This window comes from Parendozoicomonas haliclonae (assembly GCF_900174585.1).
GTDB lineage: Bacteria > Pseudomonadota > Gammaproteobacteria > Pseudomonadales > Endozoicomonadaceae > Sansalvadorimonas > Sansalvadorimonas haliclonae.
Map to the genome: position 1 here is coordinate 115,343 of NZ_FWPT01000011.1, position 95,583 is coordinate 210,925.

Annotated in this window: 88 protein-coding genes, 1 tRNA gene, 2 rRNA genes and 1 pseudogene (1 of these 92 running past the window's edge); 40 read left to right on the plus strand and 52 right to left on the minus strand. The window is 50.1% G+C overall.

Features of this window, described 5'->3' with window-relative positions:
• On the minus strand, positions 1-1,773 hold the 5' portion of the coding sequence (locus EHSB41UT_RS20235; protein WP_087112689.1) for a DNA topoisomerase. Its footprint begins 513 nt before the window's first position; 1,773 of the gene's 2,286 nt are visible here — the first part of the coding sequence; it begins with the start codon at positions 1,771-1,773; the stop codon falls past the left edge of the window.
• A 110-nt stretch (positions 1,774-1,883) separates the two neighbouring features.
• Positions 1,884-2,594 carry an SDR family oxidoreductase gene (locus tag EHSB41UT_RS20240; protein WP_087112690.1) on the minus strand — a complete coding sequence of 237 codons (711 nt, stop codon included), beginning with the start codon at positions 2,592-2,594 and terminating at the stop codon, positions 1,884-1,886.
• Positions 2,595-2,811: 217 nt separating this feature from the next.
• On the opposite strand from EHSB41UT_RS20240, the gene EHSB41UT_RS20245 reads away from it, so the two are divergent.
• Positions 2,812-4,926: a protein kinase domain-containing protein gene (locus tag EHSB41UT_RS20245; RefSeq protein WP_165767355.1), complete on the plus strand. Its 2,115-nt coding sequence runs from the start codon at positions 2,812-2,814 to the stop codon at positions 4,924-4,926.
• Position 4,927: 1 nt separating this feature from the next.
• Here EHSB41UT_RS20245 and EHSB41UT_RS20250 read toward each other — a convergent pair whose 3' ends face one another.
• Positions 4,928-5,404 (minus strand): Lrp/AsnC family transcriptional regulator, encoded by a 477-nt coding sequence (locus EHSB41UT_RS20250; RefSeq protein ID WP_087112692.1) that lies wholly within the window; start codon positions 5,402-5,404, stop codon positions 4,928-4,930.
• A 312-nt stretch (positions 5,405-5,716) separates the two neighbouring features.
• On the opposite strand from EHSB41UT_RS20250, the gene leuA reads away from it, so the two are divergent.
• The 4 genes from leuA (at position 5,717) to EHSB41UT_RS20270 (ending at position 10,768) form a co-directional block, all read left to right on the plus strand.
• The gene (gene leuA / locus EHSB41UT_RS20255; RefSeq protein WP_087112693.1) at positions 5,717-7,408 is read left to right on the plus strand and encodes a 2-isopropylmalate synthase; all 1,692 of its coding nucleotides are present in this window, start codon (positions 5,717-5,719) and stop codon (positions 7,406-7,408) included.
• A gap of 163 nt (positions 7,409-7,571) precedes the next feature.
• Entirely contained in the window at positions 7,572-8,951 is a 1,380-nt protein-coding gene (locus EHSB41UT_RS20260; protein ID WP_087112694.1) for a hypothetical protein, read from the plus strand.
• A 73-nt stretch (positions 8,952-9,024) separates the two neighbouring features.
• Entirely contained in the window at positions 9,025-9,885 is an 861-nt protein-coding gene (locus tag EHSB41UT_RS20265) for a hypothetical protein (RefSeq protein ID WP_087112695.1), read from the plus strand.
• Positions 9,886-9,970: 85 nt separating this feature from the next.
• Entirely contained in the window at positions 9,971-10,768 is a 798-nt protein-coding gene (locus EHSB41UT_RS20270) for a hypothetical protein (RefSeq protein WP_133060597.1), read from the plus strand.
• Positions 10,769-10,786: 18 nt separating this feature from the next.
• Here EHSB41UT_RS20270 and EHSB41UT_RS20275 read toward each other — a convergent pair whose 3' ends face one another.
• The 5 genes from EHSB41UT_RS20275 to EHSB41UT_RS20295 all read right to left on the minus strand — a co-directional run bounded on the left by EHSB41UT_RS20275 (position 10,787) and on the right by EHSB41UT_RS20295 (position 17,861).
• A complete protein-coding gene (locus EHSB41UT_RS20275; protein WP_087112697.1) occupies positions 10,787-11,902 on the minus strand; it encodes a DUF1513 domain-containing protein in 1,116 nt (371 codons plus the stop codon).
• A gap of 41 nt (positions 11,903-11,943) precedes the next feature.
• Positions 11,944-13,110: an imelysin family protein gene (locus tag EHSB41UT_RS20280; protein WP_087112698.1), complete on the minus strand. Its 1,167-nt coding sequence runs from the start codon at positions 13,108-13,110 to the stop codon at positions 11,944-11,946.
• A gap of 49 nt (positions 13,111-13,159) precedes the next feature.
• On the minus strand, positions 13,160-14,554 hold the full coding sequence (locus tag EHSB41UT_RS20285) for a di-heme oxidoreductase family protein (protein ID WP_242667373.1): 1,395 nt from the start codon (positions 14,552-14,554) through the stop codon (positions 13,160-13,162).
• A 134-nt stretch (positions 14,555-14,688) separates the two neighbouring features.
• Complete coding sequence (locus EHSB41UT_RS20290) at positions 14,689-16,005, minus strand: imelysin family protein (RefSeq protein ID WP_087112700.1); 1,317 nt, start codon at positions 16,003-16,005, stop codon at positions 14,689-14,691.
• A gap of 134 nt (positions 16,006-16,139) precedes the next feature.
• Positions 16,140-17,861, minus strand: a complete 1,722-nt coding sequence (locus tag EHSB41UT_RS20295) for a choice-of-anchor I family protein (RefSeq protein WP_087112701.1) — start codon at positions 17,859-17,861, stop codon at positions 16,140-16,142.
• Between the two features lie 192 nt (positions 17,862-18,053).
• Here EHSB41UT_RS20295 and galU point away from each other — a divergent pair, with 192 nt between their 5' ends.
• On the plus strand, positions 18,054-18,881 hold the full coding sequence (gene galU, locus EHSB41UT_RS20300) for a UTP--glucose-1-phosphate uridylyltransferase GalU (protein WP_087112772.1): 828 nt from the start codon (positions 18,054-18,056) through the stop codon (positions 18,879-18,881).
• A gap of 63 nt (positions 18,882-18,944) precedes the next feature.
• On the opposite strand, the gene hdeA is transcribed toward galU, so the two are convergent.
• Positions 18,945-19,304 (minus strand): acid-activated periplasmic chaperone HdeA, encoded by a 360-nt coding sequence (hdeA, locus tag EHSB41UT_RS20305; RefSeq protein WP_087112702.1) that lies wholly within the window; start codon positions 19,302-19,304, stop codon positions 18,945-18,947.
• A gap of 136 nt (positions 19,305-19,440) precedes the next feature.
• On the opposite strand from hdeA, the gene EHSB41UT_RS24525 reads away from it, so the two are divergent.
• Positions 19,441-19,998, plus strand: coding sequence for a DinB family protein (locus tag EHSB41UT_RS24525; RefSeq protein ID WP_133060598.1), 558 nt, complete (start codon positions 19,441-19,443; stop codon positions 19,996-19,998).
• Here the strand turns inward: EHSB41UT_RS24525 and EHSB41UT_RS20310 are convergent.
• The 4 genes from EHSB41UT_RS20310 to EHSB41UT_RS20325 all read right to left on the minus strand — a co-directional run bounded on the left by EHSB41UT_RS20310 (position 19,935) and on the right by EHSB41UT_RS20325 (position 24,085).
• Positions 19,935-21,749: a lysophospholipid acyltransferase family protein gene (locus tag EHSB41UT_RS20310; RefSeq protein WP_087112703.1), complete on the minus strand. Its 1,815-nt coding sequence runs from the start codon at positions 21,747-21,749 to the stop codon at positions 19,935-19,937. The two genes, EHSB41UT_RS24525 and EHSB41UT_RS20310, sit on opposite strands and share 64 nt — an antisense overlap.
• 45 nt (positions 21,750-21,794) lie before the next feature.
• On the minus strand, positions 21,795-22,220 hold the full coding sequence (locus EHSB41UT_RS20315) for a hypothetical protein (RefSeq protein ID WP_087112704.1): 426 nt from the start codon (positions 22,218-22,220) through the stop codon (positions 21,795-21,797).
• A gap of 88 nt (positions 22,221-22,308) precedes the next feature.
• A complete protein-coding gene (locus EHSB41UT_RS20320; RefSeq protein WP_087112705.1) occupies positions 22,309-23,466 on the minus strand; it encodes an ATP-grasp domain-containing protein in 1,158 nt (385 codons plus the stop codon).
• Positions 23,447-24,085: a DedA family protein gene (locus EHSB41UT_RS20325; RefSeq protein WP_087112706.1), complete on the minus strand. Its 639-nt coding sequence runs from the start codon at positions 24,083-24,085 to the stop codon at positions 23,447-23,449. The genes EHSB41UT_RS20320 and EHSB41UT_RS20325 overlap by 20 nt, the downstream gene beginning before the upstream one ends.
• A gap of 396 nt (positions 24,086-24,481) precedes the next feature.
• Here EHSB41UT_RS20325 and EHSB41UT_RS20330 point away from each other — a divergent pair, with 396 nt between their 5' ends.
• The gene (locus EHSB41UT_RS20330) at positions 24,482-24,913 is read left to right on the plus strand and encodes an H-NS histone family protein (protein ID WP_087112707.1); all 432 of its coding nucleotides are present in this window, start codon (positions 24,482-24,484) and stop codon (positions 24,911-24,913) included.
• A 73-nt stretch (positions 24,914-24,986) separates the two neighbouring features.
• On the opposite strand, the gene trhP is transcribed toward EHSB41UT_RS20330, so the two are convergent.
• The 4 genes from trhP to radC form a co-directional block, all read right to left on the minus strand.
• Entirely contained in the window at positions 24,987-26,330 is a 1,344-nt protein-coding gene (gene trhP / locus EHSB41UT_RS20335; RefSeq protein ID WP_087112708.1) for a prephenate-dependent tRNA uridine(34) hydroxylase TrhP, read from the minus strand.
• Between the two features lie 136 nt (positions 26,331-26,466).
• The gene (gene rpmG, locus EHSB41UT_RS20340) at positions 26,467-26,634 is read right to left on the minus strand and encodes a 50S ribosomal protein L33 (RefSeq protein ID WP_087112709.1); all 168 of its coding nucleotides are present in this window, start codon (positions 26,632-26,634) and stop codon (positions 26,467-26,469) included.
• 31 nt (positions 26,635-26,665) lie between these two features.
• Entirely contained in the window at positions 26,666-26,902 is a 237-nt protein-coding gene (rpmB, locus tag EHSB41UT_RS20345) for a 50S ribosomal protein L28 (RefSeq protein WP_087112710.1), read from the minus strand.
• Between the two features lie 244 nt (positions 26,903-27,146).
• A complete protein-coding gene (radC, locus tag EHSB41UT_RS20350; protein ID WP_087112711.1) occupies positions 27,147-27,821 on the minus strand; it encodes a RadC family protein in 675 nt (224 codons plus the stop codon).
• A 113-nt stretch (positions 27,822-27,934) separates the two neighbouring features.
• On the opposite strand from radC, the gene coaBC reads away from it, so the two are divergent.
• The 5 genes from coaBC (at position 27,935) to slmA (ending at position 34,217) form a co-directional block, all read left to right on the plus strand.
• Complete coding sequence (gene coaBC / locus EHSB41UT_RS20355; protein ID WP_087112773.1) at positions 27,935-29,155, plus strand: bifunctional phosphopantothenoylcysteine decarboxylase/phosphopantothenate--cysteine ligase CoaBC; 1,221 nt, start codon at positions 27,935-27,937, stop codon at positions 29,153-29,155.
• A 20-nt stretch (positions 29,156-29,175) separates the two neighbouring features.
• Complete coding sequence (dut, locus tag EHSB41UT_RS20360) at positions 29,176-29,628, plus strand: dUTP diphosphatase (protein ID WP_087112712.1); 453 nt, start codon at positions 29,176-29,178, stop codon at positions 29,626-29,628.
• A 183-nt stretch (positions 29,629-29,811) separates the two neighbouring features.
• Complete coding sequence (locus tag EHSB41UT_RS24965) at positions 29,812-32,484, plus strand: phosphomannomutase/phosphoglucomutase (protein WP_278248166.1); 2,673 nt, start codon at positions 29,812-29,814, stop codon at positions 32,482-32,484.
• A gap of 182 nt (positions 32,485-32,666) precedes the next feature.
• Complete coding sequence (gene argB / locus EHSB41UT_RS20370) at positions 32,667-33,557, plus strand: acetylglutamate kinase (protein ID WP_242667378.1); 891 nt, start codon at positions 32,667-32,669, stop codon at positions 33,555-33,557.
• 6 nt (positions 33,558-33,563) lie between these two features.
• Positions 33,564-34,217 (plus strand): nucleoid occlusion factor SlmA, encoded by a 654-nt coding sequence (gene slmA / locus EHSB41UT_RS20375; protein ID WP_087112714.1) that lies wholly within the window; start codon positions 33,564-33,566, stop codon positions 34,215-34,217.
• Positions 34,218-34,283: 66 nt separating this feature from the next.
• Here the strand turns inward: slmA and EHSB41UT_RS20380 are convergent, their stop codons facing one another.
• Both EHSB41UT_RS20380 and pyrE read right to left on the minus strand, forming a co-directional pair.
• Positions 34,284-35,258: a hypothetical protein gene (locus EHSB41UT_RS20380; protein WP_133060599.1), complete on the minus strand. Its 975-nt coding sequence runs from the start codon at positions 35,256-35,258 to the stop codon at positions 34,284-34,286.
• 42 nt (positions 35,259-35,300) lie between these two features.
• Positions 35,301-35,942, minus strand: a complete 642-nt coding sequence (pyrE, locus tag EHSB41UT_RS20385) for an orotate phosphoribosyltransferase (RefSeq protein WP_087112716.1) — start codon at positions 35,940-35,942, stop codon at positions 35,301-35,303.
• 286 nt (positions 35,943-36,228) lie between these two features.
• Between pyrE and EHSB41UT_RS20390 the strand changes: the two genes are divergently transcribed.
• Positions 36,229-37,011 carry an exodeoxyribonuclease III gene (locus EHSB41UT_RS20390; RefSeq protein ID WP_087112717.1) on the plus strand — a complete coding sequence of 261 codons (783 nt, stop codon included), beginning with the start codon at positions 36,229-36,231 and terminating at the stop codon, positions 37,009-37,011.
• Positions 37,012-37,078: 67 nt separating this feature from the next.
• Here EHSB41UT_RS20390 and EHSB41UT_RS20395 read toward each other — a convergent pair whose 3' ends face one another.
• Genes EHSB41UT_RS20395 through phnW form a run of 5 tightly spaced genes read right to left on the minus strand, consistent with a single transcriptional unit; the run spans position 37,079 to position 42,006 of the window.
• A complete protein-coding gene (locus tag EHSB41UT_RS20395; protein ID WP_087112718.1) occupies positions 37,079-38,137 on the minus strand; it encodes a hypothetical protein in 1,059 nt (352 codons plus the stop codon).
• A gap of 52 nt (positions 38,138-38,189) precedes the next feature.
• Positions 38,190-38,876: an ureidoglycolate lyase gene (locus EHSB41UT_RS20400; protein ID WP_087112719.1), complete on the minus strand. Its 687-nt coding sequence runs from the start codon at positions 38,874-38,876 to the stop codon at positions 38,190-38,192.
• Positions 38,877-38,891: 15 nt separating this feature from the next.
• On the minus strand, positions 38,892-39,983 hold the full coding sequence (locus EHSB41UT_RS20405; RefSeq protein ID WP_087112720.1) for a TIGR03364 family FAD-dependent oxidoreductase: 1,092 nt from the start codon (positions 39,981-39,983) through the stop codon (positions 38,892-38,894).
• A complete protein-coding gene (gene phnX / locus EHSB41UT_RS20410; protein ID WP_087112721.1) occupies positions 39,980-40,825 on the minus strand; it encodes a phosphonoacetaldehyde hydrolase in 846 nt (281 codons plus the stop codon). The genes EHSB41UT_RS20405 and phnX overlap by 4 nt, the downstream gene beginning before the upstream one ends.
• Positions 40,822-42,006 carry a 2-aminoethylphosphonate--pyruvate transaminase gene (gene phnW / locus EHSB41UT_RS20415; protein WP_087112775.1) on the minus strand — a complete coding sequence of 395 codons (1,185 nt, stop codon included), beginning with the start codon at positions 42,004-42,006 and terminating at the stop codon, positions 40,822-40,824. The genes phnX and phnW overlap by 4 nt, the downstream gene beginning before the upstream one ends.
• A 202-nt stretch (positions 42,007-42,208) precedes the next feature.
• On the opposite strand from phnW, the gene EHSB41UT_RS20420 reads away from it, so the two are divergent.
• The 4 genes from EHSB41UT_RS20420 to EHSB41UT_RS20435 all read left to right on the plus strand — a co-directional run bounded on the left by EHSB41UT_RS20420 (position 42,209) and on the right by EHSB41UT_RS20435 (position 46,914).
• Positions 42,209-42,928 carry a UTRA domain-containing protein gene (locus EHSB41UT_RS20420; protein WP_133060600.1) on the plus strand — a complete coding sequence of 240 codons (720 nt, stop codon included), beginning with the start codon at positions 42,209-42,211 and terminating at the stop codon, positions 42,926-42,928.
• A 120-nt stretch (positions 42,929-43,048) separates the two neighbouring features.
• Positions 43,049-44,074, plus strand: a complete 1,026-nt coding sequence (locus tag EHSB41UT_RS20425) for a putative 2-aminoethylphosphonate ABC transporter substrate-binding protein (protein WP_087112723.1) — start codon at positions 43,049-43,051, stop codon at positions 44,072-44,074.
• Positions 44,075-44,146: 72 nt separating this feature from the next.
• A complete protein-coding gene (locus EHSB41UT_RS20430) occupies positions 44,147-45,232 on the plus strand; it encodes a putative 2-aminoethylphosphonate ABC transporter ATP-binding protein (protein ID WP_087112724.1) in 1,086 nt (361 codons plus the stop codon).
• Positions 45,229-46,914, plus strand: coding sequence for a putative 2-aminoethylphosphonate ABC transporter permease subunit (locus EHSB41UT_RS20435; protein WP_087112725.1), 1,686 nt, complete (start codon positions 45,229-45,231; stop codon positions 46,912-46,914). The genes EHSB41UT_RS20430 and EHSB41UT_RS20435 overlap by 4 nt, the downstream gene beginning before the upstream one ends.
• Positions 46,915-46,920: 6 nt before the next feature.
• On the opposite strand, the gene rph is transcribed toward EHSB41UT_RS20435, so the two are convergent.
• Complete coding sequence (gene rph, locus EHSB41UT_RS20440; protein WP_087112726.1) at positions 46,921-47,640, minus strand: ribonuclease PH; 720 nt, start codon at positions 47,638-47,640, stop codon at positions 46,921-46,923.
• A 194-nt stretch (positions 47,641-47,834) separates the two neighbouring features.
• On the opposite strand from rph, the gene EHSB41UT_RS20445 reads away from it, so the two are divergent.
• The 9 genes from EHSB41UT_RS20445 (at position 47,835) to EHSB41UT_RS20485 (ending at position 57,930) form a co-directional block, all read left to right on the plus strand.
• The gene (locus EHSB41UT_RS20445) at positions 47,835-48,698 is read left to right on the plus strand and encodes a YicC/YloC family endoribonuclease (RefSeq protein ID WP_087112727.1); all 864 of its coding nucleotides are present in this window, start codon (positions 47,835-47,837) and stop codon (positions 48,696-48,698) included.
• Between the two features lie 458 nt (positions 48,699-49,156).
• On the plus strand, positions 49,157-49,549 hold the full coding sequence (locus tag EHSB41UT_RS20450; protein ID WP_087112776.1) for a pilin: 393 nt from the start codon (positions 49,157-49,159) through the stop codon (positions 49,547-49,549).
• A 60-nt stretch (positions 49,550-49,609) separates the two neighbouring features.
• Positions 49,610-51,370: a PglL family O-oligosaccharyltransferase gene (locus tag EHSB41UT_RS20455; protein ID WP_087112728.1), complete on the plus strand. Its 1,761-nt coding sequence runs from the start codon at positions 49,610-49,612 to the stop codon at positions 51,368-51,370.
• A 745-nt stretch (positions 51,371-52,115) separates the two neighbouring features.
• Positions 52,116-53,237: a pyroglutamyl-peptidase I gene (locus EHSB41UT_RS20460; protein WP_087112729.1), complete on the plus strand. Its 1,122-nt coding sequence runs from the start codon at positions 52,116-52,118 to the stop codon at positions 53,235-53,237.
• A 41-nt stretch (positions 53,238-53,278) separates the two neighbouring features.
• Entirely contained in the window at positions 53,279-53,851 is a 573-nt protein-coding gene (locus tag EHSB41UT_RS20465; RefSeq protein ID WP_087112730.1) for a hypothetical protein, read from the plus strand.
• Positions 53,852-54,000: 149 nt separating this feature from the next.
• Entirely contained in the window at positions 54,001-54,615 is a 615-nt protein-coding gene (gmk, locus tag EHSB41UT_RS20470) for a guanylate kinase (protein WP_087112731.1), read from the plus strand.
• Between the two features lie 271 nt (positions 54,616-54,886).
• Positions 54,887-55,138, plus strand: coding sequence for a DNA-directed RNA polymerase subunit omega (gene rpoZ / locus EHSB41UT_RS20475; RefSeq protein ID WP_087112777.1), 252 nt, complete (start codon positions 54,887-54,889; stop codon positions 55,136-55,138).
• Between the two features lie 123 nt (positions 55,139-55,261).
• Positions 55,262-57,385, plus strand: coding sequence for a bifunctional GTP diphosphokinase/guanosine-3',5'-bis pyrophosphate 3'-pyrophosphohydrolase (spoT, locus tag EHSB41UT_RS20480; RefSeq protein ID WP_087112732.1), 2,124 nt, complete (start codon positions 55,262-55,264; stop codon positions 57,383-57,385).
• Between the two features lie 155 nt (positions 57,386-57,540).
• Positions 57,541-57,930, plus strand: coding sequence for a RidA family protein (locus EHSB41UT_RS20485; protein WP_087112733.1), 390 nt, complete (start codon positions 57,541-57,543; stop codon positions 57,928-57,930).
• Between the two features lie 32 nt (positions 57,931-57,962).
• On the opposite strand, the gene EHSB41UT_RS20490 is transcribed toward EHSB41UT_RS20485, so the two are convergent.
• From EHSB41UT_RS20490 to EHSB41UT_RS20510, 5 genes are all read right to left on the minus strand, one after another.
• Positions 57,963-58,646 (minus strand): ABC transporter permease, encoded by a 684-nt coding sequence (locus EHSB41UT_RS20490; protein ID WP_087112734.1) that lies wholly within the window; start codon positions 58,644-58,646, stop codon positions 57,963-57,965.
• A gap of 2 nt (positions 58,647-58,648) precedes the next feature.
• Positions 58,649-59,389 carry an ABC transporter permease gene (locus EHSB41UT_RS20495; RefSeq protein ID WP_242667374.1) on the minus strand — a complete coding sequence of 247 codons (741 nt, stop codon included), beginning with the start codon at positions 59,387-59,389 and terminating at the stop codon, positions 58,649-58,651.
• Between the two features lie 63 nt (positions 59,390-59,452).
• Positions 59,453-60,202: a transporter substrate-binding domain-containing protein gene (locus EHSB41UT_RS20500; RefSeq protein ID WP_087112735.1), complete on the minus strand. Its 750-nt coding sequence runs from the start codon at positions 60,200-60,202 to the stop codon at positions 59,453-59,455.
• 45 nt (positions 60,203-60,247) lie between these two features.
• Positions 60,248-61,021: an ABC transporter ATP-binding protein gene (locus EHSB41UT_RS20505; protein WP_087112736.1), complete on the minus strand. Its 774-nt coding sequence runs from the start codon at positions 61,019-61,021 to the stop codon at positions 60,248-60,250.
• 210 nt (positions 61,022-61,231) lie between these two features.
• Positions 61,232-62,125 (minus strand): SDR family oxidoreductase, encoded by an 894-nt coding sequence (locus EHSB41UT_RS20510; protein ID WP_087112737.1) that lies wholly within the window; start codon positions 62,123-62,125, stop codon positions 61,232-61,234.
• Positions 62,126-62,360: 235 nt separating this feature from the next.
• Here EHSB41UT_RS20510 and EHSB41UT_RS20515 point away from each other — a divergent pair, with 235 nt between their 5' ends.
• The gene (locus EHSB41UT_RS20515; protein WP_087112738.1) at positions 62,361-63,284 is read left to right on the plus strand and encodes a hydrogen peroxide-inducible genes activator; all 924 of its coding nucleotides are present in this window, start codon (positions 62,361-62,363) and stop codon (positions 63,282-63,284) included.
• A 23-nt stretch (positions 63,285-63,307) separates the two neighbouring features.
• Entirely contained in the window at positions 63,308-65,401 is a 2,094-nt protein-coding gene (recG, locus tag EHSB41UT_RS20520) for an ATP-dependent DNA helicase RecG (protein ID WP_087112779.1), read from the plus strand.
• A 6-nt stretch (positions 65,402-65,407) separates the two neighbouring features.
• Here recG and EHSB41UT_RS20525 read toward each other — a convergent pair whose 3' ends face one another.
• The 3 genes from EHSB41UT_RS20525 to EHSB41UT_RS20535 form a co-directional block, all read right to left on the minus strand.
• A complete protein-coding gene (locus EHSB41UT_RS20525) occupies positions 65,408-65,608 on the minus strand; it encodes a 2-hydroxymuconate tautomerase family protein (RefSeq protein ID WP_087112739.1) in 201 nt (66 codons plus the stop codon).
• An 11-nt stretch (positions 65,609-65,619) separates the two neighbouring features.
• Complete coding sequence (locus tag EHSB41UT_RS20530) at positions 65,620-67,317, minus strand: NAD-dependent malic enzyme (RefSeq protein ID WP_087112740.1); 1,698 nt, start codon at positions 67,315-67,317, stop codon at positions 65,620-65,622.
• Positions 67,318-67,427: 110 nt separating this feature from the next.
• Entirely contained in the window at positions 67,428-67,880 is a 453-nt protein-coding gene (locus tag EHSB41UT_RS20535; protein ID WP_087112780.1) for an Lrp/AsnC ligand binding domain-containing protein, read from the minus strand.
• A gap of 147 nt (positions 67,881-68,027) precedes the next feature.
• Here EHSB41UT_RS20535 and EHSB41UT_RS20540 point away from each other — a divergent pair, with 147 nt between their 5' ends.
• On the plus strand, positions 68,028-69,305 hold the full coding sequence (locus tag EHSB41UT_RS20540) for an L-cysteine desulfidase family protein (protein ID WP_087112741.1): 1,278 nt from the start codon (positions 68,028-68,030) through the stop codon (positions 69,303-69,305).
• A gap of 23 nt (positions 69,306-69,328) precedes the next feature.
• Here the strand turns inward: EHSB41UT_RS20540 and EHSB41UT_RS20545 are convergent, their stop codons facing one another.
• Positions 69,329-69,721 carry an SCP2 sterol-binding domain-containing protein gene (locus EHSB41UT_RS20545; protein ID WP_087112742.1) on the minus strand — a complete coding sequence of 131 codons (393 nt, stop codon included), beginning with the start codon at positions 69,719-69,721 and terminating at the stop codon, positions 69,329-69,331.
• Positions 69,722-69,888: 167 nt separating this feature from the next.
• A pseudogene (locus EHSB41UT_RS20550) lies at positions 69,889-70,203 on the minus strand (HU family DNA-binding protein); the annotation flags it as partial.
• Positions 70,204-70,460: 257 nt separating this feature from the next.
• Between EHSB41UT_RS20550 and EHSB41UT_RS20555 the strand changes: the two are divergent.
• The 5 genes from EHSB41UT_RS20555 (at position 70,461) to phoR (ending at position 74,689) form a co-directional block, all read left to right on the plus strand.
• On the plus strand, positions 70,461-71,018 hold the full coding sequence (locus EHSB41UT_RS20555) for a chorismate--pyruvate lyase family protein (RefSeq protein ID WP_165767357.1): 558 nt from the start codon (positions 70,461-70,463) through the stop codon (positions 71,016-71,018).
• A complete protein-coding gene (ubiA, locus tag EHSB41UT_RS20560; protein ID WP_087112745.1) occupies positions 71,015-71,905 on the plus strand; it encodes a 4-hydroxybenzoate octaprenyltransferase in 891 nt (296 codons plus the stop codon). Before EHSB41UT_RS20555 ends, ubiA begins: the two co-directional genes overlap by 4 nt.
• A gap of 3 nt (positions 71,906-71,908) precedes the next feature.
• Positions 71,909-72,553, plus strand: a complete 645-nt coding sequence (locus EHSB41UT_RS20565; protein WP_087112746.1) for a SprT family zinc-dependent metalloprotease — start codon at positions 71,909-71,911, stop codon at positions 72,551-72,553.
• Between the two features lie 74 nt (positions 72,554-72,627).
• Entirely contained in the window at positions 72,628-73,317 is a 690-nt protein-coding gene (phoB, locus tag EHSB41UT_RS20570) for a phosphate regulon transcriptional regulator PhoB (protein WP_087112747.1), read from the plus strand.
• 43 nt (positions 73,318-73,360) lie between these two features.
• Positions 73,361-74,689 (plus strand): phosphate regulon sensor histidine kinase PhoR, encoded by a 1,329-nt coding sequence (phoR, locus tag EHSB41UT_RS20575; protein WP_087112748.1) that lies wholly within the window; start codon positions 73,361-73,363, stop codon positions 74,687-74,689.
• Here phoR and EHSB41UT_RS20580 read toward each other — a convergent pair whose 3' ends face one another.
• Positions 74,690-75,088 carry an H-NS family histone-like protein gene (locus EHSB41UT_RS20580; RefSeq protein WP_415837483.1) on the minus strand — a complete coding sequence of 133 codons (399 nt, stop codon included), beginning with the start codon at positions 75,086-75,088 and terminating at the stop codon, positions 74,690-74,692.
• 384 nt (positions 75,089-75,472) lie between these two features.
• On the opposite strand from EHSB41UT_RS20580, the gene EHSB41UT_RS20585 reads away from it, so the two are divergent.
• A complete protein-coding gene (locus EHSB41UT_RS20585) occupies positions 75,473-76,045 on the plus strand; it encodes an OmpA family protein (protein WP_087112750.1) in 573 nt (190 codons plus the stop codon).
• Between the two features lie 97 nt (positions 76,046-76,142).
• Here the strand turns inward: EHSB41UT_RS20585 and EHSB41UT_RS20590 are convergent, their stop codons facing one another.
• The 7 genes from EHSB41UT_RS20590 to EHSB41UT_RS20620 all read right to left on the minus strand — a co-directional run bounded on the left by EHSB41UT_RS20590 (position 76,143) and on the right by EHSB41UT_RS20620 (position 85,534).
• Complete coding sequence (locus EHSB41UT_RS20590; RefSeq protein WP_087112751.1) at positions 76,143-77,696, minus strand: SpoVR family protein; 1,554 nt, start codon at positions 77,694-77,696, stop codon at positions 76,143-76,145.
• Complete coding sequence (locus tag EHSB41UT_RS20595; RefSeq protein WP_087112752.1) at positions 77,696-78,973, minus strand: YeaH/YhbH family protein; 1,278 nt, start codon at positions 78,971-78,973, stop codon at positions 77,696-77,698. Before EHSB41UT_RS20595 ends, EHSB41UT_RS20590 begins: the two co-directional genes overlap by 1 nt.
• Before the next feature lie 174 nt (positions 78,974-79,147).
• Positions 79,148-81,070: a PrkA family serine protein kinase gene (locus EHSB41UT_RS20600; protein WP_087112753.1), complete on the minus strand. Its 1,923-nt coding sequence runs from the start codon at positions 81,068-81,070 to the stop codon at positions 79,148-79,150.
• Between the two features lie 128 nt (positions 81,071-81,198).
• Entirely contained in the window at positions 81,199-82,260 is a 1,062-nt protein-coding gene (locus EHSB41UT_RS20605) for a dihydrolipoamide acetyltransferase family protein (RefSeq protein ID WP_087112754.1), read from the minus strand.
• Positions 82,261-82,389: 129 nt separating this feature from the next.
• Positions 82,390-83,379 carry an alpha-ketoacid dehydrogenase subunit beta gene (locus tag EHSB41UT_RS20610; RefSeq protein ID WP_087112755.1) on the minus strand — a complete coding sequence of 330 codons (990 nt, stop codon included), beginning with the start codon at positions 83,377-83,379 and terminating at the stop codon, positions 82,390-82,392.
• A complete protein-coding gene (pdhA, locus tag EHSB41UT_RS20615) occupies positions 83,372-84,472 on the minus strand; it encodes a pyruvate dehydrogenase (acetyl-transferring) E1 component subunit alpha (protein ID WP_087112756.1) in 1,101 nt (366 codons plus the stop codon). The genes EHSB41UT_RS20610 and pdhA overlap by 8 nt, the downstream gene beginning before the upstream one ends.
• A gap of 12 nt (positions 84,473-84,484) precedes the next feature.
• The gene (locus EHSB41UT_RS20620; protein ID WP_087112757.1) at positions 84,485-85,534 is read right to left on the minus strand and encodes a Leu/Phe/Val dehydrogenase; all 1,050 of its coding nucleotides are present in this window, start codon (positions 85,532-85,534) and stop codon (positions 84,485-84,487) included.
• Between the two features lie 317 nt (positions 85,535-85,851).
• Here EHSB41UT_RS20620 and EHSB41UT_RS20625 point away from each other — a divergent pair, with 317 nt between their 5' ends.
• Positions 85,852-86,193 (plus strand): PilZ domain-containing protein, encoded by a 342-nt coding sequence (locus tag EHSB41UT_RS20625; protein WP_087112758.1) that lies wholly within the window; start codon positions 85,852-85,854, stop codon positions 86,191-86,193.
• Positions 86,194-86,257: 64 nt separating this feature from the next.
• Here EHSB41UT_RS20625 and lrp read toward each other — a convergent pair whose 3' ends face one another.
• The gene (gene lrp, locus EHSB41UT_RS20630) at positions 86,258-86,746 is read right to left on the minus strand and encodes a leucine-responsive transcriptional regulator Lrp (protein ID WP_087112759.1); all 489 of its coding nucleotides are present in this window, start codon (positions 86,744-86,746) and stop codon (positions 86,258-86,260) included.
• Between the two features lie 126 nt (positions 86,747-86,872).
• Between lrp and alr the strand changes: the two genes are divergently transcribed.
• Both alr and EHSB41UT_RS20640 read left to right on the plus strand, forming a co-directional pair.
• Entirely contained in the window at positions 86,873-87,955 is a 1,083-nt protein-coding gene (gene alr / locus EHSB41UT_RS20635) for an alanine racemase (RefSeq protein WP_087112781.1), read from the plus strand.
• A 60-nt stretch (positions 87,956-88,015) separates the two neighbouring features.
• Positions 88,016-88,840: an SDR family oxidoreductase gene (locus EHSB41UT_RS20640; RefSeq protein ID WP_087112760.1), complete on the plus strand. Its 825-nt coding sequence runs from the start codon at positions 88,016-88,018 to the stop codon at positions 88,838-88,840.
• Between the two features lie 13 nt (positions 88,841-88,853).
• Here EHSB41UT_RS20640 and EHSB41UT_RS20645 read toward each other — a convergent pair whose 3' ends face one another.
• From EHSB41UT_RS20645 to EHSB41UT_RS20660, 4 genes are all read right to left on the minus strand, one after another.
• Positions 88,854-89,693, minus strand: coding sequence for an ABC transporter permease subunit (locus EHSB41UT_RS20645; RefSeq protein ID WP_087112761.1), 840 nt, complete (start codon positions 89,691-89,693; stop codon positions 88,854-88,856).
• Complete coding sequence (locus EHSB41UT_RS20650; RefSeq protein WP_087112762.1) at positions 89,690-90,616, minus strand: ABC transporter permease subunit; 927 nt, start codon at positions 90,614-90,616, stop codon at positions 89,690-89,692. The genes EHSB41UT_RS20645 and EHSB41UT_RS20650 overlap by 4 nt, the downstream gene beginning before the upstream one ends.
• Positions 90,613-91,752: an ABC transporter ATP-binding protein gene (locus EHSB41UT_RS20655; RefSeq protein ID WP_087112763.1), complete on the minus strand. Its 1,140-nt coding sequence runs from the start codon at positions 91,750-91,752 to the stop codon at positions 90,613-90,615. Before EHSB41UT_RS20655 ends, EHSB41UT_RS20650 begins: the two co-directional genes overlap by 4 nt.
• Before the next feature lie 193 nt (positions 91,753-91,945).
• Positions 91,946-93,037 (minus strand): polyamine ABC transporter substrate-binding protein, encoded by a 1,092-nt coding sequence (locus EHSB41UT_RS20660; protein WP_087112764.1) that lies wholly within the window; start codon positions 93,035-93,037, stop codon positions 91,946-91,948.
• A gap of 524 nt (positions 93,038-93,561) precedes the next feature.
• Between EHSB41UT_RS20660 and pfkA the strand changes: the two genes are divergently transcribed.
• Complete coding sequence (gene pfkA / locus EHSB41UT_RS20665) at positions 93,562-94,545, plus strand: 6-phosphofructokinase (protein WP_087112765.1); 984 nt, start codon at positions 93,562-93,564, stop codon at positions 94,543-94,545.
• A gap of 92 nt (positions 94,546-94,637) precedes the next feature.
• Here the strand turns inward: pfkA and EHSB41UT_RS20670 are convergent, their stop codons facing one another.
• The 4 genes from EHSB41UT_RS20670 to EHSB41UT_RS20685 all read right to left on the minus strand — a co-directional run.
• Positions 94,638-94,910 (minus strand): DUF2956 domain-containing protein, encoded by a 273-nt coding sequence (locus tag EHSB41UT_RS20670; protein WP_242667376.1) that lies wholly within the window; start codon positions 94,908-94,910, stop codon positions 94,638-94,640.
• A 191-nt stretch (positions 94,911-95,101) separates the two neighbouring features.
• A tRNA-Pro gene (locus tag EHSB41UT_RS20675) sits at positions 95,102-95,178 on the minus strand.
• Between the two features lie 54 nt (positions 95,179-95,232).
• Positions 95,233-95,348, minus strand: a 5S ribosomal RNA gene (gene rrf, locus EHSB41UT_RS20680).
• A gap of 126 nt (positions 95,349-95,474) precedes the next feature.
• Positions 95,475-95,583: ribosomal RNA gene (locus EHSB41UT_RS20685) — 23S ribosomal RNA — on the minus strand; the annotation flags it as partial.

Consider the following 95,583-nt stretch of genomic DNA (forward strand, 5'->3'; position numbering starts at 1 on the left):
GGTCGCGGGAGTACCAATGCCGGCACTTTCCCGTAACAGTTTACGCAGTTTGGGATCTCGCACATGACGACCAACAGACTTCATGGCCTTAATCAGGGAACGATCAGTAAACCAGGGAGGCGGACGCGTAGTGCGTGTTTGCAAATCAACCGCCAAAAGAGGCGATGGCATATTTTTGGTAACAGGTACCGGAGAGATAGTATCCGGACGGTCCTTCTCTGGCGGGAAGGCCTGCATCCAGCCAGGATCGAGTACAACATTCAGTGTGGTGGCAAAACGACTGTACCGATGCCCAAGCAGATCTTCCGCAGGTACCGCAAAACCTAGTTTTTGCTCCCGAATTTTGGCGGCAGGCCAGAGTGCCTGAATATAACGACGGGCAACAATCTCATACGCCTGTTGTTCCTGCCGTGGCATTTTCTCCAGGTTTGCCGCCTTGCGGGTCGGGATAATGCCATAGTGTTCCATCGGCTTGGTGGTGAAACAGGCCGGGCGGAAAGAACTGTATGTCGTGTCCTGACCGTTGTGGATATCTTTGGCGCGTGCCGCAACATTGCCTAAAGAGGAGAGCTTCGACAGATGTTCCAAAACAGGGTTACGTTCACCCGGTTCATAAAGGGAAACCGGTAACTCCGCATGCTCGGTGCGCGGGTAGGTTACTAGACCATCGTTGTAGAGTTTTTCCAGTACCTTCTGGGCCTGTGCTGCGGTCAGGCCAGCTGCTTTATTCATCTCAGCCTGAAACTCCGCCAGATCGCACGGCATCGGAGGATTACGTTTGATATCCCGGGTTTTGCTGGAGATCACCACGGCTCTGCCCGCTTCTGCCATTAGCCTGTCCCGGAAAGCTTCAACCTCAGCCTTTCCTACAAACAGCGGCGTATCCAAGGGTTCCGGATCACCATCCTTGACGATCTTTTTGGAAGGCTCCCATTCCACGCCGGCAGGCGAAGCATCGACAATATCAGCCGTCACTTCCGGAGCATAACGGGCTTTAACCTGCTGCCCTGCCAGATCAAACGTGCCATCAATCAGAAAATGATCTTTGGGAACAAAGTTACGAATCTCCCGGGAACGTTGCACAACCAGTGCGAGTGTCGGTGTCTGAACCCGGCCAACGGATACCACAGATTCGCGACCAGAACCCTGCCCCAACAGATTTCCCATACGTCCGTGACGGGCGTAACAGGTCAGCGCACGCACCACAAACTGGTAAGCCCAGTCAGAACGGGCACGGGCTTCCGAAGCCCGAAACCAGGACTTCATCTCCTCACCGGTTTTCAGGCGGGAAAAGGTTTTACGGACAGCGGATTTATCCAGACCATCCACCAGCCAGGCATGGCGGACCGGCCCACGAAAACGACAGTGTTCCAGTATATGCCAGGCAATGGCGGTGCCTTCTCTATCCGGGTCGGTACTGACGATCACTTCCCCAGCACCTTTCAGCTGTTGGCGAATGACCTTGAGGTACTGATTAGGAGTTTTCCCTTTGCGTCCTTTGCCCGGCGCACTCACACGCAGTTCAAAACTGCGGGGAATAGGTAATAACGTGGCAGGATTGCTCCAGCTGGCATCAGGCTTAAGTTCCTGAGGCTCCATAATTTCCAGCAGATGTCCGGAGGCCCAGATAATGGAAACCGGCCGACCATCCCATTGACCGGTACCGTGATCCGATCCCATGCGCCAGCCCATGGCTTCTGCGAGTTGGCGCGCCTGATCACGTTTTTCAGCAAGAACCACAATCGGTTTGTTGTTGGAGGCGCTGGAAGCCATAGCTGCGGAAGGTCCTGTATTCCGTCATTACAGCCACCAAAAGGCTGTATATATAAACAGTTAAAATAACCGAAAATCCGCAGAAAGGAAAAGATTTTGGAAAGCAGCCATTACCAGGGCAATTGGCTGCCATCCCATGACCAGAACCGGCCGCTGTCTTTAGGTGTTAATTTTGACAGGACCGTGGTCAGACAATGCGCACTGGTCGCTGGAGAAAATAGCTTGTCGGCGGGTACACGCGCCTGAAAGGGTTTCGACAAAGCGGTATCTGTTGTTCCGGGATGCAAGGCAGCAACACAACACTCCGGCAACTCCCGTTGCCATTCAATACTGAGGTTCTTGAGGACCATATTCAAAGCCGCCTTGGATGCCCGATAGCTGTACCAGCCGCCAAGGCGATTATCCTCAATACTGCCAACCTTAGCCGAGATGGTCGCAAATACGCTGTTTTTTACGGGTTTCAGCACCTTTTTAAAATGCTTGGCCAGCAGCAGGGTGGGCATGGCGTTAAAGCTAAGATTCATCAGAAAAAATTCCGGCTTCACCTGACTGATATTCTTTTCTGGCTCTCCCATGCCGTTGTGCAGAACCCCAACGGCATTGATCAGGTAATCCAGATGTTCAAACTGCCCGGACAGTTTCTCAATGGCAGCCTCATCGGTTACATCAGCGAGATACCATTTGAGCCGTTCATGCTGTTTTGTTGGTCGTTGATGACACCATGTAGCATGAACCTGACAGGGTTCTTCCGGAGCCAGAAATGAGTCCACCAAAGCCGAGCCAATCCCGCCGCAACCGCCGATAATCAATACCTCTTTCACAGGCTGTCTCCCATCAGGCTATTTGTCTTTATACGCTGGTAACACCCGTCTGGTTCAGGGCCTCAGCCGGTGACGAACTGTGAAACAACACCTTATGTTCGCAGTAAAAATGTTACGAAAGGTGTTCCCGCCCGTTCTCCGTGCTTTGCTCGGCTATCCTTCACGACCGTTCATCTCGACCTGTATTTTTTTCGGACTTTTTTTGGCGGAGAAGATTTTGGGCATTACGCGGCGCTATCTGACTTTGCTTTTGCTGTTGATAACAGCGGGAGCATTGGCTCAAGACGTCCACAACAGTTCGGATAACGCGCTGCCGCATACCTATACACGTTCCACAAGCGGCCACCCATCACTGGCACTAACATCAGAAAGCTCAAGTCTGAGTGAGTTTGATATTCACAGCACACCCGCTGGTGTCAGCCTTCACTACAACGGCACAAATATCCTGATCCCCGGCATAACACTGCCAGATACCTTGGTATCTCTGCTGCTCAGAGCTGGGTCCGAAGTTGTGTATCGCAAAGTGATGCACAACCTTATGCAGCTCGCACTGCATCATTCCATTCATTACATGGGTCATGGAATGATGATGCGCGCGGTTTACACCGGTCTGCCACTGACAATGCGGCTCTGGTATTACGGGACTTATCTACTGCCTAAAACCATGCAGATAGCAAAGCACGGCTGGGAGAAGGTAGAAACGATCAGCGGTCACAAACACCGTGGCCGGATGCCGCTGTTTATGCCGCAGACTCTGGACCACGCCCTGTTTGCGGATTACCTGTTAAGCACTCACGAGACTCAGAGTGTCGATAAAAATATTCTCTACCTGACACCATTCCAAAAGGTGGATACCGACCAACTCAAGTCTCCCTGGCAAACTGCAATGGGAGAGCTGGTGAATTCAGCTATCGACAATGGTATTGATGGTATTCGTATCACGCTTGATAACGAAACGGGAATCACCTTTGAGAAGCATCATGCCAACAGCTATTTGTTTGGCTGGCAGAAGCCTTTACTGATCTATCCCAAAACCGGTGATGGGCAAGCATTCCTCGGGCAATGGCTGCACTCCAGCTGGAAGCAGGACAGCTATTCCAGCAGCCTGTTCAGCGCTCTTTCTACGGCTGGGCTCAAATGCATCACCACCAAACTTGAGAACAGTGATGCCTATTGCCAGCCGCTGCCGGAACTGACACCGATGACATCGGATGGTCAACTGCGTCAGCTGGTTATGGATGACGATACAGACACACCCACCTACCTGACATTACACAACAATCGTTCAATGATTCCGGGTGCACCGGGTGACTTAACGGTATCAGAGAGCCATAAAGTCTCACCCGTGATGGCTGACTACCGCACCACTTCATCCCAATACCGCATCCCTTACGAGCTAGGACAACTGGCGGAAATTATGCTGTATCAGGTTGTCTACAAACTGGTAGATACCACTCTTGGTTCGATCATTGATCTTGCCAGCAGCCATGGTTCCTATGAGACGGAGCAGGTTTTTAACTCTGGCCGGGTCGTTGGCAGTGTCAGCAGAGTTAAGCGCCGTTCCGACGGAAAAACCTTTATCAGAAAGGAAGCACCGCTGCTCAGTGATGACCCACGTGGCGGCCATGAGCGTTATGCCTACCTCACCCGTGAAGCCGCGATTATGCGTAGCCTTAAACGACGGGGAGCTTCTGCCATTGCCCATGTTGAAGATTATTGGGTTGAGAAAGCAGGCTCGAACAAAGCCAAGCTTGTGGTGTTAATAGAAGATGGTGGACGTCCACTATCCGCCCTTCCTGCCAGCCGCGAAGAAGAACTGCGTTCCATGGTGCATGGTGCGACCAAGGCTATCAGCGATCTGCACAAGGTTGGCTACGTACACTTTGATGTGAAGCCGGATAACTTTGTTATCAACAATACAGGTGACGTCCGGTTGATTGATTTTGAAACCGCTGGTCGTGTGGGAGGCTGGAGCGGTTGGAGTGAAAAAGCCACGCCATCTATCTTTGACCGACGTTGGGCAGCACCGGAAATCAAGAAGAATCAGCCAGCCTCCAAGATAGCGGATATCTGGAATCTGGGAGCAACCGCACTTTCATTGATAGCCAACAGCGTTCTTCCGGAGGCTTCCAGTCTTCCTGACAATATTGTCCCGAGCGTAAGAGAGGGAGAACAGCGATTCATTGATAGCTACGCCGATAAGATCAGCAAAAAACAGGTTCTGCAATCCATGCCGGATCTTGCTGACTTCTTGTCCCGTACCCTGACAAAGGACACCAGCCGCCGTCTGGATGCTGATGAACTGCTCCAGCATATTTATCTGGATCAGTGACTCAGTGTCCCAAATGCGTAAGAGGCAGCTCGGTTCGGTTAACAGGATTACGTAACACGAAGCTTGAATGAGCTCCTGTTACACCTTCCAAAGGAGTAATCTTGTTCAGCAGGAATTCCTGATAATACTCCATATCCGGAACCATCACCTTGAGCATATAGTCGGCGCTCTGACCGGTAATCAGATGACACTCAATCACCTCTGGATATTCCCGGATATGCCGTTCAAAGTTCTCGAAACGCTCCGGGGTATGCCGGTCCATGCTGATATGGATAAACGCGCACAGCTTCAGGCCAAGAGCAGAGGCCTTGAGCCGGGTCACCTGATCCCGGATGATGCCACTCTCCTCAAGTGCCTTAACTCGTCTCAGGCAGGGCGATGGCGACAGCCCAATGCGATCAGCCAGCTCCTGATTGGTTATCCGGGCATTCTTCTGCAACTCTTCCAAAATCTTCAAATCATAGCGATCGAATTTCATTGATAGCCACCATTTAGCGATTGGAGCAATTTAATATCACAAAATAATAATATATTGGCATAAATTTAATAAATTGACCGAAAACAATGAAATCTTCGCAATCATTCACCCGGACTCTTTCGCTATTATTTTCCCGTCGCCAAAAGTGACACCTCATAGGACATGAGGTTTGCTGACACGCCACAAGCGCCGAAAGCTATCGCAGGTCTCACCAGGACCCTTGATTTCAAGCCCACAAGGCTGAAGAACAACAGAATTCCAGAAGGCTGGCTTCATCAGGAAGCCAGCCTTCCTGATTTTAGGGTCGCGACTATGAAACCATCACAATCCCGTTTTGATCACACCCGGTATCAGCCTTTTCCTGCCATGAAAAAGACTGACCGCCGCTGGCCTGATAACACCATAGAGAAGGCGCCTCTCTGGTGTAGCGTTGATCTACGTGATGGTAATCAGGCCCTTATTGAGCCCATGACTGTTGAGCAGAAATGCCAGCTCTTCCAGCTGCTGGTCAATATTGGCTTTAAGGAAATTGAGGTAGGCTTTCCTGCCGCCTCAACCCCGGACTTTGATTTTGTCCGCAAGATTATTGATGACGGGATGATTCCTGAAGATGTCACCATTCAGGTACTGACTCAGGCTCGTGAACATTTGATTGCCCGCACCTTTGAGGCCCTGCAAGGTTGTCGCAGGGCTGTTGTGCATGTTTATAACTCCACGTCCAAGGTACAGCGAGAGCAGGTCTTCCAGAGAGACCGTGCCGGTATTCTTGCGATTGCCGAGGAAGGTGCCCGACTGGTCGCTGCCGAAGCCGCCAAACACCCGGATACCGAATGGGTGTTCCAGTACTCTCCGGAAAGCTTTACCGGAACCGAGATGGATTTTGCCGCCGAGGTTTGCAATGCAGTCATGGCTATCTGGCAGCCAACACCTGAGAAGCCGGTGATCCTGAACCTGCCTGCCACTGTCGAGATGTCCACTCCGAATATTTTTGCCGATCAGATTGAGTGGTTTATTGAGCACCTCGATAACCGGGAATCCGCGATCTGCAGCGTGCATACCCATAACGATCGGGGCTGTGCGGTAGCCGCCGCTGAACTGGCGATTATGGCCGGTGCCGATCGGGTGGAAGGCACACTGTTCGGAAATGGCGAGCGCACCGGTAATATGGACATTATCACCATGGCCATGAACCTCTATAGCCAGGGTATTGATCCACAGCTGGACTTGTCTTGCTCCGATGAGATTATTCGCATCTATACCGAGTGCACCAGCCTTCCGGTGCATCCTCGCCATCCATGGTTTGGTGAACTGGTTTACACCGCCTTCTCCGGCAGCCACCAGGATGCTATCCGCAAATGTCTGAACCAGCGGGAAGAAGACGATATCTGGGATGTGGCTTATCTGCCGATCGATCCAGCGGATATTGGTCGTGACTATCAGGAAGTCATTCGTATCAACAGTCAGTCCGGCAAGGGCGGAGTGGCTTTTGTTCTTGAACAAGAACAAGGGCTTCAGCTTCCACGCTGGTTACAGATTGCCCTTTCGGCAGCTGTGCAGTCGGAAGCCGAAAATGCCTCTGCTGAGATTTCAGCCAACCAGATTTGGGATATTTTCCAGAAGCACTTTATGCCATCCAACCCTAACCTGCAGATTGGCGGCTATCGCCTTGAACGCAAGGATGGCGGCGAGTTTGTAAAGGTTGAGCTGATAACAGAAAAAGGGACGGTGACAATTGCCAGAAACGGCCAGGGCCCCATGGAAGCCTTCGCTTCCGGGCTGGAACAGCTTGGCGTGCAGCTGGATATTCTCGATTACAGCGAGCATGCCCTTGGCAATGGCTCCAATGCTAAAGCCGCCAGCTATGTGCATGCCAGTATCGATGGCCAGAGATTCTGTGGTGTTGGTATCGACAAGGATATCGTTCTGGCCTCACTCAAAGCCATTCTGGCAGCAGCCAACCAAACCACAAAACATCAAATGGGCAATGCTATTTCCGCAGCCTGATCAACCTTGAGCCATACCTTCCCAGTGCCTTCTCGGAGACAAAACGAGGAGGCATTACAAACCTCCTCCAAGACCTCACAAGCAGTAACAAAACCGCCTTGCACGCCTATACCAGCTGAACTATTTCTTCTCCGGTTAATTCGTCAGTATCGGGGGACTGGCTATGTCAGGGGCCACCAGCTCATTAGAAAAAGCCATCAGCTCATCAGGAACAGCCACCAGCAGTGCAAAAGCAGCTGATGCTTCATCTCTGTTCGTCTATCCATTAGCCGGCCTTGTTGTTGCTCTTGTTCTGGCCGTTGCGCTCAGCTCATCACGGCAGGCTTCAGCAGCCGATGGAGAGCTACCACCAGCGCTGCCAGTCTATGATCTGCCAATGCAAGAAGACACTGATGGTCTTTACCATCAATACAATAATCTTCTGCGCAACCAGATGAGCAACCTGTGGGGCTTTGTTGAAAACGCAGCGGTATCCCGCGCAATCTGGCATGCCGTTCACGACAAGGAAAAACCAGCCAAAGCCCAGACCCGCGACGGAGGATGGTTTTCATGGGGCTGGCTCGGGCTTGGTGGCAAAGCGCCTCTGGGAGAGCAACTGGTTGATGTGCTGAAACAGATCAATATCGATCTGAGAAGCAACCCTGATGGAAAAAAGTTTCTTCTGACCAAAGCACTCTATGATGGTCTGGCCGATGTACTGGATGAAAAAACCATCAAAGGGGTATCCCGGGATAACCTCAGTGATATCAACGTCCTGATCGACAAGATTGAGCAGAAATCCAAAAGCGATATTCAGGACATTATTTTCAATGTCGCGGCAGCCACGGGGAGAGAGAAACGGGGTGCCAAAAACATAACTCCGGCTGCAAGCAAGGCAGCCGATGCCGCGAAGAAATATGCTGATGCCACTCAGGATCCTTCCGCTCCCAGCCCAGAAGTTATCACCCGTCGGATGAACAACGCCAACTCTTATACAGACTGGCGCGACCATCTTCTTCGACAGGCCTTGGCCGGTGCCATGCTGGGTGCCGGTGTTGAGGCTGTTATTACAGTGACGTACAAATCTGCCTATGACGGCAAACATCCATGGAACTGGGATGAGAAAGACAAGGCGGAAGTGGCAACTGCTGCTTTTGATGGGGCCGTGACCGGTGGCGTGAGTACAGCAGCGACTTATATGCTTACTTCAAAATATCCAGGTGTTCCTTTGTGGGTCTCCAGTGCTCTGGTGACAGGCTCCATATATCTGGTGAAAGAATCCGTGAAGATTGCGGCAGGCAGTGAAGATGCTGCGTCTATGCGGGATATGGCACAGGCTGTGCCTATGGCGCTGGCATTGAGCCTTTCCTCTTATATTGGTGAATCGGCCTGCCACCCTGTGCCCCTGCTAGGTGCTATTGCCGGGGCACTCACCGGTCGCCTTGCCATTGGCGTCGCCAGCAACCTGCTGGAAAAGATGATTGAAGAGAAAAGCTCACAGGCCAGAGCCTTGCCTTTCAGCCAACCTGATAACGTTTCGGTCAAACTTCTGAAGCAGAGCTGACCAAGAATTCTTTCTAAGGCGATGATAAGATTGAACGACAATAACAAAACAATAACAGGGAATGTGATCTTCAATGCTTGTACATCGCCTTCCATTTTTTGCTGCTCTAACTGTATTTAGCCTTGTACTGGCAGGATGTACCGGGAAGCAGAATCATTCGGCTTTTATTCAGCAAAAGGCGCAATCAATTAATGCGTCTGCAGAGGTTATCCAAGGCGGCGATTTCCAGCTGCAAACCCTGCAGATAATGCCTGGCCAGCAGAAAACCCTGCGTGTTTATATTGAAGGTGACGGCAAAGCCTGGGCCAGACGTAATCGCCCTTCTTCAGACCCGACCCCAGACAATCCTTTGTCCCTGAATTTGATGGCTGCAGACCCGGTATCGGACAAAGCCTATATAGCCCGCCCCTGCCAGTATGTGATGAGCCAGAACTGCTCTATCAGTATCTGGACCGACCTTCGCTATAGCCAACAGGCTGTGGATTCCATCAATCAGGTTCTTGATTCCCTTAAGAGCAAAGGGGCTTATGAGAAGCTGGAACTGGTCGGCTTTTCCGGTGGTGCCGCTCTGGCTCTTTTGGCAGCTGTCGAGCGACGGGATATCTCCGCCATCCGCACTGTTGCCGGCAACCTTGACCCGGCTTATGTGAACCGTCTCCATAATGTTTCCTTTATGCCTGCCGCTTTGAGTCCGGTAAAAAACACTCGGGAGCTGGATGATGTACCACAGCTGCACTTCTTCGGCTCTGAAGACTCTGTCATTCCTCCTGAAGTCTATGCCGCTTACCGCACCTGGTTTGGCAAGCAGGACTGCATCAAAGGGATGGAAGTGAAAGGGGCTGACCACTCGGATGGCTGGCTGGAACAGTGGCCAGAACTTCTGGCTGTTGCGGTTCCACAATGTCTGTCCACACCGCCAAAGCTTCAACCGTAGCTGTAATAAGAGGCTCTGCAAACCGCCGGATTCTGCACTACTTTTGAGACCTTAATATCTAATTACAACGATATTCAGGGATCCCATGATGGCAGGCTTTGGATCAGGCAAGCTGTTTGTGTGGCTCAAGCTCACACTGCTCACAACTCTTGTTTTCTTATTTCCCATAGCTGTTTCAGCGATTGAGAAAGAACAGCCAGGCTTTTTCCTGTCTGGGCAGTTCTGGCGTGCCGCTGCTGTACAAAAGACCTCAACTGGCTGGCAACATATTTATCACTGCAGCGGTTGCGAAGGAGCCTCTTCCCTAACCATCACCACCTCAACCGACCTGACAACAGGCAATCATATTCACGATGAATTGGATCGCAGCTATGCCAGCCTCGAAACCAAACAGGAGCACGATAGCGGCCATACCCTGTTTTCCATCCTGCAGGCTACCGATCCACTTTCTTCTATCAGCCCTAACCGGGTTTTGGTACTTGGCGTTCGATACCCTGCGGTAAGAAGTGGTTACTGGCACCACCTTGAACTGGTGATAGAAACGACAAGAGAGACGGAAGAACAAAACATAGCCGCTCGCTGGAAGAGTCTGCTTGGGCATGTTGGGATTAACCAGCAATCTCTTACTCTCCACCCCAAAGAAGAGGCTGTAACAGCAATAAATATCGCATCACCAGACCAAAGCTGGTTCAGTGATCTGGTCGAGACCGTTGGGGCAGGGAATTTGATAGCGGGGACAGCCATTACCACGACAGGCCTGTTATTGCTGGGTGCACAAATCGCACTTGGTGCGGCTAATGTTCGAGGCCCCTGTGGCAAGCCGCTTGGACAGTGCCCTTGTACTAAAAAGGCTTTACGGGCTGCCGGCCTTCCAGCGCTTTGATTAGGGAGTGCTGAGGAGTCAGGCTGAGATCATATGATTATCCCAACTGGTATCGGGATAGTGGATTCTTGAAGTTTCACTCACATCATCCCCCACCCGCTGATAACTGATCAGCTCTCCCAGACCGTTGCTGACGATGGCGCTGTTTACACCTGTCACCGCGATACCGGCCACATCACGCACAGGAAAGCGTCTCAACAAAGAACGACTGGCCAGATCCCAGAACTGAACAATATTGCCGCGAGGGGAAGTAATCACCGCTGTCTGGTTATCCGGAAAACAGGCAACACTCGCCACATACTGCCCCAGACTTAACCAATGCTCATCAGAACCGTTCATTGCCTGTACAGACTCGCCCCGTCGATGCATTCCAACCAGCGGATGGATATCTGTTTTCTCGCCTTGGTACTGAGCACCAAACACAACGGTTCCATCGGGTGAAACATCAAGATGCCGTATGCTTAACTGGTGATGACCAAAGCGCTGCTCTTCCAGCAGCTCTCCCGTCTGACGATCCACATAACTCAGTGAGGGAAACATGGTATCCAGATTCAGCTTCTTTCTTGGGGTCTCAGGGTGAGTCAGTATTCCACCATTGGCCACCACCAAGGTTTTTCCATCAGGATGCAGGCAGAGCTGATGACACCCCACTCCATGGGAGGACAGTTCAGCTTCTCGCTTCCAGGTCACCGTGTTATAAACCCCGATAACCCCATGGCCACTTTCATAATTATTTTCTGTGGTATACAGCCAGTCACCATCAGGACTGAACACACCGTGCCCAAAGAAATGCCGGTTATCTTCAGCTGATAAGGTATGAATCAGGGAACGTGTTTCCAGATCGACTACATACATACGCCGCCCAGGGCGGCGGTCATGACAAACAGCGGTTTGACCCAAAGGATGAAGGCTAATTCCATGAGCCCGGGCAGGAATCGGCAAGGTAAATTGCTGGAAGACTTCGCCGGAAAATATCCGAATCGAATAATCACCCTTTCGATTGCGTGCCACACTCAGCAACGGTGTGTTGGCAGTCCGACCGCAGCCGGAAAGAAGACTTCCACCCGCGCCTGCAGCACCGCTTATTAACAGCCCAGAGATAAACTGACGACGGGTGACAACAGATAAACTCATCGTTGCTATGTATGCGTTTTATGCATTTTATGCGTTAGAGGCTAATCACCATCATTGGAATTAAAGCCAAGCGGAATCCCCAGCTTGTCCGGCACCTTGCCGGCAAAAAGATTCTTTATACGGCTTATACCAAATAACAGAGACGACAAGACCTCACGACGCTCTGGATCCACAACAGCATCTTTCAAGGAGATATTTTCGAGCGGCTTTGAAGCCAGAATTTTATCTACCTCGTCGTAGGCAATACTGATTTCTTCAGCCAGTTGACGGGATTCTTCATCGACAGATGCCAGGCGTTCATCAAGGCCGTAACCTTCACCGCCTTCATAAAGCTTGCGGGTTGAGGCTATCACGGCTCGGAGATTATCCAGGGAATAACCACTGCGCCAGGACTCCGACATATAGGGATTACCATGCTGGTCGGTTTTCCCAAGGGGCATGGAGAGTTTGCGGATAGCTGTTTCCAGAGTGGTATGCAGGCTGCTGACCAGCAACGCGCTAACCTGTGGGTAACTTTCTTCCGTGGCGGGAACAGCATCAGCCAGTGCCTTCAACTCTTCCGGATAGCGATCTTCGCCCTGTTGCCACCAACGGCTCAGACGCTCGGCATTACGCTGCATATCCTGAATCACAACCTGCAGATATTCACAGCGCACAGGCTCGGCAATCTTTTCCTTGGCTTCAGGGTCAAAGAGCAGATATTCGGCCGCACCAAAGCCCCGGGAAACGACACTGACCTTCCCTATGGAAGCAGGCGTCCAACCTGCTTCACTTTGACTTCCACGACGAATTTCTGATTCCACTTTCCGGTGTATCAGGTTCTTCTTATCCGGCCAGAACTGGAACTTCCAGGCCATGCTGTCCATGGTCACAGGGCCAAAGTTAACGACACTGGCAGATTGCCAGTTCAACATACTCTGATGCCATTGCTGCTGAACGCCAGCAAGGCCACCAGCAGAGGGAGCAGAACAAAACGAGCTCGCACTGCTGTGGAACTCTTTCAGGCCGACAACCAGATCGTTATAAAGTGGCTGAGCAACGGCTGTTGTGCTTTCAGCAAGCTGCAACTCACTGGATGGGGGCTTAGGCTGGCAACCGGACAACAGAAAAACGCTGCACAGGCCCAGGCACAAACACTGGGACAGGAGCGACTTACGCCCTGTCATTACCCGTCCGGAGAAGGTGCTGTTGTTTACAACTGGCTTCATGATCTGGTTGTTTTATTTCGTTATGTTTTTATTAACGCTGGCAGTTACGTTACAGGGATTCAAGGAACCGTAGCAAAGCTTTTCTTTCCGAAGGCAACATGGCTACGACCAGATCTCTGGATTTTTGTGCTTCACCACCATGCCAGAGTACCGCTTCCAGCAGCGTTCTTGCCCGACCATCATGCAGGAAGGTCGCTTCTTTGCTAACCGTTTGTGCCAACCCGATACCCCACAATGGAGGTGTCCGCCACTCCTGCCCATTGGCCAGAAACTCAGGGCGGTTGTCTGCAAGATCTTCGCCCATATCGTGCAAAAGCATATCGGTATATGGCCAGATTTTCTGGCCTGCCAGCTGTGGCGTAGCCGCTTTGTCCTGAGTGGTATAGGACGGCGTGTGGCAACTGCCACATTGACTGCCTATAAACAGCTGCTTACCTTTCAGAACCTGTGGATCAGCCACATCCCTACGCCCCGGGACGGCCAGATGCTGGGTATAAAACGTCACATGCCCAAGGATTTTGTCCGTCACTTCATGTTCACCGCCATCAGGTGCATTCAAGCACTCTGTCTGAGGTGCTGTGCAATCATCACGGAACAGTGTGGAGGTAATTCCCATATCGCCGGCAAAGGCTCCGGCATTTTGTTGCTCCAGGGTCGGCATACCAGCCTTCCAGCCAAACCGGCCAAGCACAGGCTCTTTAGCGCGTTCACTCTTAACCCAGTTGGCTCGGCCGGATATGCCATCATCATTGCTGTCATCCGGGTCGGCCTGAGCCAATATATCCTGCTCCGCAACAGCTTCCAGCAGACCAAGACCGATCATCGGTGGAGCAACACGGGGAGATATCTGTAGGTCGCCTGCAAACGCACCATAGCCTGGATTTACTAATGAGAAGGCTGGCTCACGCAGCTCCACCTCTTCGCCACCCTCCAGTTGAACGATTTTGGTCTTATACTCAACATTAATCTGCCCTTCCGGTTTAACTCCCGGAATCGCAAAATCCTGCAACTGCCCACCATAGATCGGGTCTGGAAGCACACCGTGAGTACGAATCCGTTCTTCCTCCTCAGTCGAACTTGCCGGACGACTGAGCCGGATCAGCATTGAAACCGCGTGTATATCATTTTCAAGCGGTGCATGGCCTCGCCCATCTTTGATATGGCAGTTCTGACACCCATTGGTATTCATTAACGGACCAAGACCATCCCGTGCGGTTGTTGAGGCCGGTGATTCAACCCAGGGGTTTTTAAAGAAACTGTTGCCGACTTTAAAATCCAGCTGGCCTGCAAAGCCAAGATTGGCAGCGGGTAGAGAATAAGCATTACGGCTGACATCAAAGACTGTGGTCGCACCGCCGGAAAGGTGTTCTGTTGGATCTGGCTTTGGAGGAAATATTAGATCGCAGCCGGTAGTGACAAGACCCGCTGCGATAAGAGAAGCCACAGCGAAAGCTGGGATCAGGCGGCATTTCATAATTATTGTCTGACTGTTTTTATACGACTTTATATTTCTATAACAAAATCACAAAGCCGCCCGAGAGTCAGGCGGCTTTGAGTGGCTTTTGTCTCTGAATTCTATCAGAAGGTGTGGTCAGCCGTATCAGGGTTCAGGTTTTGAATCCCGATAGTACGAGCCAGCTCTTCGATACCGGAAGTTTCTTGAACCAAAGCGTCGATGGCGTTTTTCACCAGAGCATTGCCCTGATCGTTACCGGCGGCAATCAGCTGATCAAAAGCCTGGCCATTTTCTGCTGATTCAACCAGAGCCATCAGTGCTTTTTCGCTGTCACCGAACATTCCGGAAATGCGGTTCTGAGCATCTGTATTCGCCTCACCCAGCATATCTTGCAGAGATGGGCCGGAAACCACATCACCCGTTGATGTGGTGAAGCTGCCGGTAAAGACATTCTGAATGCCTTTAGCGTTATAGAAGTGGGAGTTGTGCGTGTTATCACTGAAGCAATCGTGCTCGTCTTCAGTAGAACCGGCTTCCAGAGCGACCTTCATACGCTCACCCGCCAGCTCGCCCAGCGCCAGGCTGCCCATACCAAACAGCATACGACGCAGGGATTCTTCTTCCTTAAGGGCAATGAAAGTTTGACGATAGTTATCGGCAGAACCTGCTTCCCACTGGCCCACCATGTACTCGAGATCAGCCACCAGCAGATCAGCGGCTGCGATCAGGTACTCACCACGACGCTCACAGTTTCCATTGGTGCAATCATCACCTTTGGCATAATCGCTGACGCTGCGTTGACCAGCACCAGCTTCAGTACCATTCAGATCCTGTCCCCACAGAAGGAATTCGATAGCATGGTAGCCAGTAGCAACGTTGGCCTCGCTACCACCCAGCTCATTCAGGCTGGCCAGCAGCTCAGGAGTAATGCTGGAGATATCCAGATTCTCAGTACCTACGTTCAGTGAGGTGTTGGCAATAATATTGGCGGTTGCGCCCACATTACCAAGCTCACTGTCGTACTTACCGGCATCGACATAATCAATCAGGCCTTCATCCAGTGGCCAGGCATTCAACTGACCTTCCCAGTCATCAACAACCGGATTACCAAAACGGTAGACTTCACTCTGCTGGTAAGGAACCCGTGCAGCCAGCCAGGCGCTTTGGGCTTTATCCAGGTTTTCCTGAGTGGGGTTATCAACAAGAGTCTGAAGAGCTGTGCGCAGTTCTTTTGCCGTTTTCAGAGAGTCGGCAAACGTGGCGTGAGCAAGGTCTGCATAATTATTAATAACGTCTGCAGTTTTGATCTTGTTCTCTGTCTGAACAGTTTGCTCTGTTTGAACTTCAGCTGCAGCCTGAGTTGTTTGTTCTTCCTGACTACAACCTGCAAGAAATGATGCAGCAGCAACGGCCAGAACTGTCTTCTTAAAGACTCCCATTATTATCCCCTCCTTGATTAATTAATAATTTTTCAGAAATTATAATGAGAATGATTTTCATTACAATGCAAAATTAACAACGCCTTTGGCTGTTTCCTTTAAGCAGAAACAACCAAAGGCGTAATTGCTGAGGGTTACTTCACTTCATAGATGGTTGTTGTGCCAGATACTTCATGACCGACGATCAATAAGGCGTTACCCGTGGGGCTTTCTTCTGCTTTCACAAAAGCCATACCTTCTGGCGAAAGATCGCCTGCATTAGCGGTATCTTTTTTAGCATCAACGCTAAAGTCCCGGTTATGTACATAACGGATATATTCCGGCTGCAGCGGATTACTCACATCGTACATAAAGATTCCGCCAGTACGCTCAAGCCCGATAAAGGCATAGGTGCGGCCATCAACCTCACCAACCGCTACAGCTTCCGGCTCAGGGCCTTTGTCATCGCTGCGACTGTCACCTTTGGTTTTATCATCATTGTTGTTGAAGTCCTTCCCCAGAACCTCTGCGGTAATACGTTCAAAATCGGAGCCGGAATCGAATACCAGACCACCGTCTTCATCCCAAATTGAGAAAGAACGCGCACCGTAGGAGTAGAGTTTTTCATACTCACCGTCGTTATTGCTGTCACCCAGAGTTGTGGTGACTTTCAGACGACCCAGCTTGGCTTTATCTGCGACATCCGCAGCATGGGGATGCACAGCACTCACCTTGAGCTTGCCGGCACGTTTCTCTTCACTGAACCCCAGGCAGCCATCTTCATCATCAAACTTCAAACCGCCAGTGGCCAGACAGGTGCTCTTGTCTGCTGCTGAATACCAGTAATCTCGGGCATCGCCTTCATTAGCGGAAACGATAAAGGTTTTCCCGTTACTGGAAAAAGAGGTAATGGTATCTGGCTGATACATGCCATAAACACCCGACCATGGCTGGATATTGACAGCCTTGTCTTTATTACTGGCATCAATAGGGTTGCGCCCGTAATCCTTGAAACCAAGCGCGGCAATCTTCTCTATTTCAGCGTTTATTATATCAACAATGGCAAAGGCATTGTTTTCCTGAAGGGAAACCCAGGCTTTGGATGAATCCGCAGAGACAGTGATATATTCCGGTTCCAGATCCTGCGCGACTGAGGCATTACGCCCAAAGATTCGCACATCCTGAGGTAGTTCACTCGCACGGCTTGCACCTTTATTAAAGGCTTTAAAATCCGCTGTACGTACAGTCTTTTTGGCAACATCAATGATGCTGATCGAACCTTCCGGATCATTCTTGTAATCCTTGGAAGGCTCGCCTTCATTGGCACTCAGTACATAACGACCATCTGGGGTGAATGTCACCATATCCGGTAAAGCGCCAACAGTGACGTAACCATCAAATGTTGGAGTACCAGACTTATCAAGCTGATAGAACGCAACAATACCGGCAGCTTGTTTATCTTTATTTTGTAACGCAACAACCATGCGCTTACCCTGAACAGAAACACTATTGGCATCACCCAACGCCAATTCAGGAATATCCTTCTGCACCTTTAACGAACTTTTCAGTGGGATATTGGAAGCTAACAGTTGACTGGATAAAGCTTCGCCATTGAGGCGGGACACATCTAACTGATCAACGGTTCCCGATGCGGCATTCACCACAAAAACCGACTGACTTGCACCATGCCAGGCAACAATTTCAGCTGCCCCTTCATGGTATTGACCTGAAGCATAACGGCCAACAATCGTCATATCTGCCGGAGCAGAAACGGTAGAAGCTTGATTATCAGTAGATAAGCCAAGCTGAGCACATCCGGAAAGAATGGAGGCTGAAGTAATGGCCACAGCCAGTGTTAATTTTGTAGGGGTTTTCATAGCAGACTGTTCTTATCTTTGTTGAATACCTCTGCATTTTTATAAATTTTTTATGACTCTTTTATTACGGGTCAGTAATTCACCCTGAAAGCCACCTTGTTATTTGGAGACAAATCATTCATCGTCTGCCACCCGATCATGGTTATTCTGCATATAATAAGCAGCAACATTGACAAGGAAGCGACACAGCTCATGCTCAAAAAATGTCTTTTCCCGGTAGCCGGCTACGGTACCCGTTTTCTACCAGCAACCAAATCCATGCCCAAGGAGATGATGCCGGTTGTGGATAAGCCGCTCATTCAGTATGCCGTGGAAGAGGCAATGAATGCCGGTGTTGCGGATATGGGCTTTGTCACAGGGCGAACCAAAAGAGCTATCGAAGACCACTTTGACATCAACTATGAGCTGGAAAAAGAAATTGCCGGAAGTGGTAAAGAACAGCGTCTTTCCAGCATTCGTGAGCTGATGTCTGCCTGTACCTTCAACTACACACGACAGCACGAAATGAAGGGGTTGGGCCATGCCATCCTGACCGGCCGTTCCCTGGTTGGTGATAACCCCTTTGGTGTCGTACTGGCGGATGACCTGTGTATTAACCCGGAAGGTCCAGGCGTACTCGCCCAGATGGCAGCACTGTTCAATCAATTCCGTTGCACGATAGTTGCGGTTGAAGAAGTGCCTGAAGATGAGATTCATAAATACGGTGTTATTGCTGGTGAAGCCATCAGCGATAATATTATTCGCGTCACCGATATGGTGGAGAAACCGGCCAAAGAAGATGCACCAAGCAACCTTGCGGTTATTGGGCGTTACATCCTGACGCCTGATATTTTTGATATTCTTGAGCAGACTCCTCCTGGCAAGAATGGTGAAGTACAGATCACCGATGCTATTCTGACTCAGGCTCAACAGGGTTGTGTGCTGGCTTACCGCTTCAAGGGCAACCGCTTTGACTGTGGCAGCGTTCCCGGCTTTATTGATGCGACTAACTACGTCTATCAAAATCTCTTTAAAGGCTAATTTTATCTCTTAGCCAGATCTTGCTCTTCCAGCAGGAAGAGCAAGATGTCTTACCTTCTCATCTCACATTGCCTTTTTCACATCAGTCCCGAGCTGATCGGCCTTTTCTTTTACCTTACTCCAGAACGATGCCTTTTTGTCCTGCTCACATACTGTGATGACATAAGGCGTAATGGTATCCACGCCATCCACATCAAAGTCCTGATCCTCAAGTTTCCCAGACTGGCTATAGGCAGCAGCATAACCAACAGCATAAGGTTTGAAGTTATTTTGAAGGGCCAGAAAATCCGCACAGGTCCAGTCTGCTATTGGTTTTTTGGGTGCCGGAGAATTAGAACTGTCTGCAGCATTACAGATCACAGGGATCGCAGCAAAGCTGCAGATGAGGAACAACGATTTAACCTTGATATTTGGCGTGCTCATGGAAATCTCCTCGCTCAAAGCCAAACCCAGATTAGTTCATGCCACTATTTCTGCACGCAGATAGATTTATGGAACAAGGGTGACTATTTAAAGGCTTCACACTAGTCTGTGATAGAAACAATCAATAAAGATATTTATGTCGATAACAATGGCGGTTCAAGGCAACAAGACAACACTGTCTGACTTGGAGAGCTTTCTAAGCGAATTAACAGAGCCTCTGTTTTTATTGATTCACCCACAAACTCGCTACTCGGCTGGAGAGCAGGTTCGCCATATCCTTGAACACTATCAGATGCTATTCGGTAGCCTTACGACAGGTGTTCTCTGTTACGACCAGCGCCCACGAAATAAAAGATTGGAGAGTTCGCTTGGGGAAGCACTCTCGACTCTGCACGATATCACTCTACAACTTGATACGCTTTGCTCAGAGGGCGACAAGGCACTCTCTCTAACATGTGCCGTTGATGGCTGCCAACAACGCAATGCCACAATAGAGACAACTCTAATCAGGGAACTCCTATTCCTTCAGAATCATACTATTCACCATATGGCGATTCTGAAAATACTTTTCCAGGAGCATGATAAAACCCTGCCAGACCGTTTTGGCGTAGCCCCGGCAACCCTGCAATATCAATCTACGTGCGAGGCTACATCAACACTACGCGACGAAGCATCAGCATCCAAAATCCGCTGATATCCCTCTTCGCCTAAATACCGGACAACACTCTTGCGATCGCTTTTCAACAGATCAACAACGATAAGCCCATCCAGTGCATCCGAGAACTGCGCATCCAGATTAAAGCCAACAAATAATCCGTTAAGCTTTAGATACTGCTTCAAAAGCACCGGAATATCATTGCCCTGCTCCAGCGCTCGTACCTGTCCCGATAACTCCTGCATATCGGTTATACCGGCAAGCATCTCCCGGCATAGTGCGCTTTCCTGATGAACAGTGAAAGGAGTTAGCGGCTTTACCAAAGCAGCCAGTTCGCTATCCGTTTTATTGCTCTCAAAAGCCATCACCATAAGACGGCGTGAAAGCTCCTGATAATCGCTACTGATACTGACTGGACCAAATAACGTTGAATACTGAGGGTTCCGACTAATCCACTGCCCAATCCCTTTCCATAATAATTGCAAAGCCATCAGGCTTTTCTGGTATTCCGGCCGCACAAAGGAGCGTCCCATTTCCACGGCGGGTCCCAGCTTTTCAAGGAAACATTCATCAAACTGGAACAGACTGCGGGAGTACAATCCTTGAACACCTATGTCACGGAGGATGCAATCCACCTGCCCCAAACGGTATGCACCAACAACGCCCTGTTCTTTGCGATTCCAGACAAATATATGAAGGTAATAGCTATCAAATTCATCCAGATCGGAGCTTCTGCCGGTGCCTTCACCGACTTGCCTGAAGGTCACCTCTCGCAACCGACCAATCTCTTGAAGCACGTAAGGAATCTCGTCTGACTTACAGCACCAGACCTCATAATCACTTTTACTTAACAACAAGGATGAAAGTGGCAGACTATCGATATCCTGCTGCAGGAGTCTGGTGTTAAGTGGGGCTGTAATGCTTTCTTGCTCTTCCGAAGGGAAAGACTCAGAGCTGTCAGAATCTGCGACTAAACCTTCTTTCAATAGAAAGGTTTTTGTCCGCAGAGTCTTGGTCAGCATCACTTCAGAGTCCAAGCTCTTGAAATAATGGTATGGCTCAATAGCACCTGCACGCCAAGAGATCGGTTTACTCTTCTTATTAGTCAGCTCTCGAACCAGCCACAGCGTTCGCAATACAGGGTGAACAGTTCCAAGGCCATGAAAGAACCAGCTATTACGCCCTTCAAAGTAAATCGGTAAGACCGCAGCTTTCGACGTTTGAATAATTCGACTGGCCGCATGCCGCCATGGTGCCTCCTCTATTGTTTTGCTTTGCCAATTCCAGGCAGCGACCTGTCCGGCAGGAAAAATAATCAGGGCTCCACCTGCTTGAACCCAGCTGGCCGCCTCCTCAACGGAGCGCTGGTTTGCGGCTATTCTCTGCTCTCGGGTTACCGAATACGAGGAATCACTAAAGATATCCACACCAATAAACAGATCTTTCAGCTCGGGCAGTCGATTTAAAAATTCATTGGATAAGACTTTCACATCCGGTCTGCATTGCAAAAGGGCATCCATAAGAATCAGCCCTTCGGCGCCACCAAAAGGATGGTTAGCAACGACAACCAAAGGCTCTCCTTTACGGGTAGAGATAGATTCACCAGCCTGCCGGCTATGAATACCCAGAACCTCCAAAGCCTTAACCACAAAGCGTCCATTTTTCTCATTATGGATATGCTTTCTATACAGCTTATCGAGATGACTTAAGCCAGTGATGTGCTCAAGAATTTTGATGATCCAGCTACGGCGACCTTGATAGGTCAGCTGGAAAGGGGATGTGCCGGACATATGCAGCCTTATTATTATTTTTATTAGCTAAAGCATGGAAGCTGCTTAGACTTCCTGATCCTGGTCGTGAAGCTCCATAACGATAACGATAAGTGAGGCCAGCAATACGGCACAGGCATTCACAAACAGCAAACCGCCATCATCGCCAACGATATTTCCACGCTCATCAAATACCGGCATATTTATGCCCAGAGGTGTAAACAAATGGAAAAAGACGGCTCCCGCCATGGTACCGGCAGCCATCAGTGCGCCGACTAAGCGAAAGCCAAATAACAGAAACACCGCCGCGACCAATTCAAAAATTCCAACGCCCCAGGCCCCATATTCTCCAAACCAGTCAAAGCCGGACCAGGCTCCGAGAGTACCGAAAATATGAACCGTCTCCGGTGCACCGGTAAACTTGAAAAATAGCGACTGTATAAACACAAACGCGATATACAGACAGAGAATGACTCGAACTATGGATTTCATGTTTGCCTCCCTGGCGCACACTTCCTGTTTTTTACATCTACCCATAAAGATATAGCTTAGGATTCAGTACGGAATTTAACAGCGCCGCTTATTCTGTATCCGGATACTGCCTGCCTACCCAAAGCTCACGGACCAGACCTTTTATAATCTGCGCAACCGATCCAGCCTTATGGCCTTTGCTCCGATTCACCGCACCGATCTCAAACAAGGTGTTGTATTGTGAGAACAGTGTTCTATACACCTCAGTGAGTGATGAGTCCGCATCCCAGATATGGGCCGCCTCACTACTGATCCCATTAATCTCAACAATACGCAGCTCTTTGCCTTCTTTTAAGCTGTGCTCATTGGCAAAGCGCACATCGAACCGGCCAAAGTAAAAGCCATCAATATCCTTACAGATCTGGTCAAACGCTGTGGTCAACTCTTCTGTAATCAGGCGGCGACCATCCTTGAAAATCGCCCCACGGCTATGACTTCCGGCAAAAGCCAGCCGAAATGGCTGCCCTTGCTCCAAAACATCATCGAGATAATTTTTATGCCGTTTCAGATACAGGTGCGTGAGCTTTCCCGCTCGTGGGTCAGCCTCGATAAGTGTTCTTAATGTATCTACTCCATTGCCATAAACATAAGGCTGGTACTTTAAGGTTAAGGAAAAGATCTGCCCTCGAGACTCACCAGGATGACGAATATAAAAAATGCCGGCTTCAGGCTCCCAGGGGATGAGTTCCTGCAGAATAACCGTTTCCCTATTTGGAAAATCCTGAAAGTACTCTTCAAGCTGAGCAGAAGCTCTGATAATCCTGACGCCTTCGCCACGGCATCCCATATCCGGCTTGGCAATAATGGGATAAGACAACCCGGCTTCCTTCATTTCCTTTGCGGCCAGCTTTGTGGTGGCCTGAATATCGGATCTGTTATTAATAATCCGACACCATGGCGCAATAAACTGGCTCGCATACAAGCCGGCTTGCAGAAAATTTTCAGCCTTGGATTCACCAACCAGCCCACCAAGATGAAATCCGGGATTAGCAGAAAGAGGAACCGTTAAACCACGGAAGCGTAAGGCTTTATAAAGCCACAAAAAGAATATGGGTAAATAGACAATAAAGGTTGGCCAGAATTCAAAATACGCAATGGATCGAGAGCTCTTTTTTACCAGCGGCGGCATTCCCACATGGGAGCGTTTAGCCGCAAAAGTTGGTTTTATTGCCTGCTCAATCAGTTGATCATCCCTGCTTCCCTGCATTCCTTCGCTCCAGATAAGCCCTGATCGCGAATTTCATACACCATTGCATCATGTACAAAACAGCCGCCACCAGTGGCAGTAGAACCCACTTCCCGATATCGGGATCAATGCCGAACTTATTCAACCAGAGCGCAGCTTGTGAAGAGTTCCAGAGATTCTTCCCTCCGTACAGCAGTCCCCCATAAACCAGCAGCATCCACAAACAACCGGCAACACTTACCCCCAAGATAAACACTTTTAAGGGAATCGAAAACCACCCACAGGATAAATAACAAGGTAAACGCAAACCGGGGGCAAAGCGCACCAAAAGAATCGTTAACAGTGCATTCTCTTTTAACCAGCCTCCGATTTTTTGTGATGCATGCTTTTGTTTCCAGTGCTGCAAAAGCTTTAAAGAAGATGACCATGCCCCCAGGGTATAAAGAAGGATATCGCCAACCACAATACCAAGAAGCAGAGCAGAAAACCCTCCAAACTCAGATATTCCCTCCTGCAGGACAAGCATCACACCAGCAACAATAGCGGCATCTTCAAGAACAAATGTCCCTAGAAACAAAGCCATCCAGAGTAAAACTGGCGAAGAAAAAAGATACCCTTCAAAAAAGATCATTCCATCCATGACATTTTATCCAGATTTTTAATTAATAGATGCCCTGTTCACGAGGTAACACATCACCAACAATACGTGACCGCTTGTAAAAGTAGCTCAACACTGATTGATACACTCCTAATACATTTTTCCAATAAGCGGTATAAACAAACATTATTAATAAAATTTTATGCTTTCCAACCAAAATCCAATCAATCAAGTTGACAATTAATGATTTTTTTAGGACTATCCAGCCGTATTGGGAACTTCCAGAAAAATTATTCGCCTTGACCAAGTATTGAATTGAATACATAAATCAGATCAATTTATGAGCCACCATTAGCGGACAGGCTTCTGATTATTTGATTGCTGTCAGGACAGAATACCAATAACGCTCATTCAAGATTTTAATAAAGGTAATATATCATGAATATGTTTGAAGAAATCATGCATCGTCTGTCCAGCAAAACTCGTATGCGTGGCCTGTTCAAAGATGTACACCTTGAAGACATGGAGCGCATTGTTGAACGCATGCAGGCTCTGATTGACGAGAAGCGTGCTGAGCAGCAAGCTGCGGAAGAAAAGAACAAGGAAAAAGCTGAAAGCATCGAGCAGATTCGCAAAATGCTGGAAGAGAAGGGCCTGTCCCTGTCCGACCTGGGCGGTTCCGAAGACGCTCTGCCAAAGAAGCGTCGTAACGTTAGCAAGCATAACTTTGAATACGTAACCAAAGCTGGCGACACTGTAACCTGGTACGGCTCTACTACCGGCCGTCTGCCTAAAGAATTCCAGCTGTACCTGGAAGAAACTGGCAAGAAGCGTCAGGACTGCATCGTAGGCGGCAGCGAAGAAGAGTAATCTTTGCCCGCAATAAAAAAGGAGGCTTGAAGCCTCCTTTTTTATTGCCACAAATAAATTCAATAACGATTTATCAGAGCAGGTTTCTCACCAACAGAGAAAACTCATCCGGGTTAACACCCTCCGGACGAGGAATTTTTACACGGTGACCAGAACCTGGTGCTTCAGAAACAGACTCACCTTTTTTGTTCTCGATATGATCGAGTACAAAAGCCGCATTGCCTTTCGGCGTCATCAGCTCAACAACATCGCCTTTATTAAAGCGATTCTTCACATCAATCGTGATGAACTTATCATCGGCATCCACAACCTCACCAACAAACTGCTGTTTGGTACCAACAGAGCTGCCATGAGTATAGTTCTGATATTCATCATGAACGTGGCGACGATAAAAACCTTCGGTGTAACCACGGCTCGCCAGATTCTCCAGCGTATCCATTAATTCCATATTAAATGGACGGCCAGCAGCGGCATCATCAATCGCCTGACGATAAACCTGCGCCGTACGCGCCACATAGTAGTGAGACTTGGTACGACCTTCGATCTTCAGGGAATGCACACCCATCTCGGTCAGACGCTGCACATGCTGAATCGCACGCAGGTCTTTAGAGTTCATGATGTAGGTGCCGTGCTCATCTTCAAATGCCGGCATATATTCATCCGGACGATTACCTTCCTGCAACAGGAAGATCTTATCGGAAGGCTGTCCATCGCCCAGCGTTGGCTGACCTTCCGGGCCTTCCATTTTGGCGGCAGGGTCATACTGAACAGGAACGACATCACCTTCAGAAGTCTCTTTCGCTTCGTGAGCATCGTACTTCCAGCGGCAGGCGTTCGTGCAGGTACCCTGGTTCGGATCACGCTTATTCATGTAACCGGAGAGCAGGCAACGGCCCGAGTAGGCAATACACAGCGCGCCGTGAACAAACACTTCCAGCTCAGTATCCGGACACTCTTCACGGATTTCCTGAATCTCATCCAGAGACAGTTCGCGGGAAAGAATAATCCGGCTAACACCTTGCTGAGCCCAGAACTTAACCGTGGCAAAGTTGACCACATTAGCCTGAACAGAAAGGTGGACTTCGGTTTCTGGCCAGCGCTCTTTCACCATCATCACCAGACCCGGATCGGACATAATCAACGCATCCGGATTCATGGCAATCACAGGCTCCATATCACGCATAAAGGTTTTCACCTTGGCGTTGTGGGGAGCGATATTGCTGGCGAGATAAAACTTTTTACCCAGAGAGTGGGCTTCCTCGATCCCTTTGCCAAGGTTCTCGAGTTTGAAATCATTATTGCGCACCCGCAGGCTGTAACGGGGCTGGCCGGCGTAAACAGCATCTGCCCCATACGCGTAGGCAAAGCGCATGTTGCGCAGCGTACCGGCGGGTGACAGAAGTTCTGGCTTAATCATAAAACCTGCCTGAGTAGAAACAGCCCCGAGGGGCCGGATTGGTGCTTTTTGAACCTACGAAAAAACCCGCACCAGGCGGGTTTTTTCTTTTTATCTGACCGGTGTCAGAAGAGGCTGCAAGCCCAGAAGCAAAATCTTACTTGATTTTGGCTTCCTTAAACTCAACGTGCTTGCGTACCTTTGGATCGTACTTCTTGAAAACAAGCTTGTCCGGAGTGTTACGCTTGTTTTTGGTAGTGGTGTAGAAGTAACCAGTACCTGCAGTAGAAACCAGCTTGATCTTTTCGCGAATAGCCTTAGCCATTGTCAGTATCCTCTCGAGAAACTAGTCAGGATTAGACGCGTTCGCCACGAGCACGCAGCTCGGACAGAACGGAGTCAATGCCTTTCTTGTCAATGATACGCATACCCTTGGAGGATACACGCAGACGTACGAAGCGCTTCTCGGACTCTACCCAAAAACGATGGTAGTGCAGGTTAGGCAGAAAACGACGACGCGTTTTGTTGTTCGCGTGGGAAACGTTGTTGCCGACAGCAGGGCGCTTGCCGGTTACCTGGCAAACTCTAGACATGTTATTAGCCTCATCTAACACTTGCTGGTCGGCAGAGGTACCGACAGCTAGCAATTTAAACCGGATGCCATCTCAAAATTGAGTGACAGCTTAATCTTCTGGGGCATCAAGCGGTGATCCGGACTCAAAGACCCGGCTTTATACCAGAAAGGTATCAGCCAGACAAGAAATTATGTTCTTTTTATTCAAAAGAGAAACGCTAGTACAACACAAATAATCGGCTATTCACACCCTTAATTCGGAATCACATCAATCCCCGTTCGGCCAGAGAAACCGTGGCTCCATCACCCACAACCATATGATCCAGCACCCTTACATCAATCAATTCCAAAGCGTGACTTAACCGTTTAGTAATGCGTATATCTGCATCAGAAGGTTCTGCGATACCCGATGGGTGATTATGAGCAAATACCACAGCAGCAGCATTATGACTTAATGCTCTTCTAACCACTTCTCTTGGATATACCGCTGCTCCATCAATCGTTCCCTGAAACAACTCTTCAAAAGCCAATGGTCGGTGTCGATTATCAAGAAACAGGCAACAAAAACATTCCGCAGGTTTATCTCTTAGTTTCATCTGCAGATAACTGCGGGTGTGAATAGATGAGGTTAGAGCATCCTCACGAAACAACACTTCTTTCTGATGACGGCGCGCCATTTCCAGCACCGCCTGTAACTGAGCAAATTTAGCTGAGCCCAGACCGTGATGGTTACAAAACTCGTTCTGATCGGCCTGTAACAGCAATCTCAGGCTGCCGAAGCCGGTTAACAGCTGGCGGGCAAGATCTACAGCCGAAAGGCCTGAGACACCCGTACGGAGGAAAATAGCCAGCAGCTCTGCATCACTCAAAGCTTCCGCACCCAGCGACAACAGCTTTTCCCGTGGCCGCTCATCGGCCGGCCAGTCTGTAATTGCCATAAGCCCCCTTCATAGAAGAGAAGAAGGTAGATCATTTTGGCAATTGCTCCCGCGAGATAGATATAATGCTGCGATCAAGGCAGAAACTGAAGTCCCCACTCGCTATGCAAAATCTGCACAGGCTTAACAACAAGCGCATTCTGCTCGGCATTACCGGCGGTATTGCGGCTTACAAATCCGCAGAACTGGTACGCCATATCCGCAAGGCAGGCGCTGAAGTTCACGTCGTTATGACCCCGGCCGCCTGTGAGTTTATTACTCCGCTTACGCTACAGGCGCTCTCCGGCAACCCTGTGCATACCAGCATGCTGGATCCAAAGGCAGAAGCGGGTATGGGCCATATTGAACTGGCCAAATGGGCCGATGCGGTATTGATTGCTCCGGCCAGTGCCGATTTTATCGCCCGCATGACTGCAGGAATGGGCAACGATCTGCTCTCCACCCTCTGTCTGGTGACCAACGCACCGGTTTATCTGGCACCAGCCATGAACCAGGGTATGTGGCTGGATACTGCCACCCAAAAGAACTGTGAAACTCTTAAAGACCGTGGCGTAACACTTTTCGGGCCGGATGAAGGCTATCAGGCCTGTGGCGATGTCGGCCCCGGTCGCATGTTGGATCCGGAAGTTATCCTCCAACATCTGGTTGGTCATCTGGAAAGCGGACTACTTGCAGGCAAGAAAGTGGTTATTACCGCGGGGCCGACCCGGGAGGCCATCGACCCGGTTCGTTACATTTCCAACCACAGCTCAGGAAAGATGGGCTTTGCCCTGGCAGCCGCAGCAGCGGAAGCTGGCGCCACTGTTACTCTAATTGCCGGCCCGGTTCATCTGCCAACACCGGAACGAGTGCAGCGTGTGGACGTTATTACCGCACGGGACATGCACACCGCAGCAATGGAACACACGGAAGGCAGCGACCTGTTTATCGGCTGCGCAGCTGTTGCAGACTATCGTCCGGAAACTATTGCCGAATCCAAGATCAAGAAAGATCCGAACAGTCCGGACCAGACTTTGGACATCAAGCTGGTACGTAATCCGGATGTGGTTGCTTCTGTTGCCGCGAAAGACAACCGCCCGTTTGTGATTGGCTTTGCAGCAGAAACCCACAATGTAATCGAGTACGCGCAAGATAAGCTCAAGCGTAAAAAGCTCGACCTGATTATTGCCAACGATGTGAGCGACACCAGCATCGGCTTTAACAGTGAAGAGAACGCAGTCACTCTGGTGGGTGCAGATTTTGAAGAGACGCTGGATAAATGCTCCAAGCGTCAACTGGCCGGACACCTGATTGAGCTAATCGCTCAACAGTACAATTTGCAGACCAGCAACTAATTCAACGGATGGAGACGCACATGCACCTGAAAACCCGCATTCTGGATTCCCGCCTCGGTAACGAGTTTCCACTGCCAGCCTATGCTACTGAAGGCTCCGCCGGTCTGGATCTGCGCGCCATGCTGGATGAGCCACTAACACTCGAGCCGGGTCAGACCCAACTGCTGCCAACCGGTCTGGCCATTCATCTGGAAGATGCTGGTTATGCTGCCATGATCCTGCCTCGCTCCGGCCTGGGCCACAAACACGGCATCGTGCTGGGTAATCTGGTGGGTCTGATTGACTCCGATTACCAGGGTCAGCTGATGGTGTCCTGCTGGAACCGTGGCAACACTACCTTCACCGTTGAACCAGGTGAGCGTATTGCCCAGCTGGTTATCGTTCCAGTTCTGCAAGCCAAGCTCGATATCGTCGACAGTTTCGACGAAACCGACCGTGGCGAGGGCGGCTTCGGCTCTTCAGGCAGAAGCTGAAACCCTCCAAGCCATAGTAAAAGAGCGCCATGCAGTTAAAACTGCATCGCAAAAGGCTTTTTAAAACACAGGTTGATCAGGCAATCGCTGTCAGCCTGTGGCAACATAGAGAGCTGCACCTTCAAAGTTCTATAGAATCAACGGATTCTTCCTGAGTAAAAGCAATCATAAGGCGGGGAAGAGATGGCGCTTGCGGACAAATTTCCGGGCAAATCGGGTAAAAAATCACCCAAAGAGAAGCCAGCAAAACCAAAGGGCAAGAAGGCTAAGTCTGCTGCTTCCTCATCCAGGCAAACACCGAATATTCTTCCAGCAACAGGCATTGCTGCAGCCCTATTCCTCGTTATTTTCACAGCTATTTACTACCTGAACATCTTTGCCCCAGAAACAAAGTCCCGAGAGATTAACCTTCAGGCTGCCAGCGAACTGGCCGCTGGTCAGCTGCGTAATTTTTTGTTTGAGCAGCAACAGCTGGCCAAAAAACTGGCCGAGCAGCCGCAAGTGATTCAGGCACTCTCGACTCAAGCAACCCGTAAGGCCGTTGAGTCGTCCATAAGCCTTGGCTTACCAGCTCAGGGCAGCGTACAGATATTCTCCACCACTCAGGCCAGCGAAGGCTTACCCGAGGCCGGCTTTGCCATCAATGATCTGGCACGTCGAAGCATCAGCGGTGCAGCGACCAAACCGGAAGCTGCGCGGATGAATAACGCCTGGAAGGTGATTTCCGCCAGCCCGATTAAGAAAGGCGACAGCATTGCAGGCGCTGTGGTTGTCTCCACACCCATTCTGCCTCTGCAAAAAACACTGCAGCTAATCACAGCCAATGGCTCAGGTGTTCAGGTCTCTCAATCCGGCACCCAGCAGGCAGTCATTGTGGTCGGTAGCCCGACATCAAGTCCTGTCACGGTTACCGTGCCCGGTTATGACTGGTCGGTACAATACTCAGCACCCGCCTATGACATTATGCAATCACTCTGGTGGACGCTGGTTCTGGCGTTGCTGATTACAACGGGTGTTGTCTATGCGCTTTTACGCTCAGTGTCTTCAGTCTCCAATAAGCCAGTTACGGCGGATATCAGTCTTCTCGAAGGCCTGTTAAGAGATATTGCCTCAGGTCGCCAGCCTCAATCCGGCGGATTTAACGAACCCGCCTTTCAGCCTGTCGCCCAACTGGCGATTGAACTGTTTGGCCGAAAAGCCAGCCCAGTATCAGACGTTCCTCCGCCCAAACCAAAGGCTGTCCAAGTAGAGGATGAACTGCTGGTTTCTGAGGAGCCCGAGAAAGAAATAGAAGAACAGCCGGAGCAACAAAAGCCTCAACCAGCCGTTGCACAAAAGCAGCCAGAGCCAACAGTCGAAGAGAATTTCGACTCTCCACTGTTCAACGACATTGATGACGATGCTTTTGCGAATCTGGACTCTCTGGATGATCTCGAAGACATTACAGAAACTGCAGACACCGGAACCGCTGTAACACAAACGCCTGATATTCCTGCCAGCATCTTCCGCGCCTACGATATTCGTGGCGAAGTCGGCGTTACCCTCCAACCGGAATACGCCAGCCTTATAGGCCAGGCTGTTGCCAGCGAAGCTTTGGCACGGGGAGAGAAAAGCCTGATTGTTGCCAACGATGGTCGCCTCTCAAGTCCGGAGCTTCGTGAAAAACTGGTTGAAGGTATTCTTTCAACGGGCTGCAACGTGGTATCCATCGGCACAGTGCCAACACCGGTGCTGTACTTTGCCACCCATGAGCTTGAATCCAGCTCGGGCGTTATGATTACCGGCAGCCACAACCCTGCCAGCTACAACGGATTCAAGATTGTGATTGCCGGGGAGACTCTGGCAGAGGAAGAGATTCAAAACCTCTATCAGCGCATTCAGTCCCAGGGTTTTGCCCAGGGCAAGGGCCATGCGTCTTCGGTTGATATAACGCCAATCTATCAGCAACGTATTCTCGATGATGTTGTTCTCGCCAGCCCGCTCAAGATTGTTATCGACTGCGGCAATGGTGTGGCCGGTAATACCGCGCCACAACTGTTCGAGCAGTTGGGCTGCGATGTTGTACAGCTCTATTGCGATATAGACGGCAACTTCCCGAACCATCATCCCGACCCGGGCCAGCCTGCCAATATCTCGGCTCTCATCGAGACGGTGAAAAAGGAAAACGCTGATATTGGTATTGCCTTTGATGGCGACGGTGACCGGGTTGGACTGGTTACCAATGCCGGCACCATTATTTATCCTGACAAGCTGCTGATGCTGCTGGCCAAAGATGTTGTCTCCCGCAACCCGGGGGCCGATATTATCTTTGATGTAAAATGCACACGTCGTCTAAACGCCTTGATCAGCGGTTATGGTGGCCGTCCGGTTATGTGGAAATCCGGTCACTCGTTAATTAAGCGCAAGATGCGCGAAACCGGCGCCCTTCTGGCTGGAGAGATGAGCGGACACATCTTCTTCAAAGAACGTTGGTACGGCTTTGACGACGGCATCTACAGCGCGGCTCGCATCGCCGAAGTGCTGGCTACAGAAGGTAGAGATGCAGAGACGGTCTTTAATTCCTTCCCGGCGACCGTCAGCACGCCAGAAATCAGCGTGACCGTTGGCGATGACAACAAGTTTGGCCTGATGCAAAAGATCTCTGCCAAAGCGCAGTTTGGTGAAGCCAGTATCAATACCATCGACGGCGTGCGGGTTGATTATCCCTGGGGCTGGGGTCTTGTTCGGGCATCGAACACCACTCCGGCGCTGGTGTTCCGCTTTGAGGCGGACAATGATGAAAACCTCGGCAAGGTTCAAAGAACCTTCCGGGAACAGATCATGCAGATAGAACCGCGCCTGACGCTCCCGTTTTGACATTAACATTTTCAAGACAATAACCTTTTCAAAGGTATCCGGTAAAACGGCTACTTTTGAACGGGCTTCAGGCGACCAAACACAGTCAGACAATAAGTACAGCAATGGGTGAGAACAACGTGACTACAAGTAAAGTCTCAGAAGAACAGGAGCAACATGCCGCTTCCCTCTCTAACTCTACCATCGCAAATGTTCTGACCAAGGCCTTGCCTTACCTGCAGCGCTTTGCCGGCCAAACTTTCGTGATCAAATATGGCGGCAATGCCATGGAGAGCGAAGAACTGCAGAATAGTTTTGCCCGGGACATCGTGCTGCTGAAAGCCGTTGGCATTAATCCGGTTGTGGTTCACGGCGGCGGCCCGCAGATTGGTCAGCTGCTGGAACGGCTGAGCATCAAGTCACAGTTCATCAATGGCATGCGGGTGACCGACAGCGAAACCATGGACGTTGTCCAGATGGTGCTTGGCGGACTGGTCAATAAAGAGATCGTCAGCCTGATCAACCGTAATGGCGGCCGCGCTATTGGTATCACTGGCAAAGACGGTGACTTTATTTGGGCCAGGAAACTCACGGGCTTTAATGAGGTTGCCTCTGCCGGTGGGCGGGAAATTGTCGATATTGGCCAGGTAGGCGAGGTAAAATCCATCAACACAGACATTCTCAAGATGCTTGAGAATTCTGATTTCATCCCGGTTATTGCTCCCATTGGTGTTGATGAACAGGGTAAATCCTATAACATCAACGCCGACCTTGTAGCCGGCAAGCTGGCGGAGGTTCTCAAGGCCGAGAAGCTCATCCTGCTGACCAATACCCGTGGCGTTCTGGACAACGACGGTAACACCGTGACCGGCCTGAACGTGGACGATGTACGGAATCTGATTGACGAAGGCACGATCTATGGTGGTATGCTCCCCAAGATTCAGTGCGCTCTGGACGCCGTTCAATCCGGCGTAAATGGCGTCCATATCGTAGATGGACGTGTCATCCACGCTGTTCTGCTGGAGATATTCACAGAGCAGGGCGTTGGCACCATGATCCACTCTTCCCCCGTTTCACCAACCCGTAATACATAGCACCGAATGGAAAAGGTAGAGCAAGCAAACCTGCAGGACATCACGCGCAATGAAACTGCACGTAAAGAGTCTGCAGCCAGGGAGAAAGTTTCCCGTAAAGACCAGATCCTCCAGACTCTGGCCCATATGCTGGAAACCAGCCCGGGTGAGCGTATTACTACGGCTCGTCTGGCTCAGGAGGTTGGTGTTTCGGAAGCGGCCCTGTATCGTCATTTCCCCAGCAAGGCCAAGATGTTCGAGGGACTGATCCAGTTCATCGAAGAAACCCTGTTCTCCAGAATCACCCGCATTGTCAGCGATGAAGCCGGCTCTCTGGTTGCCTGTCAGCGCATCCTGACGCTACTTCTGCTGTTCTGTGAGAAGAACCCGGGCCTGACCCGTATTCTGACCGGCGATGCACTTAACGGTGAAACTGACCGTCTGCGCACCCGTGTTATTCAGTTGTTTGATCGTCTGGAAACCCAGATCCGTCAGGTGCTGCGCGATGCGGAGATCAAGGAAGGGTTGCGGACCAGCCTGACTCAGACTGCAACCGCCAACATGCTGCTGGCGCTGGCCGAAGGCCGTATCAGCCAGTTTGTACGCAGCCGTTTCCGTCAGAAGCCCTCCGAAAACTGGGATGACCAGTGGGCAGCTGTCAGCAAAATTATTTTCCGGTAAGAAGATTGCGATTTAGATGGTTCCCACGCTTAGCGTGGGAACCAATCACGTAGGAATAACGACGGCTTAGCCAGCTTTGTGGAAGCGGATAACAGAGTCATCCCAGAACACGAACAGATCACCATTGCGTGAATCCATCACCGGATAACGTTCCTCTCTGGCAAAGGCTACCTTCGAGGTTTTCCCGGCACGGGTAAACTCTTTACGGAAGTACACCACAACAATTTCATTGTCACGGTTCAAAGACCAGTTGCCGCGCCACTTCTCAATACCGTAATCGCCATTACGTATGAGAAGGAAACGCCCGCCATCCTCAGCCTGCCAGGTAATCACATCAGCACCTGACTCAACGGGTTCCCACTCACCGGAAACATCTTTCTCGGCCAGCTTCAGGTTTTCATTGCGCTGATCGACCTTCTTCTCTCCATGGAGAAGAAAATTAACCCGATCCTTACGCATGGCGTACTCGGCCCGCAGCTCGTCCTTCTCTTTGCCGAAGGCTTCAATGTCCAGCTGGAAGCGCTTTTTACCAGCCTGAATATTTTTCATTTCCTGGATCAGGGCATCCGGAACCTTCTGACCAGAGCGCTCCATACCCGCAGCCTGAGCCTGTTTCTTTTCAAACTGAAGCTGCTGTCTCTGGATATTGCCCTGGATAACCTCGATACGGGTATCAATCTCGGCCAGAAGCCGCTCAAGGGAGCGGTCAACATCTTCTACGCTGTTAAACAGCCGTAGAAGCTCTGCATCCTTTTCCGCCTGAACCTTTGCAACTGCATCCTGCTGTTTCTCAAGCTCCCGCTTTAACAGCAAGGCCTGACGGGCTTCATCGGTCAGCTCCGGCTTGACCACTTCCAGCACTTTGCCGCTCTCAGACAAAACTTCATAACCCCGAGGCGCTGCTTCCCTTGGGACCTGAGTGGAAATCACAACTTCACCCTGATCATTCACATAACGGAATAATTGGGCAGCAGAACTCTGGGCCGGAAACGTTCCAGCCATAATCAAAGTGATACCGAACAGCCTGACCAGTTGATTCAAGGTGCGTACGTCCGTGAGCGGCAAAAATTAAATTTTTAAGTGTTAAACACCGTAGCGATTTCTGTAGTCTTGAATCGCCTGTGCATATTGTTTGAGACTATCATCTTCAGCAATGAATTCCATTATCTGGGTCAAGCTGACAATGCTGATTACCGGAATTTTGTAATCCCGTTCAACTTCCTGAGCCGCAGACAATTCACCCAGCCCTTTTTCCTGACGATCAATACAAATCACCACGCAGGCAGGATCAGCACCATTGGCAGAAATCAGCTCCATGGATTCACGGATAGCGGTGCCGGCTGTCATCACATCATCAACAATGGCAATACGACCCTGCAGAGGCGCACCGACCAAAGTGCCACCTTCGCCGTGATCCTTGGCTTCCTTGCGGTTGAAACACCATGGCTTATCAAGATTATGCTGATCGGCAAGTGCAATGGTTGCTGCAGATGCGAGAGGGATGCCTTTATAGGCCGGGCCAAAGACAACGTCATATTCAACGCCGGCATCCGTCAGAGCCTGAGCATAAAAGCGGCCGAGGGCAGCGAGTGCTTTTCCGCTGTTAAACAGACCCGCATTGAAGAAGTAAGGAGACACACGACCGGATTTAAGAGTGAATTCACCGAACTTTAATACCTGGTGTTCGATGGCGAAGCGAATAAAATCACGCTGGTAATCTTTCATGTGCGACCCTGAATCAAAAACATTTCATTGTTATGCTCAGCGGGTGCTAGAGCGACCTTATTCTACCAACTTCCCAGAAAATCGCTGCCCCTTCGTAAAGTTACTTAATGTTACCGTATAGTCATGTTCACTGGCCGGGAGTATCATATCCGTTAGTTTTGAACAGATTACGAACGGCTAACTTCGATTTAGCCCGCTTAAGAACCGCTATATCCACCAGCTTCAAGTAGTTTGTACCGCTTAAAAACAGCCAATAACGTAGCGGCGGATAGTACAGGACCCCTGCATGAGAGTTATCAGCTTCAACTGTGAAGGTATTTTCAACGCAGCTGAAAAGGGCTTTTTCGATTGGGCTCAGGATCAGGATGCTGATGTCATCTGCCTTCAGGATATCCGTGCCCGGGAAAATGATCTGATTGATGCACCGTTCACTCCGGACGGGTATTTCAGTTACTTCTTTGAAGACTACACCCGCCATGCAGGCCAGGGTGGCGTCGCGATTTATACACGTACACCGCCAAAGGCAATTATCTCCGGCCTGAGCATGCATGAGGCCGATGTTCACGGTCTCTATCTGCAGGCAGACTTCGACAAAATCAGCATCGGTACTCTGCTGGTTCCAGAAACGGATAACTCTCCGGAATCTCTGAACTGGCGTTTCAAGTTTATGGAAGAGTATCTGGACTACCTGAACAAGCAGCGCCGCAAGCGCCGTGAGTTTATTACCTGCGGCAGCTGGCAGGTGGCCCACAAGAAGATTGACCTGGCCAACTGGCGTAAAGCCCAGGAAAAGCCTGGCTTCCTGCCACCAGAACGCGGATGGATGGATGAGATCCTTGGCGGCATGGATTATGTCGATACTTACCGCGAGGTCGATCGTGAAGGTGGCAAGTATTCCTTCTGGCCAACGGATGAAGCCCGTGAACAGAATGATGGCTACCGGTTCGACTACCAGGTTTCAACGCCAAGCATGAAGCACAGAGTATTGCACTCCGGCATTTACTCCGGCTTAGAGTTCTCTCGCCATGCACCGGTCATCGTTGATTACGACTGGGAACTGTCCATCTAACACTCCAGATGAAACCAAAAAGCCAGACTCTGCAGTCTGGCTTTTTGGTATTACATCATTCGCACTTTTAATGAGGACATTTCGCCCAGGTGCGCTTGCCTTCATAAGGTCTTGAGAACTCTTCAAAGTAATCAAAGGTTCCACACTTCCCGCAGCGCAGCTTGCCATTACAGTTATTGATCGGCTTGGTGCAGTAGCGAACATCACTCAGTTCAGTCGAACGCCAGAGACGCCCAGCTCGAATATCTTCATCACTCCACTCGCATGGCGTTCTCTTACATTCACACTTCATCAGATTGCCTTCAATCTTGCACCTGCGGCAGGTCCAATTATCAAACATCCAGGCAAGATCAGACTGACAGACCAAACGCCCCTTGGCGAACGAGACACTTCTACCACGACACTGCCCCGGATCAATCCAGGTACGGATGGTATCGGCGAAGAAACCACTTCCCGTTTTACACAGACAAGACAGCTTGCCGTTTTTCATCGAGCAGGCTTTGCAGAACTGCTCATAATCACCTTTCGGGAAACTATTGGGATCAGGCTTCATCTCTGGCCGTGGTTGTGGTTGAGGCTTCGGCTTTGGTTTCTCGACAACAGGCTCCTGGGGAACGGGTTTAGGCACAACAGGTTCCTCTGGTGCCGGAACAATATCTTCACTATCCACTACCTCTGGGTCTTCCAGCACAGGAGCGTCAACGATTGGCTCATCAACCTCCGGTTCCGTGGTCGGCTCTTTATTTTCTTCTTCCGTGCGATCAGGCTGCTCCCGATTTGGTTCGTCCTGATTCACCTCTTCTTCGCTGTCTGCGACAGGATCCTCAACAGGCTTCTGCTCTTCCAGCGGCTCATCCCGCTCCACAACATCATCAGGTGTACTGGTATTACACAACAGATATCCGCCCTGAAACTCAACCCGGCCCTCATCGCAACTATTGAGATCCAGCTTCTGTTCCAAAAATTCGCCCTTGTTATCCGGACAGTCGCAGCGTAATACACCGGTCTCGCTATTGATCGTACAGCTCCGACAAATCTCCAGATAATCCTCAACAGGAGGAACCGGCGCGGCCAGCACTGCAAACGAAGCCATCAGCAGCGGCAGTAAAAGAGTTCTTATCATCATGACATCCCTGTTTTTCTTTCTGCTTTACAACAGACTAGACAGGAATGTCGGCTCAGGCGGGTACTTTTAGATCCAGGCTCAGGTAGGTTGAAAACTCAGTAACAAAATCCACGGCAACACAGGCATGCACTCGCCCTTGTCGGTTTTGATACACAGCTTTGCGGGAGAGTGGAAACACCGGCTGATGCCAGATATCCGGAAAGATCTGGATTCCAAAACTGCCATCACAATAAAAGCCGACAAAGTCCTCAGGCTGCACATCATCACCCGGTAGAGCCAATAGCGCGATAAATGGCTGTCCATCCTGAGGATAAAACAACTGCCCGCCATCCGGATGGTAATTGGCTTCACGAATATAAACCTGAGTCGAGATAGATGGTTCGCCGGACTCCCTTGCATTAACCGGGTCACAAAACCAGCCCGTGACATAATGCCCATCTACAGCCAGGTTATGGGCAACCATGCAGTCTCCATCCCGGTAAAAGATAAACTCGTCCTCTACCGTACCCCCCTGATCACCAGTTCCTTTCTCGACAGGCCGCCAACCTTGAGCTGGCCAGGGTTTGATAATGATCTGTTCGCTCTCAAAGTCGTGAACGATACGCCCATACCTGGCAAAGCTTTCAGCGGTTGCCTTCACGACAGGCACTGGATGAATAGTAATGCCCGGTTCATGGAGAGAAACCGTTCTATCCATGACTACGCAGGGTGCGGGCTTTTTGAGTTCAATACTGTCCATATAATTATTCTGGCCCTACCAGCCTGCCACCATATCATCAGCCAAACCAAATGAGAGCGTCATACCCAAACCATTCAGAACAGCAAAGACCCAGTTATTATCACCAACAGATTCAGCGATATAAGATCTGACCGGGCTATAGGCATAACAACCCATCCAGCGTTCCTTAACTAAGGAACCAGCGAAGTTAAGCACCCTGCTCAGCTCGCTCATATAGAGTTCATCGATATAACTTTCCGAGAATATCTCGGGAGACGAACCGTATTTATGGGAGTCACCAACTATCATTTCGCCACTGGCACAACTACTCGCCAACGGATTAATCCCATACTCCAAAAGCCCCGGTCTTTGCTGCTGAATACTCTCGCGAAGGCTGAAGGTTTCCGGCAGATTAGTGAATGAGGCATAACGGGTCAGACTCGTTTCTGTCGCGACCGCACGCTTGGGTATCAGCTCTGGCGACAGCTGCAACCGGCTTACCTGCAGTGAGCAAACGGATAATTCCAATTCATGGGCAAGCTCGGGCAGCAGTTGTTTTAGCCCCGCACCGGTTGCACAAACCACTCTGTCAGCATCGTATTGCGTCTTAAGCGATTCGAGATCCTGAACAGAAGTATTGAACTGAAAGGAAACATTCCAGCGATCTTGCAGCCAGTTCGTTAACTGCGGCAAAGCGGTACGGGCATCAATCACTCTTTCCGATTCACTCAACAGTGCCATTTGCACCGCAGAGGAAAGCATGGGCAACCGTTCTCTGGCTGCATCACCGCCCATCAGAGAGACCTCCCTCTCGGACTTATGCCCGTCATAAAAAGCCTGAAGCACAGCCATACCTTCATCTGAACAAACCGGAATCACAGAGCCCCGATGAAAGGCAATACCGGCGCCCGTTAAAGTCTCATCCCAGACGGAAAGGCTCTTTTGGGCAATCTCATACTCAGCACCAGTTGTCGCCAGTGGAAAGACAAGACCGAAGTTTTGAATGGATGCTCCCAAAGCTCGGTCATTTTGCTCAACAACCGTAACCTTCCAGCCCCGTTTGGCAGCAGCCAAAGCCACTGCCAGACCGCCGATCCCGGCACCTATAACCAGAAGCGATTGGATCAAGGCTGCTCGCCCCGTGTCAGACGTTGCTCAATATCCCGAATACATTCGGGCAGGTCTGCAATAGTATCGACAACATAATGGGCGCCCGACTTATAAAGCCGCTCGTAGGCTTTAATTCGCAGCTTGTTCTGCTCAGTAGCCGACAATGCCTGCCACTCATCCAAATCCAAACCAACCTCATTGCCACTGATTGCCAGACCAACGGTCCACATCCCGGCATTCAAGCCTTCTTCGATACCTACACAACTGTCGTCCACTTTGACGCAGGCCTGAACACAGCTAACGCGCAGATCCAGCATATTTTTCAGGCACATTTCCGGCAACGGCCTGCCATGGCTCACATCATCCACACACACGGCACTTTCCGGCGTATAACCTTGGCCCTTGAGAATGGGCAGCAGTGCATCGAGCATTTCACGGTTATAGCCGGTGTTACCAGCCAGCTTCACACCGCTTTCCTTAAGATCATCCAGAACCTTCCTGGCTCCTGGAATCAGATCGCCACATTGGCCAATCACCTCAATCTGCAGAGGAATAAATTGGCTATAGAGTTCATCCAGCGTTTGCTCATTGGGTTTATGGCCAAAACGCTTTTCCCACTCCTGCTCAATTCTCGACATCTGCAACAACGCATGAATATGTTCACGCTTATGCGTTCCCATCGGAATACGGGCTTCATCAGCGGTAATAGCCACCCCGGCATCCGCAAAAAGACGACACAAAGCCTTTACCGGAGCCATTGAACCAAAATCCACAACGGTTCCGGCCATATCCATAATTACAGCTTCAACCGGACCACTGTAACGACGCTGATAGCACCAACTTTGATGACGCGTGCTCATGCTGTTATTACCTTTTCTGGGCATGAAGATAGAGAGTCTGTAGCAGGAGCCTCTGACAGCCAGTACATGCTGTCTTTCACAGCAGCAATCAGACGCTCAAAATCTTTCGGGAATACGTGTCCAATGGTTCCCACCCGAAAACAGGGTGCTTTGGACACCTTGCCGGGATAAATGACAAAGCCTTTGGCTTTCAGTAGGTCGTAGAACTTTTTGAATTCAAACGCAGGGTGATCAGGCGTGTAGAACGAGGTAATAATCGGGGACTGGCTTTCAACCGGCAAAAGACACTTAAAGCCCAATGCCTGCATCCCATCCACCAGCGTTCGATGATTATCCCGGTAGCGTTGGTAGCGGGCAGAAATACCACCTTCCTCATCCAGCTCTTTTAAAGCCTGTTGAAACGCCAACACCGTGTGGGTCGGTGAAGTGAACCGCCATTTACCGCCATTGTCTTCCATACAGCGCCATTGGGCGTAGAGATCAAGTGTTAACGACCGAGCTCGTCCGGCACATACAGCCAAAGCCTCTTCACGAGCGACGACAAAACCAAAACCGGGAACACCCTGAACACACTTATTCGCAGAGCTGATAAGAAAGTCAATACCCAGCCCATCAACATCTATGGGCACTCCACCAAAGCTGCTCATGGCATCAACAATCAGACAACATTGATGCTCTTTTACGACTTGAGCCAATTCCGGCAGTGGGTTCAGTCGCCCGGTCGTGGTTTCACAATGCACCAGCACAACATGAGTGATAAACGGATCAGACTGGAGCCTGTCTCGTACCATCTCCGGCGAGGTTTCCCCCAATTCACCGCAATCCAGAACATCATGCTTTATGCCCAGATAGCGGGCAATTTCAGCAATCCTTAAACCGTAAACACCATTGGCAATAATCAACAGGCGGTTATCTTCTGAAAGAACACTGCCGATCGTTGCCTCGACCGTTCCGGTTCCACAGCCCTGCATAAGAACCGTGGTATATCCCGAAGCCGATGTGGCAAGTTTGGTCAGGGCCGAGCGAATCCATTGGACTCTGTCGTTGTAGTCACAGTCCCAGGTACTTAAATCCTGATTCATCGCCGCCCGCACGCCAGGTGATGTGGTTAGTGGCCCTGGGGTCAGTAATAGATAGTCTTCGTGACTCTCATCGTAATGGGACTGCAATGATTCCGTCATAACCTCACCTGTACTGGTCAGTGTTTGCGGTGATTTATAGACCAGCATGCGTTCTTTGATTGAATGCTTTCTTGAAAACCACTCAACTGGTCTAGACCAAAAGTTTCGATGAGATTAATTTTCCCGTATGCTCTCGTCAAACAACGTTGTATGAATTTTTTGTTTCAGTCGCCCGCCCGTTCACATTAAGAGCGCACTTAATTTGGATACTCTTGAAGTCACAGATCAACCCGTTATCCGTCCTTCAACCTTGATGTTGAGAGGGCTGGAAAAGAGTATTCGTTCGCGGGAACTTTGCCCTGGAGATCGCCTGCCATCAGAGCGTGAGTTACAGGAGCAGTATGGATGCACACGCATAACTATCCGTGATGCGCTCTTACGATTGGCAGCCAGTGGCTTGATTTACCGACAGCCCCGCAAGGGCTGGTTTGTGACTCCGCCCAGACTGATCTGCAACCCCACACGACGCATTCACTTTCTGCACGATGCGCGCTCACAGGGATTTGTGCCATCCACAGAGCTCATCAGTTGCAAACAGGAACAGGCTGAAGGCGCGGCCTATGATGTACTGCAGGATCGTGATGTTTACAACATTTGTCGCCTGCGAAAACTGAATGGACGACCGGTTCTGATTGAGAACATGCATCTGCTCCAACACAGCTTTCCGGATTTGCATCTGCAGCAACTGGATAACTCCTTGACCGACCTGATGCGCAATCATTACCAGACTTATATCACGGGTGAAGAAGCCCGAATCTGCTCCACCGCGCTAGAAGACTGGCAGGCAGAACTTCTACAGGTGACGCCGGGAACACCAGCCATTCGCATCGAACGCACTCGCTTTGATCGCACCAACCGCGCGGTTGAGTTTGATATCGAATACTGGCTGCACGATGCCATTGAGCTACATGTGCGCTCATAGATTTCTGAAATAATTAACCCAACAAAACACTGTCACAAGAGTGTCACACTCACACTCTAGGATTTGCTGTGTCTGTAAGTGGTATAGACCAAAGATAAAAACTCTACCGGAGACACAGCCATGGGATACAAAACCGTACTGAAGGGACTTCTGCCTCTGGCAGCCACAGTTCTCTCCACCGGCGCATTTGCTGGTAAAACCGAGCTGACGGTTTATACCGCTTTTGAAGCTGATCAGCTCAAGGAATACGAAAAGTCTTTCGAGAGCGCTCACCCTGATATCGATATTCGCTGGGTGCGCGATTCCACGGGAATCGTGACCGCCAAACTGCTGGCAGAAAAGAACAATCCTAAGGCTGATGTCGTCTGGGGCCTAGCTGCTACCAGCCTGATGCTGCTCAAGCAGGAAGGCATGCTGCAACCTTATAAGCCGCAAGGTGTAGAGAAACTGCGTAAAAGTTTTGTGGATAATGCTGCTACGCCATCATGGGTTGGCGCAGAAGCCTGGGTTGCCAGCATTTGCTATAACACCGTGGAAGGTGAAAAGAACAATGTTCCGGCACCAGCCTCTTGGAAGGATCTGACCAAGCCTGTTTATAAAGGCCATGTGATCATGCCGAACCCGAACTCCTCCGGTACCGGCTTTCTGGATGTATCCAGCTGGATCCAGATGTTCGGTGAAGAGAACGCCTGGGCCTATATGGATGGCCTGCACCAGAACATCTCCCGTTACACCCACTCCGGTTCCAAGCCATGCAAACTGGCCGCCTCCGGTGAAACCACCATCGGTATTTCTTTCGCCTACCGGGGTGCCAAGTCCAAGAAGAAAGGCGCACCTCTGGAAATCATCACTCCGACAGAAGGTTTGGGCTGGGATCTGGAAGCAACAGCCATCATCAAGGGAACTGACAAGCTGGAAGCTGCGCAGAAGCTGATGGACTGGTCCATTACCCGTGAAGCCAACACCATGTACAACAAGTACTACGCCGTGGTGGGTATTCCTTCCGTAGAGAAGCAGGTGCCTTTCTACCCTGAGAATATTGGCAAGAAGATGATTGATAACAACTTCGAGTGGGCTGCCAGTAACCGTCAGGCGATTCTGGCCGAGTGGCAGAACCGTTACGACGGCAAGTCTGATCCCAAGTGATCCGCCCTGCGACCAGAGACACTGGTCTCTGGTCGCTTATCTATTCACGGCTGACAATGGGGAAGTCCGAGCATGAGTTATCTGAGCATCAGTCATCTGCAAAAATCCTTTAATGATCTTCTGGCGCTGAACGATATCTCGCTGGAGATAGAGAAAGGAGAATTTATCTGTTTTCTCGGCCCCTCGGGCTGTGGAAAAACGACACTGCTCAGAACCATCTGCGGTCTGGAATCACAGGACAGCGGCTCAATTATTCAAGACTCGGTGGATATCTCCCGCCTGTCAGCAGAGAAGCGTGACTTCGGCATTGTTTTTCAATCCTATGCTCTCTTTCCCAACCTCAGCGTTTTCGACAATATCGCCTTTGGTCTTGTAAACCAGCGTCGTCCGAAGCAGGAAATTACCGACAAGGTTAACGAACTGCTAAGCCTGACCGGGCTTCAGGAGCACGCACAAAAGTACCCTTCACAATTATCCGGTGGTCAGCAACAACGTGTGGCTCTTTGTCGTGCTTTGGCAATGGAACCGGGGCTCTTATTACTGGATGAACCACTCTCGGCTCTTGATGCCAAGATACGAGAGCATCTGCGCCGGGAAATCTGCCGCATCCATCGAAAGCTTGGCCTGACCACAATCATGGTGACCCACGATCAAACCGAAGCCATGACCATGGCCGATCGGATCGTAGTCATGAATGCTGGACGTATTGAGCACGTTGGAACACCGGAAGAAATCTATCTGCAGCCAGCCAGTGCCTTTGTTGCCGACTTTATTGGTACATCCAATACGCTCTATGGTGAGATAAAAGACACTTCACTTTTACTGCCGGGGTGGACGGCTCCTGTTGCATTAGTGGAAAAGAGAACAGGCGGCGAAACAACCATTCTTATTCGCCCAGAACATCTGACTCTGCACAACGAGCAGCCATCAGGACCGCATGCGCAGGGAACTATTTCCGATATCGAGTTTCTGGGCTCACAGCTTTCAGTCGAATTAAAGCTTGATGACCACCAGACTCAATCCAATAAAGCTCTGAAGGCCACATTATCCCTTCAGGATGCCCATCACCTGACACTGACCCGCAATTGCCCGGTTTGGATTTCCGTACAACCGAACAATGTTTGCCTGCTGGCAGAACAGGAAGCCAGTGCCGCATGAATGTCTTACTAAAACAAAATCCACTGACCCGGCTTTCATTCTCAGGTCAGGGTGCCGGCATTGTTCTCTCCATTATTGGCATGTTGGTTTTTCTGGTTCTGCCAGTTTGGTCACTGCTCTCACGCAGTGTGGAAAATAAAGACGGTGAGTTTATCGGCCTCGCCAACTTCGCTTACTATTTTCAAACACCCGCTTTGCTGGAGTCTGCCTGGAACTCGCTAATTATTGCTGCTGCCTGCACCCTATTGGTGACATCCAGCGCTTTTCTCTATGCCTATGCCCTGAATCGCACCAGCATGCCAGGCAAATCGGTTTTTCGACTGCTCGCCCAACTTCCGATGCTTGCTCCATCCATGATGCCAGCCATCGGCCTTATCTATTTGTTTGGTAATCAGGGTGTGATCAAAGAGTGGTTTCCGGCAGATTCGGTTTATGGCGCTGGCGGCATTATTGTTGGGCTAAGCCTTTGGTGTTTTCCCCACGCCCTGATCATTATCAACACAGCACTCTCCCTTTCCGACAAGCGCCTCCATGAAGCGGCCAGAGTTATGGGAACACCCGCCTGGCGCCGTTTTCTAACCGTGACTCTTCCTGCCGCCCGCTACGGTCTGATCAGTGCTGCTCTGGTTGTATTCACTCTGGTGCTTGCCGACTTTGGTGTACCCAAAGTCATTGGCGGGCAGTTTGATGTACTGGCAACCGATATTTACAAGCGGGTGGTCGGGCAACAAAACTTCCAGATGGGCGCGGTTGTGGGGGTTCTCTTGTTATTGCCTTCGCTGCTGGCCTTTGGTCTCGACAGATTTTTCCAGCGCAAACAGCAGGAGTCCTTCAGCACCAGTGCGGTTCCCTACAAGCCAGAAGCAAACACCACGAAAGACACGCTGGCTCTGATTTATTGTTCGGTGGTGGCAATCGGGCTTATGACCGTAATCGGTATGGCGATCTACGCTTCGTTTGTGACCTTCTGGCCTTACAACCTGTCATTTACGCTGGCCAATTACGACTTCGATATGATGGATGGTGGCGGCTGGGATGCCTGGTTCAATTCTATTGAGATGGCCTTCCTGACTGCGCTGATTGGAAGCCTCTGTATTTTTCTCGTGGCCTGGCTAAATGAGAAAACCAAAGGTTTAAAGCAATCACGGAACCTGCTTCATCTGCTGGCATTTATGCCTCTGGCAGTTCCTGGTTTAGTACTTGGCCTGGGTTATATTTTCTTCTTTAATCACCCAGACAATCCCCTGCATTGGATATACGGCACCATGACGATTCTGGTGCTTTCAACCATTGCCCACTACTTCACTGTACCTTATCTCACAGCGACAACAGCGCTTAAACAAATTCCCAACGAATTCAGTGCAGTTGCGGATTCGCTAAAGGTTTCTCAGGCGCAATTGTTCCGCAGGGTGACTTTGCCTTTGTCCCTACCGGCTTTGCTGGATATTTCTGTTTATCTGTTTCTGGCAGCCATCACTACAGTTTCAGCTGTCGTGTTTCTGTACTCAACAGATACAACTCTGGCAGCAGTAGCAATTTTAAATATGGATGAGGCGGGAGATACCAGCCCGGCAGCCGCTATGGCAACTGTCGTATTTGTATCGGCTACGGTGGTAAGGCTAATTCACAGTGGCTTAACTGCCAGCCTACGTAAGCACAGTCAGGCGTGGCAGTTAAAATAGAAAAGCTTACGGCTGTTCGAGAGCCTTGCGCTGTAGATCCAGCAGATCATTCACGCCTTTGCGGGCCAGCTCCAGCATGGCATCCATCTCTTCCTTATCGAACGGTGCCGCTTCGGCGGTGCCCTGAATTTCGATAAAGCCGCCTTTCTCCGTCATCACAACGTTCATGTCGGTTTCGGCGTTGGAATCTTCCGCGTAGTCGAGATCCAGAACCGGGTTGCCGTTGTAGATACCCACGGAAACAGAAGCAATCAGCTGAACCAGTGGATCATTGCGGATGATCTTGTTGCGCTGCATATGACGCAGGCAATCAACCAGAGCGACAGTTGCGCCGGTAATGGAAGCGGTGCGGGTGCCGCCATCAGCCTGGATAACATCACAGTCGATAGTGATGGAGTTATCACCCAGCTGTTTCAGATCAACAGCAGCACGCAGAGAGCGACCGATAAGACGCTGAATTTCCAGAGTACGACCGCCCTGCTTGCCACGGGAGGCTTCACGCTGGTTACGCTCACCGGTCGCGCGCGGCAGCATCCCGTATTCTGCGGTTATCCAGCCCTGACCAGTACCTTTCAGCCAGCGTGGAACATTGCGCTCAAGACTGGCCGTACAAAGTACTTTCGTGTCGCCAAACTCGACCAGCACGGAGCCTTCCGCATGCTTGGTGTAATGGCGGGTAATTTTTACTTCCCGCAGTTCATCTGCAGCACGACCACTTGGACGCATAGCACACCTCATAATTGAATATGCAGCGATTATAACGCTAAACCCTTGGGGTGTGTCCTCAATTACTGCCGAGGTTTTCTGATGACTCAGGCCAAAGTCTATGCACTTTCCTCAACATTTATAACCGAGAAACCTTACAATGGTTGGATTCACAATTTTTAACCCTGTTTATTCACTATTGTTAGTAGCCAAACATGACAGCAAGCATGACCTCTTTTGCCAGGGTGGAGTCCAGCCAGGACTGGGGCACTCTGGTTTGGGAAATCCGCACGGTTAACCACCGCTATCTGGAACCGCATTTCCGTCTGCCTGACAATATGCGGGAAATCGAACCCCGCCTGCGCGACCTCCTGCGCAAAAACCTGAGCCGTGGCAAGGTGGAATGCAGCCTGAAAATCACCCGCAGTGAAGGCAACTCCCAGATCAATCTTAACCAGGCTCTGCTGCATGAGCTGAATGGTGCTCTGGAAGCGATTGGCGAGATTGTTTCCAAAGCTAAACGTGCCGATGCACTCGATATCCTGCGCTGGCCCGGTGTTCTGGAACAGGCAGAAACCGATATCGGCCTGATCCATAACGATGCTGTTGATGCTTTTGAGAATGCACTGAAGCAGGTTCAAGAATCCCGTGAGCGCGAAGGTGCAGAACTGAAGCAGTTTATTGTTCAACGTCTGGAAGGTATTGGAAAAGAGACGGCTGTCGTCCGGAAGTTTATGCCGGACCTGCTTAAAGCTCAGCGCGAGAAGATCACTCAACGTCTTAGCGATGCCAAGGTTGAGATTGACCAGAACCGTCTGGAACAGGAGTTGGTATTCCTGGCTCAGAAAGCTGATGTGGAAGAAGAGCTGGATCGTCTGGAAACCCATATTAATGAAGTAACCCGGGTTCTGAATACCAAGGGTGCTGTTGGTCGTCGGTTGGATTTCCTGATGCAGGAACTGAATCGTGAAGCAAATACGCTGGGCTCAAAGGCTGTGGGGGTGGAAGTGACTCAGAGTGCTGTGAATCTTAAGGTTCTGATTGAGCAGATGCGCGAGCAGGTTCAGAACATAGAATAAGCGACGACTTCGTTATTATGACTCTGACTCGCTCCCACGCTCCAGCGTGGGAGTGCAGACGCTAAAACACAAAGATTCCCACGCAGAGCGTGGGAACCAGATAATTATCCCCGCAACTCGCGGGGATTTTTGCATGGGCTGAAGCTTCACTGCTAACCAAGAACAAAAGCGTCAATCGGTGACAAACCTATCAATGTCCTTTTTCGTCATAAGTGTTACCTTTTTACACACCCACTGCCTTGTATTTATCACGCTACCGGCACCAAGAAAGGATTAATAGCGACTTTCTGTCTTTTATAAAAGTTGGCACGATCGTAGCTAGGTATATATCGAGACGACAGTAGCAACCTTTCGACAGGCTCTACTGATGAGTTTTGGATCTGGTTGAGATCACTTTGGCGCATTACGCTGGGAGACTTAAACCAGGCAAATAAAGAAAACCTTTAGGGGATATGATAATGAAAAAACAGGGTGGTTTTACTCTGATTGAATTGATGATCGTAGTAGCGATCATCGGTATTTTGGCTGCTGTGGCTATTCCTCAGTATCAACAATATACAGCTAAGGCTAAGTTTAATGCTGCTTTGGCTGAACTGTCACCTTACAAAACACAATTTGAAATTGTAGTTAACGAAGGGGGCTCAATAGCCTCTGCTGGGGCTCTGGGAATGCCTGCATCTGCCACTCAGAATTGTACTCTTGGTGCCACGAACTCAACTATAACTTGCGCCATTGTTAATGCTCCTCCTACTGCGTCAGGCACTATCACTTTGACAAGAGACGCAACTAATGGAACATGGTCATGCGATGCTGGTAGTATTGATGCTGCTGTAAAGAAGGCTTGCGAATAACTTAAATGCATACTGTAGAAAGAGAGGCCCTGCCTCTCTTTCTACCAAGTAGTTTTGGCAATGAAAAATACTCAAAAATTATCTTTCATATATATTTTTTTATTATCGACCCTTCCCTTCTTATCGTTCTATCATTACGCCCCAAAATCTGATGCATCTATAAACATCATCACAATATTTATTTCATCAATAATTATTCTTCCACATCTCTTATTTATTCAAAAAATAAAAATTTCGTACTGTTATCTATTCATATTTATATTTATAGCAATCGCTCTTATCTGCACAAAAACAGTAGAATATCCAGGTGATAGAATAGCTGGCGTTACCGCACTACTTTTATCATGCCTTGTCGGAATACTTATTACTGACAATAAAAAAGACTATATTTTAAGCGCATTAGCATTTGGCTTACTAGTTGGCGCATTATTACAATGTGTTATTGGCTACCTTCAAATTTCCGGAATCGCATCCGCACACCACCTGCCATTTATTGTATATAACCCATCAGATCAGACGGCATTAATGGGCAACATTGGGCAGAGAAACAACCTTGGCAATTATCTTTCTCTTGCATTTGTATCACTATGTTGGATTTTTGCACATAGCAAGCTACCCAAATTGCTCTCATATATTTTTTTGGCTTTCATTTGTCTTTTCCTTTCCTGGACAGCATCACGGACAGTGATCATATATTCTCTTGGGTTGATGATTCTCTCCTGGGTATATTATATTTTATCTGGTCGCGAAAAAAATATCGGAAGAATGGTTTCCTTTATGGCTCTAGGTGTATTACTTATAGCTTTTTTTCAATCCTACAATGACTTAGTAAACAGTTTCTTCCAAACCTTAGGAATCCCTATCAATCAGGGGAGTGGTGTAGAGCGCTTCACCAGTTCAGGGTTTGGTACGCGCCGTATTATAGAATGGCAAAAAGCTTGGCATATATTTACCGAGAACCCTTGGTTTGGGGTAGGTTATGGCGGTTATGCAGCGCAGTCTGTAGCATTAGAAGCAGAGTATGGTAAAGAATGGGTTATTAACGCCTTATTTGTTCATTGCCACAATTTCGTTTTACAGCTGCTAGCTGAATTTGGGCTAATCGGAGCTTTTCTATCTTTAGCAACTATTTTACTTGCATTTTTTCCATGGTTTAAAAGAGAAAACATCAATACTAATGGCCTCTTGATCCTTAGTATGTCTATGGTCATTTTGGTGCACAGTCAGCTAGAATACCCTCTATGGTATGCATCATTCCTTTTTATTTTCTCCATACTTATAGGCCTTTCACCTACAAGTAAAATCACTATCAACTTTCGACCTGCTTATCGCTATATAATTAGCGCCTTTATTATTGTTATATTATGGCAAACAACAACAAGCGCTATTAGCTACATGGATTGGGCAAGATGGGTTCAACCCTCAGGTATTGCTAAGGAAGACAAACATCGTATCAATGAGCTTCTAGAAGACAGCTTAAACCCTTTATGGAGCTATGAAACACATCTTATTTTGACTAATTATTTTTCCATGACTAACGAGCAAGTTGACTTAAAACTGCCAATTTTAGAACGCCAAGCTGCTTACAGGCCTTTTGCAGAAACACTGGTTAAACTTGCAATCATCAGGGCCTACAACAACGATTTGCCTGGGGCTTTAGACGCCCTACAACTCGCTATAGACTCCTACCCAAAAACCGTAAGCAACATATCTTTTGTTATCTATGCTGCAGAAGGAACAGAAATTGACCTTCTGAAAGAGAAACTGAAGACAGCGGGCATTGAAAACCCTATTAGAAAGATCAAAACAACTGATCGGTAGGAGAAAACAGGTCAGAGTCATTTGTCTCTGACCTGATATTTTCATAATAAAGGCGGTTTTTACCGGCTTTATTTACTCCACTTCAATTTCATCTCCCCCCTCTATTGGTCACCCTCTTCATCCGTGTTAATCTTTCGGTCCAAAGACGCCTCCATACTTTCCCGGAATTTTAATTACCCCGCAAACGGGTGTCTGACTGGTTTCATCTATCTATTTTGTTATTTCTAGTGCAAGCCTACTGGCAAAAAGCGCTTGATGAAGTTGCTACCTATCGTTCAGTTCACGAGCCAACCAGATTATGCAGGGAACTCAAACTATTATGCGAGATGCCTAAACTGGATCGATGGCTGCTCCATCTATACTGCTCAGGCCTATTCACCATTCCCACCCGTACAGGGTTATTCCAATAACATGCCAACAGGTAACCATCAGCACCCTCCTGACACCTACTCTCCTACAAAGTGCCTGTAAGTTGGTACTGAGCATTGATATAGCCGACAGAGCACCGCCCCAAGTGCTGCATATATTGAAATAGTTTCTATGATCGGAGGTGTTGCCGATGTTTGGTCATTAACACGTAGTACACAGGAGTTTCAGGCGAGTATAGACACGGTAGTCTCAGCACACTTATGCTCCTTTATTCTTCTTGTGAAAGCGCAGCAGTGTGGTTGAGCCAATCAAAATGACTCAGCCACAATTTCAATTTATGATCGCAGCATAAATAACAACACCAATAACAAATTACATGCCGTACAAAGCCAGTCTTTTTTTACTGTCAGTCTCACTCCTTACCAGCAGCCTTAGTAGCGCCTATCTCCCTCTGGATATTGAGGAAGCACGCTACCAAAAGGCCAATATTGAAATTTCCTCTGTTAACCAATTCCAGCCAACATTGGAAAAAACCTTTTCCCTGCAAGCACAGGCAGGTAATACCCTTTGGCAGCAATCCGTTCAAACTGTACAGAATGAGATATTCGATGACCGCCCTCTCTACTGGTCCCGCTTGACACAAAGGTCATTACTCAAAATTGTTAAACAACACCCCCCACTCTCTGATCAGGATCGCCACAGCGCTATTAACGCATTCGCGAAATCCTCTCGCGGCATAACCGACATCACCTACCGCCAAGACACCGATATCAAAATCCTGATCACAGGCTTCGATCCCTTCTTCCTTGATCACGATATCACCCAAAGCAATCCATCTGGCCTTGCCGCTCTTTTCCTCGACGGTTTCACCTTTAACGTCGGCAACAAAAAAGTCCAAATCGAGTCAGTAGTAATCCCCGTCCGTTTTGCAGATTTTGATGAAGGCTTAATCGAGTCCATTCTCACCCCAGTCTTTCGTGATAATCAGGCGGATATGGTCTTTACCATCAGTATGGGGCGGGATGATTTTGATCTTGAACGCTTTCCCGGCCTTAACCGCAGCGCTGAAGCTCCCGACAATCTCAACGTATATACCGGAGCAACCAGAGAGAAACCTCTGCCACCAAAGCTCAATGATAAAAATCTTGAAGGCCTTGAGTTTGTTGAGTTCACTTTGCCGGTAGCAGCCATGCAAAGCGTGAAAGGCCCCTGGAAGGTTAACGACAATAGAAAGGTACGTACTCTTGCCTCTGGTGAGATTGAAGCGAAATCCCTCGAAGAGTTAAACGGCGAGGTGTCTGTATCCGGTTCTGGCGGAGGTTATCTCTCTAACGAAATATCTTATCGCTCCATTCGCTTGATGAATGAGTACAAGAGGCAGATCCCCAATGGTCATATTCATACCCCACGGGTTGAAGGGTATGATGAAGAGACTGAGCGCAAGATTGTTATGCAGATCAGGGATATGATCATTGCGGCAGCGGGCGCTGCTCAATAGCCAGAATTCAAAAATAAGAATATGAGTACCGGAGAGTCGCCATGGAGTGGATGAAGTTTGTCATTGAGCTGGTCGATAAGATCACCTGGCCGACCGTTATCGTTCTTAGCCTTGTGATTCTAAGGCATCCGATTTCCACCCTGGTTCCACTTGCCCGCAAGCTGAAGTACAAAGACTTTGAGATGGAGTTTGGTCAGGAGCTCAAGGTTGTCAGCAAAAAGGCCGCTGGTGCTTTCCCAGAGCTTAAGCATGATAAGCGCAGCCTTTTGATTGCGTCTGCCGAGAATATGCCGAACGCAACAATCCTTGAGGCGTGGCGAGTTGTTGATGAAAAAGCCGAGGCTCTTATCGCATCCACAGCGCCTGATATTGATCTTGAGAATACCGACAGCCGCTACAAGCTGATGGAAGAAACGCTGATTGCCCACAAGCTGGTCGATACGAAAAAGGCCAAGCTTTTCTCTGAGCTGCGCCAACTGCGAAATAAGACAGCTCACGCAGCAGGGCATCAGGCAGGTAAAGCCGAAGCCATTATGTATGTCGAACTCTGCTTTACCCTCAGCGCTCACCTGCAGCGTATTACTGAGAAATCCTCCCAGCCTGCACATATCTGATATGACTCTTGGCGCCGCAGCTTTTATAATAAGGAGAACTTTCTTTTTCTAACCGCTGCGGTCATCTCAAAATCCACTCAAGCTGCGCTAAAAACTGTTGTCGGCTTGAGCTTTGTTATATCTGCAGCCTGAGTATTTAAGTTCACAGCATGAGCAAAGGCACTCTCTACATCATCGCGGCGCCATCCGGTGCGGGTAAAACCAGCCTGGTCACGGAACTGGTCAAGACCACCCGCTACCTGACCGTTTCTGTTTCCCACACCACCCGCAAGGCACGGGAAGGTGAAGTTCATGGTCAGCATTACAACTTCGTCTCTGTCGAAGAGTTCCAGAAGATGATCGGCAAAGGTGCATTCCTTGAGCACGCTGAAGTCTTTGGTAACTTCTACGGCACTTCGCAGGCATGGGTAGAAGAGCAGCTGGAACAGGGTGTGGATGTGATCCTTGAGATCGATTGGCAGGGCGGCCAGCAGGTTCGTCGCCTGATGCCGGAAGCCATTGGTATCTTTATCCTGCCACCATCCCAGAAAGAGCTGCATAAGCGTCTTACTGGCCGCAGCACCGATGATGCTGATGTTATCGCCCACCGCATGGCCAAAGCCGTGAGCGAAATGTCCCATTACAACGAGTTTGAATACATCATTATTAATGATGACTTTGATGAAGCTCTGTTTGACCTGAAGGCCGTGATTCGCAGCCAGCGTCTGAGTCTGGAATTTCAGAAAGACTATCGCCGGGAACTGCTCAGCGACCTGCTGAAATAAGTCTTGCTATAAATAAAGGCAGCCTTGAGTCACTTTCCACTGCAATTTCCGCACAGAAGGCACGGAAAATGACTCAAACCGCTTACAAACCCGACCTTGTCAAAATTGCCAATCTTTCAGTAAACTGGCAGTTTCGGATTCCTGCGGGTTTCAGCCGGAATTGGCTTAAAATCAGCATACAATTGATTAATAAATTGAAAGTGGTGCTGAGCCCTTGACCTGGGCAGCCTCCGGAATCAAATTAAACCCATAGAAAAGAGTGGAGCACACCGTGGCGCGAGTAACAGTTGAAGATTGCCTGGAGCACGTAGACAACCGTTTTGAACTGGTTATGGCAGCCAGCAAGCGGGCTCGTCAGCTCACTATCGGCGGTAAAGACCCAAAAGTTGCCTGGGAAAATGACAAGCCGACCGTTGTTGCCCTGCGTGAAATCGCTGAAGGTAAAATCGATCCTAAGCAGATCGATCGTGAAGACCAGGAAGATGACGATGCAGGCCTGCTGCTGGCCGGCTTTGAAGGCTAAGAATTAGCTCTTTCACTAGCAACGTCTGAATCGGGCTTATCAATGCGTCACTGGCAATACCCGTTTTTTACTCTGTTTAAAAAGCTCAGGAAGCTGTAATCACCTGACAAGGAGGAGCGGGTATTGTCGACCATTAATGACCTCGCCTGGCGGCTGAAAGCCTATCTTAATGAAGACCAGATCAATCAGGTCCGAAGGGCTTATTATTACGCCGAACAGGCTCACGACGGCCAGATGCGCCGTTCCGGCGAGCCTTATATAACCCATCCCCTTGCCGTCGCCGGCATTCTCGCAGATATGCATATGGACCATCAGGCTCTGATGGCTGCCATGCTGCATGATGTGATTGAAGATACAGGCATTCCCAAAAGCGCCCTGCAAAAGCAGTTTGGCGAAACCGTTGCCGAGATTGTCGATGGGGTCAGTAAGCTAACTCACGTCGAGTACGAAGACAAAACCCTCGCCCAAGCTGATAACTTCCAGAAGATGGCTCTCGCCATGGCGCGGGATATCCGGGTTATTCTGGTTAAGCTGGCCGACCGCCTGCACAACCTGCGCACCCTTGGCGTTATGCGGCCAGAAAAGCGCCGGCGTATTGCTCAGGAAACCCTCGATATCTATACCCCGCTGGCCCAGCGTCTGGGTATGCACAATATTCGCATCGAGATGGAAGACCTTTGCTTCCATGCCATGCATCCGATGCGTTCCAGCATGCTTAACAAGGCCGTACGCAAGGCCCGTGGTAACCGCCGCGAAATTGTTAGCAGCGTTGTTGAGAGCATTAACAACCGGCTGGAAACCGAAGGCCTGAAAGGCCGGGTGATGGGCCGGGAAAAGCACCTGTTCAGCATCTACTCCAAAATGAAGGATCAGAGTAAATCCTTCAGCGAGATTATGGATGTCTACGGTGTGCGCATCATCGTTGAGAATGTGGATTGCTGTTATCGCACCCTGGGGTTGGTGCATAACCTGTTCAAACCCATTCCCGGCCGCTTTAAAGATTACATCGCTATTCCCAAGGCCAATGGCTATCAGTCTCTACACACAACCTTGTTTGGCCTGCACGGGATTCCGGTAGAAATCCAGATCCGTACCCAGCAGATGGAAGATATGGCCAACAACGGTATTGCCGCCCACTGGCTGTATAAATCTGGCGATGAGGCTCTGATCGGTAGCCGGTCACGCACACACTCCTGGCTGCAGAACCTGCTTGAGCTGCAGCAAACCGCGGGTAACTCTCTCGAATTTATCGAGAACGTGAAGGTCGATCTGTTCCCGGATGAGGTTTACGTCTTCACGCCTCGCGGAGATATTCTTGAACTGCCGCGCGGAGCCACACCGGTCGATTTCGCCTATGCCGTTCATACCGACATCGGCAACACCTGCGTCGCCTGCCGCATTGATCGCAAACTGGCTTCACTGAGCCAGCCACTGAACAGTGGTGAAACCGTTGAAGTTATTACCGCACCGGGCGCTCGTCCTAATGCGGCGTGGCTCAATTACGTTATCACCAGTAAAGCGCGCTCTACGATTCGCCACTTCCTGAAGAATCAGCGTCAGGCAGAATCCGTTGCCCTTGGTCGTCGCCTGCTTAACAAGGTTCTTATCAGCCTTGGCAGCAGTCTCGATACCATTTCCAGCAATAGCCTGGATGCCGTATTGGCGCACTCCGGTTATGTACAGCTGGATGAGCTGCTGGAAGATATCGGCCTCGGCAATCGCATGGCTTATGTTATTGCCCGCCGCCTGATGGATATTCAGCTGATGGAACCGGATCAGCTGGACTCTACACCAGAGAAACCTCTGACCATCAAAGGCACAGAGGGCATGATCATCAGCTTTGCCCGCTGCTGCTACCCAATCCCGGGTGATCTGATTGTTGGTCATGTAAGCTCCGGCCGCGGTCTGGTTATCCACAACCAGAACTGCTCGAACATCTCTGAAATCCGCCACAGCCCGGAAAAGATTCTGGAAGTGGATTGGGACAAGAACGTTCAGGGAGAATTCCTGGTCGAGCTGAACCTGACTGTGGACCAGAAGAAAGGCATGATTGCCGCGCTGGCTACCGCCATGTCGGCCGCAGGCGCCAATATCGACAAGATCGCAGTTGATGAACATGGCACACACCAGAGCAAGGCTGTGGTGCAAATGCGTGTTCGCAACCGAGTGCATTTGGCAGACGTTATCCGTCGCCTGCGGGTTGTTAAGGGCGTATACAACATCTCCCGCGATAAAAAAGAGAGCTAATCGGGCGATAGCATACTGCCTAAATCTAGCTGATCACTTATCCTTCAAAGCCGATAGAAAACTGCAACAGTTTGCAGTTTTCATGCTCTGGACGATCGTTATGGAACCTGCCATGCTGGCATGTCTTGCGAATATACGGTGATAAGTGTCTAACAATGAGTAATAAACAGATTATCCATACCAGCAATGCACCCGCGGCCATCGGCACCTATTCTCAGGCCGTTAAAGTTGGTAAAACCGTTTATGTGTCTGGCCAGATTCCTCTGGTTCCAGAGACCATGGAAATCGTTGAAGGTGATTTCAAGGCCAAGGCCTGCCAGTGCTTTGAAAACCTGAAAGCCATTGCCGAAGCCTCTGGCGGTTCTCTGGAAGATGCCGTGAAGATCAACATCTCCATGACTGACTTGAGCAACTTCCCACTGGTTAACGAAGCGATGGCTCAGTACTTCAAAGAGCCATACCCTGCTCGGGCCGCTGTAGGCGTGAAAGAACTGCCAAAGGGCGTTCCGGTTGAGATCGAGGCCATCCTTTACCTGAAAGGCTGATGACCTCGTAGAGAAAAGAGTTAACCGCTACCTCAAACCATCTGGTGGCGGTTAAACAAACGATCAAGCAGCTTGAAGAACAGCATAAACAGCCAGCTGATAAGCAGATACAACACACCCGCAGCAATATAAATCTCTTCCGGCGTATAGGTTCTGGCAATAATGGTTCGCGCCATACCAGTCAGATCCAGCAAAGTAATCGTACTGGCCAGCGCACTGCCCTTCAGCATCAAAATCACTTCGTTACCGTAAGCCGGCATCATAATGCCGAAAGCCCTGGGCAGAAGGATTCTGCGATACATGGTTGGCTTGGTCATACCCATCACACGACAGGCTTCCACTTCCCCACGGGGTATCGCCTGCAGCGCTCCACGAAGAATCTCAGCGACATAAGCAGCCGTGTGTAAACCCAGTACGATAATCGCACACCAGTAAGGCTCACGGAGGTAAGGCCAGAGCGCGCTTTCACGCACAATCTCAAACTGGGACAGACCGTAGTAGAACAGGAAGATCTGGATCAACAGCGGCGTGCCACGGAAGAAGAAAATATACAGCCGTGGCAGACCATTCCAGGCAAGGCTTTCCGACACTCTGGCCAGCGCCATGGGTATAGCCAGAATCAAACCAAGAATACTGGAGAGGATAACCAGCTTCAGGGTCATCCAGGAACCTTCCAGCAGGCGCGGGTAATACTCGGCAATAACAGACCAATCCATCTTTACGCCCCCCCAGCAGCTTTCATGGTACGGGCAACAGGTCGCTCATGTCGGCGGGATCTGTTCTCGAAATAACGCAGGATCAAGGTGGTGACCACCGTCAGGCTCAAATACATAACCGCTGCCGTAAAGTACCAGGTAAAGGGTTCACGGGTTGCCGTAACCACCATCTGGGTTTTACGGGTCAGTTCTTCGAGGCCAATAACGGAAATCAGAGCTGTGTCTTTCATCAATACCAGAATCAGGTTGCCAAGCCCTGGCAAAGCAATACGCCAAACCTGTGGCAGCTGAATACGGAAGAAGATGCGCAGCTTACTCATGCCCAGAGCTGAAGCAGCTTCTTTCTGGCCAGGATGAACCGCAAGAAATGCGCCCCGGAAAACCTCTGTCGCATAACCGCCAAAGGTCAGGCCCAGAGCAATCACACCGGCAATAAACGGGCTGAGTTCAATATATTCGTTGTAGCCAAACCAGGAGGCTATCGTCATCAACAGTCGGGTTGAGCCAAAGTAAATCAGAAAAATAATCAGCAGTTCAGGAATGCCACGAATAAACCCGACATAAGCATCACCGGCATATTTAGCCGGCTTAAATTTCGACATTCTGGCAGAAGCGCCCAGCAGGCCCAGACAGATGCCTACAAATGTTGCGGCAAGGGTCACCTTTACGGTCATGACCGTACCGGCAAGCAACTGCCCGGTAAAGCCCTCGAACAGGCCATCGGCTATAACTTCAGATATCAAAACGGATTACCCTATTCTTATTGTTATACGGCACAGGCTGTATGCCTGTGCCGTAACGCACGCTTAGTAGATAGAGAACGGGAAGTACTTGGCGTTGATCTTCTCGTAGGTACCGTCGGCACGAATCTCTTTCAGAGCCTGATTGAACTTCTCTTTCAGCTCATCTTTCTTACGGATAGCGATACCGATCTTGTCGTTCTTGGCAAAGGCTTCGCCCTTGAACTCAAAACCCTTGCCGTTATCGCCATTCAGCCAGTCGTAGGCAGGCAGTTCATCAGCAATGGCACCGTCCAGACGACCGGCCTGCAGATCCAGGTAAACCGCTTCCTGAGTGTCGTACAGTTTGATGTCTACGACGTCAGCCAGATTGTCTTCCAGATACATGCCACCAACGGTGGAGCGCTGAGCACCAATCACCTTGCCTTTCAGGCCGACTTTGCTGGTATCCAGCTCTTTGCCTTCAGGCCCCATGAAACGCAGACCACCGGAGTAATAGTGATCAGTGAAATCGACCTGCCTCAGACGCTCTTCAGTGATAGACATACTGGCAACGATTGCATCGAACTTGCGAACTTTCAGGGCCGGAATCATGCCATCCCAGTCCTGACCAACAATCTCACACTCAACCTTCATCTTGGCACACAGTGCGTTGGCGATATCGACGTCAAAGCCAGCCAGCTGGCCCTGCTCATTTACAAAGTTGAAAGGAGCCCACGCGCCTTCGGTCGCAATTTTGATCTTGTCGGCAGCCATGGCAAAAGTGCTTGCCGCCATACCGATTGCCAGAGCACCTGCTTTTACCCAGTGGTTCATACAGCTCGTCCTTTTTTACTTCTTCTGTTGTGTGTTCTTATGTTTTTACACGGCCGTAGCCAGGAATTCCCGACAGCGGGTGGACTCTGCAGATTCAAAGACCTGTTCAGGTGTGCCGTCTTCTTCAACACGGCCCTGATGCAGGAAGATGATCCGGTCAGAGACTTCCCGGGCAAACTTCATTTCGTGCGTCACAATCAACATAGTGCGGCCTTCCTCAGCAAGACCGCGCATAACACCCAGCACTTCACCCACCAGCTCAGGATCGAGAGCGGAGGTTGGCTCATCAAACAGCAGAACCTGAGGCTCCATTGCCAAAGCACGGGCAATAGCGACACGCTGCTGCTGACCACCAGAAAGTTGGGAAGGGTAATAGTGAGCACGATCGGAAAGCCCGACCTTCTCTAGCAGTGATTCCGCCAGCTCGCGAACTTCACGTTTGGAGCGGCCAAGCACATGAACAGGAGCCTCGATCACATTCTCAAGAATGGTCATATGGGGCCAGAGATTAAAATTCTGGAATACAAACCCCAACCGGGAACGAATCCGTGCCAGCTGCTTTTCATCGGCAGCTTCCAGTGATCCATCAGCGCGCTTTTTCAGTGTTAATGCTTCACCATTGACACTGATGCTGCCCTGACAGGGATTCTCAAGAAGGTTGATACAACGAAGAAAGGTACTTTTACCGGAACCACTCGAACCAATGATCGAGATGACATCACCGTCATGGGCCGTCAGGGAGATACCTTTTAATACCTCAAGGTCTCCATAACGTTTGTGGATATCTGTCAGTTCCAGTGCGACAGGTGTCTGGTACATCAAACCCCCAGTGACGTTTTAATTATTATTTTTTGAAGAATGCGGTACCTATTGCTCAAAAACCGACCGCATTTCCCACCTATAGCTTATTTTCTATTTGCTCTAGTGACGTAACTTACCCCGAGAAGGGTCAGTGTTCCAGAGAAAAATGTTTCACTTTGTTGCCGGAATGACAGAGTTTTGCGGTTGAATCAGAAGCAGCTAACTGCTTCAAATATCCCCCAGGATCGTCTTGTAACCCTCGCGATAGGAGGGATAGAGAAAGTCATATCCGCTTTCTATAACCCGCTGATTTCGGCAACGTTTGCTGCCTCTGGAACCACCGGGAATCTCGGATTCAGGCTGTACATTTACCTGCTCTGCCAGCCACTGTGTGACATCACTTAACGGTGCCGGATCACAATCCACCCCCAGATAAAGGGGGTGAACACATTCATTACTGAGATCCAGACTGATTAACTGTTCCAGGATTCCGGCACAGTCATCGGCATGAATACGATTACCAAACGCGACAGGTTCGCTGGCGTACACCTCTCCACCCATCACTTTGCGCAGCATAAAATTACGACCCGGACCATAGATCCCGCCAAAGCGCACAACCGTTGCTGGCAGATCGCTGTTCAGCAAAAGTCCTTCCGCTTCCAGCATAATCTGGCCATTAAATGTTTGGGGATGAGTCTCTGAAAGCTCATCAATCCACTCACCATCACGCTGGTGATAAACCGCTGTGCTGGAAGTGAAGAAGGTTCGTCTCGGCGGGTGGGGATAGGCTTTTATCTTGGCAAGAACATGACCAAGGCCATCAACATAAGTTTTGCGATAACCTTCTTCACCCGAGCGTCCGGCAGCTGCTGCATATACGACATAATCAATATGCTCCGGCCACTCATCCCACTCTCCTGTAGCCAAATCCCCTTGAAGAGCTTTTACACCTTCAGGCAATGACTCGATTGAACGCCTCAGACCATAAACCGTATGCCCGGCCTCAAGTAGCCGTAAAGCCAATCTGCCACCCACATCACCACAACCGGCAATCAGTGTGACTGGATTAGTTTTGTCGCTTTGCTCTGCGCTTGTATCTGCTTTTGTAAGAGTTGCGTTCATAACAGCCCCGAACCTTCGATATTCAAAAACATTGATATCAGTCTCAGCTTTGCCGCCATTTTGGTTTATTATTCGCAGGCTAGTTAATAGAAAAAGTTAATTAACAGCAAGGGCATACCCGCTTCAGCAACATAACCTGAGGCTGCGTGTCCCGCCACTGGAACGGCCACTGTATGGCACGAGTTGAGTCGCAGTCATCTGTTCCAACTGTTTAAATTTACAGTAATATGACCCGATGACCCTTACAGAACTCAAGTACATCGTCGCTCTGGCACAGGAATGTCACTTTGGTAAAGCTGCGGAACGCTGCTTTGTTAGCCAGCCCACTCTCAGCGTGGGAGTCAAGAAGCTCGAGGATGAGCTCGGCGTTGCCATTTTTGAGCGCAGCAAGTCCGCCGTTCGCGTCACTCCGCTAGGCCACAAGGTTATAGAGCAGGCGCAGAAGGTTCTTGAGGAAGCTTCCGGCATCAAGGCGATTGCCAGCGAAGGTAAGGACCAGCTCTCCACTCCTCTGCGAATTGGCACTATCTACACCATCGGGCCTTATCTGCTCCCGCATATGATTCCGCAACTCCGCAATATTGCGCCGGAGATGCCGCTGTATGTGGAAGAAAACTTCACGCACGTACTGCGCCAGCGTCTGCGTATCGGTGAGCTGGACGCGATCATTATCGCCCTACCGTTTACTGAAGCGGATGTGGTGACCAAGCCTCTCTACGATGAAGATTTCCGGGTATTGATGCCGGGCAACCACCCCTGGACCAAAAGAGAACAGATTCCGGTCAACGATTTGGCCAGCACTGATCTTTTACTGCTTGGTGAAGGTCACTGCTTCCGTGATCAGGTTCTTGAGGCCTGTCCGGCGCTCTCCAAAAAAGAGAGCAATAAAGAGCAAATTCATCAGACCACCATTGAAGCCACCTCTCTGGAAACCATGCGTCATATGGTCGCTTCCGGTATGGGCGTGACCGTACTGCCACAATCTGCGATTGGCAGCGATAACCACTACTCCAAAGATCTGTTGGCAACTCGACCTTTTGAACAACCAGCGCCAGGGCGAACCGTTGCTCTGGCATGGCGGGCCAGTTTCCCGCGCCTGAAAGCGATCGATGCACTCGAGAAAGCCATCCGGCAGTGCCCATTAACACCCTTTAAGTAATACCAGCGATGGCTCGCGATCAAATGAATAGCTCAGGAAGGGCTTTACATCAGGTACCCGTCACGACGCTGAAAGGCGTCGGGGCAGCCCTCGCAGAAAAACTGGCCAAAATTGGCATTAACAATCTGCAGGATCTGCTGTTTCATCTTCCTCTGCGCTATCAGGATCGTACCCGTATTACTCCAATTGGCAACCTGCAGTTTGGAATGGATGCAGTGCTGGAAGGCACAGTCATTGCTGCCGATATCGTGATGGGAAAGCGCCGGAGCCTGGTCTGCAAGGTTCGGGATGGTTCCGGCTCGATCACCCTACGCTTTTTCCATTTCAGTGCCGCGCAAAAGAACTCTTTAAAAGCAGGCGTAAAAATACGAGGTTTTGGTGAACCTCGTCGGGGCGCTTATGGCTTGGAGATTTATCATCCAGAATACCGGGTGATTAGTGACAGCAATCCGGCTCCCGTTGAGGATACGCTGACGCCAATTTACCCGGCAACCGAGGGCCTCACACAGGTTCGCTTGCGAAGCTTGTGCTTGCAGGCACTGAAATTCCTCGATAATCCCGACGCGCTGGAAGAGTGGTTGCCGGAACCAATCCGCAGGCCGTTTAATCTGTGGAACCTCACAGACGCCGTTCGCTTTCTCCACCAGCCTCCACCTGATGCTGATGTTTACCAGATCATGGAAGGTCTACACCCGGCTCAGCAGAGACTGGCTTTTGAAGAGCTGTTGGCACATCACCTGAGCCTGCAACAAATTCGGCAACGGGTGCGCCGGCAAAAAGGTTTGGCTTTACACGGCACCGGCAAGCTTGTGGATAAGTTTTTAGCCAACCTTCCCTTCACTCCAACCGGTGCACAACAGCGGGTTGCCAAAGAAATCCACAGCGATCTTTGCTCCGAAGCACCCATGCTTCGGTTGGTTCAGGGCGATGTGGGCTCCGGCAAAACAGTTGTTGCCGCGCTAGCAGCATTGCAGGCTGTAGAAAGTTATTCACAGGCTGCATTAATGGCGCCAACGGAGATTCTTGCCGAGCAGCATTACAACAATTTCCACAGCTGGTTGAAGCCCTTGGGGATAACTGTTGCCTGGCTGACAGGCAAGACCAAAGGCAAGAAGCGGGCGGAACAATTGGAACTTATCCGCAGTGGTGATGCACAGGTTGTGGTCGGTACCCACGCATTGTTTCAGGATGATGTGGAGTTCAAGCATCTGGCTCTGGCCATTATTGATGAACAACATCGCTTTGGTGTGCACCAACGGCTGGCACTGAGAGAGAAAGGTCGCAATATCGGCGCCATGCCCCATCAGCTGATCATGACCGCAACGCCTATTCCCCGAACTCTGGCCATGAGTGCCTATGCCGATCTCGACCTTTCAGTCATTGATGAACTTCCTCCCGGTCGTACGCCTGTAAATACCATCGTGGTCGGAGATGATCGTCGGCCACAGGTGATTGAACGTGTAAAAGCCGCCTGCCTTGAAGGCCGCCAGGCTTATTGGGTATGTACGCTGATTGAAGAATCTGAAGCCCTGCAGTGTCAGGCTGCGGAAGTCACGGCAGAAGAGTTGAAGACAGCTCTACCGGAGCTGTCTATCGGACTTATCCACGGCCGGATGAAGCCCACAGAAAAGGCCGAGGTTATGGCTGCGTTCAAGGAAGGCCATCTCCATCTTCTGGTTGCCACAACGGTTATCGAAGTGGGTGTGGATGTTCCCAACTCCAGTCTGATGATTATCGAAAACCCTGAGCGCCTCGGTCTGGCTCAGCTCCACCAGTTACGAGGCCGCGTCGGTCGGGGCAACATCGCCAGCCATTGTGTGTTGATGTACCACCCGCCACTTTCCCAACACGGCAAAGAGCGCCTGCAAGTAATGCGAGATTCCAGCGATGGCTTTGTAATTGCAGAAAAGGATCTTGAGCTTCGTGGCCCGGGGGAAGTTTTGGGAACACGCCAGACAGGTCTGGTGCAATTCCGGGTTGCTGATCTGGAGCGCGATAAGGTTCTTCTGGAAAGTATTAAAGGAGCCGCTGAACAGCTGCTACGGGAAGCGCCAGCCCATGCGCAGCCACTGATTGATCGGTGGCTGCCACATGGTGACCGGTTTGCGGATGCCTAAACGACCTTACTTTGCCTTGCGCAGCTCAGTGACTTGATCAAAGCCAATACCCCAGTTATCGGTATTCACTTCGTCAATCAACACGATGGTTGTGGCTGGGTTCTTACCCAGCACATCAACCAGCAGTTGCGTTGCGCCTTTGATCAAAGCCTGCTTCTGCTCTTTGGTGACACCTTCATCGGTGATTTTGATGTTTACAAAAGGCATCTTACTTCCCCTTAGCAGTAGGCCATGCGAACGCGGCGATACTCGGCTTTCCAATAGTTCGCATGAATACGTTCTTCCAGCTCATTCAAACCGCATTCCGGTGCCAGACCTTCTTCCTGTGCCTGAATAGCGACCGCCTTGGCGATATCACAAGTCACACGCTGAATAGTATCCAGAGTTGGCAGCAAAGGTGCTTCCGGGTTCATGGCAGAAGGTGCACACAGAGCCAGGGTTTCTACAGCCTTATCCAGCATACCGTCGGAAATGCGGGTCGCACCGCAAGCTAGGACACTCAGACCAATGCCCGGGAAGATATAAATGTTATTGCACTGGGCAATCGGGTAGCTTTTGCCTTCATACTGCACAGGATCAAACGGGCTGCCAGTTGCCACAACAGCACGGCCCTGGGACCAGTTGATAATATCTTCCGGCACCGCTTCTACACGGCTGCTTGGGTTAGACAGTGCGAATACAATCGGACGATCATGATTACGGGCCATCTGCTCAATAATTTCTTTAGTGAACAGACCCGTCTGACCGGACACACCGATAATCACGTCCGGCTTGATCTCACGTACAACGTCTTTCAGGAAGGCACCCTTCGCAGTAGTTTCTTCCCCGAAAACACTCTCAACCTCGGTTCTCTGGCGAACCAACTTTTGTTGGAAGTCACGCAGGTTATCCATTCCATCATGCAGCAGACCAAACTGATCAACCATGTACATACGACCACGTGCTTCTGCATCGGTCAGGCCACGGGAACTCATAAGGCGGATAATCTGTTCAGCAATACCACAACCGGAAGAACCCGCTCCGAGGAAGGCAACCTTCAGGTCTTCTACTTTCTTGCCAATAGATTGGGCGGCAGACAACAGAGTACCGGCAGCAACCGCAGCAGTTCCCTGAATATCGTCGTTGAAGGAACAGAGCTGATCACGGTACTTCTCCAGCAACGGAGTGGCGTGACCAATCGCAAAGTCTTCAAATTGCAGCAGAACATTTGGCCAGCGACGCTTAACAGCCTGAATGAAGGAATCAACAAACTCGTAGTATTCGTCATCGCCGATACGCTCATTGCGCCAGCCGAGATAACCAGGATCATTCAGCAGCTCCTGATTATTGGTACCGCAATCCAGTGCGATTGGCAGAGTCAGATTTGGCGCTACACCACCGACTGCACTGTAAAGAGCCAGCTTACCAATACAGATGCCCATACCACCGATGCCCTGATCACCCAGACCCAGAACCCGCTCACCATCGGTGACAACAATCACTTCAATATTACGCTTGAAGCTGGCCAGCATGGCATCAATACGGTGACGCTCAGGATAAGAGATAAACAGTCCGCGTGGACGGCGGTAAAGATCACTGAAACGCTGACAGGCCTGACCAACAACCGGTGTATAGATAATTGGCAGCATCTCTTTCAGATGACGCTGGATCAGGGCGTAATAAAGAGTTTCGTTGGTATCCTGCAGAGCACGCAGGTAGATATGTTTCAGAATCGGGGTCGGCTTGAGGCAGTAAGATTTGTAAGCACGACGACACTGCTCTTCCAGAGTCTCCACGTTCGGCGGCAGCAGACCATGAAGGTCGAGCTCGCTGCGCTCTTCCATGGTGAAGGCGGTGCCTTTGTTCAAAAGAGAGTTTTCCAGCAGCATTCGGCCGGTGAGTGCTGAGTGGATGCTGCTATGGTTCATGTCGTTCATGGCTACTGCTAAACGAGGAGGTAGAATATCCTGCAAGCATAAGATCAACACCAGAAACTGAACAGAATCCTTACACAGTTTGCGTACAAATACCTACCACAAAAAACTCTCTATATAGGAAGCGCCGTTGTGTACTTAATCTGCTCCATTGCGAAGTTGGACGACACCTTACTGAGGTCGGGAATGGCCTTGATCAGCTTCTTATAAAACCGGTCATAGGCGTGAATATCACTCACGACCACACGCATCATGTAATCCCACTCTCCAGCCATACGATAGAGTTCAACAACCTCCTCAAAAGTCGACGCTGTGCAGGCAAAATGCTGGAGCCAGTTGTCATTATGGTTACTGGTTTTTATCTGCACGAAGACTGACAAGGGTAAATCCACCTTATCCTGATCCACCAGCACGACACGTTTGCGGATGACGCCATCCTCCTCCAGTTTTTTTACCCGCTTCCAGCACGGGCTTGGAGAAAGGTCTGCTTTGTCTGCCAGCTCATTGAGGGAGAGAGAGCCGTCCTCCTGCAAAGCATTAAGTATTATCCGATCCCGCTTATCCACGACTAAAATTTTCCACAATGAACACGCATTTAAAAAATTATTTTCCCAAATAAGAGTTTTCACAATATCAGAAGAGAAGATTTTTCTCTGCGACACCTCATAAACTATTCCTACATTATTCAGCCATCAGCTCTGAGGAAAAGAACCATGTGGCGTGCTGAGTGGGATGCGTACATCGCTCTAATCAATAAAAAAGTTAAGCCAGCTCTTGGCTGTACTGAACCCGTCTCGACTGCTCTGGCTGCCGCTTATGCGACACAGCTGCTTGGTCACACACCTGATCGGCTGGAAATACTAGTCAGCGGCAACCTGATGAAAAACGGTATGGGCGTGGGTATTCCCGGTACCGGTAAAACAGGTCTGCCTATTGCTGCAGCGTTGGGTGCTATCTGTGGGGTTCCGGAAAAAGGTCTTGAGGTGCTTGCCGAGGTCACCCCGGAATACGTTGCCCAGGCTCAGGAGATGATCGATCGCAAGTGCGTCAGCATCGCGATTGCGGATACCTCCTCCATTCTTTATGCCGAAGTGATCGCCAGCCATGGTGATGATCAGGCGCGGGTAGTCATTCGCGATGATCATACCCGCATCACCTTTCAGTCCCTGAACGGTAAGATCGTTCAGCCTGAAGCAGATGCCGACCAGCAGCACAGCGAAGACGATGCTCCACAGCTTTCGCTGTCATCCATCTATGAGTTTGCGACCCAGGCTGACCTGGACAAGCTGTCGTTCATTCTGGATGCGGCCAAACTGAACACCTCTCTAAGTGTTGCCGGTCTGGAAGAAGACTTTGGTCTGAAAATTGGTAAGAGCTTTGCCAACAATATTGCCAAGGGTTTTCTCAGCGAAGATCTGGTGACATCTGCCATGATGCGTTCTTCTGCCGCATCTGATGCCCGTATGGCCGGCGCCATGCTGCCCGCCATGAGTAACTCCGGCAGTGGTAACCAGGGCATTTCTGCCACCATGCCGGTTGTAGCCATTGCCGAGAAGATGAATGCTTCAGAAGAACAGCTGACCCGTGCGCTGATTATCAGCCACCTGACAGCTATTCATATCAAGAGCCACCTGAATACACTGTCTGCCCTGTGTGCGGCCACCACAGCTGCTGCTGGTGCAAGTGCTGCGATCGTATGGCTGCTGGGCGGTGATGAAGAGCAGATGAGCTATGCGCTGTTTAATATGTTCGGCGATGTGACCGGCATTCTTTGCGATGGCGCAGGAACCGGCTGTTCTCTGAAAGTGTCCACCTCTGCTCAAGCAGCGGTGAAAGCGGCACTGATGGCACTGGACGGCACACGCATTACCGGTCATGAAGGTATCATCGAAGATGATATTGAAAAGACTATTGCCAATATCGGCCTGATCGGTAATCAGGGACTGGCAGAAGCCGACACCATGATTCTAAAAATCATGACCAGCAAATAACCACTCCCCTAAAAGAAGCAGTATCAGGCTGCTTCTTTTTTCTTTTTCTTCTTCTTTTTAGGTACAACCATTCCAGCAATGCCCTGGAACCACATCAGGCTCATCGGGTTACCTTCCACACGAATGGTCTTGTCCTGAATACCTTTCATAAAGGCCAACTGGGCATTCTTGGCGGTTAAAGCCTTGAAGCCTTCTTCAGCCGTATTAAAGCGCAGGCAGAATTCTGGATCTTTGGCCTGACCACCGCTGCTGGAGACTTTGTTATCTTTCACGCGGAAGGCTCGGCACACGCCATCATCGCTGGAAATTTCAAAGGACATATCCTTGCCTTCGAGCTTTTTAATAAAGGCCGGATTGTTGGAGCTGGCCCGCTTCATAAGAAAGCCAAGACCGATAAGCAGCAGTCGAAATTTCACAGAATGTCCCCAGCGCTAAAAATCACAGCCGAGCATTTTATAAGCTTCCAGCGTATAAGCCAGTGCATCAGTGACATTTAGGGGAGCATTTAGGGTCAAAGGCGGCAGGGGAACAGCAGGCTGGTACCGGAGAGAAGGCACCAGCCATCGCTTTACTGAAGTTACGCTTACTTGTTTACAGCGTCTTTCAGAGCTTTGCCTGGTTTGAAGGCAACGGTGTTGCTTGCAGGAATCTGCATAGCTTCGCCAGTCTGTGGGTTCTTACCAGTACGGGCACCTCGGGCACGCTGGGTAAAAGAACCAAAGCCGATCAGGTTAACAGTCTCCTGACGCTCCATAGCCTGGGTGATTTGATCAATGATGGCAGACAGTGCCTCGGCGGCCTGGTCTTTGCTCAGGTCGGCCTGATCTGCAATTGCAGCAACAAGTTCTGGCTTGCGCATGGCTTCCTCTCGAATCCGTTTTCTAGTTAGTGTTATTTTTTTATTTTCCCTGGCGGACCCTTCCCGAGTCCGAAACCGAGAACATGCAGCACATTCAAGCCTTTTTAGGCCTCTAGTGCCAGCACCAACATCAACCTTAAATCAGCCCCAGCCCAAGGGCAATACCAAATATCGCTGCAATATGCGTCTTTATGTCAATTACATAGTTATTAGCCACTATCCAAAACTTGCATGCTTCTTATTTATCACGCATGCTCCGGAAAAATACTGCCCGGATGCGTTTAAGAATTTCCCTTATGTCGTCTCGTCCTGTTGCACTGGATAACCAGCACTGGATCGGCTGTGATTCCCTTTCTGGTAGCATCGCCGATGAACAAAAACAGTGGCTAATTGACAGCGGCTCCCTAACCGCACGCCTGAAAAAGGCTTTCTCAGGGGATTTCAGGGTTGAGGTGCTTTTTCACGATTGGGATCAACCAACAGCGCAGGAGCGTCAGTTCCTGGATATGGCGGAAGATGAGCAGGCCAGCATTCGGGAGGTTCTGCTTATCTGTAATGGCGAGCCCATGGTCTTTGCCCGCAGCATTCTTCCAGCCAGCAGCCTTGAAGGCAAAAACAAAACGCTTCTAACACTTAAAGATAAACCGCTTGGCGAGTTTCTATTTGCCCAGCCAGACCTGAAACGCGGATTAATTGAAATAACACAGACATCGGACCGTAACGGGCAGACGGTCTGGGGTCGGCGCTCACGATTTACTCTGGATAACAAACCTCTGGCCGTGTGTGAATATTTCCTGCCGGCTCTGTTTACCGGAAATTCGGAGGCCATCCCCCCAGGGGTACTCTCTTTATGACAGCAGACACATCAAGAATCACACCATCACGCTTACAAAATTATATTCAGCTCACCCGCTTTGATCGTCCTATCGGAACCTTCCTGCTGCTCTGGCCAACCCTATGGGCCCTCTGGCTCGCCGCCGACGGCTGGCCACAGCTTGAGCTGGTGATTATTTTCAGTCTCGGAACGTTGCTGATGCGCTCTGCAGGCTGTGTTATCAATGACTTTGCCGATCGTGACTTTGATGGCCATGTGAAGCGCACCAAAGATCGCCCTCTGCCTTCCGGTAAAGTCAGTAAAAATGAAGCTCTCACTCTGTTTGCCGTCCTGTTAACCTGCTCCTTTGCGCTGGTTCTGATGACCAACCCGCTGACGATTACTCTTTCCTTTGCCGGGGCAGCTTTGGCAGTGATATACCCCTTTATGAAGCGTTACACCCATTTGCCGCAGGTGATTCTCGGTATGGCATTTGCGTGGGGCATGCCCATGGCCTGGGCCGCACAAACCAACACTCTGGATCCGGTTGTCTGGCTGATCTTCTTCGGTTGCCTGCTATGGATTGTTGCCTATGACACTCAGTACGCGATGGTAGACCGGGACGATGACCTGAAGATCGGTATTAAGTCGACTGCCATTCTGTTTGGCCGTCACGACAATAATATTATCGGCCTTTTGCAGGCTGGCACTCTGGGTATTCTGGCTATGGCTGGTTATCAGCTGGAAAGCGGCCCTCTTTATTATCTCGGTCTGGTCGGAATGGCGGCACTGTTTGTTTACCAGCACTCCCTGACCCGGTTGCGCCAGCGGGACGATTGTTTCAAAGCTTTCTTGTCCAATCACTGGGCAGGGTTTTCTGTTCTCTGCGGCGTGATTGCCGATCGCTGCCTGACAGGTATTTTTTAACGAGTGTCCTCCAAACTGATCCAACAACTGGCCCATCAGTTGAGTCCTTTTCTTCCATCTGGCACTGCAGACATCAGTGCCAGATGGCTTATCGATAATCGCGTCAACCTTCGCATCTCCCGACCACGTAAAACCAAGCTCGGTGATTTTCGTCCGGCAGGACGAGGAAAGCCTCACCGCATCAGCGTGAATAAAGATCTGGATCCTTTGCAGTTTCTGATCACCTTCACCCATGAGATCGCCCATGCCCAAACCTGGGACAAGTACGGCTCTCGTGTGGCTCCCCATGGCAAGGAGTGGAAGAACTGTTACCGGGGGCATCTTGAAGAGATTCTGGCTCTGAATGTGCTTGAGCCCGAGGTAGCAAGTGCCGTCAAACGGCATAGCCAGAACCCGAAAGCGAGCAGCTCATCCGACTGCGATATTCAAAAGCTCACACGCCCGGAACACCAAGGGCCCTTACTGAATGATCTCGGTGCGGGCGTCAGCTTTACTATCGACAGTGGGAAATCATTTAAGACAATTCGTCGGCTACGCAAATACTGGCTTTGCGAGGAGTTGTCTTCGGGGCGGCATTATCGTGTTTTGGGCTCTCTGCCTGTTGCTGTTCACAACGCAGAGGAACACAATTTAAAGGTTGTCACGTAACTGTAACATTGCCCATGTGTAATGCACTGGACAAAAATAAATCTCGTAATTTCCATGGAGGAAATGGTTGAGCCATGACAACAAACAAGATTCTCATTGTTGAAGATGAAGCCCCTATCCGGGAGATGATTGTTGTTGCTCTGGAAATGGCTGGCTACGAGTGCCTCGAAGCAGAGGATGGCAAGGAAGCGCACGCAATTATCGTCGACAAGAAACCAGACCTGATTTTGCTGGACTGGATGCTGCCCAATATCAGCGGTATTGAGCTGGCCCGCCGCCTGAAACGCGATGAGCTGACATCATCCATTCCCATCATTATGCTGACCGCCAAAGGCGAAGAAGATAACAAGATTCAGGGCCTCGAAAGCGGCGCTGATGACTATATCACCAAGCCTTTCTCTCCTCGTGAGCTGGTTGCCCGTCTGAAAGCGGTTTTGCGCCGTACTCAAACACCAGGTCAGAGCGAGCCAATCGAAGTGGAAGGAGTGATGCTGGATCCAATCAGCCACAGAGTATCCATTGATGGCTCTCCTGCTGAGATGGGTCCAACCGAGTACAGACTCCTGCAGTTTTTCATGACGCATCAGGAGCGGGCTTACACCCGCAGTCAGTTGCTTGACCATGTCTGGGGCGGTAATGTGTATGTTGAAGAACGGACTGTTGATGTACACATTCGTCGCCTGCGCAAAGCTCTTGGTGGCGATTATGAAAAACTGATCCAGACAGTGCGTGGAACGGGCTATCGCTTCTCAATCAAAGCTTGAGATAACCCGTTAACCAGACTCTGTATCCTGTGCCGGAGAAATAATGAATCAAAGCTGGCATATTGCAGTCCTTAAACGGCTGGTTTTGCTGTTGGGTGGAGCGCTCGCTATTGGGCTGCTTACTGAACAGATTACTCTTTCCCTGCTCATCGCCTGCACAATCTATCTGGCCTGGACGCTAAGAAACGTCTTTCGTCTCATCTCGTGGCTTGATAGTGCTGCCGAGTCTGCCGACATCCTTGAACCTCCCAGCGGCCATGGCCTGTGGGGGGAGTTGTTTGATGGCATGTACCGGCTGATGCGTAAACAGGAACGCGCCAGAAGCCGTTTGAAGGCCGTAATCAATCGTTTTCAGGAATCGACCACCGCCCTGCGTGAAGCCGTTGTATTTACCAATGGTCAGGGACAGATTGAATGGTGGAACCCGGCCGCAGAGCATATCCTTGGCCTGCGCAATCCCCATGATGTTGGCCAGCTGATTACCAACCTGATACGGCACCCACGCTTTGCCTGTTACTACGAGCAAAAATCTTATGGTGAACCGCTGATTCTTCCTTCACCTGTATCCTCTGAGAAAAAGCTGCATTACTCCATTACCCTGTACGGGCCAGAGAATCGTCTGCTGATCGTTCGTGACAACACACGTATCCACCAGCTGGAGCAGATGACCAAGGACTTCGTAGCCAATGTTTCTCACGAGCTGAGAACGCCTCTGACGGTTATTACCGGATATATTGAAACACTGTCTGATAACATCTCCCTGCTGCCTGCACCTCCCATACCGGTTATGCCGCGGGCACTGGATCAGATGCAATCACAGGCCATCCGCATGGCCAACACCATTGAAGACCTTCTGATTCTTTCCAAACTGGAAACCGCTGACAGTCAGCAGGATTTGATGCCTGTCTCCATTGCTCCACTGCTGGAAAGCGTTGCCAATGATGCTCGCTCATTCAGTGGCAACCGCAACCACAACATCACCATCGACTGTAAAACGGATACAAAAATTCTGGGCAACAGCAAAGAACTGCAGAGCGCGATCTCTAATATAGTTTTCAATGCGGTTAAGTACACGCCGGATAACGGCAACATCAGACTCAAATGGAATGTCGAACTGAATAACGGTTATCTGTCAGTTAAAGATGATGGCATTGGCATGGAGCCTCAGCATATTCCAAGGCTGACTGAACGTTTCTATCGAATAGACCGAAGCAGACATGCATCAACAGGTGGAACAGGGCTTGGGTTAGCCATTGTGAAGCATGTTCTGCTACGACACGATGCAACTTTGCTGGTTAAAAGCAGGCCAGGAAGAGGAAGCAGTTTTACCTGCCAGTTCCCACAAAGCAGGCTTCTGCGTGAAGCGGCCTGATTAACGTTCTTCGATGATGCAGTCAGAACGTTCTTTGCCCATCCTTTGGAGATATTCCTGAAAGATTTTTGGCGCTCTGCCAGTCAGTGAACCTTCCCATTGGTGAGAGCTGCCATCCTTATCTCTGAACTCAAAAAGAAACCGTTTAATATTACGCTTCTTTTTTTCGCCTGTTGCAGGCTGACCGAAATCTTCGATCGATATTCCTTTTTCATCCATCATCCTGCGAATAGCATCAATGCTGCTTTGCTTGGCTTTCAGTTTTTCCTTTTCTTCGGCAACGGATTCCTTCTTTTCTGTAAGAACATCAGTCAGACGACTGACGATACGTTCCAGATCTTCAATATGTACATCTTTGAAGAGTCCACGCATTCTCGTTTTACTGCTTAACCGGTGCATTACTTCATCGAATACATTCACTTAATCAGCCTCCCGATATACAGATGATTAGAAAGTAGGTAATAGTGTTGGTACTGACAACATGAAATTTATTTTTAGAGAGCTCAGCGGAGACATTTATAAAGCAATAGAAAGCCTACTCGTAGCGGAGTCATGAATTCGCCATCTTTGGTTTAATTATTCTTTATGGCCCACCAGCAGCCCCGATTACTGGCCTTAAGATTTCATGCATGCACTTTTTTGAGTCAAAAAGCTGTCATCTCCTTTTCAAGCCCAAACAACCCGATTTATCGACAACCTTCACTCCTATACTGATTCGGTATCCCTGCGTTTTTGCCATGGTGCATTACCAGGATAACCAAAACTCATGGATGGAGTTGTACCATGATGAAGCAATTACCCCGGGTATCCGCTGTGGTACTCATTCTTACGTTATTAGCCGGCTGTGCCTCTTCTGGTTTCAGCACAAGTTCTTCCCACTCAAAAGCAGATGATTGGACACTCTGTGCAGCTAAAGGTGGTTTTGCACTCGGTATTCCCGCCGCGGTGTTTGATCTTGCTACCGGAGGTGTCGCCTTTATTGCTGGTGCACTTTTTGGTGGCGTGGCCTGTGCTGCCGCAGATAACGGTATGGCGGTTGTAAACTTCCCGCTGGATTCTGCTGCCCTTTCTAAACAACAGAAAGAGTTTCTGAATACAGTGGCTTCTGAGCTTAAGCCTGGTATGACAGTTGAGGTTACCGGCCATACCTGTGATCTTGGTTCTCAGGGTTATAATCAGTCTCTCTCCCTAAAAAGAGCCGCCGCTGTTAAGGCTTACCTGATGAAGAAAGGTGTTAAAAAGCATCAGATCAAAACCTTCGCTAAAGGTGAGACCATGCCAGCAGTGGACAACACCACTGAAGAAAACAGAAGCAAGAATCGTCGTGCGGAGATTCGTATCGTTGACAAAAAATAATACTGATTAAATGAAAAATGCCCGGAAGTTATTCCGGGCATTTTTATTCCTGCATTCAAAACTCTTTTTTATGGCAACGACTTTCCGTTTCGATGATTCAGGCTAATTCAATCATCGCATCTTTCTTTCCCTTCTCACTATGCTTGGGACAGGAAAGCGTACGCCTGACGTTTTCACCGTCCACACTCTCCAGACGAACATCAAACTTCCACAACCGGTGAATGTGTTTCACGATATCTTCCGCACTTTCATCCAGAGGTCGCCCTTCATGCATAAAGTGCCGCAGCGTTAGAGAGCGATCGCCTTTGGTATGCACGTTATACACCTGAATATTTGGCTCCCGATTACCCAGATTGTATTGAGCCGCTAAAGCCTCCCGCACACTCCGGTAGCCGGCATCATCGTGGATGGCATCCACTTCGAGATAGGCATTCTTTTCATTGTCAGTAATACAGAACAGGCGCATATCCCGCATAACCTTCGGAGAGAGATACTGCAGGATAAAACTCTCATCCTTGAAGTTCTGCATGGCATGATGCACGGCATCCAGCCAATTGGTTCCAGCGAGATCCGGGAACCAGCGACGATCTTCATCATCCGGCTCTTCACAAATACGCTTGATATCCATAAACATCTTGAAGCCGAGCGTATAAGGATTGATACCCGAGAAGCGACGATCATCATAATCCGGCTGATAGATAACGCTGGTGTGCGAGTGAAGGAACTCCAGCATATAGCCCTCACCAATAATGCCTTCGTCATACAGCTTGTGCATAAGCGTGTAATGCCAGAAGGTCGCCCAGCCTTCATTCATCACCTGCGTTTGACGCTGCGGATAGAAGTATTGAGCAACCTTTCTTACGATGCGTACCAGCTCTCGCTGCCAGGTTTCCAGCAACGGGGCATTCTTCTCGATAAAATAGAGAATGTTCTCTTCCGGGTCCTTCGGGAAGCGCTCGGTGGTTTTCTGAACTTCCTTTTCCTGCTGAGGAATCGTACTCCAGATGTCGTTCAGCGTGCGCTGAATATACTCGGCCCGTTCCTGTTGGCGCTTCTCTTCCTCACCGGCAGAAAGCGGCCGTGGACGTTTATAACGATTCACTCCCTGATTCATCAGGGCATGGCAGGCATCCAGAATCTCCTCGACTTCATCCACACCATACTTCTCTTCACATTGGGCGATGTAGTTTTTGGCGAACATCAGGTAATCGATAATGGATTCCGCATCTGTCCAGGTTCGGAACAGATAATTACCTTTGAAGAAAGAGTTATGCCCATAGCTGGCATGAGCCATCACCAGAATCTGCATAGCCATGGTGTTTTCTTCCATCAGATAGGCAATGCAAGGGTCGGAGTTAATTACGATTTCGTAGGCCAGGCCCATCTGCCCGCTCTGGTATCGCTGCTGGTTACTGAGGAAGTGCTTACCAAACGACCAGTGGCTGTACATCAATGGCATACCGACTGATGCATACGCATCCAGCATTTGTTCGGCACTGATGACTTCAATCTGATTGGGATAAGTATCCAGACGATACTCGTCGGCTATACGAGCCAGCTCAGCGTCATACTGCTGAATAAGATCAAAGTTCCAGTCCGCGCCAGTACTGAGAGGCTCACGCTTTTTAGTATTATTCTGCTGCTCGGACATTAAGCTTCCTTCTTCTCAAACAGTTTACGGAACACCGGATAGATATCCGCAGCCGACTTTATTTGTTCCATAGCGAACGAATCCGGGAAGTTGCCCTGAATCGTTTCGTACTCTCGCCAAAGGTTTTGGTGCTGCCGATCGGTAATCTCGACATAGGAGAAGTACTGCACCAGAGGCATCAATCCATTGACCAGTATCTTGCTGCACACCGAGGAGTCCCCTTCCCAGTTGTCACCATCAGAGGCCTGGGCAACATAGATATTCCAGTCATTCGGGGAGTAGCGTTTGGTGATGATGTCTTTGGTCATATCTAGCGCGCTAGACACAATCGTTCCACCGGTCTCCCGGGAGTAGAAGAAGTCATCCTCATCCACTTCTTTGGCAGCCGTATGGTGACGAATAAAGACAACTTCGATCTGTTTATAACTGCGCTGCAGGAAAAGGTAGAGCAGGATAAAGAACCGTTTGGCCATATCCTTGATTTCCTGAGTCATGGAGCCTGAAACATCCATCACACAGAACATCACGGCCTTATTGGAAGGTCGAGGCACCTTCACAAAATTGTTGTAGCGCAGATCAATATCATCAATAAACGGCAGTTTCTTGAGCTTGCCGTTCAGTTCCTTAAGCTGTTCTCGGAGATAGGTCGCCCGCTCCTCATCCATGGCACCCGGCTGGACTTCCATTTCACGCAGTTCCCGCTTGAGCTTGCGAATATCCCGTCGTGTACCGCCCGAAAGAGCAATCCGACGGGCATGGGCACTGCGCAGGGAACGAACAATATTCAATCTGTCTGGCGGGCCATCAGTGGTAAAGCCTGCCTGATGGGTTTTGAATTCAACCATGTCATGGAGCTGCTTCTCCCGCATATTCGGGAGCTCCAGACCATCAAACATAAACTCGAGAAATTCATCGTGGTTGATCTGGAAGGTGAACTCATCCATCCCCTCCCCCTGATCACTGGCCTGCCCCTGACCGCCACCGCCCTGACCACCACCAGACGGTGGACGTTTAATACGGTCTCCGGCGATAAACTCTTTATTCCCAGGCATCACCTGCTGATGCTTGCCACCAGCACCATGATGAAAAATCGGTTCGGAAAGATCACGCTTGGGGATAGTAATACTGCTGCCACTCTCAACATCAGTAATACTTCGCTTGTTAACCGCTTCAGACACCGCCTTCTTAATATGTTTGCGATAACGGTTCATAAAGCGCTGGCGGTTTACAGTGCTTTTATTTTTGCCGTTGAGCCTTCTGTCGATGATCATGCTCATAGCGCACTCCCTGTGCTTCGGCGTTTCGATGTGAGACTTTCGGGGCGAGGCCGGCGCCATCCTTGGCACCGCGCTCACATCCCTGGTGATCACCTCGCCCCGTCCGTCTAACAGCTACTGCATCTTTAAGTATGGCTGGTTATTAACTCCTTAGAGTTATTTCAACCTGCGTGCTTATTGCGATTTACGCACCCGGATATACCACTCGGATAACAGGCGAACCTGCTTCTCGGTATAACCCCGTTCCATCATCCGCTTCACAAACTCGGTATGCTTGCGCTGCTCTTCCTGACTGCCTTTAGCGTTAAAGCTGATCACCGGTAGGAGATCTTCGGTATTGGAGAACATCTTCTTCTCAATCACCGTACGCATCTTCTCGTAGCTCAACCAGCTTGGGTTTCTGCCATCGTTGGAAGCACGGGCCCGCAGCACAAAGTTCACCACTTCATTCCGGAAATCTTTCGGATTGGCGATACTGGCAGCCTTCTCAACTTTCTCCAGCTCATCATTGATGGCGCCACGGTCAAGAATGTCGCCAGTCTCAGGGTCACGATATTCCTGATCCTGAATCCAGAAGTCAGCGTAGGTGATATAGCGGTCAAAGATGTTCTGACCGTACTCGGAGTAGGACTCAAGATAAGCGGTCTGAATTTCTTTACCGAGGAATTCAATATACTTCGGCGCCAGGAACTCTTTCACATAGCGCAGATAACGCTCCTGAACCTCCTGAGGGAATTGTTGCTGCTCAATCTCTCTTTCCAGCACATAGAGCAAGTGCACCGGGTTGGCTGCCACTTCGGACGGATCGAAGTTGAACACCTTGGAGAGAATCTTGAAGGCGAAACGGGTGGAAAGACCATCCATGCCTTCGTCCACACCGGCAGCGTCTTTGTATTCCTGCAGCGGCTTCGCCTGCGGGTCCGTATCTTTCAGGCTCTCACCGTCGTACACCCGCATCTTGGAAAAGACGTTGGAGTTTTCTGGCTCCTTGATCCTTGAAAGCGTGGTGAACTGCGCCAGCATCTTGAGGGTATCTGGTGCACACGGTGCAGCATTGAGAGAGCTGTTTTCCAGCAACTTCTCGTAAATCTTTATCTCTTCCTTCACCCGGGTGCAGTACGGCACCTTGACGATATTGACCCGGTCGATAAAGGCTTCATTGGTCTTATTGTTGCGGAAACTCTGCCATTCCGATTCATTGGAGTGAGCCAGAATAACCCCGTCGTAAGGTATGGCACTCATACCTTCGGTACTGTTGTAGTTACCTTCCTGAGTGGCTGTAAGCAGTGGATGTAGCACCTTGATGGGCGCTTTAAACATCTCGACAAATTCCATCATGCCCTGATTGGCACGGCAGAGCGCACCCGAGAAGCTGTAAGCATCAGGGTCGTTCTGGGAATACTCTTCCAGCTGACGAATATCCACTTTGCCCACAAGGCTGGATATATCCTGATTGTTCTCATCACCCGGTTCGGTCTTAGCAACAGCCACCTGATCAAGAATGCTCGGGCAGAGCTTCACTACCTTGAACTTGGTGATATCACCGCCGTACTCATGCAGACGCTTTACCGCCCATGGGGACATCACACCACGCAGGTAGCGGGATGGAATACCGTATTCTTCTTCGAGAATGCCGGCATCTTCTCCGGGGTTAAATAATCCGAGTGGCGATTCAAAAACCGGCGAACCTTTAATGGCGTAGAAAGGAACCTTTTCCATCAGGCTTTTCAGTTTCTCTGCCAGAGATGACTTACCGCCACCAACTGGACCCAACAGGTAGAGAATCTGTTTCTTTTCTTCCAGTCCTTGGGCAGCATGCTTGAAGTAGGAAACAATCTGTTGAATGGCATCTTCCATACCATAGAAATCTTCAAAACCCCGATAGCGTTTGATCAGCTTGTTGGAGAAGATACGAGAAAGCCGGGGATCACGAGAAGTATCGATGATCTCCGGCTCACCAATGGCCATCAGCATACGCTCAGCGGCATTGGCATAGGTTGTGGGATCGTCCTTGCATCGCTGGAGGTACTCCTGAAGAGATAACTCCTCCTGCTCTTTCTCTTTGTAACGCTGCTGGTAGTTATTGAAAATATCCATATCTTCTTACCTATCCCCGCTTATTGCTCTCTACAAGCATGTTTTAAAACTGCTTTGGGAGCGACAGCACAGCTGCCCCGCGTTACGGTCTCTTATTTTTGTAAAACGAATCCCCTGTTGCTGCAACCCTAACTTTGAAAATGAGACGTCATATTTTTCAATTCAAGGTGCTGAACGACAGTTTTAAGAAACCTTGCTGCTTCACCACCGGTTGCTGCTCGGTGATCAAACGACAATGACAAACTTATGACCTTATGAACCGCTGGCTGTCCGTTCCAGGCGACCACTTGATCATCAACCGAACCCACTCCCAGGATCGCAACCGATGGCGGAACAACAACAGGTGTCGCATAACGCCCACACCCCAGCGCACCAAAATTGCTCACCGATATTGTTCCACCCTGAAAGGCTTCCGGCCCCAGTTTTCTCTGGTGTACACCCGCTTTTAGCCCGTTGATCTGCTCACGAATCTCATCAGCGCCCAGATTTTGGGCATCACGCATAATTGGTACAAACAGACCGTGGTCGGAGTCCACGGCCAGGCCAAGGTGGACGCTACCTTTCACTTCAATCTGTTCAGACTGCTCATCAAACCATGCATTGAGTACTGGTACTTCCTGAGCCGCTGCAACCAAAGCCTGAATCACCCTTACAGTTAGATCCTGTTTATCCGTCCACTGATGAATATCAGCATCAGCAAACAGGGTAACGGCAGCCACTTCATGGTTGGCGCGAGCCATACTGTGGAGCATTTCCCGGCGAACACCGCGTACCGGCTCACCACTTTCCAGTTCATAGGACTGTAAAGCCCTGCCACCGGTTATCCGGCGTTTAACAGCAATATCGCGCGCTTTATCGGTTGATGGTGCAGCACCAATAAAGAACTGTTCATCATCATTAGCTGTGGTTTTGCCCGCATCCTGAATCGAACCCACAACCGTGCCGGTGTCATCATCTTCGCCTTCAAACTCCACCAGCGATTCACCGGTGTGGATAAGATCGCCTGGTTGCCCAAACTGACGAATCACAACACCTTCACAAGGTGATGGCACATCGACGACCGCTTTCGCAGTCTCCATGGAAACAATGATCTGGTCCTCTTGAACCGTCTCACCTTCACGAACATGCCACTGAACAATCTCTGCCTCAGGAATGCCCTCACCGAGGTCTGGTAACTTAAAATATTTCACGGAATCCCCCCGCGGGCTCCATGAAAAGACAAGCGCCCTTTCTGAAGCCGTTTTTATTCAGATTAGTAATAGATATTGGTTATGCAAAAGCGAATTGAAGTAAAACCTTCACTTTCTTCGCTCGTTGCATCAGTTCCCAAACGCCTGCAAACACGCCTGCCGAATTCTGTTTTCATCAGGCAGATAATGTTTTTCCATCCGGTAATACGGCATGGTGATGTCATAACCTGCCACCCGCTCAACCGGAGCATGCAGCTCGTGAAACAGATCAGTGCTAACGCGTGCAGCGATCTCTGCACCGACACCAAAGCTGCGCGCAGCTTCATGAACAATCACACAGCGTCCGGTCTTACGGACAGACGCAAGAATGGTGTCCATATCCAAAGGCTTAATGGTGGCTACATCGATTAACTCGACACTTATGCCCTCTTCCGCCAGCTGACGAACAACCTCCTGACACTCACGCACACAGGCTCCCCAGGTCACCAGAGTCAGATCACTGCCTTCACGCAGGGTGAAACAGGTATCCAGCGGCAAACGGAAATCGCTGTCAGGCAGCACCTGCTTTTGCACACGGTAGATACGCTTGGGTTCAAGGAAAATCACCGGATCCGGATTCTCGATAGCAGAACGCAGCAGGCCATAGGCCCGAACCGGGGAGGAAGGAATCACCACCCGCAAACCTGGTATGTGTGCGAACAATGCTTCCGTACTTTCGGAATGATGCTCCGGCGCATGAATACCGCCACCGAAAGGAGCACGCACAACCATCGGGCAGGTTAACCGGCCACGGGTACGGTTACGCATTCGAGCTGCATGGCCAATCAGTTGCTCCATACAGGCGAAGATAAAACCCATAAACTGGATTTCTGCGACAGGCTTCATGCCCTGGGTGGACATACCCACAGTCATACCGGCGATCAGGGTTTCCGCCAATGGTGTATCCATAACCCGACGCAGGCCGTACTTGTCTTTCAAGCCCTGGGTTGCACGGAACACACCGCCGTTGGTGCCAACATCTTCACCCAGCACCACCACATCCCGGTCTTCTTCCATCGCGTGGTCGAGGGCGAGATTCACCGCTTCAATAAGCGTTTTCTTTTCTGCCGCTTCACTCATGGCTCAGCCCTCCCTGCATTTCTTCATGTTGCTGGCGAAGGCCAATGGGTGTTTCGGCAAAGTGGTAATCAAACAGGTCAGAGGTTTCCGGTAAAGGTGTGGATAAATACTTTTCCACAGCTTTCTGCACTTCACTACGCACTTGCTCCTGCAAGGCGGTTTCCTGCTCAGGGCTCCACCAGCCTCTTTGATGCAGCCAGGTTTGCAGACGTTTTACCGGCTCTTCTTCCCAGGCTTTACGTACTTCGTCGTTAGGACGATAACGGGTTGCATCATCGGCTGTCGTGTGGTCGCCAAGACGATAAGTGATGGCTTCAATTACCATTGCCCCCTTGCCTTTGCGAGCACGTTCGATAGCAGAGCCAATCACTTCATGCAGTGCGACCACATCGTTACCGTCGACTTGTACACAAGGAACACCGGCACCGGCACCTTTCTGTGCCAGCGTGGGGGCACCACATTGAATTTGCCGGGGAACAGAGATCGCCCATTGGTTATTCACAACCAGGAACACAACCGGCAGCTGCCACGTACCGGCCAAATTCAGAGCCTCCAGAAAATCACCTTTCGAGGTCGCGCCATCACCACAGGTTGTGACTGCAACACGTTGTTCACCTCGAATACGGAACGCAGAGGCGATACCCACAGCATGGCCAGCCTGAGTGGCAATCGGCACGCAGTTTGGAAGATCCTGCCCATAACCTTCGCCAGCACTGCCCCGCTCATCGCCTCCCCAGTACAGATAAATATCAGAGAGTTCCACGCCGCGGAGAAGCTGGCCGGAAAGATCACGGTAATAGGGAACAAGCACATCATCCTTGTTCATTAGGGAGCCATACACGACGCCAGGCGCTTCCTGCCCAAGTCCGGAGGGATAGGTTCCCATCTGACCGGTGCGCTGCATGGCGATGGCTTTTCTGTCAGCCTCACGGGCTTTCACCATGGCTTTGTAATACCCAACCATGGTGCGCTCATCATTCACCCACTCGGGCAGGGGTTGTGTTGGTTGCCCATCGGCTCCCAGAAAACGCACATACGGAATATCGTCACGGTGAACCCTGAACAGGTCACCACCGTCCAATGAAGTAGACATGTAAACCTCCAGTCAGGCTGATAAACGCTGTTGGTAGTCGGGGCCGTACAGAATGTCTTCGGCCATCTTGTCGGCAATCAGACTTGTCGGCTCACCACTGGAGTTATGTCTTTGATACAGGTGAGACAGCGTCTGTTCTATTCCCTGAACACGCTTGTTTATCTCAGAGATCGGCTTACCGCTGTGGGACAGTGATGCATAAATCAGCCCACCAGCATTCACGAGATAATCCGGGGCATAAAGAATTCCCTGACGGCTCAATGCGAGGCCGGCCTCAGGATTTGCGAGCTGGTTATTGGCTGCACCGGTGACCGAACGGCAACGCAGCTGGTTAACCATATCGGTTTTGATCACGCCACCCATACCGCAGGGGCTGAATACATCGCATACGACCGAATAAATATCTTCCGGGCTGACAACTGTTGCACCGAAACGCTGGGTAGCCAGTTGCGTTTTCTGAGCATCAATATCAGTGACGGTCAGTCGGGCTCCGGCTTCGTGAAGCAGCTGACACAGATTCCAGCCAACATGCCCAAGCCCCTGAACAGCGATATGTGCATCTGCCAGAGAATCAGAAAGATCGGAGCAGGCTTTCAGACTGGCTTTAATGCTGTGGAAAACACCGAGTGCCGTGTAAGGCGCCGGATCACCAGACTGTGATGTGCAGGAAACATGAGGCGTTACCTTCGCCATGGTGTCCATGTCAGCAACCTGTGTGCCCACATCCATCGCGGTAATGTACTGCCCACCAAGGCTATCGACGAAACGACCAAACTCAAGGAACAGCTGTTCCCGGTTTGTCATATCTTTGGGGGCGAGAATGACAGACTTACCACCACCTTGCTCAATACCTGCCAGCGCTGCTTTGTAACTCATCCCCTGCGCCAGACGGATAGCATCCTGAATAGCCGCATCAGTATTTGAGTAAGTGAACAGCCGGCAGCCACCAAGAGCGGGGCCACGACTAAGGTCGTGTAAGGCAATCACGGCCTGAAGGCCAGTTGAGGGGTCGGATTTGAAGTGCAGCTCCCCTGTACGGGAAGTTTTCATCTCGTTAAACATGAGCGGGATCCTCCGCTTTTGTATTTTTATTATTAGATTGGTCAGCTTGGGTAAAGCCGACGGTTTCCAAAATGCATGTTCAGATATGACTTCGTCAACATTATTTCGATGCACGAAACAATTAGTAACAGTTTAGGCAGAAGATTTCGGACGGGGAAAAGTTTCACCCATCAGCGCGTTCAAACATTTGTTTGATGAATACTCTTTGAAGAGCAGGCTTTGATGAGCACTCTTTTATAAGAGAAGTGCAATATTTGTACTCAACGCCAAGGCTGGTTATTCTCGGTAGAGAAAATAAAACTAAAGGCCGGGAAAATATGACAGAGACGCTTCAGGAAAAGCGCAGGCATGTTCGTAAACGCCTGACCGTAACAGCCAATGTTTTTCAGACTCAAGATCAGCAGAGTATTGGACGAGTCTTTGATATTTCCCAGGAAGGATTCATGCTGCTCACCCCTGCACGGGTGCAGCCATCTGAAGTTTTAGATCTGACTATTGAGATCCCGGAACTGGACAGTTCACGCAATATTGAGCTGTCAGCGGAATGCATGTGGTGCCAGCCATCCAGCTTCAGTAAAGAGTTTGGCGCAGGCTTCCATATCAAAAATATCTCGGATCAAGATCAGGTTGCCCTGAACTACTTTATCCGGGACTTCTAGCTTCAAGGCAAAGTGAGCGCAGCTGTTACATTAGCGAGCACTGTAACAGCTGCGGGATCAGAACTTACTCTGCGATAGGAAGGTTCATGGTCTCCTTGACTTCTTCCATCACGATATAACTCTTGGATTCGCGAACACCCGGCATACGCAGCAGAATGTCGCCAAGCAGCTTTCGATAAGAGGCCATTTCCGAGATACGGGCTTTGATCAGATAGTCAAAGTTACCGGATACCAGGTGGCACTCCAGTACGTTTGGCAGGTTGATCACCGCCGCACGGAACTCTTCAAATATATTGCCGGACTTGGTTTCCAGGCTGATCTCAACAAACACCAGCAGGCCGGCCTCCAGAAACTCTGGATTGAGGCGGGCGCTATAGCCCTGGATTACGCCTTCACGCTCAAGACGCTTAACACGCTCCATGCAAGGAGTCGTACTCAGGCCAACCTTGTCGGCCAGATCAACGTAGGATATGCGACCCTGATCCTGAAGAATTCTCAGGATGTTACGGTCAATCCGGTCCAGCTGACGGGTTACTTCTTTCCGGTTTCTCATGGTATGAAACGATATACGAAAATAGGGACGCCCATGGGGAAGTGTGGAACCCGCATTTCCCACCGGACATTATCATGGTAAAAGTGTCTATTGTTTCATGCTTCACGGATCGGAGTCACCTCCAAGATGAGCCGCCCAATTCAGGCAACGATAAATTTTTCTTCTTTGCGCAAAAACCTGCAGCTTGTTCGTGAGCTGACGGGGAAAAAGGTTATCGGTGTCATCAAGGCGGATGCATACGGTCATGGTGCTATCCCAGTCGCACGAGTGCTAGAAGAGCAAAAGGTAGACTGTCTCGCGGTGGCCTGCATAGAAGAAGCCATCAATCTGCGTGAAGGAGGCATTCAAAGCCCTATCCTTCTGCTCGAAGGTTTTTTCTCGGAGGAAGAGCTGCCACAGATCGAGCAGTATCAGCTTTCAACCGTTATCCGCCAGACTGAACAGATCGATATTCTGAGCCGTTGGAAAGGCAAACCATTCGATGTTTGGCTGAAAATCGATACTGGCATGCACCGTATCGGCTTTTTACCCCATGAATTCAGTGAGGCCTATCGCCGCCTGAAAGAGTGTCCGAGTGTTCGGAATGTCGTGCTGATGACCCACTTCTCCAGTGCCGATGAGCCAGAAAAGCCAAAGACATTACAGCAGATCAATCTGTTCAACTCCCTCACCGAAGGGTATGCCGAGGAAACCTGCATGTGTAATTCCGCAGGCATCATGCAGTGGCCTGCAGCTCATGGCGACTGGGTTCGCCCGGGAGTAATGCTGTACGGTTCCTCTCCGTTTATCGAACCTCATCCGTTGGATAACCGACTGGAGCCGGTAATGGAACTCACCTCCCAGATTTTCTCTATCCACAACCTGCCTGCCGGAGCCCCGATTGGTTACGGTGAAACTTTCATCACTGATCGGCCGATGCGCATTGGTGTGGTTGCTACCGGTTATGCAGACGGCTATCCCCGTCATGCGCCAAGCGGTACACCTGTGCTGGTGAATGGGCAAAGAACCCGTTTGGTTGGCCGGATTTCCATGGATATGCTGTCGATTGACTTGAGCCATCTACCCAATGCCGGTATAGGCGACACAGTAACACTTTGGGGGAAAGGCCTGCCTGCGACAGAAGTCGCACATCACGCCGGAACCATCTCTTACGAGCTGCTTTGTAACCTCAAGCGCGCCAGAATCAAGTATATTGATACCGCTGAGTAACACGCTTCCGCCTGACTCATGCCAATAACCACCAGATAACAAGAACCGATAAGGTCGTTTATGCCGAAAACAGTATTAATCACCGGTTGTTCTACCGGCATAGGTCAGGCACTGGCCCTAGAGCTGCACCAGCGCGGTTACCAGGTCTGGGCTTCTGCAAGGAAGCTGGAAGCGGTCCAGAACCTCAAGAGTCAGAGTATTCAGACTCTGGCTCTGGATGTGACCGATGAAGGCAGCCGCAAGGCTGCTCTTGCTGAGATTCAACAGACTTCAGGACAACTGGATATTCTCATCAACAACGCCGGCTACGGTGCCATGGGGCCGGTGATTGAAAGTCCGGAGTCAGCCCTGCGCCAGCAGTTTGAAACCAACACTTTCGCTCCAATCAGTCTTATTCAAGACGCCTTTCCGTTATTGAAGGCCAGTCAAAGTGCCATTGTCGTCAATGTGACCAGTGTTTCCGGCATTCTGACGACCCCCTTCTCCGGTATGTACTGCGCCTCCAAAGCCGCATTCAGCACTTTGACCGAAGCCTTGCGTATGGAGCTGATGCCTTTTGGTATTGAGGTGATCGACGTACAGCCTGGAGCGATTCGTTCCAGTTTCGCCGACAATGCCAGCAAAACACTGGATATACTGCCGAAGAACTCTGTGTATCAGAAAATAGAACAAGCCATACAGGCACGAGCACGTGCCTCACAGGACAAACCATCGTCCGCAGAAGGGCTGGCGATAAAGATTGCTGAAGCTTTGGATAAAAAGGGGAAGCCAAGGCTTTTGCGCTATGGCAATGGCAGTGCTGGTTTGCCATTTCTGGCAAACTGGTTGCCGAGGAAGCTGGTCCACCGGATTCTGCAGAAGAAATTCCAGCTGGACCAGCTCTAAGAGAAGGCTTTGCTTACTGGTCGCGTCCCAGCATCCGGTAAGCATCACGCTGCGCACGGTCAGATCTGCGAGCAAACCACCAGGCAATAAACGCTGCCAGAGAAACACACAGAATAATCAATGTCGCCAGCGCGTTAACCTTTGGAGATACACCAAGGCGCACGGATGAGAACACCACCATCGGCAATGTTGTCGAACCCGGACCGGATACAAAACTGGCAATAACCAGATCATCCAGAGATAGGGTAAACGACAACAGCCATGCTGAAATCAGCGATGGCGAAATCGTTGGCAGCGTTACCACAAAGAAGGTCTTCACAGGCGAAGCACCAAGGTCCATCGCCGCTTCTTCAATAGACACATCCATTTCCCGCAAGCGGGAGCTGATAACCACTGTCGTATAGGCCGTACAGAAGGTGACGTGGGCAATCCAGATCGTCAGCATGCCACGGTCTTCCGGCCAGCCCAGCGTGCTGGCCATGGATACAAACATCAGCAGCATCGCCAGACCGATAATCACATCCGGCATAACCAGTGGTGCTGTGATCATACTGCTGAACAATGTACGACCACGGAAATGGCCAAAACGGTTCAGCAGATAAGCAGACATGGTGCCCAGAATCACAGCGGCTGTGGCTGCAGTCACACCGATATTTAAACTGGTCAGTACCGAATCAATTAACTGGTCATCCCGGAACAGCTCCACATACCATTTGGTAGAGAATCCCGCCCAGACTGTTACCAGCTTGGAAGCGTTGAACGAGTAAATCACCAGGATAAACATCGGCAGGTACAAGAAGACCAGACCGAAGAACAGCATGACATTGGAGAAGCTCAGCTTACGATTGATCATGAGCGTCCCTCCAGATCCTTCTGACGAGAGTGGTTAAAGATCATGATCGGTATCAGCAGTACCAGCAGCATCACGATTGCCAGAGCCGAAGCCACAGGCCAATCCCGGTTATTAAAGAACTCCTGCCACAGGATCTTGCCGATCATCAGAGTCTCTGGCCCACCCAACAGCTGAGGAATAACGACCTCACCCACCGCAGGAATAAATACCAGCATGGAGCCGGCAATAATTCCGCTCATGGATAGCGGCAGAGTGATCTTATAGAAACACTCGAATGGCTTGGCCCCCAGATCCTGCGCAGCCTCGATCAGAGACTTATCCATTTTCACCAGATTGGAATACAACGGCAGAACCATAAACGGCAGGTAGGCGTAAACGATACCGATATAAACGGCTACGTTCGTATTCAAAATCACCAGAGGCTCATCGATAACACCCAGCCACATCAACAGGTTGTTCAGCAGTCCGTTGTTTCTCAGGATGCCCATCCACGCGTAGATACGAATCAGAAATGACGTCCAGGATGGCAACAGCACAGCCATCAACAGAGCGGATTGCCAATTCTTGGGCGCCTTGGCCATCGCGTACGCCATCGGGTAGCCAACCAGCAGACACCAGACTGTTCCGATAAAGGCAATCTCTACCGAGCCCATATAGGCCGAGATGTAGAGAGGATCATCCGCCAACCAGAGATAGTTGCCCAGGTTGAGCACAATCGTCAGGGCTTCATCCGCATAATCGAACAGGGATGAATACGGAGGAATGGCAATCTCGGTATAGGCAAAGCTGATCTTCAGAACGATCGCAAAAGGGATCAGGAAGAAAACCAGTAACCAGATAAATGGAATACCAATAACTGCCCGACGCCCCATCCGGGCACGAAGCTCGTACCAGTCCGGGTTTAACAGTTTCTTGATATTCATGAGTTCAGTACCACGCTGCTCTCTTCACCCCAGGAAATATAAACAGTGTCGTCCCAGGTCGGATGATCAGCAGTACGTACGGTGTTAGCCATATTGGACTGAACGATGCCGCCACCCGGCAGCTGGATGTAGTAAACAGAGTGTGCGCCCAGATAGGCGATATCGAAGACCTTACCCTCTGCCCAGTTGTACTCGGCTTCCGGCTTTTCTTTGCTGATCTCGATTTTTTCAGGACGAATCGCTACCCAGCACTTACGGTCTTCAAGTGCTGTCGCAATACCATGGCCGATATAGAAAGGTACTGGCAACTTAGGACAGTTAATGATGACGTGATCTGATTCATCTTCAGTGATCTCGCCCTCAAAAATATTGACGGAACCGATAAACTCAGCCGTCATACGGCTGTTCGGGTTCTCGTAGATATCCACAGGCGTACCGGTCTGTACAATCCAGCCGGAATCCATAATCCCGATACGGTCAGCCATGGTCATGGCTTCTTCCTGGTCGTGGGTCACCATCAGACAGGTCACGCCCACCTTTTCCAGGATCTCAACCACTTCCAGCTGCATCTGTGTACGCAGCTGTTTGTCCAGAGCCCCCATAGGCTCATCCAGCAGCAGAAGCTTTGGACGCTTGGCCAGACTGCGGGCAAGGGCCACCCGCTGACGCTGGCCACCGGAAAGCTGATGAGGCTTACGACGGGCATACTGCTGCATACGAACCAGCTTAAGTAGCTCGTTAACACGCTCCTTGATCTCTTCTGCAGGCATTTTGTCCTGCTTCAGACCAAAAGCTACGTTCTGCTCTACGGTCATATGCGGGAACAGAGCATACGACTGGAACATCATATTGATAGGGCGTTCATACGGCGGCAGGTTGGTAATATCCTGACCATCAATCAGAATGCGACCTTCAGATGGCTTCTCAAAACCTGCCAGCATGCGCAGCAGGGTTGATTTACCGGATCCGGAACCACCCAGCAGTGCAAATATCTCCCCTTTGTTGATGGTCAAAGAGACATCATCAACAGCCAGCGTTTCATCGAAGTGCTTGGACACTCGATCAATTCGCAGCAGTACCTCTTTTTTCTCACGGGCACTGAACGTCTTTTTATAGAATCCGGATGGAATTGCCATCTGTCGCTGTTCTCCCACGAACCCTCAGGTGCGTGTACAAATAGAAACTTCCAGAACACCTCTTAACAGCCGTAAAAGCCGAACTCCTGCGTGAGGGTTCGGCCTTGGTTGTGTGTGTACAAATGGAGAAGGTAGTACAAAACGTCCAACCGCAGCGTGCAACTACAGTGGTTGGACATCTGTGGTCTTGCGCTTATTTGCCGGAGAGAATCCGGTTCCAGCCGCGTGTAATTACGCGATTCAGCTTGGGGTCTATCTCATCAAAAGGATACAGCTTCTGATAAGTTGCATCGTCAGGATAGATACCGGTATTACTCACAATATCCTCATCCATAAACTCTTGAGAAGCCGGATTCGGGTTTGCGTAGGAGACATAGTTACTGATATCCGCTATGACCTTTGGATCAAGCAGATAGTTAAGGAATTCGTGTGCTTCATCAGCATTTTTGGCATCAGCCGGTATGGCCAGCATGTCGAACCAGACACCCGCCCCCTCTTTTGGGATGGAGTAGTTGATTTCAAATGGTCGACCCGCTTCTTCTGCGCGGTCAGCGGCCATCAGGATGTCACCAGACCACCCCATTGCAACAGCGATTTCACCATTGGCCAGATCACTGATATAGCTGGAGGAGTTAAAGTAACGGATGTATTTGCGGATACCGGAAATAACTTCCTCAGCCTTGGCGTAATCAGCAGGGTTCTTGCTGTTCGGATCAAGTCCGAGATAGCTCAACGCGGCCGGAAAAATTTCGGTAGGTGCTTCCAGGAAAACGACGCCATAAGGGGCAAGCTTTTCCATATACTTCGGCTCAAAAAGCAGAGCCCAGCTATCTACAGGAGCATCTGTACCAAGAGCCTTCTCGACAAGCTCTTTATTATATCCAATGCCTGTCGTGCCCCACATATAAGGCAGAGCATACTGGTTGCCCTTGTCGTGACTCTGGAGCATCTCCAGCAGCTTTGGATCAAGGTGTTTCCAGTTCGTAAGCTTACTTTTATCCAGCTGCATAAAGACGCCAGCCTTCACCTGTCTGGATAAAAACTCACTGGTAGGAGCGACTATGTCGTAACCTGAATTGCCAGACAACAAACGGGCTTCTAGAACCTCGTTACTGTCGAATACATCGTATGTGACTTTGATGTCTGTGCGCTGTTCAAAATTACTCAGGGTATCTTCGGCGATGTAGTCGCTCCAGTTCAGAACATTCAGGTCCTGACCGACTACACCGCCGCTGACACTTAAGGCTGCTAGTGCAACTAACACATAGCTTTTCAAAAACTTCATCAGCTATATCTCTGTAGAAAATTGAATTGAAAAATCCGGAATTAAGCCGGCAAAAGATGCAAATAAGGAAGACTTCCCGAGAACCGGAAAATCGGAGCCATTTTCGTCACAGTGGGACAAAGGTCAATGCTTTTTTAGTAATTTACTGGGATGCTAATACGTATACCCGATAGGGGGTAAGTTGATTGATGTTCTGTGAGAGAAGTAAAGCAATCTCATACCATTTACCATGATATGAGATGCTTGGAATCGGAATTAGACTTGTCTTGAAGAGATAGACCCATCCTTGGGTTGCACGGCCCTGTGCGGTGACATCCTCTGTCAGCTTAAATATTACGTAACAATACCTATCGCAAACAGTCGTACTTGCCTGTTTATTCTGTGAGAAATTTCTCACGACCCATTCTTAATTGGGTCACACAACAAATGTAGGCTCATACTTGATATGAGCAGTGGAATGATGCTCCACATAAAAATGCTATCCCCACAACTCTCTTCTGAGAGTCAATGATTTGGATAAAGACATGGGAAAAAGCCTGAAACACATCGGCGTTCTGACTTCTGGTGGTGACGCTCCGGGAATGAATGCAGCCATCCGTTCTGTGGTTCGTACCTGTACTCATCATGGCATCGAAGTCACCGGTTTTTATGAAGGATACCAGGGCGTTATCGATGACAACGCAGAAACCCTGGACGCCCGCGCTGTAGCCCACATCATTAACCGTGGGGGCACCATGCTTCGCTCAGCCCGCTGTGCAGAGTTCCGCACCCGGGAAGGCCGCCAGAAGGCATACGACAACCTTAAGAAGCGTGGCATTGAAGGTCTGGTCGTTATCGGTGGTGACGGTTCCTTCACTGGTGCCAGCCTGCTTTCCGATGAGTTCGATATTCCTGTCATTGGTATCCCAGGCACTATCGACAACGATATCTACGGTACCGACTTCACCATTGGCTTCGACACCGCACTGAACACCGTCGTGGATGCTGTCGACCGTATTCGAGACACTGCCACCTCCCACAACCGTCTGTTCTTCATCGAAGTTATGGGACGCGACTCAGGCTTCATCGCCCTGAACGCCGGTATCGCTGTTGGTGCAACCAACATTCTGATTCCTGAAGAAAGCACTGAGCTGGATGAAGTGATCACAAAGCTCAAGACCGGCCGTGAAAACGGCAAAACCTCCAGCATTGTACTGGTCGCTGAAGGTGAAAAAATGGGCGACGCCCTCTTCATGGCTGAAGAAACCAAGAAGCACCTGCCAGACTACGATATTCGTGTGTCTGTTCTGGGCCACATGCAGCGTGGCGGTAATCCAACCTGTGCAGACCGTGTTCTGGCAACCCGTTTGGGCGTAGCCGCCGTTGAGCAGCTGATGGCTGGTCATAGCAGCGTAATGTGTGGTGTGCGCAACGGTTCTGTTTGCACCGTATCGATTCACGATGCTATCAGTCGCAAGCCGGGCATCGATCGTAACCTGATGCACATTGCTGAGATCGTATCTCTGTAAACCTGCATTGGGATACAAAGCATAAATAAATAAATAGGGCGATCGCAAGATCGCCCTATTTATTTATGTCAGTCTGTCTTTTTCAAAAGCTGTCAGGCCATCAGTTGATAAGCAACAAATCCACACCAGCTGATCACCAACAATCCCCAAGGCAGCCAGTGTTGTTTATAAACGATCTGAGTTTCGGTTTCTGTGATGATTTCAGTTTCAGCCTCACCGGAACTTTTCTTTTTCTTCTGCTTATCCAGATCCCGTAATTTAGCTTTATGTTGCTTCTTGTATTGCTCAATACCCTTCTGGATACCCTGAGCAATCAAACGAGTCTGTTCTTTCGTCTGTCCAGGCTTCTGAGTCGCTTTTGCCACTTGAAGCGCTTCCTGCTGGGATTTATTTGAAGATTGATTCTGAGGCCGCTTCTGACGTCCTGACATGCCATGATCTCCAAGACTGCAGACATGAAATAAGAAGAGCAAAGAGTAACAGGTTTAAATTATTTTTTTGATGCAAAGAAAAAGGGCCAATCTTTCGATTGGCCCTTTCGGATCTCTATAAGAGATGGTCGGGGTAGAGAGATTCGAACTCCCGACATCCTGCTCCCAAAGCAGGCGCGCTACCAGACTGCGCTATACCCCGTAATAAACCCCAGCCGACTTATTCAGTCGATAGCCGACTGGGGTTTTAAAAAGTGCCTGGCGATGACCTACTCTCACATGGGGAGGCCCCACACTACCATCGGCGATGCTTCGTTTCACTGCTGAGTTCGGGATGGAGTCAGGTGGTTCCAAAGCTCTTTGGTCGCCAGGCGAAAACGATGTGTGCTGTCTTGTGGACAACACACTATAGAATCTGTCGTTGTTGCTTTGCACTTTGTGCGTGGTAAATCTTTCGCGTTATCTGATCTTTCTTTTTAAAGATCGCTTTGGCGTTATATGGTCAAGCCGCACGAGTCATTAGTACTGGTTAGCTCAACGCCTCACAACGCTTACACACCCAGCCTATCAACGTCCTGGTCTTGAACGGCTCTTCAGGGGATCAAGT

Coding starts and splice junctions, on each gene's coding strand:
- EHSB41UT_RS20250 (WP_087112692.1), bottom strand. CDS start 5,404: ATGAAATTCGATCGCTATGATTTGAAGATTTTGGAAGAGTTGCAGAAG.
- leuA (WP_087112693.1), top strand. CDS start 5,717: ATGAAACCATCACAATCCCGTTTTGATCACACCCGGTATCAGCCTTTT.
- EHSB41UT_RS20260 (WP_087112694.1), top strand. CDS start 7,572: ATGTCAGGGGCCACCAGCTCATTAGAAAAAGCCATCAGCTCATCAGGA.
- EHSB41UT_RS20265 (WP_087112695.1), top strand. CDS start 9,025: ATGCTTGTACATCGCCTTCCATTTTTTGCTGCTCTAACTGTATTTAGC.
- EHSB41UT_RS20270 (WP_133060597.1), top strand. CDS start 9,971: ATGATGGCAGGCTTTGGATCAGGCAAGCTGTTTGTGTGGCTCAAGCTC.
- EHSB41UT_RS20275 (WP_087112697.1), bottom strand. CDS start 11,902: ATGAGTTTATCTGTTGTCACCCGTCGTCAGTTTATCTCTGGGCTGTTA.
- EHSB41UT_RS20280 (WP_087112698.1), bottom strand. CDS start 13,110: ATGAAGCCAGTTGTAAACAACAGCACCTTCTCCGGACGGGTAATGACA.
- EHSB41UT_RS20290 (WP_087112700.1), bottom strand. CDS start 16,005: ATGGGAGTCTTTAAGAAGACAGTTCTGGCCGTTGCTGCTGCATCATTT.
- EHSB41UT_RS20295 (WP_087112701.1), bottom strand. CDS start 17,861: ATGAAAACCCCTACAAAATTAACACTGGCTGTGGCCATTACTTCAGCC.
- galU (WP_087112772.1), top strand. CDS start 18,054: ATGCTCAAAAAATGTCTTTTCCCGGTAGCCGGCTACGGTACCCGTTTT.
- hdeA (WP_087112702.1), bottom strand. CDS start 19,304: ATGAGCACGCCAAATATCAAGGTTAAATCGTTGTTCCTCATCTGCAGC.
- EHSB41UT_RS24525 (WP_133060598.1), top strand. CDS start 19,441: ATGTCGATAACAATGGCGGTTCAAGGCAACAAGACAACACTGTCTGAC.
- EHSB41UT_RS20310 (WP_087112703.1), bottom strand. CDS start 21,749: ATGTCCGGCACATCCCCTTTCCAGCTGACCTATCAAGGTCGCCGTAGC.
- EHSB41UT_RS20315 (WP_087112704.1), bottom strand. CDS start 22,220: ATGAAATCCATAGTTCGAGTCATTCTCTGTCTGTATATCGCGTTTGTG.
- EHSB41UT_RS20320 (WP_087112705.1), bottom strand. CDS start 23,466: ATGCAGGGAAGCAGGGATGATCAACTGATTGAGCAGGCAATAAAACCA.
- EHSB41UT_RS20325 (WP_087112706.1), bottom strand. CDS start 24,085: ATGGATGGAATGATCTTTTTTGAAGGGTATCTTTTTTCTTCGCCAGTT.
- EHSB41UT_RS20330 (WP_087112707.1), top strand. CDS start 24,482: ATGAATATGTTTGAAGAAATCATGCATCGTCTGTCCAGCAAAACTCGT.
- trhP (WP_087112708.1), bottom strand. CDS start 26,330: ATGATTAAGCCAGAACTTCTGTCACCCGCCGGTACGCTGCGCAACATG.
- rpmG (WP_087112709.1), bottom strand. CDS start 26,634: ATGGCTAAGGCTATTCGCGAAAAGATCAAGCTGGTTTCTACTGCAGGT.
- rpmB (WP_087112710.1), bottom strand. CDS start 26,902: ATGTCTAGAGTTTGCCAGGTAACCGGCAAGCGCCCTGCTGTCGGCAAC.
- radC (WP_087112711.1), bottom strand. CDS start 27,821: ATGGCAATTACAGACTGGCCGGCCGATGAGCGGCCACGGGAAAAGCTG.
- dut (WP_087112712.1), top strand. CDS start 29,176: ATGCACCTGAAAACCCGCATTCTGGATTCCCGCCTCGGTAACGAGTTT.
- EHSB41UT_RS24965 (WP_278248166.1), top strand. CDS start 29,812: ATGGCGCTTGCGGACAAATTTCCGGGCAAATCGGGTAAAAAATCACCC.
- slmA (WP_087112714.1), top strand. CDS start 33,564: ATGGAAAAGGTAGAGCAAGCAAACCTGCAGGACATCACGCGCAATGAA.
- pyrE (WP_087112716.1), bottom strand. CDS start 35,942: ATGAAAGATTACCAGCGTGATTTTATTCGCTTCGCCATCGAACACCAG.
- EHSB41UT_RS20390 (WP_087112717.1), top strand. CDS start 36,229: ATGAGAGTTATCAGCTTCAACTGTGAAGGTATTTTCAACGCAGCTGAA.
- EHSB41UT_RS20395 (WP_087112718.1), bottom strand. CDS start 38,137: ATGATGATAAGAACTCTTTTACTGCCGCTGCTGATGGCTTCGTTTGCA.
- EHSB41UT_RS20400 (WP_087112719.1), bottom strand. CDS start 38,876: ATGGACAGTATTGAACTCAAAAAGCCCGCACCCTGCGTAGTCATGGAT.
- phnX (WP_087112721.1), bottom strand. CDS start 40,825: ATGAGCACGCGTCATCAAAGTTGGTGCTATCAGCGTCGTTACAGTGGT.
- phnW (WP_087112775.1), bottom strand. CDS start 42,006: ATGACGGAATCATTGCAGTCCCATTACGATGAGAGTCACGAAGACTAT.
- EHSB41UT_RS20425 (WP_087112723.1), top strand. CDS start 43,049: ATGGGATACAAAACCGTACTGAAGGGACTTCTGCCTCTGGCAGCCACA.
- EHSB41UT_RS20430 (WP_087112724.1), top strand. CDS start 44,147: ATGAGTTATCTGAGCATCAGTCATCTGCAAAAATCCTTTAATGATCTT.
- EHSB41UT_RS20435 (WP_087112725.1), top strand. CDS start 45,229: ATGAATGTCTTACTAAAACAAAATCCACTGACCCGGCTTTCATTCTCA.
- rph (WP_087112726.1), bottom strand. CDS start 47,640: ATGCGTCCAAGTGGTCGTGCTGCAGATGAACTGCGGGAAGTAAAAATT.
- EHSB41UT_RS20445 (WP_087112727.1), top strand. CDS start 47,835: ATGACAGCAAGCATGACCTCTTTTGCCAGGGTGGAGTCCAGCCAGGAC.
- EHSB41UT_RS20450 (WP_087112776.1), top strand. CDS start 49,157: ATGAAAAAACAGGGTGGTTTTACTCTGATTGAATTGATGATCGTAGTA.
- EHSB41UT_RS20455 (WP_087112728.1), top strand. CDS start 49,610: ATGAAAAATACTCAAAAATTATCTTTCATATATATTTTTTTATTATCG.
- EHSB41UT_RS20460 (WP_087112729.1), top strand. CDS start 52,116: ATGCCGTACAAAGCCAGTCTTTTTTTACTGTCAGTCTCACTCCTTACC.
- EHSB41UT_RS20465 (WP_087112730.1), top strand. CDS start 53,279: ATGGAGTGGATGAAGTTTGTCATTGAGCTGGTCGATAAGATCACCTGG.
- gmk (WP_087112731.1), top strand. CDS start 54,001: ATGAGCAAAGGCACTCTCTACATCATCGCGGCGCCATCCGGTGCGGGT.
- EHSB41UT_RS20485 (WP_087112733.1), top strand. CDS start 57,541: ATGAGTAATAAACAGATTATCCATACCAGCAATGCACCCGCGGCCATC.
- EHSB41UT_RS20490 (WP_087112734.1), bottom strand. CDS start 58,646: ATGGATTGGTCTGTTATTGCCGAGTATTACCCGCGCCTGCTGGAAGGT.
- EHSB41UT_RS20500 (WP_087112735.1), bottom strand. CDS start 60,202: ATGAACCACTGGGTAAAAGCAGGTGCTCTGGCAATCGGTATGGCGGCA.
- EHSB41UT_RS20505 (WP_087112736.1), bottom strand. CDS start 61,021: ATGTACCAGACACCTGTCGCACTGGAACTGACAGATATCCACAAACGT.
- EHSB41UT_RS20510 (WP_087112737.1), bottom strand. CDS start 62,125: ATGAACGCAACTCTTACAAAAGCAGATACAAGCGCAGAGCAAAGCGAC.
- EHSB41UT_RS20515 (WP_087112738.1), top strand. CDS start 62,361: ATGACCCTTACAGAACTCAAGTACATCGTCGCTCTGGCACAGGAATGT.
- recG (WP_087112779.1), top strand. CDS start 63,308: ATGAATAGCTCAGGAAGGGCTTTACATCAGGTACCCGTCACGACGCTG.
- EHSB41UT_RS20525 (WP_087112739.1), bottom strand. CDS start 65,608: ATGCCTTTTGTAAACATCAAAATCACCGATGAAGGTGTCACCAAAGAG.
- EHSB41UT_RS20530 (WP_087112740.1), bottom strand. CDS start 67,317: ATGAACGACATGAACCATAGCAGCATCCACTCAGCACTCACCGGCCGA.
- EHSB41UT_RS20540 (WP_087112741.1), top strand. CDS start 68,028: ATGTGGCGTGCTGAGTGGGATGCGTACATCGCTCTAATCAATAAAAAA.
- EHSB41UT_RS20555 (WP_165767357.1), top strand. CDS start 70,461: ATGTCGTCTCGTCCTGTTGCACTGGATAACCAGCACTGGATCGGCTGT.
- ubiA (WP_087112745.1), top strand. CDS start 71,015: ATGACAGCAGACACATCAAGAATCACACCATCACGCTTACAAAATTAT.
- phoB (WP_087112747.1), top strand. CDS start 72,628: ATGACAACAAACAAGATTCTCATTGTTGAAGATGAAGCCCCTATCCGG.
- phoR (WP_087112748.1), top strand. CDS start 73,361: ATGAATCAAAGCTGGCATATTGCAGTCCTTAAACGGCTGGTTTTGCTG.
- EHSB41UT_RS20580 (WP_415837483.1), bottom strand. CDS start 75,088: ATGCACCGGTTAAGCAGTAAAACGAGAATGCGTGGACTCTTCAAAGAT.
- EHSB41UT_RS20585 (WP_087112750.1), top strand. CDS start 75,473: ATGATGAAGCAATTACCCCGGGTATCCGCTGTGGTACTCATTCTTACG.
- EHSB41UT_RS20590 (WP_087112751.1), bottom strand. CDS start 77,696: ATGTCCGAGCAGCAGAATAATACTAAAAAGCGTGAGCCTCTCAGTACT.
- EHSB41UT_RS20595 (WP_087112752.1), bottom strand. CDS start 78,973: ATGAGCATGATCATCGACAGAAGGCTCAACGGCAAAAATAAAAGCACT.
- EHSB41UT_RS20600 (WP_087112753.1), bottom strand. CDS start 81,070: ATGGATATTTTCAATAACTACCAGCAGCGTTACAAAGAGAAAGAGCAG.
- EHSB41UT_RS20610 (WP_087112755.1), bottom strand. CDS start 83,379: ATGAGTGAAGCGGCAGAAAAGAAAACGCTTATTGAAGCGGTGAATCTC.
- pdhA (WP_087112756.1), bottom strand. CDS start 84,472: ATGTCTACTTCATTGGACGGTGGTGACCTGTTCAGGGTTCACCGTGAC.
- EHSB41UT_RS20620 (WP_087112757.1), bottom strand. CDS start 85,534: ATGTTTAACGAGATGAAAACTTCCCGTACAGGGGAGCTGCACTTCAAA.
- EHSB41UT_RS20625 (WP_087112758.1), top strand. CDS start 85,852: ATGACAGAGACGCTTCAGGAAAAGCGCAGGCATGTTCGTAAACGCCTG.
- lrp (WP_087112759.1), bottom strand. CDS start 86,746: ATGAGAAACCGGAAAGAAGTAACCCGTCAGCTGGACCGGATTGACCGT.
- alr (WP_087112781.1), top strand. CDS start 86,873: ATGAGCCGCCCAATTCAGGCAACGATAAATTTTTCTTCTTTGCGCAAA.
- EHSB41UT_RS20640 (WP_087112760.1), top strand. CDS start 88,016: ATGCCGAAAACAGTATTAATCACCGGTTGTTCTACCGGCATAGGTCAG.
- EHSB41UT_RS20645 (WP_087112761.1), bottom strand. CDS start 89,693: ATGATCAATCGTAAGCTGAGCTTCTCCAATGTCATGCTGTTCTTCGGT.
- EHSB41UT_RS20650 (WP_087112762.1), bottom strand. CDS start 90,616: ATGAATATCAAGAAACTGTTAAACCCGGACTGGTACGAGCTTCGTGCC.
- EHSB41UT_RS20655 (WP_087112763.1), bottom strand. CDS start 91,752: ATGGCAATTCCATCCGGATTCTATAAAAAGACGTTCAGTGCCCGTGAG.
- EHSB41UT_RS20660 (WP_087112764.1), bottom strand. CDS start 93,037: ATGAAGTTTTTGAAAAGCTATGTGTTAGTTGCACTAGCAGCCTTAAGT.
- pfkA (WP_087112765.1), top strand. CDS start 93,562: ATGGGAAAAAGCCTGAAACACATCGGCGTTCTGACTTCTGGTGGTGAC.